The organism is Paenibacillus naphthalenovorans (genome assembly GCF_001465255.1).
Taxonomy (GTDB): domain Bacteria; phylum Bacillota; class Bacilli; order Paenibacillales; family NBRC-103111; genus Paenibacillus_G; species Paenibacillus_G naphthalenovorans.
The window spans coordinates 3,737,022-3,852,364 of sequence record NZ_CP013652.1; the positions used below are offsets into that span (position 1 = coordinate 3,737,022).

Sequence of the window (115,343 nt, forward strand, 5' to 3'; positions counted from 1 at the left end):
ACGTTTCAATTCCAACAACCTCCCTGGGGTAGTAAAGACTAAACATGCGATCTCAATCAGTACGGAGCGCATCGATCGGTTTGAGCTTGGAAGCCTTGTTCGCGGGATAAAGCCCAAAAACGACGCCCACCAGCACGGAGAACAAAAAAGCGTACAGCCCGATATCCAGAGAAAGACTCGTGGTCTGATTCGGATTGATGTACGGCCATGCCAAGGAAAGCACAATCCCCAGGACGAAGCCGATCAATCCGCCCAGTCCGCTGATGATGACGGCCTCAACCAGAAATTGCAGCAAAATGCTTCGCCGCTTCGCCCCAATCGATTTGCGGATTCCGATTTCCCTCGTTCGTTCGCTCACGGTGACCAACATAATATTCATAATGCCGATCCCGCCTACCAGCAGTGAAATGGCGGCAACACTGACGAGCTGACTGGTCATCGTACTCGAAGCCGACTGCCTTGCGCTGATGAGTTGGGATGAGTTAAATATGTTGTAGCCCGACGTGCTGTTAAATTTATTTTGCAGGTACCGTTCCACAATAGACTGAACGATGGCCACATTCTCACTCGTTGCGGCTTCGATATAAGTCGTCCGAATGCTGCCAAGCTTGAAATCCCTGCTCAGCGTATCCAGCGGTACAAAAATGGAACTGTCCAATGAGGTTCCGCTCGTATTCGAGCCTTTGCTTTTCAGCGATCCGATGATGGTATAGACATATCCGTCAATATTCAACTTCTCCCCGAGCGGATCGCCGGTTCCAAAAAACTTCGCAGCCACCTCGCTGCCAATGACAGCCACGTGATTCCGAAAGTCGATATCCGCCTGGGCGAGGAATCGCCCGCTCGCCACTTCTCCCTTCTGCATATCCAAATAACGGTCATTGGTCCCGATCACATTAAAGGTTTCCGTCTCCCGGTCGTATTTGATATTCGAGTTGTTTTTCGTCATGGTCGGGGCGATCGCTTTAAACCCGGGCAAGCTCTCCATCTGCATAAGCTCCTGATAGTTCAGCTGTGTAGCCCGGCCATTGCCCATCAGATTGACCACGAGCAGATTTGTGCCCAGACTTTCATACTGCTTGGCGATCGCTTCCGACGACCCCCGCCCAATCGAGACCAGCGTAAATACCGAGGCGACGCCAATAATGACCCCCAGCATGGTCAGCGCCGTCCGAAGCGGATTGGCCAGCACCGTCGCCATCGCCATTCGAACCAATTCCCAAGGTCTCATACCACAGCCTCCTGTGACTTCGCAGGCATCGGAGCATTCCGCACATCTGAGATGATTTCCCCGTCCCGCAGGGTGACCACCCGTTTGGCGTTATCGGCGATATGATTGTCATGGGTGATTAAAACGATCGTGTTGCCTTCTTCGTTAAGCTTTCTGATCAGCTCAAGCACCTCAATGCCCGTTCTCGAGTCCAGCGCTCCCGTAGGCTCATCCGCCAGGATAAGCGACGGGGAAATGGCCAGCGCCCGGGCAATGGCTACCCGCTGCTGCTGTCCTCCCGACAGCTCACTCGGCTTATGATGGCCGCGCTGCCCCATTCCGAGAGCCTCGAGCATCGCCTGGGCTCTTTCTTTTCGCGCCTTTGCTCCCATCCCCGCATAGATCATGGGCAGTTCCACATTTTCAAGGGCCGTCAGCCTCGGGAGTAAATTAAACTGTTGAAAAATAAACCCGATCTTGCGGTTTCTCAGCTCGGCAAGCTCGTTATCGGACAAATGTTCCGTCGCTACGCCATCCAAGGTATAAGTCCCCGACGTCGGTGAATCGAGAAGCCCGATCGTATTCATCAGAGTCGATTTTCCCGATCCGCTGGGTCCGATAATGGCTACAAAATCACCTTTGGCGATATTCAAAGAGATTCCTTTTAAAATCGAAAGCTGCTCTTCTCCGCGCCTATAGCTTTTGGTAATCTGATTCAACTCGATAATATTCAATGGAAACGACTCCTTCCGCCATGTAACCCATTAGTTTCGTCCGCCGCCGCCGAATGTTCCTCCTCCCATGCCGCCTCCGCCTTGAATTCTGAATCCGCCGCCCCCGCCAGGAAATCCGCCCCCGGGGAACTGCGGATTGTTCGTCGTCGCTCTTCTTGTCGGCATAACGACCTGATCGCCTTCCTTCAGGCCGCTTATGATTTCAACATGCGTTTCACTCCGAATGCCAATCTGGATTTCATGCTGTTCCTCGACTGTTCCATCCGCTTTTTGGAGCGAAACGTAGGTCTTTCCTCTTTGGGTTTGGACGGCCTCGATCGGCAGGATCAGAACATCTTTCTTGTCCTGAATATAAATCTCGGCTGTGGCGGTCATCGCATACTTCAATTCGTTCTGATCGGTGTTCTTCACCGAAACGACAACAACATAAGTGGTAACGCCATTGCTCGTTGTACCCACATTGGATACAGAGGTCACTTCCCCTTCAAATGTCCGGCCGGACAAAGCGTCCACTTTCACTTGCGCCTTTTGACCGACCCTGATGCTGGTCAAGTCCAGCTCGTCCACCGCAATGGGCAGCTGCATGGTGCTTAAGCTGGCAACCGCTCCGAGCATGGTGTTGGCTTCGATTTGAGCGCCTACGGGATAGCTGTTCAGCACGTTGGTCTGGCTGTTGGCGAAATCAGACGAAAAAACACCGTCGAACGGCGCTGTAATGGTCAGCTGCTTTACCTTTTGCTCCGCATCGAACACTTTGATTTTCTGGCTCTCGATCGCCGCTTCCTTACTGATGATCTCGTCCTGGATCGAGTCGTTATAGATCGTCCCAATCACGTCCCCCCGGTTTACCGTCTCGCCATCCTTGAAGTTCAGCTTTTGAATATTTCCGCTCGCCCCGGCATAAACTGCGGCTGTATGTATATAATCAAGAGCACCCTGCGTCACGGATTCCTTATTCCGGTCAGATGAAGCGATGCTTCCCTTTACTACCGTTCCCGCGGAGAGTGTCCCGTCATTGTTCACGATCACTTCGACGTCCACCAGCTTGTTTCCATTCGCATCGGCCTTGATGTCTCTGCTGACCGTCTCCACCGTTCCCATTTTGGTAAGCATAAAACCGTCAACCGTCAGTTCCACCGGATCGCCTTTTTTGAGCTGAACGGCTTCCTGCAAATAAAACGGCAGCTTGACCTTGAATTGCGACGGGTCGGAAATGGTCGCCACCTTGGCCAGCTTATTGACTTGACTTCCCACATCCAGATTGGAGGCCAATGTAAGCTTTCCGCTGATCGGCGCGGTAAAACTCATGTGATTTTGCTCTTCCCGAAGCTTGGCCAGCTCTTTTTCCATCTGCTGCAGAGCAACCCGCGCTTCCTTCAAATTGGTTTCCGTCGAAGGGACGGAAAGCTCTACAAGCACATCCCCCTTCTTTACGGCCCGATTTTGCGTCAGGTTCATCGTTTTGATCATCCCGTCTACCGGAACAACAATATTTTGCATATCCTGAGCTTTGAACTGGGTTGTCCCCGATACCGTAGAAGTAATGGCGCCCCTTGTTACTTTCATCGTTGTTCGCTGCGCTGCCCCGGACGCTGCAGGCTTTGATGCCGAGTTATGTACATAATAATAAGTGCCCGCTCCGCATAACAGCACGGCTAGAATCACAATCATCCACTTTTTGCTGCGGCGTAACTCCATTCGTCTTTCCCCTCTCCATCGGCTTCCTTCCATAACAGTCTAGTATTGGTTGCTGAATCCAATCTGAACGCAAGCTGAAAGTTAATTGAATGAATGCTGAAAATTCGCTGAATGCCATAGGGCAAAAAAATCGTGCGATCCGTCGGAAACGGACCGCACGATTCGTATGAATTAGTTCACGGCTTCGGCACTCGAAGCAGCCGCATCGGAAGCGGACTTTGCTTTTCCATGCCAGCCTCCCTTTTGATCAACAAATTGGTTTAACTGCTCGGTCATACTATCTTTTATTTTGCTGACCAGTTCTTCTTTTGTGATGCCTTTGGATTCCGCAAATTCGGCCAGGGACTTTCCGGCCTGCAACTCTGTAGCCAGCTCCTCTTGAGTCACACCCAGAATCTGTGTCAATGCCTCCGGATTGCCCATAGGACCAAACGGCATTTTGCCGCGGTCTTCACCCGGATGACCAAAGCCCTTGTTTTCAATTTGCTGCTTCAAACGGTCGGATAGGCCGGACTTCATTTGATCCGCCTGCTCCTGAGTCAATGTTCCGGCGGTCACTTGAGCGTCGATGGCCGCCGTTTGAACGTCAACCAGCTTTTGCAGGTAGTCTTCTTCGCTCAGGCCTTTTTCCTGTGCAATTTGCAGTAACGTTTTACCTTCCTTCATCGCATCTGTAATTACACTCTGCTCCACACCTAGTATGGTTGCCGTCTCTTGGAGGACATGGCCGCCGCGTAAGCCGCCCGGATTTATTTTTCCGCGGCCCTTGTCTCCCCACCCGGATCCGAAGTCCGGCTTCTGAATCTTCGCGCCAGCCGACTCATTCGCGAAGGCCTGATTATGTAACGTCCCGACAAAGCCGACACCAAGAACAAAAGAGGCGATTATCGTCCCTGCAACCATTTTTTTACCGATTGTTTTCATAGCGTTTTTCCACCTTTTTCATTTTATTTTTTCTTACAAGTTGAAGTATAGACCCGTTACCTGAATTGCATCTGAGCGGCAACTGAAGAATCGTTGTGCATTTCCTGAAAGTTGGCTGAAAATGAAAAAAACTTAGCTTATGGAACGGATCCATCGGCTAAGGTTCAAGGTTATTGCTGATTCAAAGGATTACGGTCTGATCGTTAGGTCGTTATAATGTCTCTGGGAAGTTTGCCTGTGCGTTGAATTTCTCTAATTTAAGCGCTCGTAAGACGACGGCCTACCAGTATAAAAGAAGAGGTAACAAAGCGCCGCAAATCGGCTACGTCCTGACTCCCCCGAAAAATGCGGAATGCCCCTCGAAAGTTCGTGCCTGAAAACAATACCAGTGTAACTTCATTCCGATTGACAATTTTTCTGAGCCGGAAACTGGAGAGAATATTGTTGAAACGAAACACGCCCAGATTTCGGACCGCAATCCCTCCGCGTCTAAAGATGAGGTGACGTCCTGTAAAATTAAGGCCTGAGAACAAAGTAAGCCTTACATCCCTGTTTGCCAAATCTACCACCCTTTCTTTTGAGATGGTAATAGTGTATGGCAAGCTTATAGGAATGGTTCGACCATATGTACCAGGTTTAAAGATGGTTTTCGTCTTCTCTGTAACACGCCAAAAAGCGCCGAATCCCATCCGGTCGACGCTTTGTACAAGAAGCTTATAATGCTCAAAAACATCTGCTTTACTCACCGCCACAAAGTCTGGCTATCGTCAGACACTCTGCGGTCGCCGTTTCTATTTCTAAGCTACGAACTGATATTTTCCACTTCGACCGCCACAACATGCCTTAACTGCTTAATGCGGTAATAGATCGAGGTTGTGCGCTGTTTATTGGGAGCGGACATAATCATTTGGATTTGCTGCTTTTCTCCGTCGACATCTTTCACCTTAATATGCTTCACCCGCATCTCTTCACACTGGAGTTCATCGATCAATGCCGTCATTTCATCGTTGTTCTCCACGATAATGTTGACAGACACGTCTCTTTCTTTCAGCCTTTGAGGACCAAACAGCTTAATAAACATGGGGAACAAGTTGATGGCCATAATAATGAGAATCACGGCTGTAACCGCCTCCAAATAAAATCCGGCCCCTGCTGCAATCCCCAAAGCTGACGCCGCCCATACCATGGCAGCTGTTGTGAGACCTGAAATCACATCGTTGTTTCTCCGAAGAATGACACCTGCACCGATAAAGCCGACGCCGCTGACGATTTGTGCAGCCAGCCGCAGGGGATCCATGTTCGTATGCCCCGGAACGGAATATTGGTGCACCGATTCGATGGAGACAATCGTGATCAGGCAGCTGGCGACGGAGATCACCATGCTCGTTTTCATGCCGAGCGGCTTATGCTTGAGCTGCCGATCGATGCCGATCAACAGCCCAAGTAAGAGAGAAAAGCCCAGTTTACCAAGAAAAACATACGACATATCTGCAACCCTGCTCTCACCGGAAACGATCCGGATAATTAGTGATCACTCCGTCCAGCCCCGCTTGGGCTAAAGGCCCTGCCCATTCCGCCTCGTTAACGGTATAGGGGTACACTTTGTAGCCATGAGCGTGACATTGACGAATATATTCCACATCAACAAACGAATAATGCGGATGCAGGCTGTATGCAGCAAACGGCAGCTTGCGTACATAATCCCAAGGATCGATCACTCTGGTGGAGAACAGCACCCCGAGCTTCATCGCCGGCTCAAGACGTGCCGTTTCCGCAAGCGCGTAATGATCAAAGGAGGAAATGACGACCCGGTCGAGCATGTCATGCTCATGAACGGAACGAATCAGCTTTTGCTCAATCCCTTTGTGGTAGTAGGGTAAATTTTTGATCTCCAGGTTGATCAGCATATGGGTGTCGGCTGCGAGCGCCATAAATTCCTGCAGCGTCGGAATCGTTATCCCTCTGAACGACTCGCCATACCATGAGCCCGCATCCAAACGCCGCAGTTCCTCAAGCGTCATGTCCTTAATCAGGCCTTGACTGTTCGTTGTCCTTTTGACATCATCGTCATGACAAATGACCACCTCGCCGTCCTTCGTGAGATGCACATCCAGCTCCATGCCATCTGCATTTTGATTAATCGCCAGCTCAAAGGCAGCGATCGTATTTTCCGGGGCATATCCGGAAGCTCCCCGATGCGCAATAATAAGCATCCTTAACACCTCTGTTTTAAAAATGTGCTGAGACGATGTCCGTCTCAGCACATTTTTAATTATTATTTTTGCGATACCTTGTTGTTTTCCTCAATCAGGCCCGTTACTTTCTTATTCAGCTCATCTACGACTTTCTGCGGATCTTCGCCTTTATAGACTCGTTCGATCGCTGTCGCTACTTCCAGCCTCGCTTCCGGGAATACGGAGATCAGAGCGCCTTTGGTTGCAGAAGACAATTTCGTTTGTTGAAGCTGTTTAACGGCCGTAGTAAACTGCGGATACTTGGCATACGTATCTTTCAGCACTTGTTGGTCATAGGCGGCTTTCGTGATCGGGAAATAACCGGTGCCGGCCGCCCATTCCGCTTGCGTTTCCGGCTGTGTCATAAACTTCATGAAATCCCAGGCGCCTTCTTTTTCCTCCTCCGCCACGCTGTTCATTATCCATAGCGAAGCGCCGCCGACGATTACACCATTGTTTTTGCCGTCCGGACTTGGCATGAATGCCGTTCCTACCTGGAACGGCACGTCTTTCACGTTCCCCGGCGTGCCTGCTGTGGAGTCCAGGAACATCGCCACTTTCCCTGCTCTGAACGCTGCTCGAACATCATCGAACTTACGGCCGTAGTTGCCGATGGAACCATCCTTGTTCATGTCATCCAGCCATTTGAAAATTTCCAGGCTTTGCTTTGAGTCCAACAGCGACTTGGTAGCCAGTGCATCGCGACCGTTGCCGTGATCTACCATATCTGCGCCCTGGTTAGCCAACAGCTGCTCAACAAACCAGCCGTAAATAACAAGGGAGAATCCTTTATCGTTGCTGTTAGTCAATTTTTTGGCTGCCTCGCGAATCTCGGCGTACGTTGTCGGCGGATTCTCCGGATCCAGACCTGCTGCTTTAAACTTATCTTTATTATAGAACAAAATGGAGTTAGAAGTGTTAAACGGCATGGAATACAGCTTGCCATTCACTTGATAATAACCCAAAATATTTTCTTCGAGCTTGGAAAGATCATAATTGTCTTTGACGATAAAATCCTGCACGGGCTGTACGAAACCGCTATCAATCATGTATTTGGTGGCGATTTCCTGAGCCTGCATAATCGTAGGCGCTTCTTTCGTCCCACCTACCGCCTTCAGCTTGGTCAACGCTTCTTCATAAGTCCCTTGGTATGAAGCTTCTACAAAATATTTCGACTGACTCGCATTATACTTGTCTACCATGCTCTTAATGAGGTCGCCCGGCGTTCCATTCATAGCATGCCAGAACGTAACCTTGATTTTACCGTCACCGGTTTTACGGGCTTCGGATGTCGATGCCTCCGGACTGCAGCCTACAAGGGAAAATACAATCACAAGCGACAATAAGCTGAGCCATAATGATTTCAATTTCATTGTTTTTTATCCCCTTTTCATTATAATTTATCCTTTTAACGCCCCTGCCATTAAGCCTCTCTTTAGCTGCTTCATGCTCAGGAACAAGAAAAGCAACGTCGGTATCAATACAATCATGACTCCAGCCATGACAACTGGCCAGTTCGTGCTCGTCTCCTGCGCCTGCATCATCTTGATGCCGATTTGGACCGTACGCACACGGTCATTAGTTGTCGTTAACAGAGGCCACAGATACATGTTCCATGTTGTCAGGAACCCGTAAACGCCTAAGGCGCTTAACATTGAGCGCGACAGCGGAAGGACAAAGGTCAGGAAGAAGCGGAACCGGCCACAGCCCTCGATTTGAGCCGATTCTGACAGTTCCCTCGGGATCGTCATAAAATGCTGGCGCAGCAGAAACACCCCGAAGGCGATGGCAAAATGCGGTACCGTCAAACCGTAATACGTATTGACCCACTTCAAATTGAGGATTGTTAAGTAGTTTGGAATAATCGTCGCTTCCCATGGAATCATCATCGTAGAGATCAGCAGGAAGAACACAACGTTTCTGCCCTTGAAATCGATAAATACGATGGCGTAAGCAGCCAAGCTGCAGACAACGAGCTGTCCCAGCATTACCGCAGTGGAAACGACCAGGCTGTTAAACATAAACTTCAGCAGCGGCACATTGGCCAGCGCTGTCGTGTAGTTGCTGAAATGAAGCACGCTCGGAAAAAGCTTGCCTGTCATCAACTCTTGCGTGCTCATTAAGCTGGCAGAAATCGCATAAACGACCGGTAAAAAAAGCAGCACGGCCATGAGCGTCAAAATGACATAGAAGAGGATCTTGCCAGCCATTGTCCTTGTCATTGGTAATGCACCTTCTTTTCGCCCACTTTAAATTGAATAACGGTAACAATAAGCACAACGATGAACAAAATGATCGCCTGTGCGCTCGCTACGCCGAACTTGTAATGAATAAACGCATTTTGGAAAATCGAGTATACGATCAGGTTCGTCGATTCCGCCGGGCCGCCTTGCGTCAAGATATCGATCTGTCCAAACGACTGAAACGAGTGAATGACCGTGACGATAATGACGAAAAACAAGCTTGGTGATACCATCGGCAAGGTAATACGGAACAATTTGGTCCAATAACCGGCCCCGTCAATCGTAGCACTCTCGTAAATATCCTCTGGAATACTTTGCAATCCGCCGAGCAGAATGATGAAGTTAAAGCCGATACCCATCCAGATCGAAGTGATAGATACCGAAATGAGCGCCCAGTCCGAATCGGTCAGCCAGGCAATCGGAGAAATTCCGGCATAACCCAACACACGATTAAGCAATCCGATGCTTGGGTGGAAAATAAAAAGCCAGATGGTGGATCCTGCCGCGACGGAAATACCGACGGTAGATGAAAAAATGACCCGAAAAAATTCGATTCCCCTCAATTTTTCGCTTGCTATCACCGCCAGGAACAAAGCCAATGCTACTCCAATAGGCACCGTGTACAGCACATAAAGAAACGTCGCTTTCATGCTTGTCAAAAAGCTGTCTGAAGTCACCAGGTTGATGTAATTGTCCAATCCGACGAACAATACCGGAACACCTCGCGGATTCGTCGAATAAAAACTGTAATACAGCGTTTTTAAAATCGGATAAAAAATGAACACAATCATGAGAAAAAGCATCGGTCCCAGATACAACATCCCTAATAAAAAATTGGAAACCGCTTTCCGCTTTGCATTAGGGGTAAGGCCTATCCTTGCGTCACTGCGTTTGGCCAGCTTCTCCATCGGACAACCCCCTCTAAGAGAATAAAAAAAGAAGAACCTTCAAATTCACGTACCGAATGTACCATCGATACGAGCAGTTGAAGGTCTTCTCCAATTCATGTAACCGCTTCTATTAACTTGGTACTCAGTATAAATTAAAAATTCACAAAAATCAACAGCATTTTTATTGCAAATGGTAAATCCCTCTATTTCCTCACGCTTCTTGCTTCTGCCATAGCGCTTTTCTCGATGTGGTCACCGCCGTCGCGCCCGCTTCAAGCGCCAGCCGCACATCTTCGTCGGTGCGGATCAGGCCTCCGGCCAGCACGGGGATTTTCGTTTCCTCCAAAAACTCCCGGATAATATGCGGTATAATGCCGGGGAGCACCTCGACGTAATCGGGCTTCGTTTTTTCAAGCTGTACATAGCTGTTTTCCAGCGCGAGGGTATCGAGCATAAAAAGGCGCTGAATGGCAATAAGCCCTTTTCTTTTGGCGGTGAGCACCACATTGTTGCGTGTGGAAATGATGCCCGCGGGCCCGATTTCCTGCGCCAAAAATTCGGTTGCGTATTCATCCGATTTTAAGCCCTCGATGAGATCGGCATGGAGAAACATCTTCTTCCCCTGCTCGGCAGCCCGGCGTACAAGCGGCTTCACCTGAGCGATGTGCGCGTTTAACAGGACGAGAAATTCGTAGTCTGTCTTCAGCAGCTGATCAAAATCCTTCATATTGCGAATTGCGGGTACGATGGACTGGTTTATGATGGCTTTCATCCCATTGCTCCTCCTGAATTAGCTTTGCTCGCCTTCTTTGTAGCGCATGGTCGCATGTACGGCTCTCTTCCACCCGGCATACAAGCGATCGCGTTCTTCGGGTTTGGCAGCGGCCGTAAATGTCCGCTCGACGACACGGTTATGGATAATGTCCTCTTTACTGCGCCAATAGCCAACGGCTAGACCGGCCAAATAGGCCGCTCCCAACGCCGTAGTTTCATTGACCGTCGGACGCTCCACTTTCGTACCCAGCAAATCCGCTTGAAATTGAATCAAGAAGTTATTCGCCGCAGCGCCGCCGTCAACTGCAAGCTTTTGTACCTTAATGCCTGAATCGGCTTCCATCGCCTCCAGCACATCGCGCGTTTGATACGCCAGCGATTCAACCGCCGCACGGATCAAATGGTTATCCGTCGTACCCCGGGTTAGACCGAATATGGCTCCGCGGGCTTCCATATCCCAATAGGGCGCACCGAGGCCAACAAACGCGGGGACGAAATATACGCCTTCCGTGCTGGAAACCGATGCCGCTCTCTCCTCAGATTCGGACGCGGTACCGATCAGCTTCAGCCCGTCTCTCAGCCACTGAATGGCCGCCCCAGCAACGAAGATGCTTCCTTCCAGCGCATATTCCACTTTACCATCCAATCCCCAAGCGATCGTTGTCAGTAAGCCATGCGTGGATGCAACCGCTTTAGTTCCGGTGTTCATTAACATGAAGCAGCCGGTGCCATACGTATTTTTCACCATTCCTTCATCAAAGCAGGCTTGACCGAACAAGGCCGCATGCTGATCACCGGCAATGCCCGCAATCGGAATACCGGCGCCCAGCAGGCTCTCCTCCGTGTATCCGTAAATTTCGCTCGAGGAGCGGACATCCGGCAGCATGGAACGTGGAACCTGCAGCATGTTCAGCAGCTCGTCGTCCCATTCCAGGGAATGAATATTGAACAAAAGCGTTCTCGACGCGTTCGAATAATCCGTCACATGCAGCTTTCCTCCGCTCAGCTTCCAGGCAAGCCATGTATCGATCGTGCCGAATGCGAGCTCGCCCCGTTCCGCTTGATCGCGCGCGCCCTCCACATGATCCAGAATCCACTTCAGTTTCGTACCCGAGAAATAGGCGTCGATCAAAAGTCCGGTCTTGCTCCGTACAAGGTCTTCATATCCCCGCTGCTGCAGCTCGTGACAAATGTTGCTGGTCTGACGGCTTTGCCATACAATGGCATGATACACCGGCCGGCCCGTACGCCGATTCCAAACCACGGTGGTTTCCCGCTGGTTCGTAATGCCGATGGCGCAAACCTGCTGAGGCCCAATGCCTGCCTGCGCCAGCGCTTGGCGAATCATCTCGAGCTGGACGTCCCATATTTCCTCCGGATCATGCTCCACCCAGCCCGGTTTCGGGTAGATTTGCCGAAATTCCTTTTGTGCATCGGCAACGATTTGCCCCGCTTTATCGAACAAGATCGCTCTAGCGCTTGTCGTACCTTGATCAAGAGCCATCACGTACAAGGATATCGCTTCCTCTCCTGTAAAATAAACCTGCTCCGGATTCCTTAAACCGATGAGTCCATCGATTTCTTTCGCAGCACTACGATACAAGAAATCGCAACTTCTGTAAAGATGTACCAAAATAAAAATGGATATGCCCCCTCTTGCAGCCAGCGAAAAAAGGGGTTATGATGAAGGTAATATAATAACCACTGGGTCGGAGACGAGGAAAAAGACCATAACCCTTCATTGATCGGGTATCAATGATGCTGTTGTGTGTCTTTTTCCTTTTTTTGCATATTTGTCTCCAGAGAGGAGTACACATGACTCAAACATTTTCCAGCCTAAAACGAAACGATATTCAGCTTGAACTGGCACGGGAAACATACGACATGCTGGTGATTGGAGGCGGTATTACGGGTGCGGGCATTGCACTGGACGGCGCGGTGCGCGGACTCAAGGTTGCTCTGATCGAGATGCAGGATTTCGCGGCAGGTACCAGCAGCCGGTCGACAAAACTCGTTCACGGAGGATTGAGATATCTGAAGCAGGGCGAGGTCAAGCTGGTGCGGGAAGTCGGGCGCGAACGCGCTATCGTCTACGAAAATGCCCGGCATGTCGTCATCCCGGAATGGATGCTGATGCCGATTATCAAAGGGGGCACGTACGGTAAGCTAGCCACATCCGTCGGTCTTTACGTGTACGATTGGCTTGCCGGGGTCAAGCGGGAGGAACGCCGCAAAATGCTGTCCAAAAGCGAAACGATCGCCAAAGAACCGCTGTTGTGGCAGGATAAGCTGCTGGCGGGCGGTTATTATGTCGAATACCGTACGGATGATGCGCGGCTGACGATCGAGATTATGAAAGCGGCGGTAAGCCGCGGGGTCAAAGCCGTCAATTATACGAAAGCGGCACAGTTCTTGTATGAGAACGGCAAGGTTGTCGGCGTGAAGGCGGAAGACCGGAATTCAGGACAAACCTTCGAGATTCGGGCAAGCAAGATCGTGAACGCCGCCGGCCCGTGGGTAGACAAGCTGCGCGAGCTGGACCAATCGAAGCAGGGCAAACGGCTGCACTTAACCAAAGGGGTCCATATCGTCGTCGATCAAAGCCGATTCCCGCTGAGGCAGACGATTTATTTCGATACACCGGACGGCCGTATGGTGTTTGCAGTCACACGGGACGGCAAGACCTACATTGGGACAACGGACACCGATTACGAAGGCAATCTGGAGCATCCCCGGATGACCAAGGCTGATTTGACTTATTTACTCGATGCGGCAAATTACATGTTCCCTTCCATCGGACTTACGGAAGCAGATGTCGAGGCCAGTTGGGCGGGGCTGCGGCCGCTTATCCACGAAGACGGCAAATCACCGTCCGAGCTGTCCCGCAAGGACGAAATCTTCCTTTCTCCCTCGGGTCTCATCACCATTGCCGGAGGCAAGCTGACCGGCTACCGCAAAATGGCCGAACGGGTTATCGATCTGGTAGCGGAGCAGCTGAACAAAGAAACCGGCCGTACGTTCCCGGGCTGCAGTACCGATCAAATCAAGCTATCCGGCGGAGATTTTCCGGAAGGCTTTGATGCGTTTACCGCCAAGTGGACGCAGCATGGCATCCACCAGGGCTTGTCTGAGAAGCGGGCGGCGGCCCTCGTCCGTCGTTACGGCAGCAACGTGCCGTCGGTGTACGCCAAATTTGACTCCCTGCGCGAAGCCTCCGCGGCCTACGGAATGGAGATTGACGCATTGGCTTCGCTCATCTACGGCATAGAGGAAGAAATGGTAACCCGCCCTCTTGATTTTCTCAATCGCCGTACAGGGGCGGTCAATTTCGACCACCAAAGCGCCGCGCGGTGGCTGGAGCCCACCGTCCGCTTCATGAGAGACACCTTCCATTGGGATGAGGAGACCGCTCTCCTTTATTTAAAGGAAGCAAGAGACGGCATAAGATTTGCGAAAGAGGCGGTTTAACCCGGATTTACCGTTTTCAGGATTCGGCATCCTTTACTGTTCTGCGATATAATAGAATCATCTTCTGATCAAAGAGGACTTTGTTCAAGGAGAAAAATCGGCCGCATGTACGGTCTTTCCGCAGGAGGTCCCGGGAGCATGTTTAAATACAGGATCGATGACGAATTGGAATTAAAGCTGTTGGAGCCCGCTGACGCAGAAGCGCTATACCGGCTTATTCATGCGAACCGCAGCTATCTGCGGAAATGGATGGCCTGGGTCGATGCAACCAAAAGTCCCCAGGACACCCGATCCTTCATCGAGTCCGCACGAATCCGTTGGGCCAAGGGAGATGGCATGACGGCAGGCATCCTGTTTCACGGAGAACTGTGCGGAACGATCGATCATCATGCGCTTTGTCTGTTGAACCGCCGCACGTCCATCGGGTATTGGCTGGCCGAATCCCATCAAGGCCTCGGGATCATGACCCGCGCTTGCCGCGCGATGGTCTCTCATGCCTTTAAGGGACTGGGTCTGTACCGGGTGGAAATCCGGGCCGGCGTGAATAACCTGAAGAGCCGTTCCGTGCCGGAGAGGCTCGGATTCTCCTTCGAAGGAGTCGCCCGCGGAGGACAGCGGTTGTATGACCGCTATATCGACCTTGCCGTTTACGGGATGCTGGCGGATGAATGGGATTCGTCCCCGGCAGGAGCAAAATAATTGAACCAATGGGAAGTCGCAATCATTCTTGCCATTATACATCATAATTCATCATGAACGACCGGATAGGTGAAGGAGGAAACACAGTGGCATTCGGGATCACCAGAGAAGAACTGACGCAGTGGAAAGAAGCTGTGTCCAGGGGAGAGATCGCTTTTATCACCCACTTTTGGCTGGAGCCCCGTTTTCCGGGCATTCATACGGTAACCAAAGTCGGCTGCTCGAATCTGGAGCGCTTATCCGAGTGGTGCGCAGCCAACGGATTAGATCCAAGATATATTCATAACCGCGACCCTTTTCCCCACTTTGACCTGATCGGTGCAAAGCAAATAGAGATTCTGCGAAAAGAACGCTTGTGGGATCAACTGGAACGTTTCAGACTGCTTTAAGGTGATGCCCCTCCCGGCTCTGCTCCGCTTGGACCCGCAAGCCGCAACTCCCCGCTTCACTTTATTTTCAACAGGACGCAGCCATTCCTTCCGCATGATGATACACCGATCTGTATAAAACAGAAGCCCCTTTCACCACCGCCCCTCCTTCCCCATGAAATGCAATTCGTACTAAAGAGACCTCGGATTCATATAATTTACTGACGTTCGGGAATCAGCCAATCGGTAAAGTGAATGAATCGGGAGGGAGAGCATGGATCACTTGAAAGTCATCGGCAAGAGCATTCCCAAGAAGGAGTCGCGTGATAAGGTAACGGGAGCGGCCAAATACACCGGCGACCGTATGGAAGCCGGAATGCTTCACGCAAGGATGGTGACCAGCCCCTATGCCCATGCCGCCATCGTGAAGATCGATACGTCCCGGGCCTGGCAGATCAGAGGCGTCCGCGCCATACTGACGGGAGAAGACTGCGATGTGCTGACAGGAGAAGAAATTCGTGACCGGCCCGTTATTGCTAAGGACAAGGTCCGATTTTTCGGTGAAACCGTTGCCGTTGTCGTGGCGGACAGCGAAGCTTGCGCACTTCGGGCCGCCTTGTTCATTGATGTGCAGTATAATCCCCTGCCGGTGGTGAATTCCCCCACGGAAGCCTTGCGGTTCGATGCTCCTTTAGTGCACGAAAAGCTCGGGGAATATGATAAAGCGCCCGGTGTCGTTTCCCGTCCCGGTACCAATATCGCCAGCATCATCCAAATCCGGAAGGGAGAGATGGAGAAGGGCTGGAATGAGAGTAACACGGTCATCGAAACCAGCGTGGCATTCGTCCCGTCCGATCATGCCGCGATGGAAACGCGAAGCGCCGTTGCGGAAATAAGGCCGGACGGTTGTATCCATATCGAAACCTCCTCCCAAGCGCCTTTTGCGGTTAAAAAATATATGGGGATCTATTTCCGCATAGATCCGGGCAAAATTATCGTCGAAACGCCCTTTGTCGGCGGAGGCTATGGCGGGAAAGCAGCCATCCAGCTCGAGCTTGTCGCCTATATCGCTTCCAAGGCAGTCGGCGGCCGCAAGGTCAAAATCGTCAACACCCGAGAGGAGGATATGGTGACCTCCCCCGGGCATATCGGCCTTGAAGCCACCGTCAAGCTGGGAAGCTCGCAGGAAGGCAAAATTACTGCCGCAGAGATCATCTACCGGTTTGACGGAGGCGCCTACTGTGACAAATCGAGCGACGTTGCCAGAGCGGCGGCGGCAGATTGTACGGGACCTTATGCGATCGACAACCTGTACTGCGATTGTTTGACCGTCTATACCAATCATCCTTACGCTTCCGCCTACCGCGGATACGGCCATTCGGAGCTTACGTTTGCCATAGAACGGGCAATGGACGCTTTGGCCGATAAGCTGCAGCTAGACCCTATGGAGCTTCGCTTGAGGAACATCGTGACCCCGGGCGATATCAGCCCGACGCGCAATGTCCTGAATTCCAGCAATCTCGGCGATTTACAGGAATGCATGCGAAGGCTGCGGACGCTGATCGAATGGGACGACTGGACCGTCCGGCGGGTTGACGCTTATAAAATCAGGGCCAAAGGCATCAGCTGCAGCTGGAAAAATTCCTCCATGGATCCGGATGCCGGCTCGGGAGCCATTGTTTCTTTCAATCCCGACGGCAGCATGAATCTGGAATGCGGTGTCGTGGAAATCGGGACAGGAACGAAGACGGTGCTCGCGCAGATGCTCGCCGAACGCATGCGGATGGATCCTGATCAAATTCATGTCCGTTATCCCATCCATACTCAGATCACCCCCGAGCATTGGAAAACCGTGGCAAGCCGCGGCACGTTTATGGCCGGACGCGCGGTTTTGAAAGCAGCGGACGATGCGATCCGCCAACTGCTGGATATTGCCGCTTGTGTGCTCAGGGTCGACCCGGAAGACCTGGAAGTCGGACAGGGGAACATTTTTGTTAAAGCCGATCCTTCCGTTCAAATCGCGATCAAAGACATCTGTTACGGCTACACGTATCCTAACGGGAACGCGATTGGAGGACAAATTATCGGGAGAGGCCATTATATCCAAAGACAGATGACCTACCTTAATCCGGAAACGGGGGAAGGCAATCCCGGACCGGAATGGAATGTGGCGGCGCAAGCGGTGGAAATTGAGCTGGATACCCGAGATTATACTTATAAAATACTAAAGGCCGTCTCCGTGATCGATGCGGGAAAAGTGCTGAATCCGAAGACGGCCGAAGGACAGGTCATGGGCGCGATGAGCATGGGTCTGGGTTTCGCCAACCGGGAAACCTTCCTTTTTGATAACCAGGGAGTCATCGGCAACGCCACGCTTCGCGATTACCATCTGTTCCGCTACGGAGAACAGCCGGAATATGTCGTGCAATTCGTGGAGAATCCTTGCCTGGAAGCTCCATTCGGGGCACGGGCACTGGGCGAGCACGGGTTAATCGGGATGCCTGCGGCCCTTGCAAGCGCACTCTCCAGAGCCGCCGGGGTCCCGCTCAACCGGCTCCCCCTTTTCCCGGAGCTCGTTTGGCAAACGGTCATGGAGGCGCGGCATGATTCCGTATAATTTCGAATATTATCAGCCGGTCACCGCGCTTGAAGGCGTTCGCCTGTTCCATGATCTTGCGCTTCAGGGCAAAGAACCGATGTATTATGCCGGCGGAACGGAAATCATTACGATGGGCAGAACCCTCCCGGTCCAGCCTCGCGCCGTGATCGATATCAAAAAAATTCCCGAATGCACGATCCTTGCCGTCCAGGATCAAAAGCTGGTTCTCGGATCGGCCTTGAGTCTGTCCCGGCTGCATGACTCCCTCGCCTTTCCCCTGCTGGGAGAAACCGCTGCCGGCGTGGCCGACCGGACCTCCCGGAATAAAATTACCTTGGGCGGAAACATTTGCAGCCGGCTGATGTATAGGGAGACGGTGCTGCCCTTATTATTGACCGACAGTGAAGTGCGGATCGCCGGTCCTGCAGGGTGGAAGCAGGTGTCGATCCATCAGGTGTTCCATGGACAGCTGCAGCTGGAAAAGGGGGAATTCCTGGTGCACTCGCTTACCGACTCAAGCTATATCGGCATGCCTTATGCCGCGGTAAAAAAGCGGAAGGTGTCCGATATCGGTTATCCGCTGCTAACGGTAGCCGCCATCCGGACGAATGCCATGATCCGCGTGGCTTTCAGCGGTGTGTGCGCATTTCCGTTTCGGTCGCCGATGATGGAAGACGCGCTAAACCGGCGGGAGCTTCCGCTTCGGCTGAGAATCGAGCAGGCCCTTGTCCATTTGCCCGCTCCGATACTGGACGATTTCAACGGATCGGCGGCTTACCGGGAATGGGTTCTGAAACACACGCTGCTGGACACGATCCTTTCACTGGAAGGAGAATCGCATGAAAGATATCGACGCCTATAAGGTCATGGTGGAGCTTAACATAAATAAGGAAGTCAAAGATGCTGCCGTCAGACCGGCGGATACGCTGCTGCACGTGCTGAGGGAAGGACTGGGACTGACCGGCGCCAAGCCGGGCTGTCTCAATGGAGACTGCGGGGCCTGCACGGTTCTGGTCGACGGCCAGCCGATGAAGTCCTGCATCATGCTTGCCGTGGAGGCAGCGGGAAAACAGGTCACCACGATTGAAGGATTGACGGATGCTCCCATCCAGAGAGCGTTTATCGAGCATGGGGCCTTTCAATGCGGTTACTGTACCCCGGGGTTCATCATGAATTGCCATGCCTTAATTCAAACCCATCCCCACGCCAGCGATGAAATCATCCAAGATTGGCTGCAGTCCAACATTTGCCGGTGTACGGGCTATCAGGAAATCAAGGAGGCCGTACTCTCCATATTGCGCCCGGGATAATACAGCCAAACCAAACGCCTTTCTATAAGATAGAAGGGCGTTTGTTTGCTTGCCGACTTGATGGCAGAGTTCTCTTGAAGGCGATTCGATGATCAAGAGACCGGCTCATTTTGAAATTGACTGTGAACCAGTCCGTAATAATAGCCTCATTATTTAGTGTGCCTACATAAAATAATTTTGTCATGCAAATAGATGTGGTTGTAAAATATATCCATAAATAAAAGATGCTTATAACGTATTATGTTAAATATATGTTATATAACTTGCATGCAAATCAACCTCTTATTTTTTGTATAAAAGCTATTGTTTTCTTAATATAAATATGTAAAAATAATTTGAATGGGAAAGGATCATTTGACCTGAAGACAATAAATAACGGAGGTTAAAGCATGGCGTTAGAAACAGCACAGCATAATGAATTAGCAGCAAGAACATATGTCAATGAAGTTTATGATACCGTAATCAAGCGCAATCCTCATGAAAGCGAATTTCATCAGGCGATTAAGGAAATTTTATTTTCGCTTGTCCCTGTTTTTGCAAAACATCCCAAATACATGCAGGCCGGTATTCTGGAAAGAATTGTCGAGCCCGAAAGAATGATCACGTTCAGAGTGCCTTGGGTGGACGATCAAGGAAAAGTGCAGGTTAACCGCGGATTCCGGGTTCAATTCAACAGCGTTCTCGGCCCTTATAAAGGCGGATTAAGATTTCATCCTTCCGTCAATGCCAGCATCATTAAATTTTTAGGATTCGAGCAAATTTTCAAGAACTCCTTGACAGGGCAGCCGATCGGCGGAGGCAAGGGCGGATCCGACTTCGATCCCAAAGGGAAATCCGACGGAGAGATCATGAGATTTACCCAGAGCTTCATGACGGAGCTGTTTAAATACATCGGTCCGGATACGGACGTGCCGGCCGGCGACATTGGCGTAGGCGCTAGAGAAATCGGTTATATGTTCGGTCAATACAGAAGAATCCGCGGAGGCAATGAAGCCGGTGTGCTGACGGGCAAAGGAATCGGTTACGGCGGCAGCTTGACGCGTACAGAAGCTACCGGTTACGGTACGGTCTACTTCGTAGAAGAAATGTTGAAGTCCATTGGGTTAAGCTTTGAAGACAGCACGGTCGTCATTTCCGGATCCGGCAACGTCTCCCTGTATGCGATTCAAAAAGCGACCCAATTGGGCGCCAAAGTGCTCGCTTGCAGCGATTCCAACGGATATGTTTATGATCCGGACGGCATTAAATTCGAAACGGTAAAACAGATAAAAGAAGTCGAGAGAAAACGCATCAGCGAATACGTCAAGGAACATCCTAACGCCGAATACCATGAAGGCTGCGAAGGCATTTGGACGATCCCGTGTGACATTGCTCTGCCATGCGCTACGCAGAATGAAATTAGCGAAGCCTCCGCTAAGCTTCTGGTTGCCAATGGGGTGAAGGCTGTAGGCGAAGGCGCGAATATGCCGTCCACATTGGAAGCTATCGATGTATTCTTGGCCAACAAAGTCCTGTTTGGACCGGCGAAAGCTGCTAATGCCGGCGGCGTAGCCGTATCCGCATTGGAAATGGCTCAAAACAGCATGAGATATTCCTGGAGCTTCCACGAAGTCGATGACAAGCTTCATGCTATTATGAAAAACATCTACAGAAGCAGCGTCCAAGCCGCTGAAGAATACGGCCAGCCCGGAAACCTCCTGGTTGGGGCGAATATCGCCGGATTTACCAAAGTTGCCGATGCCATGCTGGCACAAGGAATCATTTAATACAGATACGTTTAAAGGGCTGACCGGATGGTCAGCCCTTCTTAATCGTTTATTTATGATGTGCCGGCAGCCGCCGACACCGGATTTCCCGAAGAATCGACCAGCGCCAGCTTTTCCCATGTCCTGCTTCGCCAACGGAAGAACATAATGATTCCCCGCGTCCATTCATCCGCAGCAATCGCCAGCCAAACCCCGGCTAATCCGAGATTCAAATGGAATACAAGAAAATAACCTAAGGGCAAGCTCATTCCTGCCATCGAGATCAGACCCATATACACGGGAAATTTCGCATCCCCGGCTGCTCGCAGTGAATTGATCAGCACAAGGTTAAACGTACGCCCGGTTTCGAGCAATAGGCTTAGAACAATGACCTGTGAAGTCAAGCCAAGGATAACGGGATCCTGCGTAAATATGCCGATCAGAGGGTCACGGAACAGGATCACGACGATATCGACCAGAACGGTAAGGAACAGGCCCCATTTCAAGCTTTGCCATACCCTGTAATAAGCTTCATCCTTCCGTCCCGCACCCACTAGACGGCCGGTGATGATCGCCGTCCCCATCCCGATGGCTGCACTAAACAAAAAGATAAACATCGAAATGTTCATTGCATATTGTCTGGAAGCCAGCGCCGCAGCCCCCAAGAAGGTAACATAGTATAGAAAGACCGTCTGGCAGGCATGATATGTCAGTTGTTCAAAGGCCGATGGAATTCCGATTTTCAGTATTTTACCTACATAAACTTTGGAAAGGACAACATAATCTCTTACTTTCACCCTGATCTCCATGATGCGGTACAGCAGCCAAAAAAAGACGATAACGGCTATCCCGCGGCTGAGGACCGTGGATAAAGCCGCTCCTGCGACGCCCATTTCCGGGAAACCCCAATGACCGAAAATCAACAGATAGTTACCCGCTACATGAATGACGTTCATCCCCAACGAAACAAACATCGACTGCTTGGTATACCCGTACGTTCGAATTATGCTGGATAACGTGTTGATCATTGCCTGAAGAAATAAGCCGCCGCCTACAATGACGATATAGATCTGAGCGTAGCGCAAAATATCCCCTTGCAAATTCACTGCTTGCAGCAGCCGGTTTCCAAAGAGAACAAAGCTTGCGCTCAGCGTCAAGCCGATCATTAAGTTCAGGGTGACGGCTGTCGCTGAAATTCGGGCCGCGTCGGCCGGTTTTCTGGAGCCTATGTATTGAGCGACGACAATCGCCGCACCGTTCCCAATCACCTCAAGGACTAAAATAGCGATAAAAATCACCTGATGCGCCACGCCTACACCAGAGACCGCATCGTCCGAAACCGCGCTTAACATAAAGGTATCGACAGCCCCCATCAGCATAAAAAGAAACAATTCCAAAAAAATCGGCCAGGTTAATAAAAACAGATTGAAATCTTTGGTACTGGCAGCCTTTGCCGTCCTCCCGGATGTTATAGAGCTCATGAGGTCACCTTTCTGGTTATGGAACCTGTAGTCATTCAATGAATTATTATCTTAGCACAGTTTTCATTCATTTTCATTCATAAAAAATTAATCCAGAGCATAATCCGCCTTTGAATGTTCATTATATATAGTGAAAACTTCGTAATCAGGAAAGGAGTACTTTGATGACGACGACGACCATGAATCCTCCGGCTCAAGTGCCGATACCCGTTCCTCCCCGTGTGATTACGACCAAAGATTTGCTTTACCTCAAGGATGCGCTGTCCTGGGAACTGAACGCATTTAAGAAGTTTCATTTTTTCGCCCAACAAACGATCAATCCGCAATTGAAACAAGCGTTCGACAAAGCCGGACAAATGCATCAACGTCATTACCAAAAGCTGCTGACTCACCTGCAGGTGAATAATAACGCCGTAATGGCGAATCTGCCTCGTCCGCAGCAAACGTCACAGTAAAAGGAGATTGGATCCATGCCAACGCAGCAAGCCCCAAATCCTAATGAGATCGCCAATCCGCAGTCAGGCCAACTGCCGAATATCAAAGGACCGCAGATGAATGACCGCGACTTTTTGAACGACGGCCTCAGTACGTGTAAATACTTGACGGACGGCTTCAATGTCGCTGTCCGTGAAGCCAGCCATCAGCAGCTCCATGACGACATGCTCCAGATCTTGACCGAAACGCACCAGAGCGCGAGAGAGCTGTATAACTTGATGTTCCAGAACGGCTGGTATAAGCTGGAGGCTGAAGAGCAGCAAAAGCTGCAACAAGCGCATCAGCAATTCAGCGGCTATTCCTCGCAATTCCCTTATTAAGCGCCGTCCTCTTAATATCATGGACATAAAACAAGGACACCCGCTCACAAAAGCAGGTGTCCTGTTTTATGCCATCTATTCTTCGTAAATCTTGACCAGCAGCTCTCCTAATTCTTTAAGCGCCTGCTCTTCTTGTTCTCCGTCTGTTTCCAGCGTTACCTCGTCATTTTGGGCAATCCCCAGCGTAAGCATGCTCAACGAGCTTTTTCCGTTTACTTTTTTTCCGTTTTTGATCACATTCACTTTGCATGGGAACGCACCGGCGGTCTGAACGAATATTTTCGTAGGCCGTGCATGAAATCCGGAAGGATTAAGCACAGTAAAGGTTTGGGATTTCACTTGGAATCACTCCTTGTCAGCATTTGAACAACCTCTTTGATTTCATTCTGGCTTCTCATCGCAAGCGCACGCCCGGCGTGAACGGCCCATTCCTCTTGAGAAAGCTCGCGGATCAGCTCCCTGGCGGGCAGGATCGAACCGGCGCTCATGCTGAACTCATGCAGCCCCAGTCCCAGCAGCAGAGGAATCGCCGTGGCATCGCCGGCCATCTCCCCGCACATGCCGACCCATTTGCCTTCCCGCTCGGCCGCCCGAATGACCATTTGAATGAGTCGGAGAATGGAAGGATGCAGCGGCTGATACAGGTACGATACCGTTTCGTTCATCCGGTCTGCAGCCATGGTATATTGAATCAGATCGTTGGTCCCGATGCTGAAAAAATCGACCTCTGCGGCAAAGCTGTCCGCCGCAAGCGCCGCTGCTGGCACTTCAATCATCATGCCTACTTCAATGCGATCGGCTACCGTCTCGCCTTCTTGAATAAGCTTGTCCTTTTCCTCCTGGAGCAGACGCTTGGCCTCCAGCAGCTCCTCGAGAACGGCGATCATCGGGAACATAATCTTCAGCTGGCCGTAACGGCTTGCCCGCAGAAGCGCGCGAAGCTGCGTACGGAATAGTTCCTGCCGGTCGAGGCAAAGGCGGACGGCGCGCAGGCCCAGGAAAGGATTGCTCTCCTTCGGAAGCTCCAGGTACGGGAGCTCCTTGTCGCCCCCGATATCCAGCGTCCGGATCACGACAGGCTTTCCCTCCATTTTTTCGAGCACATACTTGTAAACCTTGAATTGCTCCTCTTCGGTCGGAAAAGAGCTCCGTCCCATATATAAAAATTCCGTCCGGAACAGTCCGATGGCTTCCGCGCCGTTGTCAATCGCCTTCTGCACGTCTTCAACGCTGCCGATATTGGCGGCGAGCTCGACCTGACGGCCGTCTTTGGAGACCGTGGGTTGATCCTTCAGCTTGCTAAGTTCGGCCTGACGGCGGTCATACTGTTCTTTCTTCGCACGGTAAGCATTCAGTTCCTCTTCAGTCGGATCGACCACAATACGTCCTTCCGAGGCATCCATAATGACGGTAACCCCCGCCGGAATGTCTCCTGCGGCGGCGCCGACGCCGACAATCGCCGGGATGCCCAGAGAACGGGCCATGATCGCGGAATGGGATGTCCGGCTGCCAATTTCCGTAATAAAGCCCCGCACGACATCCAGGTTAAGCTGCGCCGTATCCGACGGCGAAAGATCCTCGGCTATTATGATGGACTCCTCCGCAATATCTGAAACGGTGGTATATTTCTCTCCGCGCAATCCGCTCATCAAGCGGCCGGATACGTCGCGCACATCTGCCGCCCGCTCCCTTAAGAGCTCGTTATCCATGGCCATCAATGTATTGATAAATGCTTGTGAAACTTCATAAAGCGCGTATTCCGCGTTGATTCCTTCCTGCTCGATGTTATCCATAATGACATCTATGAAATCCGGATCCTCAAGCGAAAGCAAATGCGATTCGAATATTTCGGCTTTCTGGGCGCCGAGCTTCGCTTCGGTCAGCTCCCGAATGGATTCCAGCTCCTGCTTCGCCTGCTCGACGGCTTGCCGGAAGCGCTGAACCTCCTGCTTCGGATCCGTCACGGTACTGCGAACGGGGATATGAGCTGAGTTGTTCAGTCGGTAGACTTTGGCAATGGCCAAGCCGGGAGAAGCGGCGATACCCGTTAACTGATTCGACATGATGTACCTCCCTTACGAATGAACCTGCTGCTTTAATTGATGAACATGCTCCAAAATCAGCCCATGCACCGGATGATTCTCCGGGATGCCTGTATAATGAGTCACCGCCCGGCCCAGTCCCATAGCTTGAATGGTTGACTGCAGTTCCACGGCTTCCGGATCTTCCGTATGATCGAACAACAGGGCGGCAGCCATAGCCCGTGCCAGATGATTCGGCGTCATTCCCAGCTCAAACGCCTGAAGGGCCGGACGAACCAGCCGGTCGTTCGGAGACAGCTTGCGGATAGGCGAACGCCCTACCCGTATGACCTCATCCGTCAAATAAGGATTACGGAAGCGGTCCAGAATTTTATGAATATAGTTCTTATGTTCCTGCGAATCAAAAGCGTACTTCTTCACCAGCAGTTCGCCGGTTTCCTCCAATACCTGCCGAACCTGCGCTGTAATACCCTGGTCCGCCATCGCTTCCTGAATCGTCTGGAAGCCTTGCAGGTATCCGAGATAGGCAGCGCAGCAGTGCCCCGTATTGACGGTAAAAAGTTTGCGTTCAATATAAGGCGTCAATTCGTCCACATAATGAACGCCCTGGATTTCGGTAAACCCCTCGATCATCCCAGAACGGTCAACCACCCACTCATAAAACGGCTCCACCGTTACGTGAAGCGGATCCTCATGATGCTGGATCGGTACGATCCGGTCTACCGCGGCATCCGGAAAAGCTGTATATTGATCCGCTTTGCTGCGCATCTCTCCGCTCAAATGGGAATACACATGCTCCTTTAACTGCGTGCTTCCGCCGATCGCATTTTCGCAGGCAATAATATGCAGAGGGGCGTTGGAGCGCGAAAGGCGCTGTTCAATGCCTTTGGCAATTCCTTCGGCAATGTGCTTGAGAATCGAAACTCCGACAGCCGTTGTGACCAGGTCCGCATTCGCAACCGCCTCGGCTACCCTTTCCAGATCTTTTCCGTTGATCGCCGTAACGCCCCTCACGACCGCCGCCTCTTGGGCTTCGTTCGCCAAGGCTACCGTATATTCGCCTCTTTGCTGAAGCAAGGAAACGAGCGTGTCGTTCACGTCGACAAAGCAAACCTCATATCCCGATCTCGACAGCAGCAGTCCGATAAACCCTCTGCCAATGTTTCCCGCTCCGAAATGGACCGCCCTCATGCTTCCATCCCGCTTTCGAAGATCGCGATCATTTCTTCCGCCGTAGATGCTTTAAGGATACGCTCCAGGTTATCGTCATCGGAACATATCATCGCCACATTCGTCAAAATGTCCAGATGATCATCCCCTGCCGCGGCAATGCCCACGACCAGATGCGCTTTTTCTCCATCTCCGAAATCGACGCCCTCGGGAATTTGGACAATCGACAGCCCCGTGGAGCGGATCAGCTCCTTGGAATCCTTGGTGCCGTGAGGAATAGCCAAGCCCCCGCCCATATAAGTGGACAAGGTTTGTTCTCGCTCAATCATTTTATCGATATATTCGACGGAAGCGTGGCCCGCATCGACGAGCAGCTGTCCGGCCATGCGAATCGCTTCATATTTGTCCTGTACTTTGGCATTCAGCTTGACTTTGTCCTTCGATAAAATACTCACTAGATAACCCTCTCCATTTCCATTTTATTTTCAAAAAAGCCTGCGAGCTCATTCGATATAAACTGCCTGATTTGCTCTGTCGTCCCGTTCTCCAGCATCCGAATCATATCCGGCAGAAGCAGCATGGCGCTAATCTCGCTCAGGACTTCCAGACCTTCTTTGGAAAGCTCCCGCGGCCCTAGCATCAGCAAAAGCTCGCGAACCTGCGCGGGATGCTCGGGATCCAGGGTCAGAGCATTGCTTAACCTGAACAAAGACAGCAGCGGCCTTGTGATATGCTCGCTTCTGGTATGAAATAAAGCAAGTCCGGTATCCGGGATGATTTGACTCCCGTATCGTTCCCTCTCAAGCAGCTGCTCGACGACCGGTTCGGGCCTCGCCAACGCCCCGTCCTTGCGCACCTCTTCGCAAGCCTGCCGTAACGTTTGCCGCAAATCCGGGCTATTGGACAAGCGATATACTTCAAAATGATCCATCAGGCAGACCGTTTCGTTTAAATAAGCTTTTAACGATCTTAAACGGTCCAAAGCCGGGGTTCCCTGCAAGGGTTCGGGAAGGTCGGCCGGAGCCCGTTTTAAGGTGATATTTTGAACATATTGCCGCAGTTTCTCCGTCTCTTCTTTGGTCAGCAGAGGGCTCAGCTTGAAGTATTGATCCGGTTCCAGCGGAAGATCCACGGTGGATATGATCAAATCGTAAGCCTCTGCGGGAAATCTGGCCGCTTCGTACCAGGATACATTGTCGACGATGTCAATTTGGGGAAGCTCCTTCTCCAGACGGATAGCCAGCAGCTTTGAGGATCCGATGCCGCTGGTACACACCACGATGGCCCTTACATTCCGGGAAAACTGCTTCAGACGTTCCAGGGACGCCCCGAAATGCATGACCAGAAATCCGATTTCCTCATCCGGCACTGCAAATCCGGTAATAATTTCGTCTACCGCTTGCCTGACATATCCAAACAGATGCTCATAATCTTTTTTGATTTGGGCAAGCAGCGGATTGCGGATCTGCACGCCTTCCCTGATCCTCTGCAATGCAGGCTCAATGTGCTTGATTAGACCGTCCCTCAAGGAACGGTCTTCACTCAACGGAACACCGGTCTGATCCTCTACGCGGCGTATAAGCTTTTGAACGGTCTCCAGCAAGCTCAGATCATCTTGAGGCAGCAGGCTGTTGGTGCGGGCCTCCCCATTTTCATCGAATAGCCCGGCTATATAATCGGCTTCCTCCGGAGGCAAGGAAAGATGCAGTGTTTCGGATAAATGACGCACCATTTGATCCCTGACCGTACCCTCACGGACGGTTTCGCCGGTATCCGGGACTCCCCTTTGGTCCGGCTCGATCGTCTTGCCCTGCCTGATTCGCGCAAGCGCCACGGACAACCGGATCAAGAGATCGGTATAGGCCGCCTCCGACAGCTCCAGAGGCCACCGGTCCTCCATCTGCCATAGCGCTTGCTCCACATCCATCCAATGCTCTTTACCTATCATCGCAAGCAGCCGTCCGGTAAGCGGATGAAGCGGTCCGCTTGCGATTTTTCCGAACAAATCGGAATCATCCAGATGCTTGCGGGCCAGCCGGCATATGGCTTCGCGTTTATTCGCTTCAGATCCGCCGAGAAGCACGCCATACCCTCTTCGCCGCACCAAGGTAAGACCGCTTTTCTGAATCCAATCCTCCAGGTCGTCCAGATCACTGCTGACCGTCGGTACGGTAACATGCAAATCATGCGCCAGAGCAAACAGCTTCACCGGTTCTTCGGCTTCCAAAAGCAGGCAAAGCATCAATGCTTTTCGTTCCTCCGCCGAGAATTCCACTGTACCCATGTGGGAGAGACTCCGTTTGAACTTCTCCAGCTGTTCCGGTTCAGCTTGAATTTGGATGCCGATGCCGGATTTTTTGTGCAGTGAGACGTCATAGGCCGCCAGAATTTCCTCCAACTCCGACAGCTCTCTGTGAACCGTTCTCGTGCTGACTTTGATTTCAGCGGCAATTTCTCCTGCCGTGATCTCATCCTTGCGGTTCAGCAGCAGCTCCAGGATTTGTCGTTGTCGGTTGGAAATGTTCATAACGGACAATCTCCTCTTTTACAAAATGGAGATAACGCCGGCAGAATGCCAGCGTTAAATATACTGCAATTGAATTAGCTTAACCGCTTGACGAGCTCTTCGTATTCCGGGCTCTTCAGGAAGTTGTCGATCGAAATGTGCTCGGCGTTCGGCGCTTGCACCTTCGCGCGATCGGTCAGCGTTTTATGTGTAATCACGATATCCGCGTCCTGCGGAATCTCGCTGATTGCGGTATTAATGACCGTCACTTCAACGCCCGCTTCTTTCATTTTCTTCCTTAAAATGGATGCCCCCATCGCGCTGGAGCCCATCCCGGCATCACAAGAAAATACGATTTTGTTCACTTCGGATTTCTTGTTCTCTGCCACCGCCACTGCTTCGGCCTTACCCGCGTTTTTCATTTGCTTCATCTTCTCGGCAGCCTGCTCCAAATCGCCTTCCTGCTCTGCCTTACGGCTCATTTTGAGCAGAAGCGACGCAACCAGGAATGAAGCGACGGTTGCCGTCAGGACACCCGCCAATACCGGGAACAGCCCGCCTCTGGGCGCCATCGCGATGTAAGCGAAAATACTCCCCGGCGATGGCGTAGCCACCAGTCCGGCTTGAAATAAGGAGAATGTGAACGTTCCGACTACACCGCCTGTAATCGCAGCCAAAATCAGGCGCGGATTCATCAGAATATAAGGGAAATAAATCTCATGGATTCCGCCAAAGAAATGGATAACCGCTGCACCGGGTGCGGATTGCTTCGCCGTACCGCGCCCTACCAGCCAGTAAGCGAGCAGAATACCGAGCCCCGGTCCCGGATTCGATTCCAGCATGAAAATGATCGATTGCCCTGTTTTGGCCGATTGATCCAAAGCAATCGGACCCAAGACGCCATGATTGATCGCGTTATTCAGGAAAAGAACTTTACCCGGCTCAATCAGGATATTAGCCAGCGGAAGCAACCCGGCATTGATCAGGAATTGGACCCCTGCCGCCAAGGTATTGCTGATCACTTGAACGACCGGGCCTACGCCCGTATACGCTACCAGAGCTAACGCGCCCCCGATAATCCCGGCTGAAAAGTTATTGACGAGCATTTCAAAACCGGAACGGATTTTGCCGTCGACCGCTTTGTCAAACTGCTTCAAAACCCACGCCGAAGCCGGTCCGACGATCATAGCCCCCAAAAACATGGGAATGGTCGCACCTACTACGACTCCCATCGTTACCACAGCGCCGATGACCCCGCCGCGGGAACCGTGAATGATCTGTCCCCCGGTATACCCGATAAGAATGGGAAGCAGGTAAGTGATCATAGGATTTACCAGCTTGGCCAGGTACTCGTTAGGAAACCATCCTGTCGGAATAAATAAAGCCGTAATCAAACCCCATGCTATGAAAGCGCCCATATTCGGCATGACCATGCCGCTCAGGAATCGGCCGAAACGTTGTACAGCTACCCGAACCCCGCCGGACGATGACTGCTGCGCCGCAGCTGTATTCACTAGAAAAGCCCCCTTTGATTGTAACTTGCCTTTGCCGCTGTTCAGATAAAGGCTTATGGTTTCATCGTAAATCAGGATGACTGATGGTTTCAACCAAAGGAAAAGTTCATTTCGTCATGATTACTGTTGACAACATTTAAGAAGATTTATACATCGCCGCTTGGAAAACGATTCTGTTCCAGTTATACCGCCCCATTTTTATGTAATGTTTTATAACATTTTAATTAAATATATTGTCAAAAAATCAGTTATCTTATATAATCCTCTCATATGTGTTAGATAAAATAACATAATTGGGAGTGAAATTGGGATGAAAGATCAAAAAAGTAAGATTTCGCGGACAGGATTCCTATTATTTATGACAGCAATACTAACCTTACCATCTTTCGGTATTTCCAGTGCAAGCGCCATGCCTCTTCAACCTACTACTTTAGAGAAGGTGGAAGGGGAATATTATGTTCCGTCAACCGTAGAAAATATTCGTTGGGGGCATTTGCCTAATCGCGACAGCAAACCGGTACTCACCGTTCCTTCCGGAAGTACGGTGACATTCGATACAGTCTCTCATGAGGGCATTATCGAAGACCAGGGACGAAATCCAGTTCAATACTTTGGAGCTCATGGTATTCCTGCGGATCAGGTGTTGGATGATGCCAAGGCGATTGCCGCCTCCTCCATCGAGCATGATTTCGATAAAGACGGTCCTCACATCGTTACAGGACCTGTTGCAGTCGAAGGGGCGGAGCCTGGAGATGTATTAAAAGTAGAAGTTCTTTCATTGCAGACAAGAGTCCCCTATGGCGTTATTTCCAATCGTCACTACAAAGGAGCATTACCTGGCGAATTCCCCGAAAATAAAGGGCGACAAGAAGGGGCCGGCGCTGAACATCCGGAACGGTATAATAACGTATCTATCTTCACCCCTATTGAAGAGATCCATGGCAGATGGTACGGTGTTCTGCCTACGGAAAACAATCAAAAAGTCCGGTTTCCGATCAACCCGTTTCTGGGTATCATGGGTGTGGCCCCCGACTCGAGTGAAAAAATAAATTCGGTGCCTCCATCCGAAACGGGGGGCAACATCGATATTAATGAATTAGGTGTAGGCTCAACGCTTTATCTGCCTGTTAAAGTCAACGGCGCCCTTTTCTATACCGGCGATCCTCACTTTGCACAAGGGGACGGCGAAGTCGCTTTAACCGCTTTAGAAGCTTCCCTGCGTGGAACCTTGCGTTTAACCGTACTTAAAAAGGGAGATCCGTCCATTCCCCGCAACGGCGAATTCACCCAGCCTTTTGCCGAAACGGATGATTACTGGATTCCGATCGGACTCGATCCCGATCTGGATGAAGCCATGAAAGAAGCGGTTCGCGAATCGATTGCCTTCCTGTCGGAAAAACTGGGCATGAGCCGCGAAGTGGCTTACGCTTATCTCAGCGCCGCCACAGATTATGAAGTATCTCAGGTTGTGGACCGGACCAAGGGAATACACGGTCTCATTCGTAAGACTGATTTTCTGGAGTCTCTAAGCATCCATGTGAATGTCAACGGGAAACACATCTCCCCTACTGTAATTAACAACGATAAGTTCTATGTCCCTCTTCGCGACATTGTCGAAGAATTAGGCGGAACGGTAGCGTGGGACAGCGCGACAAGATCGGCCGTCGTCACTTTGCAGGGTAAAAGCATAACTGTGAAGAACGATTCCAACCTATATCATGTTGACGGCAAAGAGATATATAATGAAGGAATACCGCACATCATCAATGAGAAAACGATGATTCCCGTGAAAACGGTCCGGGACATTCTCGGGGCTTACGTCAATTGGACAACATCGGGCAAAGAACTACATGCAGCCGTTGCGCTGAGCAGTAAATAAACCATCCCTGCGTGCCGACACGTTGAAAGGCCGGCACGGCGGTTACATAACAAACAGACCCTCTGTTTCGGAAGGTCTGTTTTGTTGTGCTGTTCAAAATAAAATTTTTCAAGCCAATGGATATAGACAAGTGCCCTTTTTTTCGTTTCTGCATATTGTAGAGTAAGTTAACAAAGGAGGAACAAAGATGACTCAGGAAAACCCATCCGTAATACAACCGGCAGATGCAGCCGAATTCGATTACCCTGCGCAGCAGGCTCAAATTGATGCGCAAGCTTATGCCCCTTATTATGACTACTATCAGTACGGTTACCCTAATCGCGACCACCACTATCATCATGCTCATGTTCATCATGGCTATTTTGACGGCTTCCATCCTGGCTGGTACAGTCCGTGGCAACACCACGGTCACTACGATCCCTGGTACTATCACCATCCTTGGCCGCATCACCACCAACATCAACATCATCCTTGCTCTTATCCGATTCATTATTAATCACGTACAGAAGGACAGCCCGAATGCCGTGTGCATTCGGGCTGTAATTTATGTTTTTCCGCCTCTCTCAACCATGCAATCCGCCCGATAATCGGGGGCGATCACGATAAGGGCCGACCGGAACTTGAATCAGGCTCGTTCGTCCTTGCCGAGCCATATGGTAGACCTCGTCACACAAGCTTACATCATATCCGAGAAGCGGATGCCCGCCCATCCCCAAGGCGAACGCCGCGAGCAGCAGGCGCTGAACGAGCATCCCCGCTTCCATCTGTTGGACACGATACCCCCGGTACCCCAGTGCCGAATGAAGATGGTCCTTGTCTCCCGCCACATGCAGGCATAACGGGACTTGGTACAGGTTCACATTGTCCAGGGACATCCCCTGCTGCAGCCAAAGCCGATGGTCCCCGGGACGAACCTGACTGAGCACATGACGAACACTGTCATAGCGGTAAGCGCCGTCCGGGATGCCCTCAACGCCGTATAAACAACAATACAGGACGACGCGAGGCGCGGGGTCCTCACAGTTTCCATCCAAATCATTGCGATATCCGTAAGATTCCGCCGCCTCCCGCAGCAGCGCGGCCAAATTCGGCTCGCTTACCCGTCCCGTCACAAAATCCATTTCCGGCGAATAGCGCTTTTTGCAGACCGCTGCCAGATCATATGAAAGCCGCCGGACAGGGGATAATTTTACCGTCGGGCCCTCACCTGCATCGTCAGCTGTCCACTCTTTTCCGATCCGCCGAAACGACCGGGGCGACTCCATCAAGGACGCTTCGTTCATCCGGACCAGCATCGGATAACCCCTGATCCTCTGTGACCGGACATAGTGCCGATGCCAAACTGCCGGCAGCTCCCGGCACAGTTCGGCCGCCGAAACCATCGCGTCTCCGTCCCCGCGGTTTGCAAACCATGCGATGTCAGGATCGGACGACAGAGGAATCACCGCATACACACTTTCCTCCCATTCGGATAGCCCGAGCAGATGGTTCACCGCCCGATCAAGAAACTGGAAATACACCCCCGAGGAAACACCGAACCGTTTAGCCACCTCCAGCAGTTGTCCGATCAGCACGCCGGCATCCAGACCCTGCAGCCTGTAGCCAAAGTTATGGTATTTAAAGAAGTTTTTCCAAAACAGGGTTGAAACAAATACCATACCGAAACAAGCCGACACGTCACAACGGCTGCCAAGAGCCCTGGCCAGATAAGAATCGAAATGGCCTTCGCGCAGGAGCACCAAACGGTGATGTGCCGCATCGTAGTGATATACCCCGGCAGGCAAGTCTTCCAGCTTCAGATATATGTATAATTCGTTGGGATATAACCCGCCGCCGGAGGGAATAAACCGGCGCTTAAACAGCATGGAGCTTACCGCCTGATGCTCGGAATCGAAAGGCAGAATGGACTGGCACACTTGTGTGAGCCCGAATGCATACCAAAGAAAATGGCCGATTTCGCGAAGACCTGTCTTTCCTGGCTTTTGCCGTCCTTCGAGCGTCAGCGGCACTTCCGGAGATAAGGGCACCTCCGGCAAACCGCGGTAAAGCTTATAGGAAAGCGGCGCATCCTCCCAATCCGTCTCCCAGTCCGGAGGCCTCGCCCTATCCGTGTCATAATGCAGATGGTGTATAAAAGCATCCAGGTTCATCCTCCTCACTCCTCTTCACGGATTATGGAAACGGATGCGGATGCGGATTGAGCTGTTCCGGCTTTAGCGGCTGCTTGGCATATCCCAGCTTCACCGGTACGGTGAATACCCGTTCCAGTCCCGTCAAACGGGTAAGATGATGACCGAACGTCATAGGGAGCATCCCTGGAATCAATACTTTCACACAGTACAATCCGTTTCGCCTTAACTCCGGTGCAGTCTGATCCACCACGATCACATCAAGATTCAAGTCGTGAAACACCTGAAGAATGTCCTTCAAATCATCGGTCAAATCCGCAGATCCCGCCTTCGGCTTAAACTCCTCGTCAAAGGTCCGCAACGGACGATTCTCATCCAGTAAAAACCGCAAACGTTCTTCCGCTTGGGGTAAGCTGTACAGCATGGAATGGTCCTCCATGTGGCGTACCCGAAACGGATCGTGGAGCATTTGCTCAATTTCCTGCCGGTTCGCTTCAAATTTCTCGTCCAGCGTCATCATCATGCCCGAGAGCTCGTGAATCGCGCCTTTCACCGCGCGGATCGGGTCCGGATGAGCCCCGGCCGCACAGATCAGATTGACTCCGTTGGGTTTCCTGTTTTTCGCGAGCGCCCACACGCTTGGAATTCCATTCTCCATCGTAGCGTTAAATACAGCCACATCATAACCCGCCACCGCCCGCAGACGTCCGATCATCAATTGCAATTCCCGGTCGCCGGCGGAAGAAAGATCAAGATGTGGAATAGGCAGCTGTGCATACCAGGTCAACAGGAACGAATCGCGCTCCACCACTTCCATGATGCCGTAGAAAACAGCTTCCTCCAGACTGCCTCCCAATGCGCATCCATTGGACGTTTCATGGACAAATTTATCCCCGCACCCCAGGCTGTAATAAGCCAGCATCTCAGGAACCAGGATCGGCCGCCCCTGCCTGAACGAATAGCCCCATACCCAATCGATCGGGCGATCCGGATCAAACGGTTTGAACGGGAATCCGGGCCGCGCATACTGCTGCAAATCATATACGCCTACCTTGACGGGATCCAGGGCTTGAGCCTCGAGACGGCGGAAGCTGTCGCGGATCACCGTCCGTTTGCCGCGAGGCGCCACACCGCAGTACCGTTCCAAACCCTCCATAATGCCGGTCAGCTCACTGTCCGCATAGGAATGAGTTCGTCCTCCGCATGCTTCGTCCTGCGAAAACAGCGGCAGATTCACGCTCACATCGGCAAAGGGCGATACGAAATCAACCATTTTCCCATTCAACAAACCGATCCGGTAATCAATGTAGTCCGCGGCCAGAAATGGCTTCAAGTCATCGATCGGACGGCAGCGGTAGCTGTCGGCGTTGATTTTGGGACTGGGCTTTAACGGTATTCGGGCCGCTTCCGGCGTATCGTCGGCCAATCGACCGCAAACCGCACACTGCGGATCGGGTAAAAAGAAATGACGCGAGCTCTTCAGCGTTTGCAGATTAAGCAGCACCACGTTCTCTTCCAGGCCTCCCCGGCCTCCCCGCAGCACCCTGTCCGCCTCCGCCGCAAGCAGGTGCGCCGCCTGCAATAGCCCTGTACGGGATGCCCACACATCACGCGGCACTCCCCCATGCTCGGCCAGCATTTGCCGCAGTCCCCACATCTCCTTGCGGTCGCGTCCTGCCATCAGATACCGCGAATCCGCACATTGGGAGCATCCCGGCTTTCCCGGACGAACCAACGGTCCCACCATGGCCTCGCCAAAGGAAACGAAGCCGCGCAGCCAAGGGATGCCCGCCGATTGCATCACCTCTTCCGCTTCGTAATGAGCATAAGGCTGCCATCCGTCGTGCAGCACCAGGACCAAATCCGCCGCTTGGGGTGCTCCTGTTTTGAAATCGGACTGACGGACAATCTCGTATTGAGCAGACAGTTGGGAATACACGAAATCCGCCAACAGCCCTTCTCCGACAACCAACACGACAGCGCCGCTCACCGGGACTCCCCCTCTCGTAACGACACGCCGAACACGCCTGCCAATTTCTCTTTCAGAAACGGTTCAACCGCTAGATCAAAGGTCACCAGCTGCTTGCCGTTCCGTGTCAAAAGCTGCAGGGCGGACTCAAGCGTCTCCCGCTGCGCCCTCTGTTCGCACGCCGGGATCGTAAGGCTTAGCGGCTCGGCTTCTTCCCGAAGCACCGGCGAAGCTTCCAACTCCCTCGTGATAGAGCCGGCCTCGGGATGTTGGGCATCCAGCAGCGCCCGCTGGAGCGCCTTCCTGAGCGCCAGGGTCACATTCAAGCCTGTGCTGCCATACCAGCGGCCGCCTGTACCGACCCAAACCGCGGGGAAACCGGACACTGCCTCTCCCAAGCCGATCGTGGGCGCACCTTGCATTGTGGTTAACGCCTGCAAGTAAAACCGGCAGCGTTCATCTTCTACCTCACTCAGCCTTACCAGGGCCACAATAGGCGGCTGATTCCCTTGGCGCTTGCCCAGCTCCTCGGCCAAGTATTGGTGCAACCCGCGGCAAACGCCCTCCGCGATCGTTTCCCCCGCTCCGACGCCGATAAATTCATCGGGTACGAGCAGGCCTGCCATTCGTGATACATAGGCCTCAATTCCCGCCAATCCGGCTTCCCGCCTTGCCTCTTCATGCGTCAGACCCGTAAAGATCTTTTCCGGCAGCAGCCCGGCCGGCCCTTCCGACAGCGGATCAACGGTTTGAATCCGGCACTGAGCGAGCGGAAGCTGCTTCAAGTCCCCTTCCTCCCAAAGATGAAAAATTCCCGACTCTTCCGAGGTTAACAAGCTGAAATAAGTAAGCAAATCGGTCGAATTTCCTTCATCCGTGCTCTCGTCCAACCGCAGCTCAAGATCGTAAATCCTCCGGGCCTCAGCATGTCCGGTCACCAGCGGATGGGGGATGAACGAATGCCAGCTGCCTTCCAATGTCTCCAAATCAAGCAGAAAAAACTTATTATTACGTTCCGGTTCATCCACGCCCGCCACCTTTTTGAACCACTCAAACACGATCACATTCACAAGCATTGCTCCGGCTGTAGGAGAGGGGAAGTGAATCGATTGGTCTTTGTTCAAGGCAGACCGGTGGATGCGGCGCCAAGCCGATTCCCAGCAGGCTTCAGAGTCCGGATGCACCTGCGGACCGGCCAGACCTGTCTGCTGCAGACCAATGGCAGAGAGAAATCCTTTTTTCTCCTCTCTGCAAACCGCATGAAGCGCCCGCAGCTCCTCCAGATCGCCCTCCTGCGATACATACAAAACCGAATCAAACGGCCGCACAGCCTCCCGCCAAGAGCTCACCCCCTCCTTCGGCAGGGTAATTTCTTCTACCGCCGCTTCAGGGTCTGTTTTGCGGGCGTGAGCCGCAAGCTCCGTCAACCGCTGCCGGTTGGTCGAAACCGAGTCGGTTATCAGGACATGGAATCGGGGCAACCCGGATTCGAGCAATGACGCGGCCAACGAGACCAACCATGAGCCCGAGCCTACCGCCAACACTTTGGCCTGGCGGTAGCACTGAAAACGGTACGCACCCGAGCCGCCGAAGCTGTTCAAAAATTCAATTTGAGAGGCATACTTTTGCAGAATCGGATCCGGTAATTGATGAGGACGGTCTTCTACAACGCGTACGAAGCCGTTGTGGTACAGCTTTTCTGCGATTTCCACCACCCGGTTACGGTATTCGTCCGGCAATCCGTCCGTCAGCTCCTCCAAGGTGTACTGCCCGTCTAATGCCGGCAGAAGCTTGGAAATCCACTGATCAATCGCGCTGCCTTCCATTCGAAACGAGCCTGAATTATTACGAAAATACACGCTTCCGTTCGAGGCGGGGAGAAAAAAGGTATCCCCTTTTACCTTCAGACGCATAGAAGGATTCAGCTTTGTCATTTCACTCCTCCTTACCGCAAGCTGCTCTTAAAAGCCGTCACTTTCACTCTCATCTTATGTATGGCTATTTGTCCCTCATGCCTGATTTTGTCGAGAAAAACCCCTGCCAGCCGGGCAGCGGCTGCAGGGGCCATTTCTCCTTAAACGGCGACAGTTTCCTTGAGGTAACTAGAAGCAGCGGGCACAGCCTCCGCAGCGAGCGCAGCCTCCACAAAATCCGCCGCAGCGAAACCCGCCGCAAAACCCACCGCATCGGCCAAATCCGCCACAAAATCCGCCGCATCGGCCAAACCCGCCACAAAATCCGCCGCATTGGCCAAACCCGCCGCAAAACCCGCCGAAGCCAACACACAAGCGGGCACTATCGTACTGTGCCTGATTGTCCCAGGGTGTTACCTCGCCCGCCTTGAATTCGGCAACCTGCAGATTTTGAATATCTTTTTTAAAATCATTCATGTTAACACCCTCCGCTAAATTCTATTCATGAGGGAAACCACCGGCCTTGATGGAGACATCCATCAAAGCTTAGTTAGGCCGATCTCCCTTGACAAAATAATTTATGTTAGATCATCCTCTCTTGTTACTGTTTCCAATGCCTACTTGCAACCAAAAAAAACGGCCCTTGTCCCGTTCATGCTTGAGACAAGGCCGTTCTTCTGTTGACTTGAGATCCTTGTTATAACAAGAAAACACAATCATGCGAGGGCATGAATAAAAACCCGCGTTCTGCGGGAGAAGCGCAAAACGCAGGTTTTTCATGTTTCAACCGATCACCAGAAGCCACCGCCAAAGCCGCCGCCAAAGCCGCCACCAAAGCCGCCACCAAAGCCGCCACCGAAGGCGAAGGGGGATGTTCCAATAGCGAGCAGATCAAAAAGAACGAGAGGGATAATAGCCGACGTTCGAACTTGTTTGCCTTTTTGCGGAGCAACAAACAGCTTGCCGCCACTGATGCGCACCAGCTTGCCCTGAACAACCGTACCGTCTTTTTTCACCGCATAAATCAGCTTGCCGATCAGCTTGGCTGCATCCTGCTTACGGACTGCTTTTTGCATAGTCGTGCACCTCCATATCGTTAGCGTCGGGCTTAAAAGCCCTCCAACATTGGTGTTAACGCTATATCATACGAGGCGCATCCCTTACCTGCTTGTATCCCTGTCCGTATTTCAGACAAAATGTGCCGCTATCCTAAGCCTTGGGGGCGCTTTGAGGCTTACGCAATCGGCCGAGCTCCATCGTGATCGCTTCAATCTCACTGATGCTGAACTGGCTTTTACCGGCCACCATTTCATAGATATCGCGCAGATCATCGTACTGTTCATCGTTCAGCCTGGATGCTTTGAGCGCGGCGCCGCTCGCCATACGCAGCTTCTTCTTGATTTCTTCTATCATGAATTCCGTATTTTCCAATGTATTGGCTGTCAAGTTCACCGTGATCACCCTTTCCATTTTCGCTTTTAGCATATGCCCTTATTGTACCATGTTTTGTGAACAGACGCTTCTTATAATATAATGATGACGAAATAAAAGTATTTATCCCCCGGCCGGAAGGAGAGCTTCGATGATACATATGCTGCACTTGCAAACAAAAGAACGGGACGAAATGATTGAAATTACCCACCTGGTGTACAATCTCTTAAAGCAGGAAGGACTTGAGGAAGGAATTGCGGTCATCTATTGCCCGCATACCACGGCAGGTATCACCATTCAGGAAAACGCAGATCCTGATGTTAAGCACGACGTTCTGATGAGGCTTTCCGAAGTCTATCCATGGCAGCACCCGAAATACAAGCATGCCGAAGGAAATACGGCTTCCCATTTGAAGGCCATGACCGTCGGTTCGTCGCAAACCGTACTCATAGCCGGTTCTCGTCTGGTATTAGGCCGTTGGCAGGGCATTTATTTTTGCGAATTCGATGGTCCTCGCGAGAGGACTTGTATGGTGAAGTTTATGCGGGGGTAACTTTGGAGTTTCAACGTCATGTGGCAGGGGGCTGCAAAGCATCTCCGGATGCCGAGATGACACTATCCTTGCAGCCCTTCGCACAAATATTTGACATGTTGTTCCGCCAACTTTTTGACATCTTCGAACGATTGATTATAACGAATATTATAAGAAATAAATCCGTGCAGTGACATGAACAAGCTCCATGGCAGGCTGTACATCTTTTTATCGCCGTCCGTCCGCTTAGAGACGACTGACCGCACAACAGTTGCAAACAGCTCCAAACACTCCGCCTGCTCCGTCCGTGAATAACGCTGCAGTTCGGGGTCCTTGATCATAAACATGATTTCGTAATGGTTCGGATTCTCCAACCCGAAGCGGATAAATTCAAACATCAGCTTCTCCAGCTGCCCAAGATCTCCTAAGCGGGTGCGCCTCAGCATATCCTTCATCCGATCCAGCAGCATTCGGAAATCATCGCTAACCAATGCATAGAACAGTTCCGCCTTCTCGCTAAAATGATAGTACAATGCCCCATGGCTGTAACCCATTGACTTTGCGATGCTCCGCATCGTTAATGCATGATAACCGTGCTGGATAAAAAGCTGTCTCGCCTCCTCCAATATGCGCTCGCGACTCAGCTCCTGTGCAACCGCCTTCCTGGCCAAAATTTCCCAACCCCCCTGTGTCATTGTTGTCATGGACTATTCTATATCAGCCGCGCCCCCACTTCACTCTTCACGGAAGCTCGTCATGATCTATATAACGCGATTCCCCTTCAATAATCGTTGCCTGTCCTTGCGTAATATCCGTCATCCAATGGATGAACCGCTCCGTCTCTTCAGCCAGAGGCAAGCAGGTCAGCGTCACTTTGTCGGTGAATGAGGTATCGCCCATCAGCATCCCCCGGTTCCTCAGCTCGTTATCCACTTTGCCGTGCCATGTGTAGTCGATTTCCACCAATACCTCGGTGTGCAATACCTTATACACGGGCTCCGCCGCCGCGAGTCCAATGACCGCTCCATCGGTATACGCGCGAACCAAGCCTCCTGCGCCAAGCAGGATCCCGCCAAAATACCGGGTGACGACTACGGCAACATTTTTCATCCCCTGGTTCTTGATGACTTCGAGAATCGGTTTCCCCGCCGTACCGCTCGGTTCTCCATCATCCGACGCTCTCTGAATCTCATCCCGCTCCCCGATCATGTAAGCCGAGCAATTATGCGTAGCGTTCCAATGCTCCTTCTTGATGCTTTCGATAAAAGCGATCGCCTCGTCTTCCGTCTCCACCGGCTTGGCATAACCGATAAACCGCGATTTCTTGATGACGACCTCCGCCGAACCGAAACGCTTTACCGTTCTGTACTGTGTGAGCATGGTCTTTCAGTGCCTCCTTTATATCTAACCGCCCTGCCCGTGTAGATTCGTGTTAGATCTAAAAAAAGCGGCTCTCCCAAGGGATGAGCCGCTTTGTCGCGTGTGCCAGAGTCCGTCGGCCTTACTGTTTCAGTCTGGCTTCTAGCTCAGCTTTTTGTTTCTCGTATCCCGGTTTTCCAAGCAACGCGAACATGTTTTTCTTATATGCTTCCACGCCCGGCTGATCGAACGGATTGACTCCAAGCAAGTATCCGCTGATTCCGCACGCTTTTTCAAAGAAGTAAACCATGTAACCGAACGTGTACGGGCTCATATCCGGCAGGGTAACGATAAGATTCGGTACGCCTCCGTCCGTATGGGCGAGCATCGTCCCTTCGAACGCTTTCTTGTTGACAAAATCCATCGTTTGGCCGCTGAGAAAGTTGAGTCCGTCCAAATCCTGCGGATCGCTGCCGATCACAATTTTCTCAGCAACCTCCTCGACTTGAATCACGGTCTCGAACAAATTGCGCGAGCCTTCTTGGATAAACTGTCCCATGGAATGAAGGTCCGTTGAAAAATCGACCGAGGAAGGGTAAATTCCTTTGTTATCCTTACCTTCGCTCTCACCGTACAGCTGCTTCCACCATTCCGACACATAGTGCAGGGATGGCTCGTAGTTGACGAGAATTTCGGTTGTTTTGCCTTTGCGATAGAGCGCATTGCGTACCGCGGCATACTGGTAAGCTTCGTTTTCCTTCAAATTCGGATTGGAGTAAGCTTCACGCGCATCCGCCGCGCCGCGCATCATGGCTTCGATATCGATGCCGGCCGTTGCGATCGGCAGCAATCCTACTGCTGTCAGCACCGAATACCGGCCGCCCACATCATCCGGAATCACGAAGCTTTCGTACCCTTCCTCCGTGGCCAGTTTCTTCAAAGCCCCTCTGGCTTGATCGGTTGTCGCATAAATACGCTTGCGCGCCGCTTCCTTGCCGTATTTCTTTTCCAGCAGCTCGCGGAAAATGCGGAAGGCGACCGCCGGCTCCGTTGTCGTTCCGGATTTGGAGATCACGTTTACCGAGATGTCCTTGCCTTCGAGCAACTGGAGCAGATGAGCAACATAGGTGGAGCTGATGTTTTGGCCGACAAAATAAATTTCAGGCGTCTTGCGCTTGTCCTTGGGCAGCAGGTTATAGAAGCTGTGCGACAGCATCTCGATCGCCGCTCTGGCTCCCAGATAAGAGCCTCCGATACCGATCACCACGAGCGCATCGGAATCCGATTGAATCTGCCGGGCCGCTTTCTGAATGCGGGCAAATTCATCCTTGTCGTAATTGACCGGAAGATCGATCCAGCCGAGATAATCATTGCCTGCACCGGTTTTATTATGCAATTGGTCATGTGCCGCGGCTACCGCCCCGGCCAAATAATCCACTTCATGTTGTCCAATGAAATTCAGTGCTTTACTGTAATCAAAACGAAGTTTTGCTCCCATCGTAAACATGTCCTCCTATCCATTCATCTGGTTCTCTCTTTATGAAGACTATGTCGTAAATCCCTATCACATAGAATACTTTACTTTCTGTCCATAACGCAAGAGAACATTCACAGTCTCCCATAAAATACAAAAATCCATGCAGCCATGACGAGATCAACACGATCGGACGGATTTGCAGGGCAGCAGCGGAAAGGCCGGCCGCCGAAAAAATAAAAACCCCGCCCATCCGCCATCGTTATGTCATCATGGATCGGACAAGCGGGGTTTGACTTGCCGTACTATTCGCTAATGTAGGAGCAGCAGTAATCCGTCACCGTACGGACGTCAAGCTTGAACTTCTGTCCGGCCGGAACGGTGAATTCTCCCGTGCCGTTAATCTCCAGCCATTCCGTTGAACCGGGGAGCAGCACCTTCAGCTCACCGGCCAATATTTCCATCACTTCCTTCACGTCCGTACCGAACTCGTACTCGCCGGGCAGCATGATGCCGAGCGTCTTCCTCGTGCCGTCCGCGAACAGAACCGCGCGGCTTGTGACCTTCCCGTCGAAATAGACGTTTGCTTTTTTTACTACCGTTACATTCTCAAACTGCGACATCGCGCCAACGTTCCCCTCTGAATGGTTTATTTCAACAGCTGCTTTACGCGGGCAACCACGTTCTCTACGGTAAATCCGTACTCACGGATAACGACCGGACCCGGAGCCGATGCGCCGAACTTGTTGATGCCGAGCACGTCGCCCTGCTCGCCGACATAACGCTCCCAGCCAAACTCATGGCCCATTTCCACTGCCAAACGCGCTTTCACATCCGGCAGAATAACCGAATCCTTGTACTCTTGCGTCTGTTTATCGAACAACTCCCAGCTCGGCATGCTGATGACCCGGACAGCCACGCCTTCTTCGGCAAGCTGCTTCTGAGCCTCAACAGCCAGCTGCACTTCCGTACCTGTCGCGATAATTTGCGCTTGCGGCTTGCCATCCGGAGCATCGGCAAGCACATATGCGCCGCGATCGACCGCGCCCTTCTCCGAGCCCTCCAGCTTCGGAGCCGCTTGACGGGAGAGAATCAGCGCGACCGGACCGCCCTTGTTCTCTACCGCATAACGCCATGCCGCCGCAGTTTCGCTGCCGTCCGCCGGACGGATCACCGTTACGCCCGGAATGACGCGAAGCGCCGCCAACTGCTCGATCGGCTCATGCGTCGGGCCGTCTTCGCCAACACCGATGCTGTCATGCGTAAAGACGTAGATCGCCGGTACATTCATGATGGCTGCGAGACGAATGGCCGGACGCAGGTAATCCGAGAAAACGAAGAACGTTCCGCCGAATACTTTCAGGCCGCCGTGCAGCAGCATCCCGTTCACTGCCGCGCCCATTCCGAACTCGCGTACGCCGAAGTAAACGTTCCGGCCGCTGTAATCCTTGGCCGACAATACGCCGAGGTCTTTCATATGCGTCATCGTCGACGATTCGAGATCCGCAGATCCGCCGATCAGATGCGGCACATTCTTGGCAATTTCGTTGAGCACGATGCCCGATGCCGTCCGGGTTCCTTTCTCTGCAGGCGGAGCGATCGAGATGTCTTTATCCCAGCCTTCCGGCAGATCGCCCTTCACGGCAATTTCAAACTGCTTTGCAAGCTCAGGATACGCCTTGGCGTATTCGGCAAACATGGCGTTCCATCCTTCGTATATATCCCTGTTGCGCTTTTTCACGTCTTCAAAATGCTTGCGCACTTCATCCGGCACGTGGAAATGCTGCGTATCGTCCCAACCGTAAGCCTTCTTCGTCAGCGCGACTTCTTCCGCACCCAGCGGCGATCCGTGCGGGCCCGCATGTCCGCCTTTGCCCGCTTTGTTCGGGCTGCCGTAACCGATAACCGTCTTCACCTCGATCAAGGTCGGACGATAATCGGCCTGCGCTTCCAGCACCGCATTGTGAATCGCCTGCAGATCGTTGCCGTCCTCTACGCGAAGCACCTGCCAGCCGTAGCCTTCAAAGCGCTTGGCCACATTCTCGGAGAAGGACAGATTGAGCTCGCCGTCCAGCGAGATATCGTTAGAATCGTAAAGTACGATCAATTTGCCAAGCTTCAGATGACCGGCAAGCGATGCGGACTCCGAAGAGATCCCTTCCATCAGGTCGCCGTCACCGCAAATGACATAAGTATAATGGTCGATCACACGGTATTGATCACGATTATATACGGCAGACAAATGAGCTTCCGCCATGGCCATACCTACCGCCATACCGAAACCTTGTCCAAGCGGGCCTGTAGTCGCATCGACGCCAACCGTGTGGCCCACTTCCGGGTGACCCGGCGTTTTGCTGCCCCATTGCCGGAAATTCTTTAGCTCTTCCATCGGCAAATCATATCCGCAGAGATGCAGCAAGCTGTACAGCAGCATGGAACCATGTCCGGCCGACAGCACAAACCGGTCGCGGTTGATCCAATTCGGCTGATCCGGATAATGCTTCATCAGCTTGGCGAACAGCTCATATCCCATCGGCGCGGCTCCCATAGGCATGCCGGGATGTCCGGACTTCGCCTTCTCTACCGCATCGATGGAAAGGGTGCGGATGGTATCCACGGAAAGTTGCTCAATCGATTTGTTTGTTACCGTCATTATTATCCTCCCACTTCTACTCTTTGTCTTGTATCGCATCAGTGTGTCAAGCCGTGAATCGCCTTCATTACAAACAGCAAGCTACCCTTATGCAGCGTAAGCTGTTCACGTGTGCATCATTCTCCGGCCACTTCAAGTACTTGCCCTATTGTACCATTCTCCGCATGAGTTTTCCATAACCCGTACACTTCTATTCTACCAAATAATCTACTGCAAAATTGTTGTTCACTGACACAGCGGCGCTGGCCTGGTGGCTTGCCAGCCACTTCTTGTATTCTGTGCTGCTCGCCCGCTGCGGCGCATGGTCTCTGCGCAAGCTGCAGCAGGAAAATAAACAAGACGGTACTGAGCCATAGCCAGCACCGTCTTTCTTTTGCCGCATATGTTGCTACGCAGACAGACTGTCTTTGTTCAACAGCAGAAACACTTTCCCTTCCGCATCCACTTCAACCGGAAACGTCATCACACAGCCTTCATCGGGAGCCTGCACCAAACCGTCCTTCATATTGATCTTCCAGTCGTGCAGGGGACAAAAAACGTGATGATCGCAAACGATTCCTTCCGACAGCTTCCCGTTCTTATGGGGGCAGCGGTTTTCGATGGCGTGCAATTCCCCGCTCGAAAGCTTGAAGACGGCAATCTCCGTACCGGCTACCTTTACCGTTCTGGACCGCAGCGCCGGGATATCCGATACCCGGGCTACCATAATACGCTCCATCAGCGCTCACCTCGTTCAAAATAATGTCGACCCAATCCGGGCGCCACCGTCCGGTTCCCTCTTATTCCGCCGCGGCGGCGGCATCCTTCGCCGGAAGCGATTCAAACATGGCGCGCAGCTCGGGCGTCTCAATGATTTCCTTCCAAGGGTCCTTCATCAGCTTCAGCGTCTCGTCGATACGCGCCACAAGCGCCTTTCGCTTCTCCTCGGTATCCAAAGCCTGCCGAATCACGTCCAGGCCGACACGCTGTACCCATTCGCTCGTCCGTTCGTTCCATTTGGCGTTCTCCCGGTAATACTGCAAGAATGCAGCCGAGTATTCGAGCACCTCCTCTTTTGTCCTGACCTTCCACATCAAGTCGGACGCCCTGACCTTGACGCCGCCGTTGCCGCCAATATACAGCTCCCAGCCGCCGTCGATGGCCACAACGCCGAAGTCCTTGATTGTCGCTTCCGCACAGTTGCGCGGACATCCGGATACGGCCATTTTCACCTTGGCCGGTGTGTTCAACCGCTCAAAACGCCGCTCCAGCTCAATACCCATGGAGATCGAATCCTGTGTTCCGAACCGGCAGAAGGTCGAACCGACACAAGTTTTCACTGTACGGAGAGCTTTGCCGTAACCATAGCCGGACGGCATATCGAGCTCTTCCCACATCCCCGGCAGATCTTCTTTCTTCACGCCGAGCAGATCAATACGCTGACCGCCTGTAATTTTGACCATCGGCACGTCATATTTTTCCGCCACTTCGGCGATTTTTTTCAATTCCTTGGGAGAAGTCACCCCGCCATAAATTCTCGGTATGACGGAGTAAGTGCCGTCCTTCTGAATGTTGGCGTGATTCCGTTCATTAACAAAGCGCGACTCCCGCTCTTCTGCGTGCTCTACAGGCCAAACCATGCCGAGATAATAGTTCAGCGCAGGACGGCATTTGGAGCAGCCCTCCGGATTCGACCATTCGAGCACATGCATAACCTCTTTGCTCGTCGTCAAATGCATCGAGCGAATAGCCGCTACCACCTCGTCCCGGTCCAATGTCGTACAGCCGCAGATTCCCTCTTTGGCCGCGGTGACGGCATCCTCCCCCAGCGTACAGTTCAGTACCTGGGCGACGAGCGGTTTACATCCCCCGCAGGATCGCGAGGCATTCGTACAAGCCTTGATCTCCTCAACCGAAGTGAGTCGCTTTTCTTGAATGGCTTTCACTATGGTTCCTTTGGTCACGCCGTTGCATCCGCATACGATCTCGTCATCGCTCATCGCCCCGACCGCCGTCCCGCCGTTACCGTTCCTGCTGCCAAAGTCTTCGCCCAGCACGATTTCCTTCTCCCGGCCGCTGATATCTTCCCCCGTTCGTATCAGTTGGAAGATGCGGGAGCTGTCGCTTGTATCGCCAAACATCACGGCGCCGACCACTCTCCCATCCCGGATCAAAATCTTTTTGTAGATGCCGTCAATTTCATCTTGAATCCTAATGGCACGCGTTCCCGGCTCTTCGTTATATTGACCGCCGGAGAAGACGTCAACGCCCGACACCTTGAGCTTGGTGGACGTTACCGATCCCCGGTACCCTTCGCACTCAAGGCCGCACAGCTTCTTGGCAAGCACATCCCCCTGTTCATACAACGGGGCTACAAGTCCGTAAGCAACGCCTCGGTGCTCAGCGCACTCCCCGACCGCATAGATATTCGGGACGCTGGTTTGCAAGTAATCGTTTACCACGATGCCGCGATTCAGCTCAATCCCGCTTTCCTTGGCAAGCGCAACGTTCGGCCGTATCCCAACCGCCATCACGACGAGGTCGGCTTCCTCAAAGCCGCCGTCCTTGAACTTGACCCCGGTTACCCTCTTCTTGCCCACGATTTGTTCCGTCTGCTTCTCCAAAAGAAACTTCATGCCCTGACGCTCCAGCTCGGCCTGCAGCATTCTCGAAGCCGTTTCATCCAACTGGCGCTCCATCAAATAATGGTTAATATGGACAACCGATACCTCCATATTCAGATTGAGCAGTCCGCGCGCCGCTTCCAGTCCGAGCAGACCTCCGCCGATGACGACCGCTTTCTTATATTGCTTGGCCGTCTCCATCATCGTTTCGCAGTCCTTGATATCCCGGAAAGCGATAACCCCTTCCTTGTCCGCCCCGGGAATCGGAAGCATGAACGGCAGCGAGCCTGTTGCCAGGATCAGCTCATCATAAGCTGCGGTCACGCCTTTATCGGAAACAACCTTCTGGTTGGCCGTATCGATCTTCGTCACGGTATGCCCTGCATGGAACGTAATGTTGTTGTCCCGATACCAGTCCCAGTCGTTCAGGACGATGTCCTTCAATCCGGAATCCCCGGCAAGCACCGACGAAAGTAAAATCCGATTGTAATTCGGATATGGCTCCGCCCCGAAAATCGTAATATCGAACATCTGAGGGGCCAGCTTTAAAATATGCTCCACACACCGTACGCCCGCCATCCCATTGCCAACCAGCACCAGCTTCCGTTTCATGCCTCTCCACTCCTCATCCTAAAATTCATTACACAAAACGTTATATTTAAGAAATTATTGAATATTTTCATCCGGAAATCCTATTTTGTGTAATGTTTATTTACATTTACTTATGTAAAACCAATATACACGATAAATCCGTATCATACAATATATTCTTCTGAAATTTATTGATTTTTTATGCATTTATTTTTAAAAAACCGAATATTAAATGATTTAATTTATTTTATTGTTCGTTTTTTATAAAAGTTTCCCTTCAAATGAATATATAAACTTCAATTTTATGTTATATTATATTACATATAAATCAAAGCTGATAGGTTACTTCAATATCCCTAGTCTCCATAAACATCTTTCATAGTACAAAAATAAGGCCGACCCGCTTCTTTACTTCAAAGAAGACGTGTCGACCTTCATGATTCAACCGCATCCGGGCCTCCTGACCCTTTCACGTTTTTTTAACTGAACACTACCGTTTTATTTTGATGCACAATGACGCGATCCTCCACGTGCCAACCGACGGCCCGCGCCAACACCGTTCTTTCGATATGGCGCCCGATGCGCTTCAGGTCATCCACATTGTCGCGGTGGCTTACCCGCTGCACGTCCTGCTCGATGATCGGCCCGCCATCCAGCTCCTCCGTGACGTAATGCGCCGTAGCTCCAATGATTTTTACGCCGCGGTTATATGCCTGAGCGTACGGCTTGCCGCCGATGAAAGCCGGAAGGAACGAATGGTGGATGTTGATAATCCGGTTCGGAAAATGCTCTATAAACTTCGGCGAGATAATCTGCATGTAGCGGGCCAGGATGACCACATCCACCTTCCCGGCCACCAGCTCAAGCTGACGCTTCTCCGCTTCAGCCTTCGTATCCGGTGTTACGGGAATATAATGATAAGGTATGCCGAGCGGCTCAACAAGCTCCCGCATGTGGTCATGATTACTGATGACCATCGCAATGTCCGCATCGAGATCCCCCGACTGCCAGTGCCAGAGCAGCTCCAGCAGGCAGTGGTCTTCCTTGGATACGAAGATGGCGAGGCGCTTCCTGCGGCTTGCGCGTGTCATCCTCCAGTCCATCTCAAATTCCTTCGCCACGTTGTCGAAATCGGCTTTGAGCCGTTCGATCCGTGCATCCAGATTGTCGAGATCGAATTCGATCCGGATAAAGAATAAGCCTCCCTCCGGATCCATCGTATATTGATCGGATTGAACGATATTGGCGCCATGCTCGTATAAAAACCGCGAAACCGCGGCCACGATACCCGGCCTGTCCGGACAGGATACCAGCATGCGGGCACGATTTTGTAAATCTGTACTTGTTCTCTTAGGGGTGATTTTTGGAACCATTACATTTTCTACTCCTTCATTAAACTGACCATTATACGGCGGCAAACAAATGCTCACCGGCAAACCACGCAGTCAAACGGTGATTAATCTGTTCTTCGGTTAATTCGGGGAACAAGCCTTCTGCAACAACCATGTCATAAAGTCGCTCCATCGGCTCGCGGCCATCCGCTTTTTTGGCTTTGGCATCCGTCTTGAGAACTTCCCACGTCTGAAGCACATACGTTCTCGGATTCAGCTCCTGCTTCGAGAAAAAGTGCGCCAATCGCTCTACATCCGAGAGGAACTCTTCGCCGAACCGCTCTTTCACGGTGCCCCCCAACAGAGCAATCTCCGCCTCATACATCGGACGCTGGTAGCTATCCTGCTTACCGATCCACGGAGTCTCCAGTATAAACGGCAGATGCTTCAGCTTCTCGTGGTGAACCACGCCGTTCATCGCATCGAAACCGATCCAGCCCGAGCCAACAGTGGCATGGCGGTCTTTCCCCGCTCCAATCGGATTTTTGCTGTCGTTCAGATGAACCACCGCAATACGGTCCAGACCGATCACACGATCAAACTCCTCCAGCACGCCATCCAGATCGTTCACGATATCGTAACCCGCATCATTCACGTGGCACGTATCAAAGCACACTGACAGACGGCCGTTGTCATCCACCTTCTCGATAATCTGCGCCAGTTCTTCGAAACTGCGGCCGATTTCCGTCCCCTTGCCAGCCATCGTCTCCAGCGCAATTTTTACATCCGTATCCTTCACGCCTGCCAGCACCTCATTCAAGCCTTGAGCGATGCGCGCAATACCGAACTCGGCATCCTTGTCCGTGTAAGCGCCCGGATGCAGTACAATCTGCTTTACGCCTATATAATCCGTACGGCGAATTTCTTCCTGAAGAAAACGTACCGCCAGCTCGAATGTGTCCTCTTTATACGATCCCAGGTTAATGATATAGGGAGCATGTACGATAATTTCATCGATGCCATGCTTGTCCATCAGCTCTTTGCCTTCTTCGATATACTGCGATTCAATCGGCTTGCGGCGCGTATTTTGCGGCGCCCCCGTATAAATCATAAACGTGCCGGAGCCGTACGAAACAGCTTCTTTCGCAGCATTCAGCAGCCCTTTATCTGAAAACGATACGTGTGATCCAATTTTAACCATGACCGGAATTCACTCCTTTTCACATCACATCTCTCTATTTTACTAGGATTGCGTCCGGAAATCTAGAATAGGAAATGTTTCTCTAACCAAAAGGCGCTCCTGCTCCAATCTGCCGTTTTCCTGAAGCCCGGATTTACGGTATAATGGAAGCGAGGTGAAATGTGCGATGCTTTTATCCAGTTCCGTCCCGCCCTCGGGATTTATGTGGTTTATCCTGTTTTGGGTGTTCGTGCTGCTGTTCTTTATGTCGATCGGCGGCTATTTTATGTTCCGCAAATTTTTGAAGGTGCTTCCGATGGGAAATGACGGCAAATCCAAGCTCGACTGGCAAAATCATTATGTCGAATCATCCCGGCATCTATGGACGGAGGAATCCAAAGCCTTCCTTGAAATGCTCGTTGAACCGGTCCCCAAGCCTTTCCGTGACATCGCCAGGCATTCCATCGCCGCCCGGATCGGACAAGTGGCCCTGGAGGACAACGCCACTGAAATCACAAAGGATCATTGCATCAAGGGTTACATTCTCGCAACGCCAAAACGCGATTACAAGAGTCTGACCTCCTTTCTCGACAAAAAGCAAATCGACTATACCGCTTATAAGCATCTGCTTCAGTAGCAGCTTGGATATCCCTCTCCGATACGCCGGGAGGGATTTTTGCTGCGTGAACCCCTGTTATAGACAGAGTTCAACAAAAAGACCCCCGTCCCTCAAAGGGAACGGAGGCCTCCCATACGGCGGTCTATTTCCGCTTTTTGCCGTTTCCTGGATCCTCGTCGTACAGGGCCACGCTCAATGTGGTTTGATACTCCGTTGTCCGCGGCGATTTCATATCCCGCTTCTGCGAACGGAGACCCACCATCCCAATGCCGTCCAAAGGCAGAGTAAGCGGCAGTTCCTCCTGCTTGACGAAGCCCACACGACCGTCCAGAATAACGTACAGATCCACCTTCTCCTGCGATTTCATATCGATGGTCAAAAATCTCTTCCCATTCGGCTGCACCGCCGTCTCGATCTCACCGAACAGCTTCACATTTTTCACAATGACACCCTGATCGTTAAAATAATCCGTTACACGAATCACCGATTTATCCGACCATTCCGGATTCTGATGATTCCCGCCGGCAGAGCCGCCCGAATTTGGCGGAACGATGATACTGCTGCCTGGATTGTTATTGAAGGAACCCCCGCCTGATGATGGCGCTCCTCCGCCTGTTCCCGCAGAACCACCGCCGGAGCCGGATGCATCAAGCTCGACAGACGTATAGTCCGAGAGCAGGCTGTTGTTTTTAAGGTAGCTGTAAATCCGGTTAAGAATAGTCACAGCTTCCGCGCGTGTCACTCTATCCTTCGGCCGGAAGTATCCATCGTCGTTCGGCGTCATGATGCCGTTGGCCTTCAGACTGACGAGCGCTGTAGATTGCACGTTCGAGAGCGGATCGTCTCCAAACTTGCAGTTGCTGGAATGGTTGCCCATAAAGAGCGATGGATATACATTGCTGCTTTCAATATCCATCAACCCTCCCGCTTCGTATCTTCCGTCCGCCTTGGCGGCAGCATATTCCTCAGGATCCGTAAACAGCCTGACAGGGACATCCTTAAACTCCATCATAACGGCACACACATCGTTTTCACTCAGCCTGCGGTCCATCAGCCGCTGATCGAAGAATGCGTAAAGCATCTGCGCCAGCTGAAGCCGGTTCAACGCTTGATCAGGCCGGAAGGCCAAATCCCCGGTTCGGCTCACGCCGTATCCGCCGATGCGAAAGGACGCGTTATACATATCCATAATCGGCCGATGTGCCCAGTGAAGCGGAGGCACGTCCGTAAAATAGCTGATTTTCTCCATCCCCACCGCATACTGGTTGGGACGGTACTTATTAAACAAACGATGGACCATCACTGTCCATTCCGCTTTGCTGACCGTTTGGTCCGGACGAAACAGGCCGTCGGGATAACCAGTTAATACTTGCTTGTCGGTCATCAGCCGTATGGCGTTGATCGCCCAGGCGTAGCGCTGCGGATCGACGTCCCGGAAGCCGGTGTCCGCACTGAATGCCCGGACCGGCAATAACGACAGCAAAAGAGTGAATGACACCAGAAGCACGAGTTTGCGCCACATCGGGCTGCTAGCATTTCTCATGAGTCGCAATACCTCCCATCTCTTTCCTTTTTTATCGGTAGGAGGGGCATATTTTGTTACAGCAAACCTTGAATTCGTCCCGGAATGCACGACCTGTAGATTCTTCCCTTTTCGAGGAGGGCAATACCGATTGCTTGTTTCAAGGCATCCCCGGCGGCCGCTGCATTCAATGCTCCGTTAATAGACAGTCCACCCGAAAAAAAGGAATCAACGCCCGTTTGACGAAATATTGGTGTAGTAAGGCCATATTCATCATCGGTTCAAAAACGAGGGAGGGACATCATGTTCGGTGATCAAGAAAAGATACTCCTGTATGGGCTTATTCTTATGATTGCTGCCTCCGCCGTCCGGCTCGTCTTAAGGAAGAAACGAAATCGCCCGCAGCACATCCATTCTGGCCGAAGCAAACGACCTCTGTCCAAGCAAAGCTGCTCTTACTGTAAAAAGAAAGTCCCTCCAAAGGAACTGACCTTTTATTCCGGCCGCGGCAGAGTGGTCGGTGTCTGCAAATTATGCCGTCCTCAAGCCGAACGGCAGGCCCTGCTGCGCCTATAGCTTACTCATAAGGAGCCCTCCCGAGAAGGAGGTTTTTGTCATTTTCAATGCGTCCGTCCAGCGGATTTAAGCGTACAGAGCGTTGTCGTCACGCCTCCAACCGTAATCGTAATCACAGACAGCACCAATGTCTCCGCCGAGATCAGCAGGCCTCCCAAGCTGATAATGACCGCATCCAGAATAAAAATGATGATCCCTACATTAAACGTAACATACTTCGAAAGAAATTGAGCCAGCAAATCCGTTCCCCCGGTACTGGTATCATATCGCAGCATGATTCCGATTCCCGCGCCGATAATCAAGCCTCCGATTACGCTGCTGCTGACCGGCGTCAAATTTACATAATAGAGAAAATAATAATGGAACGGTTCCAAGATATCAATCAGATAGGAGGAAAGCAGCATGCCATGCAAACTGTTGTAGACCAACTCCCGGTAATAAATCCATGCCAATGTAAAGATGGGTATGCTGCACAGGATGACTACAAGTCCCACTTTGAATTCGAACAAATAATTAATAATGAGAGCTATGCCGATAATCCCGCCGTCCAAAACTTTAAACGGCATCAAAAAACAATTCACACCCATCGCGATTAGCAAGCTTCCCGTTATGATTGCAACGATTTTATGGTACAGCAACCCAACCAGCTCCCATTAAGGCATGTCTGATTTATATGCTGAACACATCAAAAATGTGCATTAATCCCTATTTACTCTTAACGAAGAGATAAAGCGCAAAAGAAAAAACCCTTGAATACCAAGGGTTTCCGGATTTAAGCCAAAATGCGGTTGAGAGGACTCGAACCTCCACGGGCGTACGCCCACTACCCCCTCAAGATAGCGTGTCTGCCATTCCACCACAACCGCGCATAATATAATTATATCTTGTTCTCCAGCAAGAGTAAAGCCCGCTCGTTTGACAGCACTTCATACCCGAATGTTTTTTACTATATTTCTTTTTAACGGTTTAAAAATTTAAACCATGAAACATCCCGGCACGGAAATACGTTTAAACCGTATGAACAAATTTCCATATGGGGAGTGGACGGAATGATCTCTTTTGGCGATCCGTTTAGCGGTTCTTTTGGTGGTCCGCCGCCTGTTTTTTCAATGATGTTTACTCTTATTACGACGCTCATTGTGGGGGCTGCTTTGTTTATATTGGGCCGGGGGGTTTACACCTGGATGAGCAATAACGCCAGCGAACGAATCACCAAGCCGGCTTTTGTCGTTTCCAAACGGACAAGAGTCAGCGGGGGCGAACATACTTCAGCCCATACTTCATATTATGTCACGTTTGAATTTGATCAGGGAGAACGACGCGAATTCCATGTTCGCCCCGGCGATTACGGTCTGTTGGCGGAAGGCGATCAGGGGCAGCTTTCCTATCAAGGCACCCGCTTCCTGGAATTTGAGAGATCCCGGCAGCAATCCATTTATTGAGGCTGCTCCAACGTCGGAAAAGATGAGACGCCATCCAAGCGTTTGCCTCCAGAGCGTCTCTCTCTCTTACCACATTCGACAGAAAATAAGCCTGATGATCCTATTGGGATCACCAGGCTTATTGAATGCGGTTGAGAGGACTCGAACCTCCACGAGCGTACGCTCACTACCCCCTCAAGATAGCGTGTCTGCCATTCCACCACAACCGCAGGTTAAAATGATTATAACGACCCGTAGGGGATACTCCTCGCTGCGCTCCGAGACTGCGAAGCCGATGCTAGCGAAGCTTATCCTCCGACGAACCCTCAGGGGTTCAAATCCCCTTTAATATGACCCGTAGGGGATTCGAACCCCTGTTACCTCCGTGAAAGGGAGGTGTCTTAACCCCTTGACCAACGGGCCATGCCATAATGAAAATCGACTGCCTTTTAAGCGACAAGAGTTATTATAGCGGAATGTTTCGAGGTTGACAAGATGTTTTTTCGACAGTTTTTCGGGAACAAAAGCAAGCTTTGGGAACGGAAATTCCGTTATGCCAGTCAGGGAAAAATAAAGCCTTTTAATGAGGTGCCAGTTATCTGCTGAATTACCGATGAACCGCCGACCGAATGACCGAACAAGACATTCGCGTTCCGGATCAAGACGATAGCGCCTGGATACATATCTCCGACCCGGTTCCGGCGCAGGTCGAGTATTCCTGGAAAGCCGTTTCACTGCTGCCCTTGGTGGTGGAGGTCCGCATCATGCTGAAATAGCGTCTCAAAATGAACCGCCATAAGGAACATTGGATTGACGTTTTTTGCCATTGTCGAGAAGGATCTCACGATTGTCGAATAGGGTCTTGCCACCGGTTTCAATAACATAATCACTTTCTTTATAAAGCCGATCCCTATAGTGGAAAAGCTAAAAAAATCTGCAGACAGAGGATATCATGGAGCATTCCGGTCCTATCATGGGATTTTGGATTGCTGCGTTCATGATTACACCGATATTACGAAAGGTCTTTTGGACTGTACGAAGCAGAACACTTGCCACAATCCTTATGTTCTCGTATCGCATGAAATTTTCCATTTCAAACGTTCAACTCCGGCGAGTCATCTTGTGGAGAAAAATCGCTTCTCGACGCCATAAGACATCAAAAACTTACCTTCTATGCAAGAAAGCAGAAGCTTATGTCATCGACATCGATGATCATATTTCCCGGGTAATCGACCCGCTCGACATATGCTCGACATATATAGAGAATCGCTGACAGGCCTTTTAATCGGATCGGATGAACGAAATTATGAAAATGCTCACGATCATTAGCTCCATTTTTCCGCCGCTGACCTTTATTGTCGAATTGTTAAGGCATGAACTTCAAAAGGATTCCCAAACTGAATTGGCCTTTCGGTTATTGAATGTATGGATTTTAATGATCGGTTTCACCGTTGGAAATACGAGACCGCGAGACTCCGCAGCGTTCCCTACGCTGCTCCGCCGCCCCCTCTTCTCGGGTTCGAACCCTCTCATATTCCCATATATAGCAAAAACCGCCTTCCGGCGGTTTATTTTGCTATATATACGGAGAGAGAGGGATTCGAACCCTCGCACCACTTACGCAGTCTAACCCCTTAGCAGAGGGTCCCCTTGAGCCACTTGGGTATCTCTCCAAGATAAGAATGGCTCCCCGAACAGGACTCGAACCTGTGACAACTCGATTAACAGTCGAGTGCTCTACCGACTGAGCTATCGGGGAAGAACAATTTTTAATTTATCATGATTGCTGCTCCAAGTCAAGCATGTGCCATTTCAATTGTGAGCCATCTCAATTTCCCTTTGCAATGTCCACAAACGTATTTGCGCGGGTCGGCCTTCCTTTTACGCAAATACTCCGCCTTGCAGCTCACACATACGAGCTTGTACCGGTATGGCTCCTTGCGCCGCAGCGATTGAGGCAGTGATCTGCAATATCGAGTTCCGCCCACTTTGGCGAGCAGTTGCTTGAAGTCACTGTCCCGATGCTGATAACCTTTGCCCCGAATATGCAGATGGTAATGGCACAGCTCATGCTTAATGATTTTTTCCACATCGGAGGCACCAAATTGCTCGTACTGAAGCCAACTGATTTCAATGTCATGCGTACGGGTAAAATACCGTCCCCCTGTAGAACGCAGCCGCCGGTTAAATCGAGCCTGATGCTCAAAAGGCAGCCCAAACGACGTCAATGATATTTGCTCCACCCACAGCTGAAGCTGCCGGTCATCCATTGATTTTTCCCATCCTTTATTCGTTTTCTACCTCAAGTTTCATCACTTGAATTGTAACCGCAGGTTAGGCTAAACTGTCAAGTAGGAATCATGAAAATCATTCTTGCGCACGAATTAACGTTTGATCTTATGAGAGGAGCCGCCTTCCAATGCCCAAAATGAAATACGCTTTACTTCAACATAACGATCAATTGGAATTTGTCGAAATGCCGGCAACGCATATGTACCAATTGGCCGCACTCAATCAAAGACTGCACAAGGAGCTGGATAAGCTGACCATCCCGTCCAAACCGGCCTTGCCGGTATTTATTGCGGAATTCGAACAGCTTGAGATCGTCCATCCGGCATACAAGCTGCAGCACGGCCTGGATTACATCAATGCACTCGAGAAAGCCTTCTCCGCCCTTAGGGAACAGGAAAAAGAGTACCCTCTCATTTCCCTTCTTACGGAAATTCGCGCCCTTCAAGCACAGCTTGAGCAGTGGTACGAAGAGGAAGAAGAACTTGCGTAATTCATAAGGACCTGCACCCCACGGTCCCTTTCACCATATGCTAAAGATGTACGAAGCATGACGGGAAGGGGCTGATCGGCTTGCCACAGTGGCTATGCAACCAACTGATGCGCGCCTTTTACAACAAAAACCACCGGCAAATCCGTTTACTTAACGATTGCTGGTTCTTTTACCGGACACGCAGACAAGACGCGCATTATACGGAATCCCAGCTTCATTGAACATCTCCACACCAATGCGAATAGAGCATATGCCAGTCGAAAGGGACTCGCCTCGCCATGTCAACCAAGCGAAGCCCCTTGCCTCCGGCCTATGCTCTATTATTTGCTTAAGAAGGCTTTTTCATCGTCAAACCGACGCGGCCTTTTTTCACATCCACGTTAAGCACCCACACCGTCACTACATCGCCTACGGAAACGACATCCATCGGATGCTTTACGAAGGAATCGCTCATCTGGGAAATGTGAACAAGCCCGTCGTTCTTAATTCCGATATCGACGAACGCGCCGAAATCGATCACGTTACGGACGGTCCCCTTCAGTTCCATGCCCGGAGCCAAATCCTCGATCTGCAGCACATCGGTGCGGAAAATCGGAGCAGGAAGCTCCTCCCGCGGGTCGCGTCCCGGCCGCTGCAGAGAATCGAGAATGTCGCGAAGCGTCGGTACCCCGACATCCAGCTTTAAGGCCAACTCCTCGGGTTCCAGCCTGCCGAGAATTTCTTTCAGTTCGGCGGTGCCAAGCTGCGACAGCTCCAGCTTCAGCTCGCGGAACAGCTTATCCACCACCTCGTACGACTCGGGATGGATCGGCGTATTATCCAGCGGATTAGCGCCATCCGGGATACGCAGAAAGCCCGCGCACTGCTCGAATGCCTTCGCCCCAAGCCGCGGCACCTTCTGCAGCTGCTTCCGGCTCTCGAATTTCCCGTTCTCATCGCGGTATTTCACGATGTTTTTGGCCAGTGTACTGTTCACACCCGACACATAGGACAGCAGCGCCGGGGATGCCGTATTCACATCTACTCCCACATGGTTCACCACGGACTCGACAACGAAGGTCAGGCTTTCATCAAGCCTTTTTTGCGTAACGTCGTGCTGGTACTGCCCAACGCCGATCGCTTTCGGCTCGATTTTGACAAGCTCCGCCAACGGATCCTGGACCCTCCGGGCAATCGAAATCGCACTGCGTTCCGCCACGTCCAGATCAGGGAACTCCGTCTGCGCCAGCTTCGACGCCGAGTACACGCTTGCCCCAGCCTCGCTGACAATCAAATACTGCAGCTTCCGTCCCTTCAGTTCGCCAATCAGTTCGGCTACGAACTGCTCCGTTTCACGGGAAGCCGTTCCGTTGCCGATAACGATCAATTCTACACCGTACTTGTCGATCAGCCGCCCGAAGATGACCTTCGCTTCCGCCACCTTATTGTTTGGAGGTGTCGGATAAGTAACGGCGATTTCGAGCAATTTGCCCGTATCGTCCACTACCGCAAGCTTACAGCCTGTCCGGTAAGCGGGGTCCACGCCGAGCACCACCTTGCCTTTAACCGGCGGCTGCAGAAGCAGGTTGCGCAGGTTCTCCGCGAACACCTCGATCGCTTTTTCCTCCGCTTTCTCCGTCATCTCGTTACGCACTTCCCGCTCAATCGATGAGGATATCAGCCTTTTATACGCATCCTCAATGACGGTCTGCAGCGTATCCTGAACCACAGAAGGTCCTTGGATGATTTGCTTCGCTATATATTCATGGATACGCTCCACAGGCACATCCAGCGTCACCTTCAGCACTTCCTCCCGCTCCCCACGGTTTACCGCCAGAATACGGTGAGGCGGCAGTTTGCGAACCGGCTCCTGATAGCTGTAGTACATCTCATAGACGGACTCCTGCTGAGCGTCTTTCGCTTCCGTACGAAGCACACCCTGCTCAAACGTGTAGCGGCGTACCCAAGCCCGGATTTTCGCGTCATCCGCGATTTGCTCGGCAATGATATCCATAGCGCCCTGAACGGCTTCCTCAGCCGTCTGCACGCCCTTCTCCTCACTAATATAGCCCGCCGCTTCCGACAGCAGCTCACCCTGCTTGGGCTGAGCCAAAATCCACTCCGCCAGCGGTTCCAGGCCCTTCTCCTTGGCCACGCTTGCCCGCGTCTTGCGTTTTTGACGGTAAGGCCGATACAGATCTTCAACCTCCTGCAGCTTCACCGACTGTTCAATGGCAGTCCGCAGCTCGTCGGTCAGCTTTCCCTGCTCGTCGATCAAACGGACAACCTCCAGCTTCCGGTCCTCCAGATTGCGAAGATACGTCAGCCGCTCCTCAATGTCACGCAGTTGATTTTCATCGAGCTCTCCCGTCATTTCCTTACGGTACCGCGCGATAAAAGGAATGGTATTCCCCTCATCCAAAAGCCCAACGGTCGTTTTCACCCGGCTTACCGCAATTTGAAGCTCCGAAGCGATCTGCTTCACAATCCGCTCCTGAATCGCCGACTTCATCTCTGCGGTCAGCTCTGCCTTAGATTGTTCATTCTCCGCTTGTACCGTTTGCTCTTGTGCCATCCAAAGTTTCTCCTCTCCATATGCCAACAACGAAAAAACGAGGGCACACGCACCCCCGCCTCGCCAGCACCTTTTAAAACTCAATTAGTCCTACGCTGATTTGCAAAGCCTCGTCGACCTTGCGCATGGTTTCTTCATCCAAGTGCGTGATTTTATCCGTTAACCGCTGCTTGTCAATGGTCCGGATTTGTTCTAGCAGAATGACCGAATCCCTGTCAAAACCGTGCGCTTCCGCGTCAATCTCCACGTGCGTCGGCAGCTTGGCCTTCTGAATCTGTGCTGTAATCGCTGCCACGATCACCGTGGGGCTGAAGCGATTGCCAATATCATTCTGAATGATCAGAACAGGACGAATGCCGCCCTGCTCGGAACCCACGACCGGTGAGAGATCCGCGAAAAAGACATCGCCACGTTTGACAATCAATCGTCACACCCCGCTTACAAGACGGTCAAGCGTGCCATCCGCTTCTTCCTCCGCCTGAAATGCTTCCGAGGCTATGTGTAGGTTGATCTTAGCCATTTCCATATAGCCGCGCTGCATGGAATCGCGCAAATGCCTCTTTTTTCGCTCAATCAAATACAGCTTCATTGCCTGACGGATAAACTCGCTGCGGTTGGAATTTTCCTTTTCCACCAGATGGTCGACTTCCTTCAGCAAGTAATCCGGCAAGCTGATCATGATTCGCTTCGTATTATGCGCACCCGCCACCAACATACACCCCCAAAAACATACAAACACCTATTTCCATTATGGCAACATCCCAGTAAAAATATACAAAATCAATATATGCACAAGGTATAGCAAATATGCTATACCGTTAGGCGTCCACAGACTATTAGTATACATATTCGCGGAAAAACATGAAAATCCTCTCAACCCGGAGAAAAAAAACTTTGGAAAAATGAACCCCTTACTCTGTCCGCTCCCACCTATGCCGGAGCAGCGGATTGACCGTATGCGAGACGCGCCCCTCTTTGATATAAACTCGCGGAACGCGGTGCGAGATCATGCAGATGACTTCGTAATTGATGGTTCCAAGCCACTGAGCATGCTCCTCCGCCGTAATTCGCTCTTCTCCCTGACTTCCCAGAATGACGACTTCTTCTTCGACAGATATATCGGCAAGACCCGTCACATTCATCATACATTGATCCATACAAATTCTGCCCACGATCGGCACACGCTGTCCTTTGATCAGCACCTGCGCCTTGCCCGTCAGTATTCGCGAGAATCCGTCCGCATACCCGATCGGCAGCGTAGCGATTGTTTCTTCGCCCTCTGTCCGGTAAATCGCGCCATAGCTAACACCTGCGCCGGGAGGCACCTTTTTGACCATGACTACGGCCGATTTGATGCTTAGTACCGGCTGAAGATCAATGATTTGCTGATTGACCTCCTCCGAAGGGTACAAGCCGTACATGCTGATCCCGAGCCGTACCATATTATACGTCAAATTCGGCGTATCGATCGCCGCGGCACTGTTGCCCGCATGCACCCAGGGGAACCGGATTCCTTGACGGTGAAAATGCTCCACCACCCGTTCAAAGCGACCGTACTGCTCCAGTGTATAGCTTTTATCCGTCTCGTCTGCGCAAGCATAATGGGTGAACAGCCCTTCCACCCGCAGCCCGGGTATCCGCATCGCCCGTTCAATCAGTTCAATCGCTTCATGCTCTTCAGTCAACCCGAGCCGGTTCATGCCGGAGTCAATCTTAATATGAATGTTCAGCGGACGCTCCCTGGGCCCCAAACGCTCCCAAGCATCCAACAGCTCATGCGTGTAAACATTTAGCGTAATATCGTTCTCCCAGGCCGTCTCCAGCCCTTCAGGCGGCGTATAACCCAACACCAGGATCGGCGCTGTTATTCCCGCTTGCCTCAGCTCAAGGCCCTCGTCCAAAAAAGCTACAGCAATATACTTCACACCGCTGCTAAGCGCCTCCCTGCAAACCTCTACGGCGCCGTGGCCATAGGCGTCCGCTTTGACGACAGCCATCATGCTTACATGCTCAGGAAGTACTCTTCGAAACTCCTCCAGGTTGTGACGCAGTGCATCAAGCGAAATTTCTACCCGCGTCGGCCGGTAAAACGAATCCACTAGGTCCACCTTCTTCTCAAGTCTCACAAAAGCAAGGGAAGCCACCCCATTTGGGGAAGAGCTTCCCTAATGACTAGAACTATGTTAATCCGTATACCCTTGTCCTGTCAACGATATCACGGATTTTTAACAGTTTGGGAAAGATTCCAAAAACAAAATTTCCGTTTACTCGCCCCAGACCTTCGGAAAGAAACACGGGTAGAGCTTCAAATTTTGACAGGCTGCCAAAAGGGAGTTCTGCCGGAATCAACGATCGCTTCCGCCGAAATCTAGCAAGAGCTCAACTCCACGATTTTACATTGGATATCCTAAAAAACCACCACTCCGCTTGGAGACTGAAACTCAAATGCTTAAGCCTCATTCTATCCTTTTAGCGGGCGATAGCCAATCATAGCCCCGCAGAAATTTTGCCTGCAGGGCCATACTCCAATAGGCCATAGAGGTGTTATTTCCCCATTTCTCCTTGAACGGCTTGCGCAATCTTAATCATTTCCGTTTCCGGCAGATCTGCGGTCGACAACCGGAACTCTACCCCATCATATGTCCAGGTCAGCGTTTTTTTGGCATCCCCCGTTACAACACCGAGCGTAAAGCCCAGGTCCAGGATGTCCCCCGGCATATTGGTCACCGTTTTCGTCACAGGCCGCGATTCCAACAGCGTGTAATTATAAGTCCCCGAGTACCGAAGCATTACAGCTTTATCATCACCGAGCGTCAGCTCCGTCACATCCTGCTTCTTCACCCCGCTCGGCATATAGTTCGGCTCAATAATACCGAACGACTGCTGCTTGGCCGCATCCGTTTTCTCACCCGCAGCCGTACCTTTTGCCCCGGTTCCGTTCGCCGCGGCGCCTTTGCTCTCACCTGTCGTTCCCTCTTCCGCCGCACCGGCGTTCGCATCGTCATGATGTACTATCGTCGGCTGCGTCATCAGGTTCCAACCGGTCATATTACGCTGCATATCAAAATGATCCTTTTCAAACTTCGTACCGAATTCAAATACATCAAACTTCACGATCACCAAAACATTTGCATTCGCATCCGACACTTCCACATGCTGCGGCGCATAATTTCTCTTATCAAGCCACACCTTCTGCCGCGCAAGCGATCCGTTCTGGTAGTTCGCCACCACATCAAATACATACGACTTCTCATCGGACGTAAACTGGCGCTCATTATCCATCAGAATGCTGTCCACAAGCGACTGGTACAAATAAACTTGCCCCTGATTTTCCGGCCAATCGCTCTGGAAGCGGAAGCTCTTGTTCAAATGCGGCGTCAGCACGAACACCCCATCATCATTGCGAAGCACAATCTGCGTAATGTCCTTCTTGGCATTCGTCAACACAATCCGGTAATAAGAAGGCTCCAGGTAGCAAACCTCAACGTCGTACTCCTGCGGCTCCTGCCCCGTATTGAGCGTCATCTTCCCCTTGCCGTGGTAACTTTGCAGCTTGCTTCTTACCCCATCCAAATCCTTAACAACCGATCCCGCATCCTTCTTCCCTATCAGGCCGCATCCGCTGACCACCAAGCTCAAGCAAACCATCACAAGGGCCACCACCCACGTGAACCGCCGCATAGCTTCATCCCCTCCACGACATAATCAAACTGATCTTGATAACATGTCTATGTGGAGGGTTGGACAATTATGCAGACAAGGTGATGTTCTTTATATAGGTTTTCCAGTGATTTTATTGTATGATAACAATGTCCATCCAATTATAGTGGAAGAATTAATATACGACTTATATTTGCAAATTATATTATCAATAATGGGAGAGTATTTTGATGAAGTATCGGTCTGTTGTTCTTGTTTTTTTCATTGTTATAGCTTTTATATGCGGCTTGGGAGTTTATTTACTCTCTAACCCTTATAAACCTTCTGAAAATGCTAGTTTGACAGATCACCTAAGAGGAGGAGCACTTAGTCCAGAATTATTTACCCTTCCTACAGGAATTAACGAATTCGACCTTCTTTATGAAGACGGGATGTACCACCTATTTTACGATGATAAATCCTCTACCAAGCATCGAAGCGCCAAGACCATCGAAGAGCTTTCTAGTTCAACAGATGATATGACAATTAACGGACGTTACCCAACAGCTTATAAAGACGAAAAGGGAGTATGGCATGTTTGGGTTTATCATCCACCAACAAAAACAACTCAACATTTTACTTCTTCAAATGCAGCAGGTCCTTACAGCTATCGGGATGCTGCTCTCCCTAATCTAGCTGATTGGCATGTGAGAAAAAGTCCTTTGGATCAAAAATATTATGCCACCTATAAAGATATCAACACGAAAATGGCCGGGATAGCTAGAGCCGATACTCCGTATGGTCCATGGACTGATTTAGGTCCTATTTTTAGCGAGCTTGGACAGGCACCTTGGCATGCATTAGAGGAAGCAGACGCTGCCATATTTTTTCATGAATCCCGCGTATATGTATCATTTGCTGGCTGGGACGGCAAGAAGCAGAGAGTTGCTTTGGTGGAACTGAATTCAAACACAATGAAAGCTGCCTCCCCCGCAATAGCTTTGGTAGAGCCCATTGAACCTTGGCAAACCAGAAATTCACAAGCCAAAATATTTAACCCAGTATTTCTAGAGCAAACTATCGCTTCGGAGAAAGATCGTATATATTATGCGCATAACTCCGACCCTGGTTCAGACACAGCGGTTCCTTCCGGGTGGGGATATTTAGAAGTCGGCAAACCTCCGCAAGATGGCAGAAATGCTTTTGATGCCGTAAGATTGGATTTCTCTAAAAATAATAAGGATATTGCAACAGGGATTACGCCTAATTTATGGGGGAGTTCAAAGATCAACAATGACAGCTTGACTACTCAAGAAAGTCTTGGTGGGATTTTTGGCCACTTAAGTCTTACAAAGCTAACAGATTTTGAAATGTCCATTGATTTTTTGCCTGCTTCCCAAAAAATTAAACATTCTCAATTGTTAGGACGGATCAGCTCTCAGCAACCGGAGACAGGACCGTTCATTAGATTATGGATAACACCAGACCAAAGGGTCCAAGCTGAAATTAGAGTAAACGACAAAGCGACGAAGTTTGTCATGGACAGCAATACTCTCCTTCCCACTGGTAAACGAAGCATAGTAACCTTGAAGAAAAAGGCGGACAATATTGAACTTTATATTGATGACCATCTAGCGGCATCCGCTAAGCTTTCAGGATCCATTGAAGGTTTAGAGGAGTTTGCCTTAGCGAACATGATGGGTAACCAACCTATGTCTGAAGTAGAACCTTCACAATTTATAGGCAAGATTTATAAATTTATTTGTATATCATCGAATCAATAAAAATCAATTAAATCTTTCTAATATCCTTACAAAGTAGTACTTATTTAACGCCGATTTCGCTGACAATCTGTAATGCTCCCCAATGTCAAGACACGATTTTTTGAGAAATAAGTTATGTTCTCCTTCCATTGATTAGGATGCGATTTGCTTTACTTCGTGGGCGTAGAATTGTACGGGCCTTGTTTCGCCGAGGGACTGGTGAGGACGTTCCTCGTTGTAAAATTGGATATAACGAGCTATCCCTTGACGCAACGCGCGAGGGTCTTCATGTAGATGCATTCGTACTTGAGCGAGTGGAAAAATCGCTCCGTTCGACTGTTGTCTGTTGCACGACCTTTGCCGTCCATGGAGATCTTTATGCCTTCCTTCTTCAAGAACTCGAGATAGGTGCTATTGGGAGTCTGTAAAATAAAATGTGTAAACTCTCAAACCTGATAAAATGAAAGTAATAGAAAGGTTGGGGACACACATGGGATTATGGACAAAAGAGCAGCTTAGGGCCTTCATTAAGGAGAACAAGCTGGTGACCGCACAGGACGCGCAGAATGCTTTGAAAGACTTATTTGCCGAGACGCTGCAAGAGATGCTGGAGGCCGAGATGGAAACGCATCTGGGCATGAGAAGCATGACGTGAAGAACAAACAGACGACCAACAGCCGCAACGGAAAGAGCAAGAAGAAGATCACCAGCGAATACGGCGATCAGGAGATTGCCGTGCCCAGGATCGTCTGGACGAGTTCGAGCCGCTCGTGGTAAAGAAGCATCAATCCAACGTCACCGGCATCGAAGATCAGATTATCGCCTTATACGCCAAAGGCGTGAGCACGCGGGAAATCCAAGATCACCTGCAGAATCTGTACGGTATCGACGTTTCGCCGACGATGATCTCGAACGTCACGAACAAAATCGTTCCGCTCATCAAGGAGTGGCAGAACCGTCCGCTGCAAAGCGTGTATGCCGTCGTCTTCCTTGACGCCATTCACTTAAGGTCAAGCAAGACGGCGCTATTGTGAACAAGGCCGCCTACATGGTCATCGGCATCGATCTGGATGGTAACAAGGATGTGCTGGGCATGTGGATCGGCGAGAACGAATCGGCCAAGTTCTGGCTCAGCGTCCTAAACGACCTAAAGAATCGCGGCGTACAGGATATTCTCATCACCTGTGTCGATAATCTTACCGGTTTCTCTCAGGCCATTGCCGCCTGCTATCCGAAGACGGAGATTCAAAAGTGTATCATTCACCAAATCCGCAACTCGACTCGCTACGTTTCCTATAAGGATCTGAAGAAGGTAACAGCTGATCTGAAGCCGATCTACAAAGCGGCGACGGAGGAGATGGCGCTTGTGGAGCTGGATCGTTTCGAGGAAACATGGGGCGCTAAATATCCGCTCATCATCCGTTCGTGGCGCAGCAATTGGGAGGAGCTGGCTACCTTCTTCAAGCACCCTCCCGAACTGCGCAAGCTCATCTACACCACCAATATGATTGAGAGCTATCATCGTCAGATTCGTAAGGTAACGAAGGGAAAGAGCATTTTCCCCAGCGACGAGGCTCTTCTGAAGATGCTTTATCTTGTAACCATGGATGTCACCCGTAAATGGACGGGGCGTGTCCAAAATTGGGGACAGATGCTGCTGCAGCTATCCGTTTTCTTTCCGGATCGAATCGGGCAGCACTTGCCGTAAGGGGCCAATCTCCCCTAGGGGAGATTCCTTTATACATGAGTTTACACAAAATTATTGACAGACCCACAACGCGCACCAGCGTAGAACGCTGCAACTCCCGATTGAAAACCTATTTGACGGCAGACGCCGCACACGTCCGGGGCATTCAGAAATTCACAACTCATCAGTATTTGAATGCTATTGTTCTGCTTGCATCTGCGCTCCCCGTTGCTCATCATTCGGAACGGGCTGCCGCTTAAAAAAACAAGCTGTTCTAAAATTCTGCAAGTCTGTCCATTTCTTTATCCGTAAAATACCATTGGTGGAATTACCCCTTAACGGCAGTAAAAATGGTTTAACTTCTTCTCAGAAACAGAATTATGCAAAACGCTCAATCAAAAGAGTTTTTGCATGAATTAAAAAAAGGTACAATTATAATAATGTAATAAAAATATTCCCTCCGATAAAAATCGAGGGTATATTTTTATATATGATGGACGTTCTCCAAATCGAATCTGTAAAATATATTTTGACTTACTTATTATTGATTCTCGAGAAGCTGTTCCTTAGGAACTTCTCGAAGCTTTTTAGCTGGAGAACCTACAACAATTTCTTTACTTCTTACGTCTTTTGTAACTACACTACCGGCTGCAACAGCCCCATCTTCTTCGATAACTCTTCCTGGAAGTATTGTAGCATTTGCTCCTACCCTTCCTCCTGTTTTAATGGTGACACCTTTGAATTTGTCAAATCGTTCTTTAGTTCTAGCCATGTAATTATCATTCGTAGTAACTACACAAGGTGCAACAAATACATAGTCTCCTAATTCGGAGTAAGCCGTAATATAACTATTGGTTTCTAACTTACACTTAGCACCGATTGTACAATCGTTTTCTATCGCAACACCACGGCCTATGATTGTTTTTTCCCCAATGCTCACTCTCTCACGAATTGTCGCCAAGTCTGCAACAAATACGTCATTAGAGAGAACGGCTCCTGCATAAACAACAGATGAGGTCCCAATCGTACATCCGTCTCCGATAATTGACGGACTTTGTTTTTTAAGTGGAGTTTTCAACGCCGAATTTTTTGCTCTCATTGGTTGTTTGCCAATAACACAATTGTCATGTATAGTTACATCACTTCCAATAGTGCTACCATCATAAATAACAACATTATGCCCGATTGTTACATTCTCCCCAAAAGTTACCCCTTCACCAATAACCACATTTCTTCCCATTTCAACGTTTGACATGATCTCATTCCTTTGAGGGTATTTTAAGACTAATTTATCCTCTTACATTCTCCGCCTTAATCACTTTAGAGAAAGTTAAGAATAGTATTTTTAAATCTAATAACAAGGACATGTGATCCAAATAATACTTATCATATTCAACCTTTTGATCATCAGAAATAAAATCTCTTCCCATAATCTGAGCATACCCTGTAAGACCAGGTCTAATACAATTAATCCCCTTCTGGTGCCTTGCCTCAATTAATTCATACTGATTATATAATGCCGGTCTAGGACCAACAATAGACATATCACCTTTTAAAATATTAATTAACTGAGGAAGTTCATCTAAACTGGTTTTCCTAATAAATTTCCCCAAATTTGTAATGTATTCTTCCGGATTATTTAGCTTATCTGTTGCTAAATTAGGAGTATCGACCTTCATACTTCTAAATTTATATATATAGAACAAGGATCCATTCTTCCCTGCTCTTTTTTGTTTGAAGAAAATAGGGCCTTTAGAATCCAACTTTATTAATATTGCAATAATAATAAATATTGGCAAAAAAATTAAACTTGCAAGTAAGGATAGCACAATATCAATTAGTCTTTTAATTGCTAAATACAATCATCTCACCTGCTTTTAAACCATAATTCGATTTGATCAACAATCTTTTGTGCAGCATTACCGTCGCCATACAGCATCATATGCTGACTTGGAACATTATACATTTCGATCACTTGCTTTAATGACTGATTCATTGGATCGACCAATACATTCCATCCTGATTCTACTGTTTCGACCCATTCTGTTTCTGACCTTAGTGTAAAGCATGGTACTTTGGCAAAATAAGCTTCTTTTTGTACTCCTCCGGAGTCTGTTATGATGGCTTTTGCATGCTTCTCAAGTAATATCATTTCCAGATATGACACTGGATCAATTATTTTCACGTTTGACTGCTGAGCAAGTACTCCCCTTAATGCGGAGTCATTTATCTTCTGTTGTGTTCGTGGATGAAGAGGTAAAATCACTGATTCATTCAAATCAATTAATGATTTAATAATAGCTGTTAATATTGCTATATTATTTGTATTTTCAGCACGGTGAATAGTAGCCAAATAGTAATCCTTATCTTTTAAAGAGAAGGAATTTAGATCATACTTTTTTTCCGATTGGCTCCAATAATAATTAACTGCATCAAACATTACATCTCCAACCAAATGAACATTGTGCACTATTCCTTCTTTTGCTAGATTTAAACTAGCTGTTTCCGTTGGAGTAAAAAGTAAAGATGAGATGTGGTCAGTTAATACACGATTAATCTCTTCTGGCATCCTCTTGTTATAGCTTCTAAGCCCGGCTTCAACATGAAATAATGGAACATGAAGCTTAGACGCTACAAGAGAACCTGCAAGAGTTGAGTTTGTATCGCCATATACAAGAACTGCATCAGGCTTTTCCTTAAAAACAACTTCTTCAATTTTAACCATCATATTCCCTGTCTGTAAACCATGACTGCCAGAACCTACATTTAAGGAGTAATCCGGTTTGGGAATATCAAGTTCATCGAAAAAAACACCTGCCATTTTATAATCATAGTGCTGTCCTGTATCGACCATAACTTCATGAAAAGAATTTCTAAGTTTTCTAGATACAGCCGCGACCTTAACAAATTGTGGACGTGCTCCAACAACCGTAAGAATTTTTTTCATATTTTTCTCTCCAATTAACGGATTCAGGTTATATTTTCTTTGATAACTTGATAAAAGTCCTTAGAAAGTTTACTCCATGTATGGTGCTTTTCTACATATCTTCTTGCCTTTATTCCTACCAATTTTGTATGCTCTTTGTCAGATGCATAAAAAATTAATTGTTTTGCAAGATTATCACCAAAATTATTTTTAATAATGCTTCCTCCTTCAGCTTTCTCCAAAGGAGTTCCTTCTAAGTCACATAACAAAATCGTTGGTATTGAAGCTGCCATATAATCAAACATTTTATTTGGACTGATTCCCCATTTAAAAATTGGTGAGTCCTGTAGCGGCAGCAAGCCAACATTGACTTTACTTAAGATAGTTGGTATTATTTCTTTTCTTACCGGTGGTAGGAATGTTACATTATCCAGTTCTTCATTCACTTTTCTTTTTTCAAGCCTGGATTTTTCCGCCCCATTACCGATCAACAAAAAATGTATTTCGTTAAATCCTTGGTTTTTCAGAATTGATGCTGCATCCAATACGGCATCTAAATTGTTAGCTACACCTATTGTTCCGGTATAAACTGCAATAAACTTCCCTTTTAAACTAGAGAAAGTTTGATTAAGTTCATCTGTAAGCTCAACTGGTTCAATATCATTTCCATATCTTTCTATATCCGCACCATTAGGCAGATAAATAATTTTTTTAGAATCAATACCCTTTTGTTCAATATAGCCTTTAGCTTTGTCAAATAAAATCACAATTTTGTCCGCTTTTCTAAAAAGAAACATCTCTAGTTTACTCAAAAGCCATACGATGGGGTTCTTTTCTGATACCTTGCCTAAGTCGATTAAAGATTGAGGCCATAAATCACGTTCTTCAAAAAAATACTTACTTTTTTTCTTTGATGCTACAAAATAACCTAATAAAGCAGCCAATGGATGCATAAGCGATCCTATGCAAACGTCAGGTCTAACATCAGAGTTCATTGCCTCACGATAAGCTCTGATTGTATAGGCTATCATATTTTTAACTCTGCGAAAATCATTTTTTTGGTATGGCGGAGTTTTTACCCAAACAAAACGTACACCTGAATATTCTTCAGTGAGTGCATTAGTTTTATCGTCGTGGATATGAATTTCTTTTCTCATTTGATGATCAAAGGATGATGCAAAAATCGTCACATCACATCCTAATTTCACTAGCTCTTTAGCCAAATCATAATGTCTTGTTATCCCGCTTGTACCGGGAGCTATTGCATAGTGATTAAAAATCCAAATTTTCATTTTCAAGCCCCTTGTAAAGCTCAATTAGTTTTTTACTTTCAATTTCCCAATTGTATTGTTGCTCTATCGCTAAACGTCCATTTTTACCCATTTGCTCCGCTTCTTTGGGATGTTCTTTAAACCAATTAATAGCATCCGCAATAGCCTTCACGTCAGAGGGATCAACGCATATTCCACAATGATTGCCTTCAATTATTGTCTTCCATAACTTAAAATCGGATGCAATAACCGGTATCCCAGCTGACATATACTCAAACATTTTAATCGGTAAAGACTCCTTGAATGAATCAATCGGCTGCAGCACAACCAACCCTGCGATGCTGTCATCATATAATTCTTTTATCCCTTGTCTATCGATTTGACCTAGCTCTTTCACGTTATTCCATTTTGGTGATTGGCTAAGCTGCTTTCTGTGTTCATCATTCGTAAACAACCCAGCCAAAACCAGTCTAACGCCGGCTTCATAAGCAGCTTCAACCATTTGGTCAATTCCTCTAACTTGATTAATACCGCCTACATAACAAACTTGTTTACATTTAATGGACCATTCTTGAATAGTTGGAAATAATTCACTTAGTATAGGATAATTATTGACATTCACAGCTTTGCAACCAAGCTTTTGAAAACGTGCGGTTATGGCAGGAGTTGCTCCAATAACAACACACCGTTTGGCAATAAAATTTTCAATAGTTTCTGCTATGAATGCAACCGCTTTTCTAATAGGTTTAGGTATCCATTCCTTGGACATGATGTCTCGGGGGACATCCTCATGTACGTCATAAATAACATGCTTGCCTTGAAGGCTTAATAATAATGCGTAAGGTAACAGTTCCGGATCGTGAAAATGATAAACAGATGCTTCTAGTTTTTTAGCTTGCCTATAAACTCTCCAAGATGTAATAAGCATACGCTTTAATCTGGAAGCTTTCTTTTCAACGGAGTGTATATGAACACCTTGAGACTCTACATTTTTATAACCCGTAACAACTAAATGAGTTTCGAATCCTGCTTTCGCTAAAGATACACACTCTTTTAGATAGATTCTTACATCTAACGGTGAATGTACTGAGGTAAAGTGACATACTTTCATTTAAATTTCTACCTCAAATTTTTTTTCCCATAGAGCAACACTGTATAATCTCCATTGGGTTCTCATATCAAGCTTATCAAAAATTTTAATTAACTTTGCCATATCACAAAGATAATTCAATATTTTAGAAGTTTTAATTTGTTCCATCATATTCTTCTTATGCTTTCTCAACCATTGATTTTCAGGTGCTTCAAAACCAAATTTATTTTTGCGCCATACAATCTCATCAGGCATATGTTTGTCCATGATTTTTCTAAGTATATATTTTGTCCATCCTTGATGCATCTTATATTGGCCCGGTAAGGATAAAGCAATTCCCAAGGTCCTGTAATCTATGAAAGGCAGACGCGTTTCAATGGAATGCGCCATAGAATTCTTATCTTCATATCGAAGTAAAATAGGCAAATTAGAGCTTCTAATCTCTAACTCTTGTAACTCAAACTCATTTAAACAAGCCTTCGAAAAATCTTTCATGTGCTGGGGAATTTGATGTGGAAATTCTTTTAAATAACGATGTCTCCAAGCATAATATTTAAAACGTAACCTTGCAGAAAGTCCTCCTATTAAGTACATTAAAATAGTTTTCAGACTCATTTTACTATTATTCTGTGATGATTGTATAATCCCCTTTAATGCCGCTACGAAACCCTCTTTTTTGAAAATAGATGTGTAGTAGGCGGCATAATATTTCTCATAACCAAGAAGCGTCTCATCCCCTCCTTGACCGTCTAGTAATACTGTTATTCCATTCTCTCTCGCAGCCTTCATAACAAAGTACTGCATCGTCAGTGATGGGCTACCGAATGGTTCTTCTTGTGAATAAACAAGGTGATCCAAACTCTCTACGAAATCTTCATATGATGGTTTAACCTGAATCCAATTCATTCCACAATGTTCTGCTACAATTTTCGCAAAGCCTGACTCATCATTGTTGGACTGCGTACTAACAGCCGTTATTGCTGAAAAAGGAATATCACTATTTTCTTTATATAAAGTCGCAGCTATAGTTGCCACACTTGAACTATCTAGTCCCCCGCTTAAGCAAGTACCTACTTTAACATCAGAGCGTAATCTTAAAGCAATACCGTCTTTTAAAGTATCCCCATATTCCTTCTCGGCAGACTCATAAGAAAGACTTGCGATTCGATTTGATTTTTCAATTGAGTAGTAACGGTAAACATCAATACTATTTGATTTTAAATCGTACACTAAATTATGAGCCGCGGGTAATTTCAAAATATTTTGGAAGAAGGTTTCATTTTTATGATCTGAATAATTTGAAATAATAAAATCCAATAAAATTTGTTTATTAACCCTTCGCTGAGGCAGAAAACTAATTAGCTGCTTAATTTCAGAACCAAATACGAAAATTTGGTTATCATTATAGTAATAGAATGGTTTTACTCCATAACGATCACGCGAACAGAAAATAATCTTATTCGTTTTATCATATAACGCAAAAGCCCACATGCCATTAAACTGATTCACACATTCTTTACCCCAATGCTTGTATGCGGCTAATATTACTTCTGTATCCGAATTTGACTTAAATTCGAATCCATATTTGCGTAATTCATCTCTAATTTCAATAAAATTATAAATTTCCCCATTAAAAGTGATAGTATATTCGCCGTTTAAGTAATGCATCGGCTGGTGACCTTCTCCAGACAAATCCAAAATAGCCAATCTTCGATGACCGAAAGCAAAATTATCTTCACAATAATAACCGGCACCATCCGGACCACGATGAGTAACAATATCGGTTATTTCTTTTATTAAAGATGATTTCACGTGATTTCCATCCTTGTTAATAATTCCTGCAATACCACACATATAAATCTCCCTTAGTTGATGATATTTTTTTTTACTAAAGCCCTAATAATGCAAATTAATTTGTAAAATTGATTTATGATGCGTTTTAAAGTTAGTTTTGATTCTGTAATATCGCTTCTGGGAATCAAATATATAATTAAAAAACAAAGCGCAATTCCATGTGAAAGTAATGATGTAAGGAGTGAAGAGTTAGCTAATGTGAGTGCGGGAACACCTAACATCATACATGCTATGTTAAAATCTAAATCTTTTGAGATGCTATCATAGATCCATAAGATAACTGCAAATAACAAACTATAAATAATCATACCACCGAAGCCAAAATTAGCAAATGCGTCCGCCCATACATTTGCATTTGCCTCTGTAGTAGGACTATTATAAAAAAATTCCCCTATGAGAAAGGGTGGTTGGACGGAATACGGATACTCAACAATAGTTTTAAAAATACTATGACCGAGTAAAGCCTTAGCATTTTCGGTAAAAAATTGGTAATACTGGCCTGTTAATAATCCTGGCATTGTAATTGTTCTTTGCAATAACAAAGAAGACAAGATATTCGAATTCAGAACCGTATGAGAAAATATCGTTAATAATAAACAAAAGGCTCCTCCCCACAAGAAGACCGCCGCACCTCTATCTTTATTGAAGAACCGAGTAATTATATATATAGCAATAACTAATGCAATCGAGAAAAAAACACTTTTAAAACCACTTATTGAATAGATCATTAACTGCCCTAATAATCCTACCAAGAAAAAGCTATAGTTTCTTACTACTAACCCTTGAATCATAAATAAAGGGTTAAGAATATTTGCTTGCCATCCAATAATGTAAGGTAAGATACCACTTGCATAAGATATCGTATTAATATAATCTGTCCTAGTTTCATATACTTCGTTGAACGATAAATAACGCAAATTAAATCCAAATACTGAAATAATATAAGCATTAAATAGTAACCCAATAATTAATATAATAGGCCAAAAATATATTGATTTAATACTAACCTTTCTGATTTTTAATAAAGGCAATTTATAAATTAAGCTTAATCCGCTGAAAATCATTGTTAAAATTAATTGCATCAAGAGCAAATAATTATAATCCATCTTTATTGCGAATAATGGTATTAAAATAGATGGCATAAACACGATCATATATAACAACCAATATACAATCAATGACGGTCTCTTTAATGAATAAGGCATTAGCAAAGAAGGTAGCATCATTAATATATAAGCCATACATAAATTAAGTAACGGTGGCTCTTCATAGAAAAACCCCATATACTTATATGCTGGGGAAATAATATTTATATATGACCAGTTTAACAAGACAATGTACATAAGTACACCAATTAATACAGATACTCTTTTTAGCAACTGGTTCATGATTACTCTCCCAATACCTTTGTCCTGAATTGTGTTTGTTTTGAAGTACGAATAATTAGGTATAAATATATACCATATAAACCAACGTCACTAATAACTAAACATACTACAGTCATCAATACACTTTGAAACATAAGGCTAACCAACATTGCAATAGTGGTACTTAACATGTACATTAGTTGCCATAATGCTAAAATTCCTTGCTTATCGCAAATAATTAAAACGCTACTTAATGGTGAAACAACAAACCTTAATGCTATAGCAATTGACATAATTTGCGCTATGGTCCCCGCTAGTTCCCAACCATCACCAAAAGCTAATTTGAATAACCAAGGAGACAATTGAAGCACTAATAATATTGTCAATGAAATTATAGCCATTCTTTTAATGGCTTGCAAAACAATTGGATAAATATCCCCTTGTGTTTGAACTATCTCAGCTATTTTAGGTAAAAAAACTTGCGCTATAGAGGTTCCTATCAATGAAATCGGTAGATTAATCACTCGATAAGCAAGTCCGAATTGACCAGTTATGGAGTTTCCAAAAAAAATAGTAAAGAAAAATGTAGGCAGAGCAGCTGCGAGATTATCTATCAGAGAAGTTGCTGCATTTACTAGTGGGAACTTCTTATATTTTTTTGCTTGGTTAATTAAACCATGTACTGATATGGATGAAAAATAGAATTCTTTCTGAATATTCAGCTTTTGCTGCACATACAGTAATATCGTAACAATAATTTGTCCTAATATAAAACCATAAATTAATCCAGATTCCGTTGTTCCTACAAAAACAAATATAATTTGCAAAATTACCGTTGAAGTTATTTGAATAAGTTTTGAAAAAGCTAGTACTTTGAAAAATTGGGTTCGTATAAACCAATAATTCAGAGCTTGAAAAACTCCTATAAAAAACAATGAAACTGGTATTATCAAAGATATATTAGTTATCTTAAAAAAGCTTATTAAAATTACTTTAAAGATAATACATAATAAAAGTACTACTGCACTTGTGATGAATGTCATTATTAACGACAGGACAAAGAGATGGTATGCATCCTTCTTTTGTTCTGGTAGAACAATAGCCTGCTCATACCTTAAACACGCGATTACCATAATAACAGAAATAAGTGTCGTAAAATTTTGGTAACTACCAAATTGTTCTGGCGAATAGAGTCTAGTAATAATCGGAATCGTGATAAACCCAATAACCTGAGCCAGTGTTGTCCCGGTCATAAGCGTAATTACATTTCGAAGAAATCGATCCTGAAGCTTATTTGTGAACTTGGATAACACTGACATCAGATTATTCACCTTCTACATTTATAGCAAATAATAATTCTTTTTATTTTTTATATTGACTAAAGCATTTCTTGTATCTAAGATTGCGTTTGAGTGATCGGCTACAAGTTGATAATCGATACTAGAATGGTCTGTAGTAATCAACGTTAAATCTGCTTTTGAGAGCATTTCTTTTATTAAAACACTAGATTCGTATGCTTTCCCATTTCTTTTAAATGTAGGTATATGTGGGTCAGTATAAGAAACAATAGCTCCTTTAGACTCTAAAATATCAATGATGTGAAGTACTGGTGATTCCCGAATATCATCAATGTCTTTTTTGTAGGCTACACCTATTAAATGAATATTAGCTCCCCTAAGCGGCTTTGAAAATTCATTTAATATATCCGCGGCTTTATTAACAACAAATTCTGGCATACTATTATTTATTTCACCGGCCAACTCAATTAGACGTGTATGATAATTATATTCTCTTGCTTTCCATGTAAGATAGAACGGATCGATAGGTATACAATGTCCTCCTAATCCAGGTCCTGGATAGAAAGCCATAAATCCATATGGTTTGGTTTTAGCTGCATCAATTACTTCCCATACATTAATTCCCATCCGATCGCACAAAATAGCCATTTCATTTGCAAGAGCGATGTTAATATGTCTAAATGTATTTTCATAAATTTTTTCCATTTCAGCAATGGCTGGACTGGATACTTGATGGACTTCACTCTCAAGCACCGATGAGTACATCGTTGCGGCTACCTTAGTACAAAAGTCTGTTATTCCACCTACAACTTTTGGAGTGTTTTTCGTGTTGAACGACTTATTCCCTGGGTCAACTCTTTCAGGAGAATATGCCAAAAAGAAATCAACACCGCACACTAGCCCGGTTTGCTCTAGAATGGGCTTAACCAATTCTTCTGTAGTCCCCGGATAAGTAGTACTTTCCAGTACGACGAGCATTCCTGGGTGCAGATATTTTGCGATTTCTCTCGCAGAATTCTCAACATAGCTTGTATCAGGCTGCTGGTAAATATCTAACGGAGTAGGTACACAAATAGCAACAGCATCAACTTCATTGATGAATGAATAGTCTAATGTAGCTTTCAATCTTTGTTCACTGACGATTTGCTTTAAATCATTATCAACTACATCACCAATATAATTAATTCCTTTATTAACCAAATTCACTTTTTGAGCTTGTACGTCAAATCCAATAACTTTAAAACCTGCCTTTGCCTTTTCAACCGCTAATGGCAAGCCAACATAGCCTAATCCAACTACACCAATAATAGCTTCTTTTTTCTGAAATTTATTAATTAATTTTGTTGCTAAATCAGATAATTGTGCTTGTACCATAAATTATTTTCCTTCCTTTTTCAGATTGAAAAAGTCCCTTACCATATTAATCACATAATTCTGGTCACCAATGGAGAGTTCAGGATATAAAGGAAGTGCCATTGTACCTAATGCCGACTTTTCAGCGACAGGTAAACTGCCTATATTATAGCCAAGATCTAAATATACATTTTGCCTATGAAGGGGAACAGGATAATACACGCCCGACGAAACACCCTTTTCTTTTAAGTATTTCAACAGTTCGTCTCTATAATTGGTTTGGATTATATATAGATGGTATATTGATTGACGATCTTCTTTAACATAAGGAAGCTGTATTGGCAAGTCTGCTAGTGCTTCATTATAAATTTTTGCTTTTTCTACCCGGGCTTGATTCCAATTATCCAAATAAGGAAGTTTGACACTCAACATAGCTGCTTGGAGCGAATCAAGACGACTATTATAGCCAATCATTGAATGATAATATTTCGGATTGCTTCCATGAACTCTAAGTATTCTAATTTTTTGGGCAAGTTGATCATCATTCGTGACGATCATTCCACCATCACCATATCCTCCTAAATTTTTAGTCGGAAAAAAAGAAAAGCAACCAGCAGTACCTATCGAGCCAACTTTATTATTTTTATACAATGAACCGATTGCTTGGCATGCATCTTCTATGACATAAATTCCATGTTTCTCAGCAAGTTTCATTATCTCATCCATATCAGCGGGTTGTCCAAAAATATGAACTGGAATAATGGCCTTAGTTTTTTTTGTAATCGCCGTTTCTATGCTCTTTACATTAATATTATATGTGTCGGGTTCAATATCAACAAATACTGGAGTGGCTCCCACTTGAGAAATCACTTCAGCAGAAGCAAAAAAAGTAAATGGAGAGGTGATTACTTCATCACCTGGACCAATACCAAGTGCATCTAATGTTAGTAGTAAAGCATCTGTTCCGTTTGCTACACCAATTGCATGCTTCACATTACAGTAACTAGCTACTTCGTCTTCAAACTTCTTAACATAGGGTCCCATAATGTAGTTACCGCTCGCCAAAACCTTCAACACAGCAGCTTGAATTTCAGATTGAAGCGACTCATATTGTGCTTTTAGATCAAGTAATGGTATACTTTTCAAAGTCATAGTCATATTTTTTTCTCCGTTCTATATAGATTATCATAGTGTTACAGGTCTATTTAACTCTGAAGATTCATAAACGGCCAATACTAATTTTAATGCTTCTTTCCCATTTTCTCCACTTACCACGGGGTATCTATTAGGATTGATAACGCAGTGTGCCATGTCATTAATGATGATTGAATGTCCCGAAATACCATACGGGTCATTATGGATACCATTAACCAAAGAATCTGTTTCTTCTTGGTTATAGGCCTCAATTTGTATATGTTTGACCCAATTCGCTGTTGGACCACCAATGATAACAGATCCCTTTTCACCAAAAACACTAATGGATTCCTCAAGATTCTTGGGATAGATGGTCACAGCTGCTTCTATAACACCCAAAAATCCTTCTTCAAACTTAACTACAGACACTGCAACATCTTCTGACTCGATTTGCCTTAGCCGTGTTGCCGTATAACTTTGAACTTCCTTTATTGGACCAAATAACCAGATCATTAAGTCCAAATTATGAATAGCTTGATTCATTAAGACACCACCGTCAAACTGCTTTGTTCCCCGCCACGCCGCTTGATCATAATAAGCCTGGTTACGATTCCATCTAACGGTAGCATTAACATGACTTATTTTACCCAATAATTTATTCGCCATTGTATTTTTCAGCATTTGCATTGCTGGTCTGAATCTGTTTGGATGGACAACCGATAGTTTAACGTTGTTCTCCTTACAAACTGCAATAATTGCTTCCGCATCTTCCATAGTCAAAGCTATCGGCTTTTCAACAACAATATGCTTTTTGTAATTAGCTGCTATCATGGCTAACGGTTTATGAAGGCCGCTAGGAGTACATATATTAACTACCTCAATTTCCTTCCTTTGTTGAAGCATTTCCTCTATGGATGAAAAACCTTCTACATTGTATTGTTCTGAAAATTCCTTTAATCGTTCCGGATTGGTATCACAAATAGCGGCTAATTCAGCAATTTCTGAATTTTGAATAGATTCAATATGTTTTTTAGCAATGTGACCACAACCGACAATAGCGAATTTGACTTTCCTTTCACTTATCATTACTTACACTCCGATTCAATATTATAATGTAGTAATAACTCAGACGCTATTTTTCAAAGCTTTATAGATTGTGTATGGTGGCTTCCAACCTAATTCCGATTTTATTTTTGAATTATCGATTATTAATGACTCCGTAAGCTTTCTGATAAGATTTTTTTTGCCAAGTATGCCTGCCATGAATATTAATAAAGACTGTGGTATAGGTATTAATAGCAAATTTACATTCATTGCCTTGGCAATTTGTCTAATAAACTCAGTAGTTGATAGAGCCTCATCATCAGAAACATGATAGATACTTCCCGCTGCCTTTGAGTGCTGAGTACAAAGCACAATAGCATCAACCAAATTTTCAATAAATATGAAGCTTCTTTTATTGTAAATTGCTCCTAAGGGATTAGGAGTTCCCTTACGAATGATATTACTCAATCGCATGAAGTTACCAGGCGCTTTTGCTCCATACACCATTGGTGGTCTTAGAATAACCCACTCCATTGCGTTTTCGTCAGAAATTTGTTGCACAAGCTTTTCAGCTTCCCATTTTGAGATTCCATAAGGGGTTTCTGGCTTTGCCATTGATTCTTCATTTATTGGGACTGTACTCTGTTCTGCAACAACGGCTATGGAACTCATAAATATAAACCTTTTAACGCCAGCAATTGCAGCAGACCTGACCAAATGCTCAGTACCCTTTACATTAACGCGTCTAAACTCCTGCAATGGTTCCCTTGAAGTCTCATTTATTACATGAACTCTGGCAGCTAGATGGATAATAATATCCACATTATTTAGAATAGGTTCCCATTCCACTTCATCAAATGAACCTGTGATACGTATATATTCTACATTATTATTCAATTTAATAGGTTGCTCTTGACGTGAAACTGCAAGAACACGGTATTTTTCTGAAATAGCTTTAACCACAGCTTGACCAATATATCCAGTTGCACCCGTAACTAGTATAGTACTTATTTTGCACCCTCCTCATGATTAAAATGAAGAACTCAGCAATTTATTGATTTCATCTTTTTCCTCTGGATATTTTTCCAATAACTTCTGGTACATATTTTGATCAGTGGTATTCATTTTTAGAAGCGATGCAATATACCAGCGTGCTGTGAATTTGTGAATTGGTTGATCTAATTTTTCTGAAACGCCACGATAAAGAATTTGTGATGCTTGTTGGTAATCTCCTATTATATAATAATTTTTCCCAATTTCATAAGCAATTGTCGGTGTTACATAAAATGCTCTATCCACTTCTATCCCTTGTGGAAGCTGAGTAAGATTATTAGCCTTTTCTAGTACTTGATTGTAAAGCTTTAAAGCTTGATTCCAATAAACAGCCATCGCTTGTTGATCATTCTTAAGTCGTGAATTCTCCCACAATTGAGAAGAAACCACAATAGCTTTTTCGTAAAACCCAATATTCCAGACGGACGCATCAATTCCTTGAAGTGCAGTACTTAATGCTTTGTCAAGATCATTTTTGTTATAATATTGAGCAAACTCACGTTGTAGGATAAGCGGATTATTAGCTTCCTTTTTCTTAATATTGCTAATTGTCTCTTTTGCCTGTTCAAAAAATTGTTCATCCTTAGTTTGATTATACAATTGTGTCAATAAATCGATTTTCAATAAATTATATTGTGGATGAAAAGGTTGTAATTCTAGAGCACTATCTAACGTATTTGAAATTTCGTTATAATTCTTAGAATTGTTTAAAGTAATGAGCGTTTGAGCATACAAATTATTAGCTTTATAAAAACCGATGGATACAAATAACAAAACGAATGAACCAATAACCAGCAAAGAACCATAGCAATACCTATATACCACCGATTTATCAAACCAAGGTAAGCGAATAAAACTATCTTCTACAGAGACTGCCGTCATACATCCTAAACATAGAAAAAGGAGGATACCCAAGTATACAAAACTCATATCAAAGTCGAGCACACTATGTGTTAATAACGAGATACCTACAATAAAAAAGATTAGTGAACTTGACACAGCAGATTCATTATTTTTAAGAAAAAAGCGAATATATAAATATATAATGGATAGGATAAATACAAGAAAAAAAACAAATCCCACATATCCTACTTCATTTATATACTGCATGTAGAAGCTATGAGCCTGCCTACTTATATATGGAAAACTCTGATATTTTTCATATAACGCTGACCAGCCACCACCACCCGTTCCAAAGAAAGGATAATCCTTGGACAATTCAAATGAATCTGAATAAAAAGTGTTTCTGGAGAAAGCACTGCTCTGGTTCAAGCTTATGCTATCTACCCTTTCCTGTAATTTACTAGGAAGTAAAGGTTTAATTACGTCTACTCCAATTAATACACTAAAAGATAGTAAGATTATAGCCCCTGGCACAATAAGTTGGTATTTAATTCCCTGAAAGTTTAACCATTGCTTTTTTGAAATTATCCATTCGATAAGTATTATAATGGCTGCATTAATAAACACGGCTAGCAATAATATCATTAAACTTTGTAAAAACTCCTGTTGATTAAAACCATTTTTTACAAGATTACCTTGATAGCTAGTTAAATTATTTAAAATCAACAGAGAGGCCAGGCCAGATATAAAGAGGTAGCCAAGCATAAGGATTTGCTTTCTAACGGAAAGCAACATTAATATCCCAATTAATATAACAGGTGCTACCAAAAGTGCGCCCCTAGAAAAAGTCAACAAAAAAGAAATCATAATTGGCAATACCATGAGACTATGCAAGCTTTTAACCACGAAGTTTTTAGATGAAATAATCAAATAAATCGAACTATATAATATTCCCAGAAGCAATGCAGCGTAAGAATTTGGGTATTGGAAAACACTCGTTATTCGTTCATTAAACACGGCATCTTTATAATTAATAAAACCAAACCAATTGACTATACCAAACAATACAATTAAGTAGCCAGTAAACATGACAATATTCGAAATTATGTTAGAATACTGACTTCTACTACTTAACAGTAGACCTACTAAATAAAATATGGTATAGAGCAAACTAATCATAACAGAAACCTTAGCACTATGATAAGAAGCCGGTTCTAGTAAAAAGGAAACCCAATAGCTAAGCGGTATAATCATTACCACCAAACCAAAAAAGCCTTTGTTTGCGAAGGCTTCTTTATTATTGAAAATATATACCGATATTAGAAATAAACATATCGCGCCCCAAATAAATGAACCAAAAAGTGGACCCTCAAAGTCCGTACTATTTCCATTGAATAAAGCTTTATAAAAAGGTGAGATACTCATAAATCCCAAAAGAAACGTTAGTATCAGCCAGTATATAATACCTTTTTCTTCTTTAACATTTTTTTTAATCATAATTATTTTCCTTTTTTATTTATTTGCTTTACGATCAATGGTGGCAACCATTTCTAATGATGCACTCAATGCTTCTCTTGTTGCTTCATTAAGTGACTCTGAAGAGGAATATGAAGGCAAGATCTGTCTCAATGTAAGTTTCACTTCTGACGGTGTAACAGATCCATCTTTCTTTAATAATTCATCTATCCGCGCCATCATAGTAGCGAACTGATCGGCGGAAAGATTCGACGGTTTGCCAACATAAATTCGGTCATGTTTTGTTGCAGAAGTGCCCTCTTCATTGGTCAACAACTCTTCAAATAATTTCTCTCCAGGTCTGATACCAGTAAATACGATTTTAATGTCTTTGTTAGGATCAAGACCTGAAAGTTTAATTAAATCATAGGCTAAGTCAGCTATTTTCACAGGCTTTCCCATATCCAAAATAAATATCTCACCGCCACGTGCCAATGCTCCAGTTTGAATTACTAATTGTACGGCTTCTGGTATTGTCATAAAGTAACGAACCATGTCAGGATGAGTAATAGTAACGGGTCCACCTTCTTTGATTTGCTTCTTAAAAATAGGGATAACACTGCCGCGGCTTCCTAAAACATTCCCAAATCTAACTGCGGAGAATTGTGTTTCACTTATTTTATCCAGAGATTGGATGATTAACTCAGCTATTCTTTTCGTAGCCCCCATTACATTTGTCGGGTTCACTGCTTTATCAGTTGATATCATAACAAATCTAGAAGCATTAAATTCATGAGCGCATTCAGCTACATTCTTGGTTCCCAGAATATTATTTTTAATGGCTTCCATCGGATTCTTCTCCATTAAAGGGACATGCTTGTGTGCTGCAGCATGAAAAATAACCTCAGGATTGAAATAGCTAAACACTTGTCTTAATCGGTTTTTATCTTGAATGTCTGCAATAATTGGTTCTATTAATAGCTCGGGAAATTTCTTTCGAAGTTCAAGTTCGATTTCATATATACTGTTTTCTCCATGTCCCAATAACAATAACTGCTTTGGTCTAAAACTCGAGATTTGTCTGCATAATTCTGAACCAATAGATCCCCCTGCTCCAGTAACTAGGACTACTTTATCAAAAAGATAGGAGGCAATTTCATTTAAGTTCAATTTTACTGGTTCTCTACCAAGTAAATCCTCCACACTAACATCTCGAATACTACTAATACTTAAGTTTCCATTTATTAAATCATTTATTCTTGGTATGATATTTACTTTTACACCTGTCTTTTTACAAATTTCGAGAATTTCTATTATTTCATCTCGTGTGGCCGAAGGTAATGCAATAATAATATCTTCAATTTTCAACTTCTCGACAATACTTGGAATATCGTGTCTATTACCTAGAACGCAAACCCCTTGAATTTCCAACATGTATTTGTGGGGATCATCATCAACAAAAGCAACCGGATAATATTCCGAATTAGGTTTATGCCTCAATTCTTTTAAAACCATACTGCCTGTATTGCCGGCACCTACAATAAGTGCTCTTCTATGATGAGGTTGAATGCTTAAATAACTACTTCTGACAATTCTCCAAATAAACCTGGATCCACCAATAATCATAATAGTGATCATTGCTGAAATAATATAGGTACTTCGAGGAACAATAATTTCAGGAATAAAATACTTCACGATATAATGATGAAAAATAAAAAATAAAGCAGTTGCAATTAGAACAGATTTTATAATAGTTAATATATCTCCTACACTTGCGTACTGCCATAATCTCTTGTAGATTTTAAAATAAAAGAAACAGCTTATAGTTAATAGAACTTGACTTAGAATTACATAAGGTAAAAAAGTCGTAAATGGTGGTCGAACATCGAAGTCGAACCTTAATAAAAATGAAAGATATACAGAAAAAGATACCATTAGTATATCAAAACAAATAAGCACAAAGGTCCTTTGATGCCTATTCATATATGCCTCCTTAAGCATCTGGGCTAACTTTAATCGGAGAATCGTAAATTAAACTTCTTTCCCACATATATCGAACAACCACCATAAACACTGAAACAAGGATGCTCAATATTAATGCTATAACTATATTTAACGTTTTATTTGGTCCAATAGGCTCGGTCGGTTCAAGAGCGGGGGTAATCACAACCGCTTGAACTCCATTTATACGATGTATCACATTTTGTTCGTATGGTGAATTCTGAAGCTTTTCAATTGCCTCCTGGTTTTCTTTAATCCTCATTTCATAATTGCTTTTTTCTGCTTGAAGCTTGCTTATGTTGACTAATTGCTCGTTGGCCTTGTTTTTTAAATTTACAAAAACCGGGTTAACCTCCTCAGAATCAAAAGTGATAGTACCAACAATTTTACCCGATTGATTCATTTCTTCTTGAAGAATAGACTGCAGATACGGATCCTCTGATAACGCTTTTTTTACCGTTATTTTCTCAGGAATTTTAGCTAATTGACTGTTTGCTTGGTCGTATTCCTTCTGCAACGACTGTAGCTCATTCTCAATGGAAATAATTTTCTTTCTATAATCCACAATCAAGTCCAATCTGTCAGAGATGTCTATATTAGCCGCCAATTCATGTGCAATAAAATCTGCAATTTGAACGGCAATCTTAGATTTATCATTCTTAGCCTTGATTACAATAAGATTTTCTTTTTCTAGTTTAACATTGACAGAATTTTTCAGCCTTTTTACGGTTGATGTGTATTCTAACTGATTTTTTAATTTTTGGATCGTATGGTCACTTTCCATTTGTGCTACTAAAGCAGACATATCTTTAGGTTGTTGCTCTTCATTTTTTACTTGATTGATGGTTACTAAGGTGGTGGCTTCATAAATTGGAGGGGCAACTAAGTATGAATATATGATTGATATTAATAAAGATGCAATTACAAATGAAATAATAAAAATCTTACCTCTCCAAATTGCCATTACAAGCTGCGATACTTTAATTTCATCTTGCTGCATATTAAATTTCTCTCCCTAAAAAACAGAATTACACATAATTCTACATAATTTACCGAATATAAACTTAATTTATTATACTTTGTTTGTATATCATAAACAAGTTGAAATACTTACAATGAAAATTAGCACCTGTTCATACAGGCATTATCAGTGAATTATGCCCAAATCGCTCACAAACAAATCGCCAGTATAGTTTTGAAATATGCCGAACTGCAATCGAAATTTCGCATTTGGACAGATGAATTGCTCGTGGAAATTCAGTGATGCAAATCAAACTAATTGGGAGCTAAAAATTGCAGAAGCGACCAACGCAGTGATTATAAACTCTTTGACCGATAACACCTTTGCTTCTTGCAAAAGAGGAAACAAGCACAGCGCACCATCATCTACGATCTTGAATTCTTTACTTAGCCGGTTTCATCAATTCTTACTCCAAAAACTCCTTACTTCTGTGCAACTCTTTCATTTTAGGGTGTTCAACCCATACCTAAAAATGATATAGTAGAATTTATTAAAAATCATAGAAAATATAGGAGGATTACTACAATAATGAAAACCGTTGTTATGAAAAAAGTCGCTCAAGCTCTTGCGGCGCTGATGATCGTATCCATGTTATCTCCGGTTTTGGCTTTCGCCGCTTTCGACGATTTGTCATCGCATTGGGCCAAGAAGGATATCGAAGCTTTAGTTGAACAAAAGATTGTAGATGGAGTTACGCCTACGCAATTCGAACCGGAGCGCAGCATTACGCGTGCCGAATTTGCCGCACTGGTGGTTCGTTCGTTGGGTCTGACCTCGGTTACTTCCAGTACGTACTTTAACGATGTGGATGCATCGGACTGGTATGCGGATACGGTTTCAACCGCAACCTATGCGGGTTTGATCAATGGCTATGAGGATAACAGCTTCCGTCCCGCAGCTCCGGTGACTCGTGAAGAGATGGCTGCCATCGTCATTCGTGCACTTACATATGCCGATGTGGCTACCATTGTACCAGCGGACACACAAAAAGAACTCCTCGCTCAGTTTAAAGATTCCGATCAAATCGTATGGGCCCACAAGGAAATTGCAGCGGCGCTGAATGCCAAAATTATAAATGGCATGACTGCTGACACCTTCAATCCTGCAGGCACAGCTACACGCGCTCAAGCGGCAGCCGTGGTCAATCGCTATTTGCCTTATACAAAGTAATATAGCCATTGATTTTAAAAAGACTCGAATTCCGGTTCGGGTCTTTTTTATAACCCCTAAAGCAACTACTGAGCAATACATTTAAAGTCTGCCCTTACCTCAAATCGAGTAGGAGAGGGCGGCTAACCCCCGTCCTCTCACCTATGAAAACATGCAAGTCCCTTGTTCAAAAAATATGTATTGCTTGATTTGGATCGAAAAATGGCAATAACAAACTGGACCGGGCCATTTTCGTTTTTTGACCCTGCCTGCATTTTCCCTGGCTTGCTTTTCAATCATGCTGAATAGATCATCCATGGAAGCTCTGCGGCTTGCTTTTGCATCTTCTTAAGCTTTCTCTCCAGCAAGTCCTTCCGCAGATCCCTATATTCCTCTTGCCTAACCAACACAGCCCATATGATGTGCAGTAACTTGCGAGCCGTTGCTACAATCGCAATCTTATACCCTTTCTTCTCCTTCAACCCTAAGTAAAAAGCACGTAATTTCCCCTTGCTCTGAATGGCTCGCTGCGCGCATTGCACCAGAATCCATCGCAGTGTTGCTCGTCCCTCTTTCGTTATGTTCCCCGTATAACGCGTTTTTCCGGATTGATGAACGGATGGCACAAGTCCGGTATAGCATGCTAGCTTCTTTGGAGAAAGAAATCTTGTCACATCCCCAATTTCTGCAAGGATGGTTAAAGCACTCAACACCGATATGCCCGGTATACCCATAAGTAAGGGTACATTAGGGTTTTTCTTGGCCCTTGCAAACCAATCTGCTTCTAATGCGTTCATTTCTTGTTGGACAAAATCCAATAACTTCAGTGATGAACATAAAACGATTTGTTCCATTGCCGGCAGCGTAACCTTCTCTAAATACTTCCGTCAGGTATTCTTCTTTATTAGGCACCCAACTCTCTGGAATAAAGTCAGCCGCGAGCAACTGAGCTAGAATTTGAGCTTCAAGGGCATCTGTCTTTACACGCGCTTCCGCAATGGCGTGGGTTTTCAGAGGATTAGCAACAACAACTTGTCCGGGATAGTCTGATAAGATATCATGAATCCAGAAGGCGTTGCTGGTGGCTTCCATGACGACTCGAGTTTCGGGATCTAGGGTTTTGGCGAACTCCTCCCAAGACTCTCACGTGTTGGCTATCCGAAAACGTCTTTTTTGTTTGTTTGGGCCGATCTCACATCCTTCCGTATATTTTTGATGCACATCCAGGCCAATAAAGCGCATTTCCATCCCCTCGTTAAGAATAAAATGCAGGCACAGTTGCTTTTACATTCACCTATACGTGGGCTTGGCCACAACCGGGTGAGGCGAGGAGGCGATTAAACACACCAACGGGATTATTTCATCCCAGTGAGAGGGCAATCGCCCCGACTACAGCTTTCTCCGAGACCCTACTCTGATTGTAGCCTCCGGCTTCCTTCAGATTCCGCCTCGCGGCGACACCCTTGCCCTTGGCTAACGGTAGGCGCTCGCCAGCCCGTTTGGGACTTTCACCCTAGAGATGACGCCCATGCTGGGCGTACACAAAAAAACAGCATCCCCCAAGAAAGGGATGCCGCTTTTCCATACGGGACAGGCCGGATTAGAATCCGCCCATGCCACCCATACCGCCCATGCCGCCCATGTCAGGCACAGCAGGCTTTTCTTTTTCCGGTTTGTCAGCGATAACCGCTTCGGTTGTCAGGAACATAGCCGCTACGGATGCTGCGTTTTGAAGCGCGGAACGCGTTACTTTTGCAGGGTCAACGATACCGGATTCGATCATGTTAACCCATTCGCCGGTAGCAGCGTTGTAGCCGATGCCAACGGATTCTTTTTTCAGGCGTTCAACGATAACGGAGCCTTCTTGACCAGCGTTTGCTGCGATCGTACGAACCGGCTCTTCCAGAGCGCGCAGAACGATGTTTACGCCTGTTTTCTCGTCGCCTTCAGCTTGTACAGCCGCTACAGCTGCATATACGTTCACAAGGGCTGTACCGCCGCCTGCTACGATACCTTCTTCTACAGCCGCACGGGTAGCGTTCAGAGCATCTTCAATGCGAAGCTTGCGCTCTTTCAGCTCTGTTTCAGTTGCAGCGCCGACTTTCACGACAGCTACGCCGCCGGACAGCTTAGCGAGACGCTCTTGCAATTTTTCTTTATCGAAATCGGAAGTGGTTTCTTCCAATTGAGCACGAATTTGCGAGATACGAGTGCCGATGTCTTTTTTGTCGCCAGCGCCGTCTACGATGATCGTGTTTTCTTTCGTTACGCGAACTTGGCGAGCAGAACCGAGTTGTTCCAGCGTAGTGGATTTCAGATCCAGACCGAGCTCTTCCGTAATCACTTGGCCGCCGGTCAGAGCAGCGATATCGCCCAGCATTGCTTTGCGGCGGTCGCCGAAGCCAGGAGCTTTAACAGCTACACAAGTAAACGTTCCGCGCAGTCTGTTCACTACAAGAGTAGCCAGCGCTTCGCCTTCTACGTCTTCTGCGATGATCAAGAGCTGCTTACCGGATTGAACAACTTTCTCAAGAACAGGAAGGATTTCTTGAATGTTAGTGATTTTCTTGTCCGTGATCAGGATATGCGGGTTCTCCAGAACAGCTTCCATTTTGTCTGTGTCCGTAATCATGTACGGGGAAATGTAGCCGCGGTCAAATTGCATACCTTCAACCACTTCAAGCTCGGTAGCAAAGCCTTTGGACTCTTCAACGGTGATAACGCCGTCTTTGCCCACTTTTTCCATAGCTTCAGCGATCAATTCGCCTACTTCGTCGTCAGCAGCGGAGATCGCAGCAACTTGAGCGATGGATTGCTTGCCTTCGATCGGCTTGGAGATTTTGGCCAGCTCTTGAACGGCAGCTTTAACCGCTTTGTCGATACCTTTGCGGACAATCATAGGGTTCGCGCCGGCAGTCACGTTCTTCAGACCTTCGCGAATCATCGCTTGAGCCAAAACGGTAGCCGTCGTCGTACCGTCGCCAGCGATATCGTTGGTTTTGGTTGCTACTTCTTTTACAAGTTGAGCGCCCATATTCTCGAATGCGTCTTCGAGTTCGATTTCTTTAGCGATGGTTACACCGTCATTGGTGATGAGCGGGCTTCCGAATTTTTTCTCCAGAACCACGTTTCGGCCTTTTGGACCCAAGGTAACTTTTACTGCGTTAGCCAAAGCGTCAACCCCGCGAAGCATCGAGCGGCGAGCGTCTTCACTGAACTTGATTTCTTTTGCCATGAGTAAACCCTCCTAAATCGATTTTGATGAATCATTTATTTTACCATTCGGATATTTTCATAAGTAAAAACACAATACTTAAGTATAAAGCGCGAAGATATCCAGTACCAATCCTTATTAAGCCAAGATAGCAAGGATATCGCTCTCACGCATGATGAGCAGCTCGCGGCCGTCGTATTTCACTTCAGTGCCAGCATATTTGGAGAAAATGACGCGGTCGCCTTCTTTAACTTCAAGCGGCACGCGTTCGCCGTCTTTGAGTGTACCGCTGCCTACTGCTACGACTTTACCTTCTTGCGGCTTTTCTTTCGCCGTGTCAGGCAGTACGATTCCGCTTGCGGTCGTTTCCTCCTTAGCGATGGCTTCAATGACTACGCGATCACCCAACGGTTTGATCATGAGAAAATAGCCTCCTTTAAATTTTGGTTGGTTTTATTAGCACTCGTATGTGTTTAGTGCTAACAACAATTCTTATGATACTCACTTCGCATGAATTTTGCAAGTGGTTTTACAACAATTTTACACCCCTCTCATTGTAACCACGGGAGAACAAAATATACGGAAGAACAGTACAATGATTTCAAGTGAGTATATATATATCACAGCTAAAATAATTAACTGCACAGTACCAGCAAAAACTCGGAAACGTCTACAGCAATGCGAACGAAAATCAGGACATCGTCTGATTCGCAGCCTGAAACGAAACGGCCTTGTTCCGACAAGAATTCTTCTTCTGATTCTCCAAAACAAAAAAGCCTGTCAATCGACAGACTTTACAGCCGTTTCGGCTCCCTCATATTCCCAGGCTTGATCCTGAAGCAGCTGCTTCCGGTACATCCTCCCCGAAAGAAAGACGCTAAACTCGTACAGCCCGATCATCGGCACCGATACAATGATAGCGGAGGCTGCATCAGGCGGTGTGATCAAGGTGGATATGACAACCAGCAGCAAGTATGCATAGCGGCGGAACTTCCGGAGCAGCATCGGATTAAGCAAACGTATTTTCGTGAGGAACAATACGACAATCGGAAGCTCAAATACAAGCGCCAGAGGAATAAGGATATTGAACATAAAAGAGAAATATTGAGTCACGCCGTACGTTTCGCTAAGCTGCAGGTTCTCGGTAATCGTAGTGGTAAATATAAAAGCCATCTGAAACACAACGAAATAACCGAACGCGAGGCCCAGCAGAAACATCAGAAAAGCAAACGGCACATAGATCAGCGAGGCCTTCCGTTCGATCGGCTTAAGGCCAGGCTTCAAAAAAGCCCAAACCTGGTACAGGGTAAAGGGCAAGGTGATCAGCAGCCCCATGACCAGTGCAAAATTCATATACAATTTAATCGCATCCCAGGGCGAAAACACGTTCCAGCTGATTTTGCTCGCCGGCGGGACGGACTTCAAATACGTGATCAGCGGCTGGGCGGCAATCAATCCGGCCACCATACCGAGCACAAGCACAATAATGACCCAGATGATGCGTTTACGCAGCTCGGTCAAGTGCTCGACAAGTGTCATGCCGTCATCTTGTTCCATGTCGTTTCACCTCATTAATCCGGAAGTCTGCGGGGATCCTGGCGGTGATCCGTAGGAATGGCCTGGGGCTGTTCAGATTCCTTTACACTGGAATTGGCAGGGGTGACGTCTTTACGTCCCGGAGGCACGGGTTCTTCATCAGACAGCAATTCGCGCGTTCCCTGTTTGAATTCACGAAGTGTTCTGCCAAGGGAACGCCCCAATTCCGGTAGTTTGTTCGGCCCGAACAGCAGCAGCGCTATGACGGCGATCAGCAATATTTCTGAGAAGCCTAAATTTCCAAACACAGCAATCGTCCTTTCCAGCTAATTAGCTCGTTGCCAAAAACTCAGCAATTGTACAAGCCGCCGTATCCCATCTCGGTAATATCGTCCCGGGTGATCATTTCTCCTGCGCAAATACGCGGTAAAAGAACATCAAACGAGGTGTAAGGATCATGCATGACGCAGCCGGGCAGCCCCATGATCGGGATCTCATCGAGATATCCGATCAGCAGCATCGAACCCGGCAGCATCGGCGTCCCGTAGCTGACGATGCGCGCACCGGCCTGCTTTATGGAGCCCGGGGTGCGATCGTCAGGGTCAACGGACATGCCTCCCGTGACAAAAATCGCGTCTGCTCCCTCTTCCTTGAACCTGCGTATTTCCCTGACAATGATCTCGCTATCGTCCGGAGCAAAGCGCTGCTCTATGACTTCCGACCCTAAGGCAGCCAGCTTTTCCCGCACCACAGGTCCGAATTTGTCCTGGATCCGGCCTTTAAACACCTCGCTGCCCGTCGTGATTAACCCGACGCGCAGCTTCTTAAACGGCTTAACCTCCACAAGCGGTCCGTCCGCTGCCGCAATCCGTTCCACCTCCGCAATCCGCGCTTCTTCAATAATCAGCGGGATCACACGCGTACCCATCAATCCCTGCCCTGGGTGGACGACCGAATTGGTCCGGATGGTGGACATGATGATTTGGTCGAGGGAGTTTACCTCGTCGATGCGTGCTTTATCGATTTTGGCGAGGCCGTGAATGGTTGATTTCAGCGTAATTTTTCCTTCATGGGGCTCGGTCAGCTGAACATTTGCGCCTAGCGCGGCCTTGGCCATGCGCAGAGCCGCCTCGTCCTCGTGCAGGATGCCCTTCTCCAACCGGATCGTATAGATATGCTCCTTACCGATGCTTAGCAGCGCGGGGATGTCCTCTTCGCGGATCACGTGACCTTTTTTGAACAAACGCCCCTTGAATTGACCCGGGATGATCTGCGTCAGGTCGTGCGCAAGCACCATCCCGACTGCCTTCTCAACAGCAACCTCTTCAAGCATAGATTCAAGCTTCACGGCCATGATCCCCTTCACGTCCGGTCAGAATCGCCAGCGCATGAGGCAGCTGATCCATAATGGCGGACAAGTTCTCCGACACGCCCTTCGGGCTGCCGGGCAAGTTAATGATCAGCGTTTTTCCGCGAATCCCGGAAACGGCCCGGGACAGCATAGCGCGACGCGTTTTCTGTAAAGAGGACATGCGCATCGCCTCGGCGAATCCAGGAGCCTCACGGTCGATAACGCTTAAAGTCGCTTCAGGAGTAACATCGCGAACGGCCAGCCCCGTACCGCCCGTCGTGAGGATCAGATCAGCTTTGAAATAGTCGGTCATCTCAATCAGCCCCGCCATAATTTCGTCTTTTTCGTCCGGTACGATGCGGTACTCGATAATTTCTCCGTTCATTTCCTCTTCGATCAGCTCACGGATCACCTGTGCACTTGTATCTTCCCGCTCCCCACGGGAACCCGCGTCGCTTGCAGTCAAGATAGCCACTTTCCAGCGCATAAACCTGCTCCTCCCCTGAAATCGTTAGTATCTGTATTGCATACGCAAAATCAATCCGTACCTGCGGCCTGCCGGGGATAATAATAATCGCCGCTCTTGCCGCCGGTTTTGCTCAGCAGGTAGGTCGGTCCGATTTGCATCGACTTTTCCGCCGCCTTGCACATGTCATATACGGTTAGCGCTGCAGCCGATACGGCCGTGAGAGCTTCCATTTCCACCCCGGTTTGCCCTTTGGTGCGGACCGTCGCTTCAATATAAAGCTCGCTTTCCCCATCATCCGTAAATCGGACCTCCACGCCGGTTAATGCAAGCGGATGGCACATAGGAATCCAATCGGACGTTTTCTTCGCAGCCATAACGGCCGCGACTTGCGCTACACCCAGCACATCTCCTTTGCCGATTTTCCCTTGACGAATCAGCTCAAGCGTGGATGCCTGCATTTTGACCATGGTTCGGGCTGTAGCCGTACGAACGGTTTCTTGCTTGGCGGAAACGTCCACCATACGCGCACGTCCCTGTGCGTCAAAATGAGTCAGCGGGCTTTGCTTAGGTTCTTGTTCAGACATCGGCTTCCGAACTCCTCTCCATGATGTTCCGTGATTCAGTAATCAGCTCATTGATCCGGAAATCAAAGAGCCCCATCGGCACCTCCGGAACCAGCTGATCCTCAAAGGCCGCCGCAATAATGTAAGGTTTGGGAAGGCCCGTCCGAACGTATTGCTGCATGAAGCGGTCATAAAAACCGCCTCCGTACCCCAGCCTGCCCATATTCATATCAAAAGCAAGTCCAGGCACTAATGCGACATTAATCTGCCTGATGTCGAACAACTGCTTCGCTCTTGGCACCGGTTCCCGGATGCCCCAAGTCCCTTGCTGAAGATCCGTGTAGGAGCGTACTTCATAGAGCTTGAGCTGCTTATAAGCGGGCACTACCTTCGGAACGACGACACGCCATTGGCGCTTCCAGCAGGCTTCAAGCACGGGCGTGACATCAACCTCGGTTTTGATGGGCATATAGGTAAACAGCGTCGGCCGCCATCTTACCGGCTCGCCCGGTTCAAGCAGCTGCTCCAGCCGTTCAATCACTTTATCGCAGATGATCCGGGATTTGCGCTGGCGTTCTTCCTCGGCTATGGCGGCACGAACCGCCTCCGCTTGGTGGCGAAGCTCTATTTTTCTTTCTTTTATGTTCATGAAACCGCCTCACTTTTGGCGTTCAAATCTGGTTTAGCTTTCATTTTATCATATCGTGAAAATAAATACAGCCTTTCATGGAAGCGAAGGCCGGCAGGAATTTCGAGCGGCAGGACGGCGATGACCGGCATAGGATCAGACGCCCGACTTTTCCTTATCATAGCAAGCTCAGAGTCAGACGGCATCGTAAAAATACGGCCGATCTCCCAGCCGCGGGCAGCGGTTGGCCAGACACGGCGGGCACCGGTTTGCGAAAGACCAAGCGCCAGCGCGGACTCGTAAGAGAACGGTTGAATCTCCCGGGCGGAAACAATCCGGTCATGGGGGGGCCGAGGTAAAGCGGGATCTGCGTATAGCGTGCTGCCGCCGCATATAGACGGCGGGCACGAAAACCGCCTCCTTCGGAAGAGGCTGCATTCGTTTTTGAGCATACGGCGGAGCGTTTGATTTGGCAGACATGTCATCGGCTGGAAATCGAAATCGGCACGTGAATATGCTACACTACATGATATAGAAAAAACCTTTTAAACTTGAGGAACTAGGATTCAGGAGGAATACCATATCATGCTGCTGCAAGTTTCGGGAATTACCAAAAGCTACGGGGCCAGTACCGTACTTTCCAATATATCGCTTCAAATCGAAGCCCGCGAGCGGATCGGGCTGGTGGGCGTGAACGGAGCAGGCAAATCGACGCTGCTTCAGATCATTGCAGGCGAGCTTTCTTATGATTCGGGCCAAATTTTTAAAGCGAAGGAAACAAAAATCGGGTATTTAAAACAAAACAGCGGACTTGTCTCCGACCGTTCGATATGGAACGAGCTGCTGAACGTTTTTGCCGGTCTGCTTGAAATGGAAACCGAGCTGCGGCGGCTGGAGGAACGGATGGCCGACCCGGACGTCATTGCCGACGGGAAAAAAATGGAAGAAACGATGCGCCGCTACGCCGAGCTTTCCGACGCATTCCGCGAGCGGGGCGGCTATGAGATCGAGGCCAAAATCCGGGGCATTTTAAACGGGATGGGCTTCGGCGGGATGGATCCTTCCACCCCGGTACAGGCGCTGAGCGGCGGTCAGAAAACCAGGCTGGCATTGGCCAAAATGCTTCTTGAAGCTCCCGACCTGCTGCTGCTCGACGAGCCGACCAACCATTTGGACATTCAGACGCTCACTTGGCTGGAGCAGTATTTGCGCTCGTATTCGGGGGCCATTCTGGTGGTGTCCCATGACCGGTATTTTCTCGATTCGCTGGTGGACGCCATCTATGAAATCGAACGGACGACCTCCCGCAGATACACCGGCAACTATACCCGGTACATCGAGTTGAAGGAAGCAGAATACCAGAACCAGCTAAAGCAGTTCGAAAAGCAGCAGGACGAGATTGCCAAAATGGAGGAGTTCATCCAGCGCAACATCGTTCGCGCTTCAACGACCAAGCGGGCGCAGAGCCGCCGCAAAGCACTGGAAAAAATGGAGCGCCTCGACAAGCCTCTCGGAGATTTGAAACGGGCGAGCTTTTCCTTTGAGGTGGAGACTCCTTCCGGTCGCGAGGTTCTGGACGTCCGGGGAATTGCCGTTTCATATGACGGGCAAAATCCGCTGATCCGCAATGTATCATTCCAGCTGCGCCGCGGCGATACGGCCGCTTTGATCGGTCCCAACGGCATCGGCAAATCGACGCTGCTCAAGACGCTGATCGGACAGCATACGCCGGACCGCGGCACTTACGATTGGGGAACGAATGTGAAAATCGGATACTATGATCAGGAGCAAACAGGACTGAATCCGAATCAGACCGTGCTGGAGGAAGTATGGAATGCTTATCCCCATTTGGAAGAAGTGCGCATCCGTACGGTGCTGGGCAATTTCCTGTTCAGCGGCGAGGATGTGTTCAAGAAGATCGGATCGCTTAGCGGCGGAGAGAAGGCACGGGTCGCTTTGGCCAAGCTGATGCTGCAAAAAGCCAACGTCCTGATCCTCGACGAGCCTACCAACCATCTGGACCTCTACAGTAAAGAGGTATTGGAATCGGCGCTGATCGATTACGAAGGTACCCTGCTGTTCATTTCCCATGACCGTTATTTCCTGAACAAAATGGCGGAGAACATACTGGAGCTGACCCCGGATGGCGTCACCAGCTACCTTGGCAATTATGATGACTATGTGGAAAAGAAGCTGGAGCTGGCCGAGATCGAGCAGCAGCGCAGAGAGGCCGAGGAAGCCAAGGGCAAGGCCGCGAAGACCGGCGGCTCCACCGCGGCCCCTTCCGACGCTGCCGTGTCGGAGGCCAAGGGCAGCGGCTATGAGGCCGGAAAGCAGGCCAAACGGGAGGAACGCAGCCGTCTGCGCAAACTGGAGCAGTTGGAAGAGCTCATCGCCCGGCTGGAAGGGGAACTCGGCGAACTGGAGTCGGAGCTCGCCCTGCCCGAGGTATACAACAACTACGTGCTGGTGCAGGAAAAGAATGCTCTTATCGAAGAAAAGCGCGCTCAGCTCTCCGACGCTTACGAGCAGTGGGAAGAACTGGCGGAGTAGACGGTCGTTGCGATAATCAGCGCCTGTGATGTGGATGCCTCTGGTCAAGGGTGCGAACACTAGCATTCGCCAACCGAGAGAAAATAGTCCATACCTGTAAAATAGCGGATCGACGCGGACTTTAGGTTGTATTTCCCGGCAAAGCCGTAGAAACGTCAACCTGAGTACGGTTGTCACCCGCTATTTTTCATATGGAGACCCCAATCCATAGAGTGGTACCGGCCCCCGTCAGGCGTCTTCCAGTCTCAGCAGCAGCAGCGGCACACTGCTGTACACAATCATGGTGCCGGCGGCGACAATGCCCGAATCGTTCAGGACCAATGCTGCGGCGGCACCGATGACATTGGCATAACACCCGTGTATCAGGTACGGGTATCTCTCCTCCCATCGGCGCAGTCGGCCTTGGGGCCGGAACACCAGTACGGCCATGACCGCCAGGGCCGTAAGCAGCACCTTGCTCCAGGCGGAGACACGAATGAGGTGCCAGTTCATCGCCAGCTTGCGCGCGATCATGGCACCGATAACGTCGTAGCGGCCCTGGAGCAAGTCGCCGAAAGCGCGGCCGATGTGGCTGCTGTGCCCGGCCCCGGCGGCGGAAGCGGCGGCCGGGGCACTGGCGGCTGCACTTGGTCCCACGGCATGGCCGGGGGACCAAGCGGCGTTCAGCAGCCAGAGGCCCGCCAGCGCGGCGCCCAGCGGCAGCGCCAGCCCGAGCGCCAGGCGGCGCCAGCGCAGCGCGCCGCCAGCGCCGAGGCGGGCAGCCAGCGCGCCGAAGCCGGCCGCTGCGGCGAGCGCCCCGCCGGCGTTGGCGCCGAGCGCGGGCGAGGCCAGGCTGCCCGTGAGCGCGCAGCCAGCCGCCGCCGCCCAGGCGCGCCCGCGCGGCGCCGACGCCTCGGGCGTCCGCGGCCGCCGCGTCTGCAGCCACGCGCTGAGGCCGAGCAGCGAGGCCCCCAGCAGCACACCCATAAGCTCGTTGCCGATGCCGTAGTAGCGGGCGCCGATCATCGCATCATAGCCGAGCACCGACCGCTTCATCGCTTCCGCTCCTGTGTATAAGTCCAGCAGGATCAGCCCGCTGATCCCCAAGCCGCTCAAGCACAGCAGCCGGATCAACTGCGGTACTCCGCGGAAGCCTGATGCCGCACCGCCTAACACCGCTCCGGACAAGCCGAGCAGCAGCAGGGTAACCCAGATCCATGTGTCCAATTGTATCAACCAGCCTAAAGCCAGCAGGATGCCGGGCGTCAGCAGCACGCTAAACAGCAGTCCGCGCAGCAGTCTGCGCCACCACCTTCTGCCCGCCGCTCCGAACCAAACCGCAGCGAGCCCTGCCAGCATGACCACCACCTCAAACCCGGCAACCCCGTACAAGATAGGCGAACGCAGCGCATATACGCTGCTCATCCTCTCCACTTCCCGCAGCAGCCAGCTTAATGCGCCGCCTTGAGAACGATCCGTTCCGCCGATCGGTTCTGCATGCCGGACGGCAAGCCCGGTCATTTCCTCCGGACGCGTCACCCCGAACTCCGCAAGCATCGAAGGGGCGATATCGACAGCCGATACAATGCCCGGGCGTCGTGTCGTTTCCGAGGTCAGCAGCCCGGAACCGGCCGTGTGCCCCGGAGACCAGCGCAGCAGCGGCGTCAGCTGCAGCTTTTCTTTTAACGCCTCTGCATGAGGCTGAGGGCTTACCAGCCAGAGCACATGGCGTTTATCGGACGCCGCCATTTCGGCGGCCAACCGTCCGATAAACCGGTCCAGCTGCTCCAGCACCGCCTGTTTGCGCGGCACAAACAGCTCCGACGCATACATGTCTTTTTCCGCATACAGACGGTGCAAATCGCCCAGCTCAATCAATGCCAGCGTTCCGGAAGGAGCGCTCTCCTCAGCCGCAGCCTTTTTCCATACTTCAAATACCCGTTCGAAGCGGGTGAGAACACCGTACGGCATCGCTTCATTCATTCCCAGCAGGGACCTTCCTGCATCGCCTGTTTCTATACGCCCCCATTCGTCCATCACCATTAATGGCGCGGGACGCCGGTACATTTCGGTTCCGCTCCCCGGCTTATCGACATTCCCCCATACCGCCAAACGGATCCCGTGCCGCTTTAACGTTTCTCCAAGCAAGCCGGGGCGAGCCCCATAGGTTCCGCGAGCATTGCTTCGCCGCACCGCTTCGATCGACGGAATGACCACAGCAGCAGCATCTTGGTCCTTTGCCGCGGATATCGAGAACCGTTCCAACAGCTCGTCCGCCCGCTGCCCCTCACGCCGTTCCGTCCGGTTCCACCCTTCAGCTCCCCGTCCGTCCGCCGGCGCTCCGGCGCCCCATGTTGCATAGACCGATTCCAGCCCCCGAAAAGGCAATCTTACATTCATCGCCCCCCAGTCCCCTTCTTCCGACAAATGCCGAAGCGCGGGCATGCTGTGCAGCCACTCCGGACGAAGCTCCATAAAGGACAATCCCGGCACCGATACAACGGTAACCAATGGAGCATGGTTTTCCACAGTGGGGATAACCGGAGCGGCGGCCGGAGAGCTGTGGACGACATCGGCGGTCAGACCGGGACTTATCCCCGACGCAGAAGCAGCCGGCGCAGCATAACATCCAACCATCCACATAAACAACCCGGCGGCTGCATAGCTTATCCGTTTCGACGTCTTGAAGCAGAATGTTTTGCCAAGCCATTCCCAGCGCATCGAGCCAAGCCCCTTCCTTTCCCATGGATCCGCAAAGCTTCCTTCTTCCAATTCACACCCGGAGCACAACAAGAGCATCCCCAGCGCACGTCAAGAACATGCTCTCTCCCGCCATCGGCCATCCGATAGATCCATCTGTCTGCGGCCTCAACCGGCATTACTCGTTAACCCGCCTATATTCGCTGCTGCATGCATTCCACTATCCCGTTCTTCCGCGCATCTTTCACTTTTGAGACTCTTTTGGTACTTTGCCCAAAAACAACCTTTTTATCCAGTGTGCATATAACCAAGGAATCACATAGCAATATCCACAAGATTATCCCCAGAATATCATGTCGCTTCTTCTAGAATAATCAGCCTTTTTCGTCTAATCCACAAAGTTATGCACATTATCCACAGATCTGTTGTGAAAAACTTATCCACCCTCCTGCGGGAAAACCTTTCTTACAGGTACGAGTATCGGCGCGGCTTTTGTGAATTACTCACAATATGCACAAGGGCTGTGGATAACTATTATCCACAGCCCTTTCGACATTACGGTATTGTAATTTCCACTTCCAAGGGTTCGACCGAACCGCCTTTCGATGCCTTCACCCACTCGCGAGCCGCCTGGTTGCACGCTGCCATGTATGCATGAGCCGCCGCCATCAAAATATCGCGGTTCTCCGCTATGCCGCGGTAGGTTTTCCCGTACGCCCGTATGGTTACAATCGCCTCGCCGCTTGCTTCTTCCCCTGCAGACAGCGAATACAGCTCCAAATCGGCGAACTCCGCTTCAAACGGCAGGCCCTGCTTGATCCCGGCTACAACAGCTTCCACCGGGCCGTTACCTGTTCCCACATAAACCGCCTCTTCTCCCGTTGCCTCATTACGGATCGTACAAGACGCCACCCGATGTCCTGCATTGCCTGTGATCAGTTGCACGGATACAAGCGTATACGGCTCCAGCACCTGATTCACCGTGTGACCTACCAATTCAAGCAGTTGATGGTCATGTACGACCTTCTGGCGGTCCGCCAGCGACTTGAAGGCAGCATAGAAGCTTTCCATCTGCTCCTCGTTCAGCTCTACCCCGAACTGGCTTACCCGATGCTTGATCGCATGGCGGCCGGAGTGCTTGCCGAGAATGATCATGCTGCGCGGGATGCCCAGCCGCTCGGGATCCATAATTTCATAGGTGCTGCGGTTTTTGAGCAGTCCGTCCTGATGAATGCCCGCCTCGTGCTGGAACGCATTGCGTCCTACAATCGGCTTATTGAACGCGATCGGAAAGCTCATCGCGCGGCTGACCAATTGGGAGGTGTCAAAAATATGCTCCGGCCGAATCGATGTCTCCGCTCCAATCGCCGCCTTCCGTGTTTCGAGCGCCATCACCAGCTCCTCCATCGAGCAGTTGCCGGCGCGTTCCCCTACGCCGTTCACGGTCACCTCCACCTGGCTGACTCCCGCCTGAATGGCGGCCAGGCTGTTCGCAACCGCCAGGCCAAGATCGTTATGGCAGTGTGCGCTGTACTGAACCTGCTGCCCGCCCCGGACATTCTTCATCACCCGGGTAAACATCGCCCCATATTCCTCCGGCAGCGCATAGCCGACCGTATCGGGGATGTTAATGATCGTGGCCCCTTCTTCAATCACGGCTTCGATCATTTCGAACAGGAATTCGTCCCCTGTCCGCGTGGCATCCATCGGAGAGAACTCGATCCGGTCTACAAACTGCTTGGCGTAAGCCACCATTTGACGGGCAATGCCGATCACCTGCTCCCGGGATTTGCGCAGCTGAAAGTCCAGATGAATGCTGGACGAAGAGATGAACAGATGCAGCCGCTTGCGTTCGGCATCTTGGATTGCACGGACGGCCGCATCGATGTCTTCCTTCATAGCCCGGGCAAAGCCGCATATTTCAACGCCGGCGACTTCCCTCGCAATTTGCTGCACCGCTGCGAAATCCCCCGGACTTGAAATCGGAAATCCCGGCTCGATCACATCCACCCCAAGCTTCGCGAGCTGTTTGGCAATCACGATTTTTTGCTCCGGCGTCAGCGTCGCTCCCGGCGCCTGCTCTCCATCTCTCAATGTCGTATCGAAAATGTGTATTTTTCTCATCGTTCCCGTTTGGTCCTGGTTCATCATCACCATCATCCTCCTCAGATTTTTTCCTGCAAAAAAAGCCTGCCATCTCTTGAAAACCAAGAGACGACAGGCTGTAACCTTGCCGCGGTACCACTCTTTTTGAACTCCAAGCACCAACGCACGTTAGAATTCCACCTCGAACCCCTTGTCACGGAGGGCTAATCCGTCGCAGCCTACTCGACCTTCACGAGAGATTTCCCGCAAGTTCTTTGGGCTTTGCCGCTCCCGGGCGAGTTTCAAGCTTCCGCCGACTGCGTCGCACCACCCCGCAGCTCTCTGGACAACCGGATTGACTTTACTGATCCCGTTCTTCGCGTTTCAACATATTCAATTAAAAAAGCCCGCCGCCTCTAACCAAAGAGACGACAGGCTGTTCCTATCGCGGTACCACTCTTGTTGACCCCGGCTTTGCCTAGAAAGCCGTTGCCCGCTCGATGCCTGATCACGGAGGCGACCCGTCAAAGCTTACTGCCTGCAGAAGTGCAGCGCTACACTCCGGCCGTTCAGCTTTGCCGCTCCCGGGCGAGATTCGCCGATGCTCCCGACTGCGTTGCACCACCCCGCAGCTCTCTGGACAGGACATGAAGGCTACTGCTCCCGTTCGTTGCGTTTTTGATTTGATTGCTATTATAGTATGCACGTTGCTTAAAGTCAATGCCTATTTTCAGAAAACTTTCGCAATTCCGCTTGTGGCTTCCCATCGAATAGAAAAGCTCCGGCGCCCGAATTCAGCGGACACCGGAGCTGGTAAACGACTTTGAATACACCGTACAAGCGATTAGTGGCCCCCGAGGAAAATATACCTGGCAATAATGAGAATGGCCAAAATCCACATCAGCCAATGCACTTTATATTTTCCTTGGCCGCTCAATCTGGCGACCGTTGCGAGAAGCACGTAAGCCACGATACCGAAGGAAATCCCGTTGGCAATGTTATACGTGAACGGCATCATCGTAACGGTCAAAAAGGCCGGAATGCCGTAAACCAGATCCTGGAATTCAATTTCACGAACGGACTGCATCATCAGTACGCCGACAACGATCAGTGCAGCCGCCGTGGCGGAGCCCGGAATGAGCGCTGCGATTGGCGCGAGGAACAGCGCCAGCAGGAAGCAAACACCCGTCGTGACAGCCGTCAGACCCGTACGTCCGCCTTCGGCAACGCCGGCTGCGCTCTCGACATACGCCGTTACCGTACTCGTACCCACCAACGCGCCGCCGCTGACGCCGATGGCATCCACCATCATCGCTTTGCCGACCTTTTTGTTGCCTTCTTCTTTATTTTTCATAAAACCGGCGCGGTTGGCCGTTCCGACCAGCGTTCCGAACGTATCAAACAATTCCACGAACGTAAATGTCAATATGACGGAAATGATCCCGGCATTCATGACACCGGCAAAATCAAAATGCGCAAACGCCAGCTTGCTCATGTCCGGCACCCAGGTCGTTTCGCCGCTTGTCAGAGTAGCCAGGCTCACCACCGGAGAGCCGTCCGGATTGCTCATAAACAGGCCTGCCACCGTTGTCAGCAAAATCCCGAACAAAATCGCGCCGCGTACCTTCAACACCATCAGAATGGAAATCAGAGCAATCCCGATAATGCAAAGCAAAACGTTCGCATTATGCACATCGCCCAGGTGAAACACCGTTTCGAAGGACAACAGCTCCGTATATTTGCCCTTCGGAATATCGTTTGCGGCTTCGACGGCAACCGCCAGCAGACCGCTGTTTTTGAGCCCGATAATCGTGATGAACAGGCCGATACCGACCGTAATCGCATGCTTCAGACTGTCCGGAACGGCGACAAGCAGCATCTGACGAACCTTGGTCACGGTCAAAATAATAAAAATAATCCCTGAGATAAAAACGGCTGCCAAAGCCATCTGATACGTAAACTGCCCTTGCGAAGCGAGAATCACCGTAGCAAAGTAAGCATTAAGACCCATCCCCGGCGCCAACGCCACCGGAAAGTTAACGAACAAGCCCATGGCGATGGTCATCACGCCTGCGGCAATCGCCGTAGCGAGGAAAACCGCCGTCCAATCCATCCCGGTCGCTCCCGAGCCGAATGCGCTCAGTATGTTCGGATTAACGGCCAAAATATACGCCATCGTCATGAACGTCGTCAGACCGGCCATGATTTCCGTGCGAACCGTGGTGCCGTTCTCCTTCAGCTTAAAAAAACGATCCATTCCTGAAATCCCTCCAAAATGGTTTTTCGGAACAACGACAAAAAGCCCGGCTACCTGATATTTCCGGGCTTCAAGAAAAAGAACGCTCCACGGACGAATTCCGTGAACCGCTTTTTTTTCGTAGCCAGATCATTTACGGTGACCTCGTAGAGACTTCCGGGCCGATTCCCGGAATTATACGAAAACGGTTATTCCCTTTTATGAATCTAACCCTTATTCTAAAATCGCCGTCGAAGCTTGTCAATGATTTTTCCGAACATTTTTCAGCTTATCCGTAAATTCGTTCGGCAAAAAGGAAAATAACTCCTTGGGATCCAATCGGTGACCCCCTCTAAGATTTTCCTATTGGCGGATGTTTTATGCTTTTTCTATTTAGCGGTCTTGATCATGCTGCAGCGCAAAAAAGCCCGTTCCCTCTATGCAAAGAGAGAACGGGTCCATTTGATTTATTCCCACTCGATCGTGGCCGGCGGCTTGGAAGTAATATCGTACACCACGCGGTTGACGTTATTGACTTCGTTCACGATGCGGGTCGAGATTTTCTCAAGCACATCCCACGGAATGCGCGCCCAGTCCGCCGTCATGCCGTCGATCGACGTGACGGCCCGGATGCCGACCGTGTAGGAATACGTGCGCGCGTCGCCCATGACACCGACGCTCTTCATGTTAGGCAGTGCGGTAAAGTACTGCCAAATTTCCCGGTCAAGCCCGGCTTTGGCGATTTCATCACGGAGAATCGCGTCGGATTCACGCACAATCTCCAGCTTCTCTTCCGTCACCTCGCCAAGCACACGAATCGCAAGTCCCGGACCCGGGAACGGCTGGCGCCACACGATCTCCGCCGGCAGGCCGCACTCTTCGCCGACCTTGCGCACCTCGTCCTTGAACAGCGCCTTTAACGGCTCCACCAGCTTGAACTTCATATCTTCCGGCAGGCCGCCTACGTTATGGTGCGACTTGATCGTTTGCGCCGTAGCCGTACCGCTTTCCACGATATCCGTGTACAGCGTGCCCTGCGCGAGAAAAGCGAAATCGTCGAACCGCGCCGATTCTTCTTCAAATACGCGGATAAACTCATTGCCGATGATTTTCCGTTTTTGCTCCGGATCGTCCACACCGCTCAATTTTTTGAGGAACCGCTCGCGGGCGTCGATTTTGACGACTTTCATATCAAATTTGCCGACGAACGTATCCATAACGCTCTCCGCTTCCCCTTTGCGAAGCAGGCCGTGATCGATAAACATACAGGTCAACTGATCGCCGACCGCTTTATGGATCAGCATCGCTACGACGGAAGAATCCACGCCGCCGCTCAGCGCGCAAAGCACCTTCTGGTCGCCCACCTGCTCGCGGATATCGCGCACCGCATCTTCAATGAAGGTTTCCATGCTCCAGGTTCCTTCACAGCCGCAGATATGGAACAGGAAATTGCGAATCATTTCATTGCCGTAGACCGAGTGCCGCACTTCCGGGTGGAATTGGACGGCGAACATTTTTTTGTCCGGATGGCTCATTGCCGCGATCGGCGCATGCTCGGTGCTCGCATCCACCACGAACCCTTCCGGCGGCTGCACAACAAGATCGCTGTGGCTCATCCAAACCGTCTGTTTCTTGTCAAGACCGTGCACAAGACCGCAAGAGTCAGCAAAATCAACCTCCGCCTTGCCGTATTCCCGTTTCGAAGCCGGCTCCACCTTGCCCTGCAGCTGATGAGCCATCATCTGCATTCCGTAGCAAATGCCCAAGATCGGCACGCCAAGCCCGTAAACGGCAGGATCCACCAGCGGGGACTCCTCCCCGTACACGCTGGCGGGACCGCCCGAGAAGACGATGCCTTTGGGCTGCAGCTCGCGGATTTTGTCAACCGGGGTATTGTAAGGCAGCAGCTCGCTGTACACGCCCAAGTCGCGGATCCGGCGCGCGATCAGCTGGTTGTACTGTCCTCCGAAGTCGAGCACCACAATAATTTCATTAGGTTTTTCCATGATAAATAGGTTCCTCCTGCTTGTATCGTTCCTTTTTCAATGAACCTAATTATAAGCTTACGCCGGTTAAAGGGCAATGCCTGTCCTCCAAAAGTCGTGTCAAAACGTGGACAAACATGTCTCTGCCTTACCTCAAGCTTTCAAAAGCAGGGAAAAAAAGCCTGCGTCCATTCCGCTCCGGAACCGGAGCTTCTTGGTTACAGGCTTTGCTTCAGGCGACGCCAGGCTTCGGCAAGCGTGTGGCGCGTCACGACCGTGTCCCGATGGTCCGGATCGGCGTAATGCAGCGTCTCCAGCTGCTCAGTCAGCCGGAGTAAGGCGATGCGCTGCGTTTCGGTGCGGCAGCGGCGGGAACTCGCGTACTCACGGAGGGTCATCGACGGCAGCGCACGCCCGTACGAGCGCTGCAGACGACGCCACATCCGCTCGCCCAAGCGCAGCAGAGCCGCGCGGCGCCAGCTGTGAACGGCGATAGAGATTGAGTCCGAAGATGAGGCGAGCGTGCCGGCTTTTTTTGTCCACATGTGGATAAGCAGCATAAGAGCCGCTATTCCCGCAGCAGCGATCCCCAGGGATAACTTCCCCCATAAGCTTATCCCCGGTGTGGACAGCAGCATGCGGATGGATGCCCAAACCGCGTTGAAAGCTGTGGACAAGCCGCCATAAACCGCGCGTGCCGCGGACAGCAGGGAGTCAACTCCGTGAAGCGTCCGCTCCCAGACCCCGCCGCCGCTTTCCGAAGGCGCTGCCGCCGCGGGGGATGCGGCCGTTCCCTCGCTGCCGGCTCCGCCGGATGCGGGAGTCGGCTCGAAAGGAACCCACCCGACAGAAGGAAAATATACTTCCGCCCAGGAATGCGCATGGTTTTGCCGCACCTGTACGGTATACCGCTCGCTGCCGGCCTCCCCGTCGACCGCCAAAACCTCGCCGGGCGTAAACCCCTTGACCCACCGGGCAGGTACGCCGACGGAGCGGAGAAGCACCACCATGGCGGTGGAAAAGTGGTCGCAGTAGCCGGTTTTTTGCTCGAACAAGAACCGGTCCGCCGCATCTTCCTTTTCCTGCACCGCTCTAGTCTCATGAAGACTGTAAGTGTAATGTTCACGAAGGTAGCGCTCAATAGCCTCCGCTTTGGCGTAAGGAGAGGACTCCCCGCCCGCGATGCCCGCAGCCAGCTGCTTCACCCGCTCCGGAAGCGAATCAGGCAGCTGCAGAAACCGCTCTTCGATCTCGGGAGGATAGGAAGGATCCACTTCGTTTAACAAAGCTCGAAGAGCCGTTCGGTCCGCAGGGACCAGCGACTCGATCTCATACTCGGCTAAAGGATCCGTCATAACCGGAATCATGATCCGCTCCGACCACAACTGTCTCCAGACCAAATTCACGGGAATCGGCTGTCCTCCGGCCGATTGCAGAAATTGCACCCGGATGAGCTCGCCTCCGGCAAACAGTTGGTGGTTCAGCCCTTCATCCTGGATCCGGATCGTTTGCCTAACGGGCACATAGTACGCATTCTCCGCGGGAGCATCCGGATCCCATCCCGGGGGATCGGCCAAGTACTGCACCATCAGGCTATCCGGCTGGGTCCAACCCTGCCCGGTATAATAACTCTTGGCTTCTCCCCGCCAATAGGTAAGCCTTGGGGTCACGGCGATAAAGGCAGGGCTTTGGTCAGGCTGCAGCGGCTGTCCGAGCCGGGTATCGTCCGAGCCGTAGCCCGTGCGTCCGGTGTTCGCCATGACCGCGGCATGCCTTTGGTTCCAGGCCTCGCTGTGGAACCGCTCTTCGAATTCCCGGATGTACCGGGACCAGTCAAGCTCGCGCATCTCTTGCGGATGCAGCAGCGTGCCAAGCCAGCCCACAGCCATGCAGGCTGCGGTCAGAAGCAGACCGGCCAGCGGTGCGGCGGAGCTCTTCAGCGCAGCATCCCGCGCCTCAGGCACCCGGGCTTTAGAGGAACCATCGGCGGCCGCCTCCAAACGCCAATCATACCATCTTCCCTGCTGAAGCAGCCCTTGAAGCAGCAGGCTGACTCCCGTGCAGCGCAAAACGGCCGGGAACATGTCGATGGTGAAAAACAATTGAACGAAAGCCAAAAAGAGGATCGTCATCCCCCAAAACCACAGGATCTGCCGCCGCTCCAGTACAAACGTTTGAAGTACGGAGATGAAAAAAGCCCATCCCGTCATAAACAACAGGGTCCGCGTAGCCGGTTCCCATGCCGCCAGATTGCCTTCCAGGCCCTCCGCCGCATCCATCCACAGCTCGCGGCCGAAATCCGCCCACCACTCCAGGGAAGGAACCGCTTGCCCATTGTGCAACCAAGCCGTTATCCCGAGGATCCACAGTGTCTTGAACAGCCATAGGACCCAGCCGGGCAAACGAAGCGTATCTACGGCTGCCAGGAACACAAAGGTGACCGCAAAAGGAGCGATGGAGGTCACCTCGGTGATATCCGCGAGCCGGCGCAGCGGATAGAGCCATTCCAGCAGCAGCAGGAGCATCAGCCCGCTGAGCGCCGCATCGGCCGCCCACGACGCGGGGGCGGAGGCTTGCCGGGCCGCGGCTGGATCAGGTGCCGGATAAGGCATGGCCGGCACCTCCCTTCAGCGGCGCGGCCGGACCATTCGCCGGCGCCAGCGTCACGCGGCAGCCGAGCGACTCGAGCTGCCGCTTCCACGCGTGCACGGGCCCGGGAAGCGCTCCCGGCCCGTGCACGAAGACAACGCGCGCGGCGCCCCGCGGCAGCAGACGCAAGGCCGCAGCCAGCTGCGCGTCGGCGCGGGCCGTGACGAGCGTGACCGCTCCGACGCCGGCCTGCCGGGATTCGCGCAGCGCGAGCGCGGCGAAGGCTTCGGGGCGGGCGCCGCCCCGCGGCACCGCAGCCAGCAGCTGCAGCAGCTCGCCGAAGCGCTCCCGTCCCTGCGCTTCGGCTACACTCCCTTGCCCGTCGCTGACGGCAAGGCGCACGCGCCCGCCCAGCTCGAGCCCTCGCCGGGCAATACCCGCCGCGGCCTCCACCGCCGCCGCCAGCGCAGGATCCGCCCACAGGGCGGCTCCCGTGCTCTCCCCGGCTCCGGCCGCGTCCAACACCACGAGCTGCCGCACGGCGGCGGGCAGCTCCGTCTCCTTCGCGCGCAGCTCGCCCGTGCGCGCGGTGCTGCGCCAGTGGATCCGCCTCAGCGGATCCCCCGGCGCATAAGGCCGAGTGCCGCTCACCTGCGCCGCGGCCGTCCAAGCCTGCGGCTGCCGTACCGGCGGACGCGTCCCATCCGGGCCCGCGCCCGGCTCCGCAGCCACAGCCCCCACCCGGGGCAGCACCCACAGCTGCCCCCCGCCGCCGCTCCTGCGCTCTACACGCAGGAGACCGAAGGCGTCGCTGGCGCGAACGATCAGCGCCTCGCGCACATACACCCCGCGACCGGGGGCCTGGAGGCCGCAGCGCACCACCGTGGTGCGGCCGAATCCCGCCGCGCTCGCACCGCGCAGCGTCATGCGCTCGCCCGTACCCTCATGGACCCAGCGCTCCTCCAGCATCAGCCAGACCCCGGGCAGGACCCCCGAAGCCGTCAACCGGTAAGAAAGCACCGGAGACTCTCCTGCAAGGATACGGAGCCGTTCCCTGAGCTCTTCTCCTCCAGGGCGCTCCAAGCCCCATCCTGCTCCCGGACCGCGGCCCTCCCGCTCCACCCGGATGCCCCGCTTTAACGACGCATACACAAGCACAGCGTACATGAGCAAAGATAACGAAACATAAACCAGAAACCATGCCGTTCTGCCGCCCCAGGACATCGCCCACCACCCTGAAGCCCCCAGAAGGCCGATCATACCCAACAGAACGATTGCGCCGCGCATCACTGCATCCGCCGCCCTTCTCAACCAGCCGCATGCCTGCGGACCGGCACCGGCGCTGCGGAGACCACCGCATCAATAACCGCTTCCGCGGTCAGTCCCCCAAACAGGGCAGAGGACGACAGCATCAACCGGTGCGCAAGGACAGGCACGCTCAGCTCCTTGACATCGTCCGGAATGACATACCTTCTGCCCTGCAGGAAAGCCTGGGCCTGAGAGGCCCGCATCAGCGCAATCGATGCCCGCGGACTGGCTCCGAGCGTTACGTCCGGATGTTGTCTCGTAGCTGTCGTCAGCCCCACAATATATTGCTTGATCGTCTCGTCGACATGGACCGTACGAACTTCTTTTTGCAGTGCCGTAAACTCCTCCTGAAGAATAACGGTACGGATGCGCGACAGCGGAAACGCATCTTCCATCCGGTTGAGCATTTCTACCTCATCCCGAGCGTCAGGATAACCGAGATGAAGCTTTAATAAAAAGCGGTCCAACTGCGCCTCCGGCAGCGGGAACGTCCCTTCGAAATCGACGGGATTTTGCGTCGCCAGAATAAAAAACGGCTCCGGCAGCGGATATGTCGTCCCGTCGACCGTCACTCGCTTCTCCTCCATGGCCTCCAGCATAGCCGCCTGGGTCCGGGGCGAAGTCCGGTTGAGCTCGTCGGCCAGAATGATATTGGCCAGCAGCGGTCCGGGACGATATTCAAACTCGGCGGTCCTTTGGTTATAGACCGAGACTCCCGTCAAATCGGACGGCAGCAAATCCGGTGTGCATTGAATACGCTTGAACCGGCTGTCTATCGTTCTGGCAAGTGCGCGCACGAGCATCGTTTTGCCGACGCCGGGCACGTCCTCCAGCAGGACATGTCCGCCGCAGAGCAGCGCCACAAGCAGCTTCTCGATCACGTTCCGTTTGCCTACGATGACCTTTTCGACTTGATACACAATGCGTTCCAATACCGTATCCGGCGAATCCGGTTGAACTGAGGGCGTCGTCATCTCTCAAAACCTCCCGAAAGTTTCGGCAAGCCGGAAACGCTCCAGAAGCGGTTACAGCCCTATCCTTTCTGCTGTCAACGCCGGACTCCCCGTCTTGCACTCTATGTTTCTAGTATGTCCGGGTTTCAGAGTGTTTAGACAATCCAGCCGTCTCTTTCAGCTGTTGATAGATTCCCCACCAGCTTCCGTATGGTCCCGAGAGAGAGATTCGCACTTCCGCCGTTCCCGGCTCAGCCTCGGCAAGGTAAGCCGTCACCCGGCCGCCGAACAGCTCCAGCGTCTTGCGCAGTGGAACGTACAGCACGCCATCCCGCACTTCCATTTCGGGCAGTGAAATCGTCTGCAGCGCTCCAGCCGGATTTATCACGCGGAGCTCCCTTTGCGCAAAATCGTACTCCGCCTGATAAAGCCCCCTGGTCACGGCAGCGGTCCTGTCCTGTTCTTTCCACTCCACCGTACCGCCCATCAAGGAGGACAGCTGCCGAATCGGAACCAGATAATACCCGTCCCGATAAATCATTTCCGACTTTGCCAGACTGACAGCGGTCCCTCCTGTCTGCAGCCGAAGCCGCTCCGGCCCCGGTACGGCCCCCTCAGCGGCAATCATCGTTTGCGGAGTCTGACGAATATTCGGGAGATCAGACCACAATTTCCCATGCTCCCTTGCGGCCGCAACCATTTGTTCATACTTCTCCCTGCTTACGGTACGCGGCCACTTCTGCTTGCCAAGGGAGAACTGGACCGGCTTCACGCTGGAAGAAAGCGTAGCAAACGCATAGCCTTTTTCTTTAAACAGCCGAATGATCCGCGGCAGCGCTTTTACGCTCTCCTCATGGCCCGGGCCATCATGCATCAGAACGATCAATTCATGACGGAAGGGACCCTTCTCCACCGTACGATAGATGCTCTCCGCCGTCATGCCGGGCCGACGCGCATCCTCACTGTCGATGTTCCAGTCATACACCTCGTACCCCGCCAGACTCAAATAATGATAGTAGAACGCGTCAAAATGGCCGAACGTCCCGCCGGGCGCACGCAATAAACGTGTTCGCTCCCCCGTTTGGTCCGCCAGCACCTTCTCCGTCTTTTGCACCTGATCCCAAAATACACTGAAATCGGAATAAAGCTCCTTATATTTATGATTATAAGTATGATTGCCCAGGACATGTCCTTCTTTCACGATCCGGCGCACCAATTCAGGTCTCTGTTCCGCCTGTTCCCCCAGCACAAAGAAGGTCGCCTGAACCCCCTCGGCCTGCAAAATATCCAGTACCTTGGGCGTCAGCTGGCTTGGTCCGTCATCAAAGGTCAAGTATACCGTCGGGTCCGCCGGCACGGAATACGTTTTTTCGGCTTCCATCCGTTTCCCTGCTTGCAACTGCGCAAATACAGCCTCTTCTTCCCCCATACTGCAGGGCATAGCCCATGCCGTATTCGGAAAGACCGCAAACAACAGCATCAAACAAAGCATCCGTAAAATAACAGGTACAAGTCTGCTGCAGCCAAAAGCACATATTCCGCGCATCATGAGCAATCCCTCCGTACAATCTATTAAAAGTGGCGTTAATAGACTATATGGGAGAAGCGCCCGAATTATGTATATTTATCCTTACTAATTACTATATATAATCAAACTTACCAAACCTTCCACGTTTATATTCTATTCCAGATTTATCCTTGTCGATACACATTTTTATTGAACAAACCGGGCCGTCCCGCATAACGGGAATCGATTTTTCGCCATATACCAGAGCACCGCAAAACCTGATTCATGGGCTTTGCGGTGTTTTGTGTAAAAATGATATATATGTAAATTTACATGTCACAAAAGCATAAAGTAGAGAAAACATACGCGGTTGACCGTTATATAGGAAAGATTGGGGTGAAAAACGTAAGCAGGGAGAACATGGAGTTGAGAAATCTGCCCTATGAAGGTTCTCCCCATACTCCGGGGACAATAGCCGAGCCGTAAGAGATTCAATAAGGTCTGTTCGCTTTACGGAACAATGGCTTATAACGCCTTCACAGCCTCCAGCACCTGCTCCACATGACCTTTCACTTTGACCTTGCGCCATTCTTTTACCAGCCTGCCTTCTTCGTCGATCAGGAACGTGGATCGTTCAACCCCCATGTATTCTTTGCCGTACATTTTCTTAAGGGTCCATACCCCGAACTGCTCACATACCGCATGATCCGGATCGGAAAGCAGCAAAAAAGGCAGCTCGTGCTTCGCCGCAAATTTCTCATGAGATTTCGGATCGTCGGGGCTAATGCCGATCACCT

98 protein-coding genes, 5 tRNA genes, 2 pseudogenes, 1 riboswitch and 2 other annotated features (2 of these 108 cut by a window edge) are annotated in these 115,343 nt (G+C 49.3%); of the genes and pseudogenes, 23 read left to right on the forward strand and 82 right to left on the reverse strand.

What is annotated here, in order from left to right:
- From IJ22_RS18315 to glpK, 12 genes are all read right to left on the reverse strand, one after another.
- Window positions 1-9: the start of a hypothetical protein gene (locus tag IJ22_RS18315; protein ID WP_062409857.1), read on the reverse strand. Its footprint begins 2,208 nt before the window's first position; 9 of the gene's 2,217 nt are visible here — the first part of the coding sequence; it begins with the start codon at window positions 7-9; its stop codon lies beyond the left edge, outside the window.
- 43 nt (window positions 10-52) lie between these two features.
- On the reverse strand, window positions 53-1,231 hold the full coding sequence (locus IJ22_RS18320; RefSeq protein WP_062409858.1) for an ABC transporter permease: 1,179 nt from the start codon (window positions 1,229-1,231) through the stop codon (window positions 53-55).
- Entirely contained in the window at window positions 1,228-1,944 is a 717-nt protein-coding gene (locus IJ22_RS18325; protein WP_062409859.1) for an ABC transporter ATP-binding protein, read from the reverse strand. Before IJ22_RS18325 ends, IJ22_RS18320 begins: the two co-directional genes overlap by 4 nt.
- A 30-nt stretch (window positions 1,945-1,974) precedes the next feature.
- Window positions 1,975-3,642, reverse strand: coding sequence for an efflux RND transporter periplasmic adaptor subunit (locus IJ22_RS18330; RefSeq protein ID WP_062409860.1), 1,668 nt, complete (start codon window positions 3,640-3,642; stop codon window positions 1,975-1,977).
- Between the two features lie 171 nt (window positions 3,643-3,813).
- On the reverse strand, window positions 3,814-4,566 hold the full coding sequence (locus IJ22_RS18335) for a DUF2680 domain-containing protein (protein WP_062409861.1): 753 nt from the start codon (window positions 4,564-4,566) through the stop codon (window positions 3,814-3,816).
- Between the two features lie 802 nt (window positions 4,567-5,368).
- Window positions 5,369-6,052, reverse strand: coding sequence for an MgtC/SapB family protein (locus tag IJ22_RS18340; RefSeq protein WP_062409862.1), 684 nt, complete (start codon window positions 6,050-6,052; stop codon window positions 5,369-5,371).
- Window positions 6,053-6,068: 16 nt separating this feature from the next.
- Window positions 6,069-6,779: a glycerophosphodiester phosphodiesterase gene (locus IJ22_RS18345; protein WP_054818184.1), complete on the reverse strand. Its 711-nt coding sequence runs from the start codon at window positions 6,777-6,779 to the stop codon at window positions 6,069-6,071.
- 62 nt (window positions 6,780-6,841) lie between these two features.
- Window positions 6,842-8,173: an ABC transporter substrate-binding protein gene (locus tag IJ22_RS18350; RefSeq protein WP_062409863.1), complete on the reverse strand. Its 1,332-nt coding sequence runs from the start codon at window positions 8,171-8,173 to the stop codon at window positions 6,842-6,844.
- A 27-nt stretch (window positions 8,174-8,200) separates the two neighbouring features.
- The gene (locus IJ22_RS18355; RefSeq protein ID WP_082660878.1) at window positions 8,201-9,022 is read right to left on the reverse strand and encodes a carbohydrate ABC transporter permease; all 822 of its coding nucleotides are present in this window, start codon (window positions 9,020-9,022) and stop codon (window positions 8,201-8,203) included.
- Window positions 9,019-9,951, reverse strand: coding sequence for a carbohydrate ABC transporter permease (locus IJ22_RS18360; RefSeq protein WP_062409864.1), 933 nt, complete (start codon window positions 9,949-9,951; stop codon window positions 9,019-9,021). Before IJ22_RS18360 ends, IJ22_RS18355 begins: the two co-directional genes overlap by 4 nt.
- Before the next feature lie 193 nt (window positions 9,952-10,144).
- Window positions 10,145-10,705: a glycerol-3-phosphate responsive antiterminator gene (locus tag IJ22_RS18365; RefSeq protein ID WP_062409865.1), complete on the reverse strand. Its 561-nt coding sequence runs from the start codon at window positions 10,703-10,705 to the stop codon at window positions 10,145-10,147.
- 18 nt (window positions 10,706-10,723) lie between these two features.
- On the reverse strand, window positions 10,724-12,211 hold the full coding sequence (glpK, locus tag IJ22_RS18370) for a glycerol kinase GlpK (protein ID WP_062411052.1): 1,488 nt from the start codon (window positions 12,209-12,211) through the stop codon (window positions 10,724-10,726).
- Between the two features lie 311 nt (window positions 12,212-12,522).
- On the opposite strand from glpK, the gene IJ22_RS18375 reads away from it, so the two are divergent.
- The 7 genes from IJ22_RS18375 to gdhA all read left to right on the forward strand — a co-directional run bounded on the left by IJ22_RS18375 (window position 12,523) and on the right by gdhA (window position 20,917).
- Window positions 12,523-14,175, forward strand: coding sequence for a glycerol-3-phosphate dehydrogenase/oxidase (locus tag IJ22_RS18375; RefSeq protein ID WP_062409866.1), 1,653 nt, complete (start codon window positions 12,523-12,525; stop codon window positions 14,173-14,175).
- A 138-nt stretch (window positions 14,176-14,313) separates the two neighbouring features.
- Entirely contained in the window at window positions 14,314-14,874 is a 561-nt protein-coding gene (locus IJ22_RS18380; protein ID WP_062409867.1) for a GNAT family N-acetyltransferase, read from the forward strand.
- A gap of 86 nt (window positions 14,875-14,960) precedes the next feature.
- Window positions 14,961-15,263, forward strand: a complete 303-nt coding sequence (locus IJ22_RS18385; protein ID WP_062409868.1) for a hypothetical protein — start codon at window positions 14,961-14,963, stop codon at window positions 15,261-15,263.
- A gap of 253 nt (window positions 15,264-15,516) precedes the next feature.
- Window positions 15,517-17,859, forward strand: coding sequence for a xanthine dehydrogenase family protein molybdopterin-binding subunit (locus tag IJ22_RS18390; RefSeq protein WP_062409869.1), 2,343 nt, complete (start codon window positions 15,517-15,519; stop codon window positions 17,857-17,859).
- A complete protein-coding gene (locus IJ22_RS18395; RefSeq protein ID WP_062409870.1) occupies window positions 17,846-18,703 on the forward strand; it encodes an FAD binding domain-containing protein in 858 nt (285 codons plus the stop codon). Before IJ22_RS18390 ends, IJ22_RS18395 begins: the two co-directional genes overlap by 14 nt.
- A gap of 4 nt (window positions 18,704-18,707) precedes the next feature.
- Window positions 18,708-19,151, forward strand: coding sequence for a (2Fe-2S)-binding protein (locus tag IJ22_RS18400; protein WP_062411053.1), 444 nt, complete (start codon window positions 18,708-18,710; stop codon window positions 19,149-19,151).
- Window positions 19,152-19,540: 389 nt separating this feature from the next.
- The gene (gdhA, locus tag IJ22_RS18405; protein WP_054818182.1) at window positions 19,541-20,917 is read left to right on the forward strand and encodes an NADP-specific glutamate dehydrogenase; all 1,377 of its coding nucleotides are present in this window, start codon (window positions 19,541-19,543) and stop codon (window positions 20,915-20,917) included.
- A gap of 53 nt (window positions 20,918-20,970) precedes the next feature.
- Here the strand turns inward: gdhA and IJ22_RS18410 are convergent, their stop codons facing one another.
- A complete protein-coding gene (locus IJ22_RS18410) occupies window positions 20,971-22,377 on the reverse strand; it encodes an MATE family efflux transporter (protein ID WP_062409871.1) in 1,407 nt (468 codons plus the stop codon).
- Window positions 22,378-22,541: 164 nt separating this feature from the next.
- Here IJ22_RS18410 and IJ22_RS18415 point away from each other — a divergent pair, with 164 nt between their 5' ends.
- Both IJ22_RS18415 and IJ22_RS18420 read left to right on the forward strand, forming a co-directional pair.
- Complete coding sequence (locus IJ22_RS18415) at window positions 22,542-22,832, forward strand: ferritin-like domain-containing protein (protein WP_062409872.1); 291 nt, start codon at window positions 22,542-22,544, stop codon at window positions 22,830-22,832.
- A 15-nt stretch (window positions 22,833-22,847) separates the two neighbouring features.
- Entirely contained in the window at window positions 22,848-23,192 is a 345-nt protein-coding gene (locus tag IJ22_RS18420; protein WP_062409873.1) for a spore coat protein, read from the forward strand.
- A 75-nt stretch (window positions 23,193-23,267) separates the two neighbouring features.
- Here IJ22_RS18420 and IJ22_RS18425 read toward each other — a convergent pair whose 3' ends face one another.
- From IJ22_RS18425 to IJ22_RS18450, 6 genes are all read right to left on the reverse strand, one after another.
- Window positions 23,268-23,531: an HPr family phosphocarrier protein gene (locus IJ22_RS18425; protein WP_054818181.1), complete on the reverse strand. Its 264-nt coding sequence runs from the start codon at window positions 23,529-23,531 to the stop codon at window positions 23,268-23,270.
- Window positions 23,528-25,255, reverse strand: a complete 1,728-nt coding sequence (gene ptsP, locus IJ22_RS18430; RefSeq protein WP_062409874.1) for a phosphoenolpyruvate--protein phosphotransferase — start codon at window positions 25,253-25,255, stop codon at window positions 23,528-23,530. The genes IJ22_RS18425 and ptsP overlap by 4 nt, the downstream gene beginning before the upstream one ends.
- 12 nt (window positions 25,256-25,267) lie before the next feature.
- Window positions 25,268-26,425 carry a mannitol-1-phosphate 5-dehydrogenase gene (locus IJ22_RS18435; RefSeq protein ID WP_062409875.1) on the reverse strand — a complete coding sequence of 386 codons (1,158 nt, stop codon included), beginning with the start codon at window positions 26,423-26,425 and terminating at the stop codon, window positions 25,268-25,270.
- The gene (locus IJ22_RS18440) at window positions 26,422-26,859 is read right to left on the reverse strand and encodes a PTS mannitol transporter subunit IIA (RefSeq protein ID WP_062409876.1); all 438 of its coding nucleotides are present in this window, start codon (window positions 26,857-26,859) and stop codon (window positions 26,422-26,424) included. Before IJ22_RS18440 ends, IJ22_RS18435 begins: the two co-directional genes overlap by 4 nt.
- Window positions 26,859-28,931, reverse strand: coding sequence for a BglG family transcription antiterminator (locus tag IJ22_RS18445; protein ID WP_062409877.1), 2,073 nt, complete (start codon window positions 28,929-28,931; stop codon window positions 26,859-26,861). Before IJ22_RS18445 ends, IJ22_RS18440 begins: the two co-directional genes overlap by 1 nt.
- A gap of 74 nt (window positions 28,932-29,005) precedes the next feature.
- On the reverse strand, window positions 29,006-30,424 hold the full coding sequence (locus tag IJ22_RS18450) for a PTS mannitol transporter subunit IIBC (RefSeq protein ID WP_062409878.1): 1,419 nt from the start codon (window positions 30,422-30,424) through the stop codon (window positions 29,006-29,008).
- 358 nt (window positions 30,425-30,782) lie between these two features.
- Between IJ22_RS18450 and IJ22_RS18455 the strand changes: the two genes are divergently transcribed.
- Together IJ22_RS18455 and IJ22_RS18460 are read left to right on the forward strand one after the other, a co-directional pair.
- Window positions 30,783-32,303, forward strand: a complete 1,521-nt coding sequence (locus tag IJ22_RS18455; protein WP_137670406.1) for an acetamidase/formamidase family protein — start codon at window positions 30,783-30,785, stop codon at window positions 32,301-32,303.
- Window positions 32,304-32,490: 187 nt separating this feature from the next.
- A complete protein-coding gene (locus IJ22_RS18460; protein ID WP_145862548.1) occupies window positions 32,491-32,799 on the forward strand; it encodes a hypothetical protein in 309 nt (102 codons plus the stop codon).
- A 67-nt stretch (window positions 32,800-32,866) separates the two neighbouring features.
- Here IJ22_RS18460 and IJ22_RS18465 read toward each other — a convergent pair whose 3' ends face one another.
- From IJ22_RS18465 to IJ22_RS18490, 6 genes are all read right to left on the reverse strand, one after another.
- Entirely contained in the window at window positions 32,867-34,453 is a 1,587-nt protein-coding gene (locus tag IJ22_RS18465; RefSeq protein ID WP_062409880.1) for a SagB family peptide dehydrogenase, read from the reverse strand.
- A 22-nt stretch (window positions 34,454-34,475) separates the two neighbouring features.
- Complete coding sequence (locus IJ22_RS18470; RefSeq protein WP_062409881.1) at window positions 34,476-36,422, reverse strand: TOMM precursor leader peptide-binding protein; 1,947 nt, start codon at window positions 36,420-36,422, stop codon at window positions 34,476-34,478.
- Window positions 36,419-38,335 carry a putative thiazole-containing bacteriocin maturation protein gene (locus IJ22_RS18475; RefSeq protein ID WP_062409882.1) on the reverse strand — a complete coding sequence of 639 codons (1,917 nt, stop codon included), beginning with the start codon at window positions 38,333-38,335 and terminating at the stop codon, window positions 36,419-36,421. Before IJ22_RS18475 ends, IJ22_RS18470 begins: the two co-directional genes overlap by 4 nt.
- A 168-nt stretch (window positions 38,336-38,503) precedes the next feature.
- Window positions 38,504-38,791, reverse strand: coding sequence for a heterocycloanthracin/sonorensin family bacteriocin (locus tag IJ22_RS27235; protein WP_074729158.1), 288 nt, complete (start codon window positions 38,789-38,791; stop codon window positions 38,504-38,506).
- A gap of 314 nt (window positions 38,792-39,105) precedes the next feature.
- Window positions 39,106-39,390, reverse strand: a complete 285-nt coding sequence (locus IJ22_RS18485; protein WP_054818177.1) for a hypothetical protein — start codon at window positions 39,388-39,390, stop codon at window positions 39,106-39,108.
- A 133-nt stretch (window positions 39,391-39,523) separates the two neighbouring features.
- Window positions 39,524-39,766: a DUF1128 domain-containing protein gene (locus tag IJ22_RS18490; protein ID WP_054818197.1), complete on the reverse strand. Its 243-nt coding sequence runs from the start codon at window positions 39,764-39,766 to the stop codon at window positions 39,524-39,526.
- Window positions 39,767-39,896: 130 nt separating this feature from the next.
- Here IJ22_RS18490 and IJ22_RS18495 point away from each other — a divergent pair, with 130 nt between their 5' ends.
- Complete coding sequence (locus IJ22_RS18495; protein ID WP_054818176.1) at window positions 39,897-40,298, forward strand: secondary thiamine-phosphate synthase enzyme YjbQ; 402 nt, start codon at window positions 39,897-39,899, stop codon at window positions 40,296-40,298.
- A gap of 62 nt (window positions 40,299-40,360) precedes the next feature.
- On the opposite strand, the gene IJ22_RS18500 is transcribed toward IJ22_RS18495, so the two are convergent.
- The 9 genes from IJ22_RS18500 to IJ22_RS18540 all read right to left on the reverse strand — a co-directional run bounded on the left by IJ22_RS18500 (window position 40,361) and on the right by IJ22_RS18540 (window position 51,489).
- Window positions 40,361-40,948 (reverse strand): TetR/AcrR family transcriptional regulator, encoded by a 588-nt coding sequence (locus tag IJ22_RS18500; protein WP_054818175.1) that lies wholly within the window; start codon window positions 40,946-40,948, stop codon window positions 40,361-40,363.
- A 70-nt stretch (window positions 40,949-41,018) separates the two neighbouring features.
- Window positions 41,019-41,657: a YigZ family protein gene (locus IJ22_RS18505; RefSeq protein WP_062409884.1), complete on the reverse strand. Its 639-nt coding sequence runs from the start codon at window positions 41,655-41,657 to the stop codon at window positions 41,019-41,021.
- Window positions 41,658-41,778: 121 nt separating this feature from the next.
- Window positions 41,779-43,134 carry a glucose-6-phosphate isomerase gene (locus IJ22_RS18510; RefSeq protein WP_054818174.1) on the reverse strand — a complete coding sequence of 452 codons (1,356 nt, stop codon included), beginning with the start codon at window positions 43,132-43,134 and terminating at the stop codon, window positions 41,779-41,781.
- A gap of 281 nt (window positions 43,135-43,415) precedes the next feature.
- A complete protein-coding gene (ppnP, locus tag IJ22_RS18515; protein ID WP_054818173.1) occupies window positions 43,416-43,733 on the reverse strand; it encodes a pyrimidine/purine nucleoside phosphorylase in 318 nt (105 codons plus the stop codon).
- Window positions 43,734-43,759: 26 nt separating this feature from the next.
- Window positions 43,760-45,763: a transketolase gene (gene tkt, locus IJ22_RS18520; RefSeq protein ID WP_082660880.1), complete on the reverse strand. Its 2,004-nt coding sequence runs from the start codon at window positions 45,761-45,763 to the stop codon at window positions 43,760-43,762.
- Window positions 45,764-46,151: 388 nt separating this feature from the next.
- A complete protein-coding gene (nirD, locus tag IJ22_RS18525) occupies window positions 46,152-46,481 on the reverse strand; it encodes a nitrite reductase small subunit NirD (protein ID WP_062409885.1) in 330 nt (109 codons plus the stop codon).
- A 61-nt stretch (window positions 46,482-46,542) separates the two neighbouring features.
- Entirely contained in the window at window positions 46,543-48,978 is a 2,436-nt protein-coding gene (nirB, locus tag IJ22_RS18530; RefSeq protein WP_062409886.1) for a nitrite reductase large subunit NirB, read from the reverse strand.
- A 458-nt stretch (window positions 48,979-49,436) separates the two neighbouring features.
- Window positions 49,437-50,330 (reverse strand): formyltetrahydrofolate deformylase, encoded by an 894-nt coding sequence (gene purU / locus IJ22_RS18535; protein WP_054818171.1) that lies wholly within the window; start codon window positions 50,328-50,330, stop codon window positions 49,437-49,439.
- A 31-nt stretch (window positions 50,331-50,361) separates the two neighbouring features.
- Entirely contained in the window at window positions 50,362-51,489 is a 1,128-nt protein-coding gene (locus IJ22_RS18540) for a deoxyribonuclease IV (RefSeq protein WP_062409887.1), read from the reverse strand.
- Window positions 51,490-51,655: 166 nt separating this feature from the next.
- Here IJ22_RS18540 and IJ22_RS18545 point away from each other — a divergent pair, with 166 nt between their 5' ends.
- Window positions 51,656-52,105: a DUF2621 domain-containing protein gene (locus tag IJ22_RS18545; protein ID WP_054818170.1), complete on the forward strand. Its 450-nt coding sequence runs from the start codon at window positions 51,656-51,658 to the stop codon at window positions 52,103-52,105.
- A gap of 124 nt (window positions 52,106-52,229) precedes the next feature.
- Here the strand turns inward: IJ22_RS18545 and IJ22_RS18550 are convergent, their stop codons facing one another.
- The gene (locus tag IJ22_RS18550; protein ID WP_062409888.1) at window positions 52,230-53,630 is read right to left on the reverse strand and encodes an S-layer homology domain-containing protein; all 1,401 of its coding nucleotides are present in this window, start codon (window positions 53,628-53,630) and stop codon (window positions 52,230-52,232) included.
- A 282-nt stretch (window positions 53,631-53,912) separates the two neighbouring features.
- On the opposite strand from IJ22_RS18550, the gene IJ22_RS18560 reads away from it, so the two are divergent.
- Entirely contained in the window at window positions 53,913-54,185 is a 273-nt protein-coding gene (locus IJ22_RS18560) for a hypothetical protein (protein ID WP_062409890.1), read from the forward strand.
- Window positions 54,186-54,229: 44 nt separating this feature from the next.
- Here the strand turns inward: IJ22_RS18560 and IJ22_RS18565 are convergent, their stop codons facing one another.
- Window positions 54,230-54,823 (reverse strand): YitT family protein, encoded by a 594-nt coding sequence (locus IJ22_RS18565; RefSeq protein ID WP_074729152.1) that lies wholly within the window; start codon window positions 54,821-54,823, stop codon window positions 54,230-54,232.
- A 145-nt stretch (window positions 54,824-54,968) separates the two neighbouring features.
- Window positions 54,969-55,051: transfer RNA gene (locus tag IJ22_RS18570), tRNA-Leu, on the reverse strand.
- 183 nt (window positions 55,052-55,234) lie between these two features.
- Here IJ22_RS18570 and IJ22_RS18575 point away from each other — a divergent pair.
- Window positions 55,235-55,627 carry a DUF2500 domain-containing protein gene (locus IJ22_RS18575; protein ID WP_054818165.1) on the forward strand — a complete coding sequence of 131 codons (393 nt, stop codon included), beginning with the start codon at window positions 55,235-55,237 and terminating at the stop codon, window positions 55,625-55,627.
- Between the two features lie 126 nt (window positions 55,628-55,753).
- Here IJ22_RS18575 and IJ22_RS18580 read toward each other — a convergent pair.
- Together IJ22_RS18580 and IJ22_RS18585 are read right to left on the reverse strand one after the other, a co-directional pair.
- Window positions 55,754-55,836: transfer RNA gene (locus IJ22_RS18580), tRNA-Leu, on the reverse strand.
- A 121-nt stretch (window positions 55,837-55,957) separates the two neighbouring features.
- Window positions 55,958-56,029, reverse strand: a tRNA-Glu gene (locus IJ22_RS18585).
- A gap of 206 nt (window positions 56,030-56,235) precedes the next feature.
- On the opposite strand from IJ22_RS18585, the gene IJ22_RS26380 reads away from it, so the two are divergent.
- Window positions 56,236-56,382 carry a hypothetical protein gene (locus tag IJ22_RS26380; RefSeq protein WP_160327392.1) on the forward strand — a complete coding sequence of 49 codons (147 nt, stop codon included), beginning with the start codon at window positions 56,236-56,238 and terminating at the stop codon, window positions 56,380-56,382.
- Window positions 56,383-57,191: 809 nt separating this feature from the next.
- On the opposite strand, the gene IJ22_RS18590 is transcribed toward IJ22_RS26380, so the two are convergent.
- The 3 genes from IJ22_RS18590 to IJ22_RS18600 all read right to left on the reverse strand — a co-directional run bounded on the left by IJ22_RS18590 (window position 57,192) and on the right by IJ22_RS18600 (window position 57,876).
- A tRNA-Ser gene (locus tag IJ22_RS18590) sits at window positions 57,192-57,279 on the reverse strand.
- Window positions 57,280-57,289: 10 nt separating this feature from the next.
- A tRNA-Asn gene (locus IJ22_RS18595) sits at window positions 57,290-57,365 on the reverse strand.
- A 37-nt stretch (window positions 57,366-57,402) separates the two neighbouring features.
- The gene (locus IJ22_RS18600; protein WP_062409891.1) at window positions 57,403-57,876 is read right to left on the reverse strand and encodes a SprT family protein; all 474 of its coding nucleotides are present in this window, start codon (window positions 57,874-57,876) and stop codon (window positions 57,403-57,405) included.
- Between the two features lie 149 nt (window positions 57,877-58,025).
- Here IJ22_RS18600 and IJ22_RS18605 point away from each other — a divergent pair, with 149 nt between their 5' ends.
- Window positions 58,026-58,388: a hypothetical protein gene (locus tag IJ22_RS18605; RefSeq protein ID WP_062409892.1), complete on the forward strand. Its 363-nt coding sequence runs from the start codon at window positions 58,026-58,028 to the stop codon at window positions 58,386-58,388.
- An 80-nt stretch (window positions 58,389-58,468) separates the two neighbouring features.
- Window positions 58,469-58,609 carry a cortex morphogenetic protein CmpA gene (cmpA, locus tag IJ22_RS26115; protein ID WP_137670414.1) on the forward strand — a complete coding sequence of 47 codons (141 nt, stop codon included), beginning with the start codon at window positions 58,469-58,471 and terminating at the stop codon, window positions 58,607-58,609.
- 107 nt (window positions 58,610-58,716) lie between these two features.
- Here the strand turns inward: cmpA and IJ22_RS18610 are convergent, their stop codons facing one another.
- From IJ22_RS18610 to IJ22_RS18630, 5 genes are all read right to left on the reverse strand, one after another.
- Complete coding sequence (locus IJ22_RS18610; protein ID WP_062409893.1) at window positions 58,717-60,942, reverse strand: Tex family protein; 2,226 nt, start codon at window positions 60,940-60,942, stop codon at window positions 58,717-58,719.
- A gap of 73 nt (window positions 60,943-61,015) precedes the next feature.
- Window positions 61,016-61,366 carry a type II toxin-antitoxin system PemK/MazF family toxin gene (locus IJ22_RS18615; protein WP_010494553.1) on the reverse strand — a complete coding sequence of 117 codons (351 nt, stop codon included), beginning with the start codon at window positions 61,364-61,366 and terminating at the stop codon, window positions 61,016-61,018.
- Between the two features lie 3 nt (window positions 61,367-61,369).
- Window positions 61,370-61,651 (reverse strand): CopG family ribbon-helix-helix protein, encoded by a 282-nt coding sequence (locus IJ22_RS18620; RefSeq protein ID WP_062411056.1) that lies wholly within the window; start codon window positions 61,649-61,651, stop codon window positions 61,370-61,372.
- Between the two features lie 202 nt (window positions 61,652-61,853).
- Entirely contained in the window at window positions 61,854-63,041 is a 1,188-nt protein-coding gene (gene alr / locus IJ22_RS18625; RefSeq protein WP_062409894.1) for an alanine racemase, read from the reverse strand.
- A 445-nt stretch (window positions 63,042-63,486) separates the two neighbouring features.
- Window positions 63,487-64,623: an outer membrane lipoprotein-sorting protein gene (locus IJ22_RS18630; RefSeq protein ID WP_054820301.1), complete on the reverse strand. Its 1,137-nt coding sequence runs from the start codon at window positions 64,621-64,623 to the stop codon at window positions 63,487-63,489.
- Window positions 64,624-64,832: 209 nt separating this feature from the next.
- On the opposite strand from IJ22_RS18630, the gene IJ22_RS18635 reads away from it, so the two are divergent.
- Window positions 64,833-66,365, forward strand: a complete 1,533-nt coding sequence (locus IJ22_RS18635) for a family 43 glycosylhydrolase (protein ID WP_062409895.1) — start codon at window positions 64,833-64,835, stop codon at window positions 66,363-66,365.
- Between the two features lie 132 nt (window positions 66,366-66,497).
- Here IJ22_RS18635 and IJ22_RS27240 read toward each other — a convergent pair whose 3' ends face one another.
- Window positions 66,498-66,644 (reverse strand): integrase core domain-containing protein, encoded by a 147-nt coding sequence (locus IJ22_RS27240; RefSeq protein WP_082660882.1) that lies wholly within the window; start codon window positions 66,642-66,644, stop codon window positions 66,498-66,500.
- A gap of 190 nt (window positions 66,645-66,834) precedes the next feature.
- Between IJ22_RS27240 and IJ22_RS18640 the strand changes: the two are divergent.
- Both IJ22_RS18640 and IJ22_RS18645 read left to right on the forward strand, forming a co-directional pair.
- Window positions 66,835-68,052, forward strand: a pseudogene (locus IJ22_RS18640) (IS256 family transposase).
- 71 nt (window positions 68,053-68,123) lie between these two features.
- Window positions 68,124-68,291, forward strand: a pseudogene (locus IJ22_RS18645) (transposase); the annotation flags it as partial.
- Window positions 68,292-68,572: 281 nt separating this feature from the next.
- Here IJ22_RS18645 and IJ22_RS18650 read toward each other — a convergent pair.
- From IJ22_RS18650 to IJ22_RS18720, 15 genes are read right to left on the reverse strand one after another with little or no spacing between them, the layout of a single operon-like run.
- Window positions 68,573-69,286, reverse strand: coding sequence for an N-acetyltransferase (locus IJ22_RS18650; RefSeq protein WP_062409897.1), 714 nt, complete (start codon window positions 69,284-69,286; stop codon window positions 68,573-68,575).
- A 34-nt stretch (window positions 69,287-69,320) separates the two neighbouring features.
- Window positions 69,321-69,881 (reverse strand): sugar transferase, encoded by a 561-nt coding sequence (locus tag IJ22_RS18655; RefSeq protein WP_062411057.1) that lies wholly within the window; start codon window positions 69,879-69,881, stop codon window positions 69,321-69,323.
- Between the two features lie 17 nt (window positions 69,882-69,898).
- Window positions 69,899-70,978 (reverse strand): non-hydrolyzing UDP-N-acetylglucosamine 2-epimerase, encoded by a 1,080-nt coding sequence (gene wecB, locus IJ22_RS18660; protein ID WP_062409898.1) that lies wholly within the window; start codon window positions 70,976-70,978, stop codon window positions 69,899-69,901.
- Between the two features lie 23 nt (window positions 70,979-71,001).
- Window positions 71,002-72,249 carry a glycosyltransferase family 4 protein gene (locus tag IJ22_RS18665; RefSeq protein ID WP_062409899.1) on the reverse strand — a complete coding sequence of 416 codons (1,248 nt, stop codon included), beginning with the start codon at window positions 72,247-72,249 and terminating at the stop codon, window positions 71,002-71,004.
- Window positions 72,230-73,339, reverse strand: a complete 1,110-nt coding sequence (locus tag IJ22_RS18670) for a glycosyltransferase family 4 protein (RefSeq protein ID WP_062409900.1) — start codon at window positions 73,337-73,339, stop codon at window positions 72,230-72,232. The genes IJ22_RS18665 and IJ22_RS18670 overlap by 20 nt, the downstream gene beginning before the upstream one ends.
- Entirely contained in the window at window positions 73,340-75,172 is a 1,833-nt protein-coding gene (gene asnB / locus IJ22_RS18675; RefSeq protein ID WP_062409901.1) for an asparagine synthase (glutamine-hydrolyzing), read from the reverse strand.
- An 11-nt stretch (window positions 75,173-75,183) separates the two neighbouring features.
- Complete coding sequence (locus tag IJ22_RS18680) at window positions 75,184-76,560, reverse strand: oligosaccharide repeat unit polymerase (RefSeq protein ID WP_062409902.1); 1,377 nt, start codon at window positions 76,558-76,560, stop codon at window positions 75,184-75,186.
- A gap of 2 nt (window positions 76,561-76,562) precedes the next feature.
- On the reverse strand, window positions 76,563-77,858 hold the full coding sequence (locus tag IJ22_RS18685; protein WP_062409903.1) for an oligosaccharide flippase family protein: 1,296 nt from the start codon (window positions 77,856-77,858) through the stop codon (window positions 76,563-76,565).
- Between the two features lie 21 nt (window positions 77,859-77,879).
- On the reverse strand, window positions 77,880-79,211 hold the full coding sequence (locus tag IJ22_RS18690; RefSeq protein ID WP_062409904.1) for a nucleotide sugar dehydrogenase: 1,332 nt from the start codon (window positions 79,209-79,211) through the stop codon (window positions 77,880-77,882).
- Between the two features lie 3 nt (window positions 79,212-79,214).
- On the reverse strand, window positions 79,215-80,348 hold the full coding sequence (locus tag IJ22_RS18695; protein ID WP_054819927.1) for a DegT/DnrJ/EryC1/StrS family aminotransferase: 1,134 nt from the start codon (window positions 80,346-80,348) through the stop codon (window positions 79,215-79,217).
- Window positions 80,349-80,375: 27 nt separating this feature from the next.
- On the reverse strand, window positions 80,376-81,410 hold the full coding sequence (locus IJ22_RS18700) for a Gfo/Idh/MocA family protein (RefSeq protein ID WP_062409905.1): 1,035 nt from the start codon (window positions 81,408-81,410) through the stop codon (window positions 80,376-80,378).
- 39 nt (window positions 81,411-81,449) lie between these two features.
- Complete coding sequence (locus tag IJ22_RS18705; RefSeq protein ID WP_074730071.1) at window positions 81,450-82,379, reverse strand: NAD-dependent epimerase/dehydratase family protein; 930 nt, start codon at window positions 82,377-82,379, stop codon at window positions 81,450-81,452.
- An 18-nt stretch (window positions 82,380-82,397) separates the two neighbouring features.
- Window positions 82,398-84,761 (reverse strand): O-antigen ligase family protein, encoded by a 2,364-nt coding sequence (locus tag IJ22_RS18710; protein ID WP_062409906.1) that lies wholly within the window; start codon window positions 84,759-84,761, stop codon window positions 82,398-82,400.
- A 15-nt stretch (window positions 84,762-84,776) separates the two neighbouring features.
- Entirely contained in the window at window positions 84,777-86,702 is a 1,926-nt protein-coding gene (locus tag IJ22_RS18715; protein WP_074730073.1) for a polysaccharide biosynthesis protein, read from the reverse strand.
- A 10-nt stretch (window positions 86,703-86,712) separates the two neighbouring features.
- Window positions 86,713-87,720, reverse strand: coding sequence for a Wzz/FepE/Etk N-terminal domain-containing protein (locus tag IJ22_RS18720; protein WP_062409907.1), 1,008 nt, complete (start codon window positions 87,718-87,720; stop codon window positions 86,713-86,715).
- 549 nt (window positions 87,721-88,269) lie between these two features.
- Here IJ22_RS18720 and IJ22_RS18725 point away from each other — a divergent pair.
- The gene (locus IJ22_RS18725) at window positions 88,270-88,911 is read left to right on the forward strand and encodes an S-layer homology domain-containing protein (RefSeq protein ID WP_054819918.1); all 642 of its coding nucleotides are present in this window, start codon (window positions 88,270-88,272) and stop codon (window positions 88,909-88,911) included.
- Window positions 88,912-89,186: 275 nt separating this feature from the next.
- Here IJ22_RS18725 and IJ22_RS18730 read toward each other — a convergent pair whose 3' ends face one another.
- The 10 genes from IJ22_RS18730 to IJ22_RS18770 all read right to left on the reverse strand — a co-directional run bounded on the left by IJ22_RS18730 (window position 89,187) and on the right by IJ22_RS18770 (window position 96,672).
- Window positions 89,187-89,744: an IS110 family transposase gene (locus IJ22_RS18730; RefSeq protein WP_062409908.1), complete on the reverse strand. Its 558-nt coding sequence runs from the start codon at window positions 89,742-89,744 to the stop codon at window positions 89,187-89,189.
- The gene (locus IJ22_RS26385; RefSeq protein WP_160327395.1) at window positions 89,638-89,982 is read right to left on the reverse strand and encodes an IS110 family transposase; all 345 of its coding nucleotides are present in this window, start codon (window positions 89,980-89,982) and stop codon (window positions 89,638-89,640) included. The genes IJ22_RS18730 and IJ22_RS26385 overlap by 107 nt, the downstream gene beginning before the upstream one ends.
- Before the next feature lie 508 nt (window positions 89,983-90,490).
- Window positions 90,491-92,125 carry a chaperonin GroEL gene (gene groL / locus IJ22_RS18735; protein ID WP_062409909.1) on the reverse strand — a complete coding sequence of 545 codons (1,635 nt, stop codon included), beginning with the start codon at window positions 92,123-92,125 and terminating at the stop codon, window positions 90,491-90,493.
- Window positions 92,126-92,242: 117 nt separating this feature from the next.
- The gene (groES, locus tag IJ22_RS18740) at window positions 92,243-92,524 is read right to left on the reverse strand and encodes a co-chaperone GroES (RefSeq protein ID WP_054820237.1); all 282 of its coding nucleotides are present in this window, start codon (window positions 92,522-92,524) and stop codon (window positions 92,243-92,245) included.
- Window positions 92,525-92,884: 360 nt separating this feature from the next.
- Entirely contained in the window at window positions 92,885-93,661 is a 777-nt protein-coding gene (tatC, locus tag IJ22_RS18745; RefSeq protein WP_062409910.1) for a twin-arginine translocase subunit TatC, read from the reverse strand.
- Window positions 93,662-93,675: 14 nt separating this feature from the next.
- On the reverse strand, window positions 93,676-93,948 hold the full coding sequence (locus IJ22_RS18750) for a twin-arginine translocase TatA/TatE family subunit (protein ID WP_054820236.1): 273 nt from the start codon (window positions 93,946-93,948) through the stop codon (window positions 93,676-93,678).
- Between the two features lie 41 nt (window positions 93,949-93,989).
- On the reverse strand, window positions 93,990-94,988 hold the full coding sequence (locus IJ22_RS18755) for a molybdopterin-binding protein (RefSeq protein ID WP_082661024.1): 999 nt from the start codon (window positions 94,986-94,988) through the stop codon (window positions 93,990-93,992).
- Window positions 94,978-95,478, reverse strand: coding sequence for a MogA/MoaB family molybdenum cofactor biosynthesis protein (locus IJ22_RS18760; protein ID WP_062409912.1), 501 nt, complete (start codon window positions 95,476-95,478; stop codon window positions 94,978-94,980). Before IJ22_RS18760 ends, IJ22_RS18755 begins: the two co-directional genes overlap by 11 nt.
- A gap of 50 nt (window positions 95,479-95,528) precedes the next feature.
- Window positions 95,529-96,044, reverse strand: a complete 516-nt coding sequence (gene moaC, locus IJ22_RS18765) for a cyclic pyranopterin monophosphate synthase MoaC (protein WP_062409913.1) — start codon at window positions 96,042-96,044, stop codon at window positions 95,529-95,531.
- Window positions 96,037-96,672 (reverse strand): 5-formyltetrahydrofolate cyclo-ligase, encoded by a 636-nt coding sequence (locus IJ22_RS18770; protein WP_054820235.1) that lies wholly within the window; start codon window positions 96,670-96,672, stop codon window positions 96,037-96,039. Before IJ22_RS18770 ends, moaC begins: the two co-directional genes overlap by 8 nt.
- 564 nt (window positions 96,673-97,236) lie before the next feature.
- Between IJ22_RS18770 and IJ22_RS18775 the strand changes: the two genes are divergently transcribed.
- Window positions 97,237-99,204, forward strand: coding sequence for an ABC transporter ATP-binding protein (locus tag IJ22_RS18775; RefSeq protein WP_062409914.1), 1,968 nt, complete (start codon window positions 97,237-97,239; stop codon window positions 99,202-99,204).
- Between the two features lie 228 nt (window positions 99,205-99,432).
- Here the strand turns inward: IJ22_RS18775 and IJ22_RS18780 are convergent, their stop codons facing one another.
- The 9 genes from IJ22_RS18780 to bcp all read right to left on the reverse strand — a co-directional run.
- Entirely contained in the window at window positions 99,433-101,904 is a 2,472-nt protein-coding gene (locus tag IJ22_RS18780) for a hypothetical protein (RefSeq protein WP_145862549.1), read from the reverse strand.
- Between the two features lie 534 nt (window positions 101,905-102,438).
- Window positions 102,439-104,007 (reverse strand): 2-isopropylmalate synthase, encoded by a 1,569-nt coding sequence (locus IJ22_RS18785; RefSeq protein ID WP_062411058.1) that lies wholly within the window; start codon window positions 104,005-104,007, stop codon window positions 102,439-102,441.
- An 83-nt stretch (window positions 104,008-104,090) separates the two neighbouring features.
- Window positions 104,091-104,355 (reverse strand) — a binding site (T-box leader).
- 34 nt (window positions 104,356-104,389) lie between these two features.
- Window positions 104,390-104,648: a binding site (T-box leader), on the reverse strand.
- Window positions 104,649-104,812: 164 nt separating this feature from the next.
- On the reverse strand, window positions 104,813-106,225 hold the full coding sequence (locus IJ22_RS18795) for an NCS2 family permease (protein WP_062411059.1): 1,413 nt from the start codon (window positions 106,223-106,225) through the stop codon (window positions 104,813-104,815).
- Window positions 106,226-106,326: 101 nt separating this feature from the next.
- Window positions 106,327-106,427, reverse strand: a riboswitch (purine riboswitch).
- 244 nt (window positions 106,428-106,671) lie between these two features.
- Complete coding sequence (gene guaA / locus IJ22_RS18800; RefSeq protein WP_062409916.1) at window positions 106,672-108,210, reverse strand: glutamine-hydrolyzing GMP synthase; 1,539 nt, start codon at window positions 108,208-108,210, stop codon at window positions 106,672-106,674.
- Between the two features lie 197 nt (window positions 108,211-108,407).
- Window positions 108,408-110,801 carry a transglutaminase-like domain-containing protein gene (locus tag IJ22_RS18805; RefSeq protein ID WP_062409917.1) on the reverse strand — a complete coding sequence of 798 codons (2,394 nt, stop codon included), beginning with the start codon at window positions 110,799-110,801 and terminating at the stop codon, window positions 108,408-108,410.
- The gene (locus tag IJ22_RS18810) at window positions 110,782-111,798 is read right to left on the reverse strand and encodes a DUF58 domain-containing protein (RefSeq protein WP_235594167.1); all 1,017 of its coding nucleotides are present in this window, start codon (window positions 111,796-111,798) and stop codon (window positions 110,782-110,784) included. The genes IJ22_RS18805 and IJ22_RS18810 overlap by 20 nt, the downstream gene beginning before the upstream one ends.
- Window positions 111,799-112,085: 287 nt before the next feature.
- A complete protein-coding gene (locus IJ22_RS18815) occupies window positions 112,086-113,060 on the reverse strand; it encodes an AAA family ATPase (RefSeq protein WP_062409919.1) in 975 nt (324 codons plus the stop codon).
- A gap of 109 nt (window positions 113,061-113,169) precedes the next feature.
- Window positions 113,170-114,588 carry a polysaccharide deacetylase family protein gene (locus IJ22_RS18820; RefSeq protein WP_082660883.1) on the reverse strand — a complete coding sequence of 473 codons (1,419 nt, stop codon included), beginning with the start codon at window positions 114,586-114,588 and terminating at the stop codon, window positions 113,170-113,172.
- A 483-nt stretch (window positions 114,589-115,071) separates the two neighbouring features.
- On the reverse strand, window positions 115,072-115,343 hold the 3' portion of the coding sequence (gene bcp / locus IJ22_RS18825; RefSeq protein ID WP_062409920.1) for a thioredoxin-dependent thiol peroxidase. The gene runs 196 nt beyond the window's last position; 272 of the gene's 468 nt are visible here — the last part of the coding sequence; the start codon falls outside the window, past its right edge — the gene reads right to left on this strand; the stop codon is at window positions 115,072-115,074.

Coding starts and splice junctions, on each gene's coding strand:
- IJ22_RS18320 (WP_062409858.1), bottom strand. CDS start 1,231: ATGAGACCTTGGGAATTGGTTCGAATGGCGATGGCGACGGTGCTGGCC.
- IJ22_RS18330 (WP_062409860.1), bottom strand. CDS start 3,642: ATGGAGTTACGCCGCAGCAAAAAGTGGATGATTGTGATTCTAGCCGTG.
- IJ22_RS18335 (WP_062409861.1), bottom strand. CDS start 4,566: ATGAAAACAATCGGTAAAAAAATGGTTGCAGGGACGATAATCGCCTCT.
- IJ22_RS18340 (WP_062409862.1), bottom strand. CDS start 6,052: ATGTCGTATGTTTTTCTTGGTAAACTGGGCTTTTCTCTCTTACTTGGG.
- IJ22_RS18345 (WP_054818184.1), bottom strand. CDS start 6,779: ATGCTTATTATTGCGCATCGGGGAGCTTCCGGATATGCCCCGGAAAAT.
- IJ22_RS18350 (WP_062409863.1), bottom strand. CDS start 8,173: ATGAAATTGAAATCATTATGGCTCAGCTTATTGTCGCTTGTGATTGTA.
- IJ22_RS18355 (WP_082660878.1), bottom strand. CDS start 9,022: ATGACAAGGACAATGGCTGGCAAGATCCTCTTCTATGTCATTTTGACG.
- IJ22_RS18360 (WP_062409864.1), bottom strand. CDS start 9,951: ATGGAGAAGCTGGCCAAACGCAGTGACGCAAGGATAGGCCTTACCCCT.
- IJ22_RS18365 (WP_062409865.1), bottom strand. CDS start 10,705: ATGAAAGCCATCATAAACCAGTCCATCGTACCCGCAATTCGCAATATG.
- glpK (WP_062411052.1), bottom strand. CDS start 12,211: ATGGCTCTTGATCAAGGTACGACAAGCGCTAGAGCGATCTTGTTCGAT.
- IJ22_RS18375 (WP_062409866.1), top strand. CDS start 12,523: ATGACTCAAACATTTTCCAGCCTAAAACGAAACGATATTCAGCTTGAA.
- IJ22_RS18380 (WP_062409867.1), top strand. CDS start 14,314: ATGTTTAAATACAGGATCGATGACGAATTGGAATTAAAGCTGTTGGAG.
- IJ22_RS18390 (WP_062409869.1), top strand. CDS start 15,517: ATGGATCACTTGAAAGTCATCGGCAAGAGCATTCCCAAGAAGGAGTCG.
- IJ22_RS18395 (WP_062409870.1), top strand. CDS start 17,846: ATGATTCCGTATAATTTCGAATATTATCAGCCGGTCACCGCGCTTGAA.
- IJ22_RS18400 (WP_062411053.1), top strand. CDS start 18,708: ATGGTGGAGCTTAACATAAATAAGGAAGTCAAAGATGCTGCCGTCAGA.
- gdhA (WP_054818182.1), top strand. CDS start 19,541: ATGGCGTTAGAAACAGCACAGCATAATGAATTAGCAGCAAGAACATAT.
- IJ22_RS18410 (WP_062409871.1), bottom strand. CDS start 22,377: ATGAGCTCTATAACATCCGGGAGGACGGCAAAGGCTGCCAGTACCAAA.
- IJ22_RS18415 (WP_062409872.1), top strand. CDS start 22,542: ATGACGACGACGACCATGAATCCTCCGGCTCAAGTGCCGATACCCGTT.
- IJ22_RS18420 (WP_062409873.1), top strand. CDS start 22,848: ATGCCAACGCAGCAAGCCCCAAATCCTAATGAGATCGCCAATCCGCAG.
- ptsP (WP_062409874.1), bottom strand. CDS start 25,255: ATGTCGAATCAGTTAACGGGTATCGCCGCTTCTCCCGGCTTGGCCATT.
- IJ22_RS18435 (WP_062409875.1), bottom strand. CDS start 26,425: ATGAGGGCGGTCCATTTCGGAGCGGGAAACATTGGCAGAGGGTTTATC.
- IJ22_RS18445 (WP_062409877.1), bottom strand. CDS start 28,931: ATGAACATTTCCAACCGACAACGACAAATCCTGGAGCTGCTGCTGAAC.
- IJ22_RS18455 (WP_137670406.1), top strand. CDS start 30,783: ATGACAGCAATACTAACCTTACCATCTTTCGGTATTTCCAGTGCAAGC.
- IJ22_RS18460 (WP_145862548.1), top strand. CDS start 32,491: ATGACTCAGGAAAACCCATCCGTAATACAACCGGCAGATGCAGCCGAA.
- IJ22_RS18465 (WP_062409880.1), bottom strand. CDS start 34,453: ATGAACCTGGATGCTTTTATACACCATCTGCATTATGACACGGATAGG.
- IJ22_RS18475 (WP_062409882.1), bottom strand. CDS start 38,335: ATGACAAAGCTGAATCCTTCTATGCGTCTGAAGGTAAAAGGGGATACC.
- IJ22_RS27235 (WP_074729158.1), bottom strand. CDS start 38,791: ATGAATGATTTTAAAAAAGATATTCAAAATCTGCAGGTTGCCGAATTC.
- IJ22_RS18485 (WP_054818177.1), bottom strand. CDS start 39,390: ATGCAAAAAGCAGTCCGTAAGCAGGATGCAGCCAAGCTGATCGGCAAG.
- IJ22_RS18495 (WP_054818176.1), top strand. CDS start 39,897: ATGATACATATGCTGCACTTGCAAACAAAAGAACGGGACGAAATGATT.
- IJ22_RS18505 (WP_062409884.1), bottom strand. CDS start 41,657: ATGCTCACACAGTACAGAACGGTAAAGCGTTTCGGTTCGGCGGAGGTC.
- IJ22_RS18510 (WP_054818174.1), bottom strand. CDS start 43,134: ATGGGAGCAAAACTTCGTTTTGATTACAGTAAAGCACTGAATTTCATT.
- ppnP (WP_054818173.1), bottom strand. CDS start 43,733: ATGTCGCAGTTTGAGAATGTAACGGTAGTAAAAAAAGCAAACGTCTAT.
- tkt (WP_082660880.1), bottom strand. CDS start 45,763: ATGACGGTAACAAACAAATCGATTGAGCAACTTTCCGTGGATACCATC.
- nirD (WP_062409885.1), bottom strand. CDS start 46,481: ATGGAGCGTATTATGGTAGCCCGGGTATCGGATATCCCGGCGCTGCGG.
- nirB (WP_062409886.1), bottom strand. CDS start 48,978: ATGAAACGGAAGCTGGTGCTGGTTGGCAATGGGATGGCGGGCGTACGG.
- purU (WP_054818171.1), bottom strand. CDS start 50,330: ATGGTTCCAAAAATCACCCCTAAGAGAACAAGTACAGATTTACAAAAT.
- IJ22_RS18540 (WP_062409887.1), bottom strand. CDS start 51,489: ATGGTTAAAATTGGATCACACGTATCGTTTTCAGATAAAGGGCTGCTG.
- IJ22_RS18545 (WP_054818170.1), top strand. CDS start 51,656: ATGCTTTTATCCAGTTCCGTCCCGCCCTCGGGATTTATGTGGTTTATC.
- IJ22_RS18550 (WP_062409888.1), bottom strand. CDS start 53,630: ATGAGAAATGCTAGCAGCCCGATGTGGCGCAAACTCGTGCTTCTGGTG.
- IJ22_RS18560 (WP_062409890.1), top strand. CDS start 53,913: ATGTTCGGTGATCAAGAAAAGATACTCCTGTATGGGCTTATTCTTATG.
- IJ22_RS18575 (WP_054818165.1), top strand. CDS start 55,235: ATGATCTCTTTTGGCGATCCGTTTAGCGGTTCTTTTGGTGGTCCGCCG.
- IJ22_RS26380 (WP_160327392.1), top strand. CDS start 56,236: ATGACCGAACAAGACATTCGCGTTCCGGATCAAGACGATAGCGCCTGG.
- IJ22_RS18600 (WP_062409891.1), bottom strand. CDS start 57,876: ATGGATGACCGGCAGCTTCAGCTGTGGGTGGAGCAAATATCATTGACG.
- IJ22_RS18605 (WP_062409892.1), top strand. CDS start 58,026: ATGCCCAAAATGAAATACGCTTTACTTCAACATAACGATCAATTGGAA.
- IJ22_RS18610 (WP_062409893.1), bottom strand. CDS start 60,942: ATGGCACAAGAGCAAACGGTACAAGCGGAGAATGAACAATCTAAGGCA.
- IJ22_RS18630 (WP_054820301.1), bottom strand. CDS start 64,623: ATGCGGCGGTTCACGTGGGTGGTGGCCCTTGTGATGGTTTGCTTGAGC.
- IJ22_RS18635 (WP_062409895.1), top strand. CDS start 64,833: ATGAAGTATCGGTCTGTTGTTCTTGTTTTTTTCATTGTTATAGCTTTT.
- IJ22_RS27240 (WP_082660882.1), bottom strand. CDS start 66,644: ATGCATCTACATGAAGACCCTCGCGCGTTGCGTCAAGGGATAGCTCGT.
- IJ22_RS18650 (WP_062409897.1), bottom strand. CDS start 69,286: ATGTCAAACGTTGAAATGGGAAGAAATGTGGTTATTGGTGAAGGGGTA.
- wecB (WP_062409898.1), bottom strand. CDS start 70,978: ATGAAAAAAATTCTTACGGTTGTTGGAGCACGTCCACAATTTGTTAAG.
- IJ22_RS18665 (WP_062409899.1), bottom strand. CDS start 72,249: ATGAAAATTTGGATTTTTAATCACTATGCAATAGCTCCCGGTACAAGC.
- IJ22_RS18670 (WP_062409900.1), bottom strand. CDS start 73,339: ATGAAAGTATGTCACTTTACCTCAGTACATTCACCGTTAGATGTAAGA.
- asnB (WP_062409901.1), bottom strand. CDS start 75,172: ATGTGTGGTATTGCAGGAATTATTAACAAGGATGGAAATCACGTGAAA.
- IJ22_RS18680 (WP_062409902.1), bottom strand. CDS start 76,560: ATGAACCAGTTGCTAAAAAGAGTATCTGTATTAATTGGTGTACTTATG.
- IJ22_RS18685 (WP_062409903.1), bottom strand. CDS start 77,858: ATGTCAGTGTTATCCAAGTTCACAAATAAGCTTCAGGATCGATTTCTT.
- IJ22_RS18690 (WP_062409904.1), bottom strand. CDS start 79,211: ATGGTACAAGCACAATTATCTGATTTAGCAACAAAATTAATTAATAAA.
- IJ22_RS18695 (WP_054819927.1), bottom strand. CDS start 80,348: ATGACTATGACTTTGAAAAGTATACCATTACTTGATCTAAAAGCACAA.
- IJ22_RS18700 (WP_062409905.1), bottom strand. CDS start 81,410: ATGATAAGTGAAAGGAAAGTCAAATTCGCTATTGTCGGTTGTGGTCAC.
- IJ22_RS18710 (WP_062409906.1), bottom strand. CDS start 84,761: ATGATTAAAAAAAATGTTAAAGAAGAAAAAGGTATTATATACTGGCTG.
- IJ22_RS18715 (WP_074730073.1), bottom strand. CDS start 86,702: ATGAATAGGCATCAAAGGACCTTTGTGCTTATTTGTTTTGATATACTA.
- IJ22_RS18720 (WP_062409907.1), bottom strand. CDS start 87,720: ATGCAGCAAGATGAAATTAAAGTATCGCAGCTTGTAATGGCAATTTGG.
- IJ22_RS18725 (WP_054819918.1), top strand. CDS start 88,270: ATGAAAACCGTTGTTATGAAAAAAGTCGCTCAAGCTCTTGCGGCGCTG.
- IJ22_RS18730 (WP_062409908.1), bottom strand. CDS start 89,744: ATGGAACAAATCGTTTTATGTTCATCACTGAAGTTATTGGATTTTGTC.
- IJ22_RS26385 (WP_160327395.1), bottom strand. CDS start 89,982: ATGGAAGCCACCAGCAACGCCTTCTGGATTCATGATATCTTATCAGAC.
- groL (WP_062409909.1), bottom strand. CDS start 92,125: ATGGCAAAAGAAATCAAGTTCAGTGAAGACGCTCGCCGCTCGATGCTT.
- groES (WP_054820237.1), bottom strand. CDS start 92,524: ATGATCAAACCGTTGGGTGATCGCGTAGTCATTGAAGCCATCGCTAAG.
- tatC (WP_062409910.1), bottom strand. CDS start 93,661: ATGGAACAAGATGACGGCATGACACTTGTCGAGCACTTGACCGAGCTG.
- IJ22_RS18760 (WP_062409912.1), bottom strand. CDS start 95,478: ATGCGCTGGAAAGTGGCTATCTTGACTGCAAGCGACGCGGGTTCCCGT.
- moaC (WP_062409913.1), bottom strand. CDS start 96,044: ATGTCTGAACAAGAACCTAAGCAAAGCCCGCTGACTCATTTTGACGCA.
- IJ22_RS18770 (WP_054820235.1), bottom strand. CDS start 96,672: ATGAACATAAAAGAAAGAAAAATAGAGCTTCGCCACCAAGCGGAGGCG.
- IJ22_RS18775 (WP_062409914.1), top strand. CDS start 97,237: ATGCTGCTGCAAGTTTCGGGAATTACCAAAAGCTACGGGGCCAGTACC.
- IJ22_RS18780 (WP_145862549.1), bottom strand. CDS start 101,904: ATGCGCTGGGAATGGCTTGGCAAAACATTCTGCTTCAAGACGTCGAAA.
- IJ22_RS18785 (WP_062411058.1), bottom strand. CDS start 104,007: ATGAGAAAAATACACATTTTCGATACGACATTGAGAGATGGAGAGCAG.
- IJ22_RS18795 (WP_062411059.1), bottom strand. CDS start 106,225: ATGGATCGTTTTTTTAAGCTGAAGGAGAACGGCACCACGGTTCGCACG.
- guaA (WP_062409916.1), bottom strand. CDS start 108,210: ATGGAAAAACCTAATGAAATTATTGTGGTGCTCGACTTCGGAGGACAG.
- IJ22_RS18805 (WP_062409917.1), bottom strand. CDS start 110,801: ATGCCTTATCCGGCACCTGATCCAGCCGCGGCCCGGCAAGCCTCCGCC.
- IJ22_RS18815 (WP_062409919.1), bottom strand. CDS start 113,060: ATGACGACGCCCTCAGTTCAACCGGATTCGCCGGATACGGTATTGGAA.
- IJ22_RS18820 (WP_082660883.1), bottom strand. CDS start 114,588: ATGATGCGCGGAATATGTGCTTTTGGCTGCAGCAGACTTGTACCTGTT.